We start from the raw sequence: 115,343 nt of genomic DNA on the forward strand, positions 1-115,343 counted from the left end.
GATTGCTGCAGTCAGAGTGGTTTTACCATGGTCAACGTGGCCGATAGTACCGACGTTGACGTGCGGTTTTGTACGTTCAAATTTTTCTTTAGACACGGCTATATTCCTTACTGTTGCGCTCTCCCCTCAAGGAGAGAGCACGGGATCAATGTTTTTTAAAACTCTGGGCTTATTTGCCGCGAGCTTCGATTACGGCCTGAGCAACGTTGTTTGGCGCATCATCATACTTCAGGAATTCCATGGAGTAAGATGCACGACCTTTGGTCAGTGAACGCAGTTGAGTTGCGTAACCGAACATTTCAGACAACGGAACTTCAGCGTGAATCTGAACGCCAGTAGCGTTAGATTCTTGACCTTTCAGCTGACCACGACGACGGCTAAGGTCACCGATAACGTCACCGGTGTTCTCTTCCGGAGTTTCAACTTCAACCTTCATGATAGGCTCAAGCAGAACTGGTTTCGCTTTCTTAAAGCCATCTTTGAAGGCAATAGAAGCGGCCAGTTTAAACGCCAGTTCAGAGGAGTCAACGTCGTGGTAAGAACCGAAGTGCAGACGCACGCCGAGATCTACTACTGGGTAACCCGCCAGAGGACCAGACTTCAGCTGTTCCTGGATGCCTTTATCAACAGCAGGGATGTATTCCGTTGGGATCACACCACCTTTGATGTCGTTGACGAACTCGTAACCTTTCGGATTCGAGCCCGGCTCCAGTGGGTACATGTCGATAACAACATGACCGTACTGACCACGACCACCAGACTGCTTAGCGTGTTTACCTTCAACATCGGTAACTTTCGCGCGAATCGCTTCACGGTAAGCAACCTGAGGTTTACCAACGTTAGCTTCAACGTTGAATTCACGTTTCATACGGTCAACGATGATGTCGAGGTGAAGCTCACCCATACCAGCGATGATAGTCTGGTTAGTTTCTTCATCAGTCCATACGCGGAATGATGGATCTTCTTTAGCCAGACGACCCAAAGCCAGACCCATTTTTTCTTGGTCAGCTTTAGTTTTCGGTTCAACAGCGATAGAAATTACCGGTTCAGGGAATTCCATACGCTCCAGAATGATCACATTGTCCTGATCACACAGGGTATCACCGGTAGTCACTTCTTTCAGACCAATAGCTGCAGCGATATCGCCCGCGCGAACTTCTTTGATCTCTTCACGTTTGTTAGCGTGCATCTGAACGATACGGCCCAGACGCTCACGCGCTGATTTCACCGGGTTGAACACGGTGTCGCCAGAGTTAACAACGCCAGAGTAAACGCGGAAGAAGGTCAGGTTACCAACAAACGGGTCAGTTGCGATTTTGAACGCCAAAGCAGCAAACGGCTCGTTGTCGTCTGAGTGACGAACAGCCGGAGTGTCTTTACCGTCGTCCAGCATACCGTTAATCGCAGTAACGTCAGTTGGAGCTGGCAGATATTCAACAACCGCATCCAGCATCGCCTGAACACCTTTGTTCTTAAATGCAGAACCACAGGTAACCAAGATAATTTCGTTGTTCAGTACGCGCTTACGCAGAGAAGTTTTGATCTCTTCTTCAGTCAGCTCTTCGCCACCAAAGAATTTCTCCATCAGTTCGTCAGAACCTTCAGCAGCGGCTTCAACCAGTTTCTGGCGCCATTCTTCGGCCAGTTCCTGCATATCAGCTGGGATCTCTTCGTATTCGAAGGTCACGCCCTGATCGGCTTCATTCCAGTTGATGGCTTTCATTTTCACCAGGTCAACAACACCGGTGAATTTCTCTTCCGCGCCGATTGCCAGTTGCAGAGGCACCGGAGTTGCGCCCAGACGTTTTTCGATCTGGTCAACGACTTTCAGGAAGTTAGCACCCATACGGTCCATTTTGTTAACGAACGCGATACGTGGAACTTTATATTTGTTTGCCTGACGCCATACGGTCTCAGACTGTGGCTGAACACCACCAACAGCACAGTAAACCATTACCGCACCATCAAGAACACGCATGGAACGTTCAACTTCGATGGTGAAGTCAACGTGCCCTGGGGTGTCGATGATGTTGATGTGGTGTGGTTCGAACTGTTTGGCCATACCAGACCAGAAACAGGTGGTCGCAGCAGACGTGATGGTAATACCACGTTCCTGCTCCTGCTCCATCCAGTCCATAGTGGCTGCGCCATCATGAACTTCACCGATTTTGTGGTTTACACCGGTGTAGAACAGAACACGTTCGGTAGTAGTAGTCTTACCGGCGTCGATGTGAGCACTGATACCAATGTTACGGTAACGCTCAATGGGTGTTTTACGAGCCATTTGATTCCTCTATATCCTAGGACGTTCATTTAAGTAACCCAAAGCGGGCAGCTCACATGAAGCGCCCGCTTGGTGACTAACACTCCGAAGGGATTACCAACGGTAGTGAGCGAACGCCTTGTTGGCTTCAGCCATACGGTGAACGTCTTCACGTTTCTTAACTGCAGTACCTTTGTTCTCTGCAGCATCAGAAAGTTCGTTCGCCAGGCGAAGAGCCATGGATTTATCACCGCGTTTACGAGCAGCTTCTACGATCCAACGCATTGCCAGAGCATTACGACGAACCGGACGTACTTCTACTGGAACCTGATAAGTAGAACCACCAACACGGCGGGACTTAACTTCGACAGTCGGACGAACGTTGTCCAGAGCGACTTCGAAAGCTTCCAGTGCTTGTTTACCAGAACGCTGAGCCAGGGTCTCCAGCGCGGTATACACGATAGATTCAGCAGTAGATTTCTTACCATCTACCATCAGAATGTTTACAAATTTGGCCAGCAACTCTGATCCGAACTTAGGATCTGGAAGAATTTTACGTTGACCAATGACGCGACGACGTGGCATGGGAATACTCCGTTGTTAATTCAGGGTTGTCCAAAACTCTATTGAGTTTGACATTTATTTAAAACGTTTGGCCTTACTTAACGGAAACCATTAAGCCTTAGGACGTTTCACGCCATACTTGGAACGAGATTGCTTACGGTCTTTAACGCCGGAGCAGTCAAGTGCACCACGAACGGTGTGGTAACGAACACCTGGCAAGTCTTTTACACGACCACCACGGATCAGGATCACTGAGTGTTCCTGCAGGTTGTGACCTTCACCACCGATGTAGGAGGTAACTTCAAAACCGTTAGTCAAACGCACACGGCATACTTTACGCAGTGCGGAGTTTGGTTTCTTAGGAGTGGTAGTATATACACGAGTACATACGCCACGTTTCTGCGGGCAGGCTTCCAGCGCAGGCACGTTGCTTTTTGCAACTTTGCGAGCGCGTGGTTTGCGTACCAGCTGGTTAACTGTTGCCATTAAATAGCTCCTGGTTTTAGCTTTTGCTTCGTAAACACGTAATAAAACGGCCTCATATAATATGAGGACGCAGAATTTTAGGGCTGAGCCGAAAAGGTGTCAAGAAATATACAACAATCCTGGATTTTACCAGGAAATATGTTGTTCGTGTTTAACCGTCAATGCAACGAAGTCAGTATAGCTGACCTTGCCTACACCGGTTGAAATTTGAGCAGTTAAGCCGCGAGCCTCGATATCTTCCTGCAGAGCATACACAGTAATGGGGGCTGAGAGCAGTAAATCAAGGGCTTTGGTCCCTGAGAGGGCTGCAATGACCGCATCTTGCCGTAATAAAAGTTCATCACCATGCTTCACACAGCGCAGCAACGATTCAAAATCGGTCTGAAAAGGTGAGTGTTGTAAAATATGCAGCATGTCGCCTCAGAAGGTTAGCACCACATCAAATTGATGCAGCATTTCGCACAATGCATCAGGCTCAAGCGGTTTAGCATCGAGAACCCAGTTTCTTTCTGGCGATAACCCTCGTTCACGGATCGAAGTCGCGCAGAGATAACACTGCTCGATATCGTACAACGGCAGCACGCGGAATGTCGCGATGTAGTCTCTGGAGAGGATAAGGCCTGGTTGCTGATCTGGTATCAGTTGCATAACCCCGTCGCCAATGAAAAACACGCCGATGTCTTCGGTTAGTGCTGATGTGGCAAGTAAGGCATCAAGCCCTTCACGCCCGCTGGCGCTTCCATGAGGTGCTGATTGAAATACGAATGCTACACGCTTCATCAGAATTGTACCGTCCGATCACAGCTCAACGAAGCCTGAGCCAGTGCCCCTAACCCACTAAGGGTGAAGCCAGGCTGCATATTATGACAAGGTAAACCGAGCTGTTTAGCTTGCTCTGCGTCAGTAACACCGCGACGCAGCGCCGCTGCAACACAGATATGCAATTCAACACCATGCTGTTCATTGAGTTGCTGCCACGCGCGAACAATATCAAATTCATCATTTGCAGGGGATGTAAGAAGGTTTGCGTTATAAACACCTTCGCGGTAGAAGAACACGCTTTCTAATGTGTGCCCTTGAGCAATAACGGCCTGAGAAAACTGCAACGCACTACTCGCCTGCTGCGTACCATAAGCTGGGCCTGTCACCAGGATGGCAAAACGCATTACTTATCCTGCCCCTGGAAATCACCGTTTTTGAATTGACGGATATAGAGATAAACCGTGTGCTTAGAAATATTCAAACGATCGGCAACCTGGTTAATCGCATCTTTGATATCAAAGATACCTTTCTCGTAAAGGTTCAGCACAATCTGCCGATTCTTGGCGTTGTTGGACACATTGCGATCGGCATTCACTTCTTCAATCGTGAATTCCAGCGCCTGCATAACCAGATCTTCAACTGAGGATGCAAAGTTCACCGATGAAGCCACTTCAGGCGTTTCTGGCGGAATAAACGTCGACATAATTTGCGAGAATGGAACATCAAGATTGATGTTGATACACAATAAGCCGATAACACGTTCATCACGGTTACGAATGGCAATAGTCTCTGACTTCATCAGGACACCGCTTTTTGCACGGGTGAAATAGCATTTGGAAACGCTACTATCCGCACCAGTCATATCATGCAGCATACGTAAGGCAAGATCGGTAATCGGCGAGCCAATTTTGCGCCCAGTGTGTTCACCATTTGCGATGCGAATAGCGGAACACTTCAGATCTTGCAGCGAGTGCAACACAATTTCACAGTGAGAACCAATCAGCATCGCTAACCCGTCCACCACCGCTTCGTAGGATTTTAATATTTCAAAGTCGGTTTGTTCGAAAGGACGCTGGTCCAGTAAATCAAGCTCACTGGTTTCATTGGTTAAAAGCGAATTGGACATTTAAAGATACCACCCTCTACAGAGAGCCTGTCGCGCTTAAATGGTGTCAGGGCAGACTCATACTCGTTGTTGCGCAGCCTGCTAAGGTAATACAGCGTAAGAGGCGCTTTCCAGCTTTTATTATATCCTGCCTCAAATAAAAAACCGCCGCCCCTGAGGACGGCGGTTAATAATGCCTTATTTGCTCTTAGCTGCATCAGCTTCTGGAGCGGCTTCTGGTTTCGCGTCTGCTTTAGGCGCTGGTTTAATATCCAGCAGCTCAACGTCGAATACCAGTGTGGAGTTAGCCGGAATTCCCGGAACGCCAGTTTTGCCATAAGCCAGTTCTGGTGGAATAACCAGTTTGATTTTCCCGCCTTTCTTCAGGTTTTTCAGGCCTTCAGTCCAGCCTGGGATAACACCGTCAAGACGGAAAGAGAGTGGCTCGCCACGGGTGTAAGAGTTGTCGAACTCTTTACCGTCGATAAGCGTACCTTTGTAGTTCACAACAACAGTGTCGCTGTCGGTTGGTGCTTCACCTGTACCGGCTTTGTCGATTTTATACATCAGGCCAGTAGAAGAAGTTTTAACACCTTTCTCTTTTGCGAAAGTATCACGGAAGGCTTTGCCTTTATCCGCGTTTTCTTTAGCGTCTTTTTCCATTTTCGCTTGAGCGGAAGACTTCACGCGAGCTTCGAAAGCTTGCAGAGTCTGCTCAATTTCCTGATCGGATAATTTGCTCTTGTCAGCAAATGCATCCTGAACGCCGGCGATAAGCTGGTTCTTGTCCAGCGTGATCCCCAGCTTTTCTTGTTCTTTCAGAGAATTTTCCATATAACGGCCCAGCGAAGCACCTAATGCGTACGCAGATTTCTGGTCGTCATTTTTGAATGCTGCGTTGCTTGCAGCTGGTGCCGCAGGGGCAGCAGCATCTTTAGCAGCAGCCGGAGTCGCAGGGGCAGCGAACGCCGGAGCGCTCAGGGCAACGGCCATCGTGGTCGCCAGTAGCGTTACTTTAAACAGTGATTTCATCCATTTCTCCAGGGCCGGGGCCTCTAACCCCAAGGTTATTATCAACTAAGAGACGTACTATAACGTCGTGGAAGAAATCTACACAATCTCTCCGCGCCTTATCGAGACAAATTCAGACTCTTTTTGTATAAAGAAGTTTCGTCCTGAGCAAAACGACGCTGTACCGTGCAGAATTTTTCAGTAGAATCGCCAGAAATTGTCCATCCGCAGGCCAGGAGTATTAGCCATGCAACAGAAATCGACCGAACAACGGCTAGAAGAACTTGAGAGTCGTCTTGCTTTCCAGGAGATTACTATAGAAGAGTTAAATCAGACGGTAACGGCTCATGAATTAGAGATGGTCAAACTGCGCGAGCATTTCCGCTTGCTAGTTGAAAAACTAAAAGCCAGCCAGCCTTCGATGGTGGCATCAGAAGCCGAAGAGACTCCACCTCCGCATTACTAGTTACCAAAAGAAAAGGCGTGTCAGTGACACGCCTTTTTTTATCTTTCGCAGATTAGTGGCAACCGCAACCGCCATTACCGCCACAACCGCCTTTACCATGTTCATGTTCATGGTCGTCGCCGTGACCGTGACCACCACAGCAACCACCTTCATGGTCGTGATCGTGGTGATGATCATGTTCGCCGTGAACGTGGCCATGAGCCAGTTCTTCAGCAGTTGCTTCGCGAATTGCGATAACTTCTACGTTGAAGCTCAGGTTTTGACCTGCCAGCATGTGGTTGCCATCAACAACAACGTGCTCATCTTCAACGCCAGTAATTTCAACTGGTACTGGGCCCTGGTCGGTGTCAGCCATAAAGCGCATACCAACTTCCAGCTCATCAACGCCCATGAACACGTCTTTAGGAACGCGTTGCACCAGGTTTTCGTCATACTGGCCGTAAGCATCATTTGCGCCAACATTCACGTCGAAACGATCACCAACAACGTGACCTTCCAGCGCAGTTTCCAGACCTGAAATCAGGGAGCCGTGACCATGCAGATAGTCCAGCGGCGCACTCACCGGAGACTCATCAACCAACACACCGTCTTCTGTACGTACCTGGTAAGCCAGGCTGACCACCAGGTCTTTTGCTACTTTCATGATATCTCCTGAGCGAGCGTGAGAAAAAAAACTGGCGCCGATTGTAGCGGAATTTAGCGCCGGTGTACCCCTAAGCTTAAAAAAAGCTGGAGCATCTCGCTAGTCCGGATGAAAAATCCCAATGACTTGCTCTTGTTCGCGAACATGCTCACGAACTTGCTTATCCGCCTCACGCATTTGGTGGCCGCACTTAACACACTCAACAATATCGACATTATTCTCACGCCACATCGCGAGGGAATCTCGCTCCTGGCATTCGGGGCAAACAGCCCCGGCAATAAAACGTTTACGCACCGGCATTCGCTTCACCTTATTTATTCAAATTCATCCCAACCATCGAACTGCCGACGCTCTTGCTGCATCTCGCGTTCGAAAATCTCTTCTAACTCACGACGCGCTTCACGCACCCTGGAAATTTGTGCGTTATCAGTATGAATCGGCATTAACTCACGCAGCATGCTCATATCCAGACGGCGGAAATGGAGCTGCGCGCGGTGCGCCTGATGAGGATGCATCCCCAATGTCATCAGCGCCTTGCGACCTAATTCGAGCGCACTGGAGAAAGTTTCACGTGAGAACTGTGTCACTCCAGCTTGCAACAATTCATGCGCTTCTACACGACCACGGGCTCGCGCCAGTATCGCCAGGTGTGGAAAGTGTTGTTGACACAAATGGACGACTTTCATTGTGTCTTCCGGCTCATTACAGGTGATAACGATAGACTTTGCGGTCTCCGCTCCTGCCGAACGCAGCAACTCAAGCTCCGTGGCATCGCCGTAATAGACTTTATAGCCATATTTACGCATCAGACTGACTGAGCTAATGTCTCTCTCAAGAACAGTAATGCGCATTTTGTTCGCCATCAGCAAGCGGCCAATCACCTGCCCAAAACGCCCAAAGCCGACAATAATGACTTGCGGCTGATCGTCTTCAACGTAAGGCTTTTCATCGTTTTCGTCGTCAGCAACATTAAATCGCCGCGCCAGAATGGCATCAACGCCTTTCATCAGCAGTGGCGTGGTCATCATTGAAAGTGTAACCGTCACCAGCAACAGCGGCATTTGGTCACCGCTGAACAGCTTTTGTGATGAAGCCGTAGAGAAAAGTACGAATGCGAACTCCCCGCCCTGGCTTAGCACGCCTGAAAACTGTAGTCGCTCGGAGCTGCGCAAACCGAAAAACCACGACAGGCCATACAGTACGCCGGCTTTAACCGCCACCAACACCACTACGCCTAAAACAACCCAGAAGATATGGGTGTAAAGCACGCCGAGATTTAATGCCATGCCAACGGAGATAAAGAACAAGCCGAGCAATAATCCTTTAAAGGGATCAATCGCGATTTCCAGTTCGTGCCGGTATTCGCTTTCTGCCAATAACACGCCGGCGATAAACGTCCCAAGCGCCATTGAGAAGCCCAGCGCATCCATAAATAATGCTGACCCCAACACCAACAGTAATGCCGCCGCTGTAAAGACTTCGCGCACGCCGGAACCCGCAATAAAGCGAAATACCGGTTTCAGCAGATAACGCCCGCCAACCAACATCCCCGCAAAAGCCAGTACTTTGAAGCCGATCTTTATCCAGTCGGTATGCCCGCCGTCATTACCGGCCAACAACGGCACTAGCGCAATTGCCGGAATGACCGCCAAGTCCTGAAACAGCAACACAGAAAAACCAAGCTGCCCGGACTCGTTGCGATTCATACCTTTATCACGCATCAGCTGTAGCGCCATCGCCGTTGATGACATCGCCAGGCCAATCCCGCCAATTACCGCGGCTTGCCAGGAAAATTGAGTCAACATCAGCAGCCCAGCCAGGATCGTGGCACTGAGTAATACTTGTGCCGCACCGACACCAAATATCGAACGCCGAAGTTGCCAAAGTTTGGAAGGGTTCAGTTCCAGCCCGATGATAAACATCAGGAATACAACGCCCAATTCCGAGAAGTGAAGGATTTCATCTACATCGCTGATAAATCCTAATCCCCACGGCCCAATTGCAATACCTGCCAGCAAATAGCCCAGCACTGCGCCAATCCCTAAACGGGCGGCAATAGGTACGGCAACTACAGCAGCAAACAAAAACAGCACTCCGGCCAGTAATACGTCAGAACCTTCCATCAGCGGCCTCCCGGTAATGTCGGTGAAGCCAACCATTCACCATAAGCTTTCGCATGGCTGGCCAGCTCCTGGGGAGATTGCCGACGTGCCCAGTAAACAATCATCGGGTTCATCCAGTGCATACGGCACATGGCGGCAGTGAGTTCAAAGGGACGTAAAATATCGGTCAGCGGGAAGCGGTTAAAACCATCGTGCCGATAAGCACCTTCTGGCTCTCCGGTGGTAATCACACTACGCCAATACTTTCCCGCCAGAGCGGTACCTCCGACACCACTTGCGAAGCCACGGCTCAACACGCGATCCAGCCACTCTTTTAGCAATGCGGGGCAGCTATAGGTATAAAGCGGATGTTGAAAGACGATGACATCATGCTCTTTCAGTAATGCCTGCTCACGATAGATATCAATAAAAAAGTCAGGATAGTGCGCATAAAGATCATGCACAGTGACATTGGCAAGCTGCTGCGCCGGCTGGAGTAAGACGCGGTTTGCGACCGAGTCTTGTGACTCCGGATGGGCATATAGCAGCAAAACTTTCGGCGGCTGCGACATCATTACCCTCCAGGGCGTCGTCATAGTGATTTTTTTGGGCTACCATGCAGCCCGACGCGGTGCCGATAGCATCACGTTACCTTAATATAATGACAATTTAACATACTCTGAACATACGGCGCTTTATGATTGTTTTCTCCTCGTTACAAATTCGTCGCGGTACCCGCGTTCTGCTGGATAACGCCACCGCTACCATCAATCCGGGCCAGAAAGTGGGTCTGGTGGGTAAAAACGGCTGCGGTAAATCCACACTGCTGGCGCTGCTGAAGAACGAGATCAGCGCCGATGGCGGAAGTATGACCTATCCTGGTAACTGGGCGTTGGCCTGGGTAAACCAGGAAACCCCCGCACTGGCGATGCCAGCCATTGAATATGTTATTGATGGCGACCGTGAATTCCGCCAGCTTGAAGCGGAGCTGGCAAAAGCCAATGAGCGCAACGATGGCCACGCGATTGCACTGGTGCACGGCAAGCTTGATGCGGTTGATGCCTGGACGATTCGCTCACGTGCGTCGAGCCTTCTGCACGGTTTAGGCTTCAGCAATGAACAACTTGAACGCCCGGTCAGTGATTTTTCCGGTGGCTGGCGTATGCGCCTGAACCTGGCACAAGCACTGATCTGCCGCTCAGATTTACTTCTGCTTGATGAACCAACCAACCACCTGGATTTAGACGCCGTTATCTGGCTTGAGCGCTGGCTGAAAAGTTATCAGGGCACATTGATTCTGATTTCTCACGACCGTGACTTCCTTGACCCGGTGGTGGGCAAAATTATTCATATCGAACAAGAGTCGATGTTTGAATACACCGGCAACTACTCTTCGTTTGAAAGCCAGCGCGCGACGCGCCTTGCTCAGCAGCAGTCGATGTATGAAAGCCAGCAGGAGCGTGTTGCTCACTTGCAAAGCTTTATCGATCGTTTCAAAGCCAAAGCCAGCAAAGCAAAACAAGCGCAGAGCCGGGTGAAGATGCTCGAGCGCATGGAATTGATTGCGCCGGCACACGTCGACAACCCGTTCCACTTCAGTTTCCGCGAGCCAGAAAGCTTGCCGAATCCGCTATTGCGAATGGAAAAAGTCAGTGCTGGTTATGGCGAGCGCGTGATCCTTGATTCCATCAAACTAAATCTGGTGCCTGGCTCACGCATTGGTTTGCTCGGTCGCAACGGTGCTGGTAAATCAACGCTTATCAAACTGCTGGCGGAAGAAATCAAACCGTTGCAGGGTGATATCGGCTTGGCAAAAGGCATCAAGCTCGGTTACTTCGCTCAGCATCAGTTGGAATATTTACGCGCTGACGAATCCCCACTTCAACATCTTGCACGTATCGCACCGAAAGAGTCTGAACAGCAGTTGCGTGATTATCTCGGCGGTTTCGGCTTCCGGGGCGATAAAGTCACCGAGCAAACAGCTCGCTTCTCTGGTGGTGAAAAAGCGCGTCTGGTTCTGGCATTGGTTGTGTGGCAGCGCCCCAACCTGCTGCTGCTCGATGAACCGACCAACCACCTTGATCTCGACATGCGTCAGGCGCTGACCGAAGCGTTGATTGATTTCGAAGGCGCGCTGGTTGTGGTATCGCACGACCGTCACCTGTTGCGTTCAACTACCGACGATCTCTACCTGGTTCACGATGGCAAAGTGGAAGCGTTTGATGGCGATCTGGAAGATTATCAACAGTGGCTTGTGGATCTGCAAAAGCAGGAAAACCAGCCCGACGATTCCGCGAAAGATAACGCCAACAGCGCCCAGGCACGTAAAGACCAAAAACGCCGCGAAGCCGAATTACGCACGCTAACTCAACCATTGCGTAAGCAAATCACCACGCTTGAAAAGCAGATGGAAAAGTTAAATGTGCAGCTTGCTCAAGTCGAAGAAAAGCTGGCTGACAGCGCCATTTACGACCAAAGTCGCAAAGCAGAAATGACCGAATGCCTGCAAACTCAGGTGAAAGTGAAGTCAGCTCTGGAAGAATGTGAGATGGAATGGCTTGATGCGCATGATCAGTTAGAACAGATGATGCAGGCCGAATGACTGTTTGGCCTCACTAAAAGTGAGGCCAAACAACTCAATGCCAAATCAGCAGCACGCACGCAGCCGTCAGCAATCCCATAAATACGTTGAAGATTGTCCAGGCGCGGCGGCTACGAAGCAATGTGCCAATCATGCTGCCAAAGGCAATCCAGATGATGCCTGCGACAATGTTAACCAGTGCAATACCAATACTGATTAACACAACCGAGTGCAGATACTGGGAACCTGCAAGGCTGAAACTTGCTACTGCGCCTAGCGCCATCAACCATGCTTTAGGGTTGATAACCTGTAATAAACCGCCCTGCCAGAAAGGAATCGGTTCAGGTGGCGGTGCATCCGTTTCCAGTTTTTCATAGGTTGCGGAGCCGATTTTCCAGGCCAGCCATAATAGGTAAACACTCCCGGCAATCTTCAGGATAAGGTGCAAAGCTGGATATAAAAGGATTAAGCTACCGACGCCAAACGCCACCAGCAATAGAATGCATTGCATTCCCAGCATAATGCCTATCATCAATGGTATGGTGCGCAGGAATCCGTAATTCGCCCCGGATGAAGTGAGTAGCATATTGTTTGGGCCAGGTGTGATAGCAGCAACCCAGAGAAAGCCCAGCATTGAGAAAAAAAGCGTTTCCATGAAATGGGTGTTCCACACCCCGTAAAGTTAATTAGCAAACTAAATGAAACTAACAGTGTGATATGGCTACGACAAGTCCCGCAGTATTGAATTTTAATCACGAAGAAGATGAGCAATTTCGTCCGTTGAAGGGTGTGAGTAATCCACACCTGCAAACCATGCTTCCGCGTTTGATTCGCCGTCGCCTCAATTTCAAACCTCACTGGCAGCGTCTTGACATGCCAGACGGGGATTTTGTCGATCTTGCCTGGAGCGAGGACCCGCGCCAGGCAATGCATAAACCACGGTTAGTCGTTTTTCATGGACTCGAAGGTAGCCTGCACAGCCCATACGCTCACGGTTTAATCGAGGCCGCCAGCAAGCAAGGCTGGTTAGGCGTGGTAATGCATTTCCGTGGTTGCAGTGGTGTACCTAATCGCATGAAGCGTATCTACCACTCCGGTGAAACGGAAGATGGAAGTTACTTCCTTAACTGGCTCAGTACCCGTTATGGCAAAGTGCCAACGGCGGCGGTCGGTTTTTCTCTCGGCGGCAACATGCTCGCCTGCCTGATGGCAAAACAGGGTGCCGATTGTACGCTTCAGGCCGGTGTAGTGGTTTCAGCCCCTCTGATGCTTGAACATTGCAGCGCACATATCGAAAAAGGCTTCTCACGCGTTTATCAGCACTATCTTTTAAATCTGCTGAAGAAGAATGCCGCGCGTAAGTTAAGAAGCTATCCGGGCACACTCCCGGTAGATATGCGTCAGCTTAATGGAATGCGTCGTCTGCGCGAGTTTGACGATTTGATTACCTCAAAAATTCACGGCTTTGCTGACGCTATCGATTATTACCGCCAGTGCAGCGCTATGCCGCTGCTGCCACAAATCAAAACGCCGACGCTCATCATCCACGCAAAAGATGACCCGTTTATGGATCACCATGTGATCCCCGATAAAGCTATCTTACCTGCCAATATCGAGTATCAACTCACGCGATACGGCGGGCATGTTGGGTTTGTGGGTGGCACGTTACGGCGCCCTGAAATGTGGCTTGAGCAACGTATCCCGCAGTGGCTGTCTCAATTTTTGGACCAGTAATATGATGATTCCCTGGCAAGATCTGCCTCCCGAAACGCTTGATAATCTGATTGAATCCTTTGTATTACGCGAAGGCACCGATTATGGTGAACAAGAGCGTTCACTGGAGCAGAAAGTGGCCGATGTTAAGCGCCAGCTGCAAAGTGGTGAGGCTGTGCTGGTATGGTCGGAACTCCATGAAACGGTAAATATTATGGCTCGCGGGCAGTTTCGCGGCTAAGCGTTTAACTTCTATACTGCATAATAAAACCACCCTCACCCAGCTATCTCCCTGAGGGTGAGGACCAGCCCTTACTTACACACACTTGCTATCACCCATGGAGTTGTTGCCTTATGTCAGCCAAACATCCGGTTATTGCCGTAACAGGTTCCAGCGGCGCGGGAACGACAACAACCAGCCTTGCCTTCCGTAAAATCTTCCAGCAACTCAATTTACGTGCAGCGGAAGTCGAAGGTGACAGTTTCCATCGTTTCACTCGTCCTGAAATGGATATGGCTATTCGTAAAGCACGCGACCTGGGGCGCCATATCAGCTATTTCGGCCCGGAAGCCAATGACTTTGGTTTGCTTGAACAGACGTTCATTGAGTACGGCAGAACCGGGCAGGGTAAGTCACGCAAGTATCTACATACTTACGATGAAGCCGTACCCTGGAACCAAATCCCCGGAACCTTCACGCCATGGCAACCATTGCCAGAACCCACTGATGTTTTGTTTTATGAAGGTTTGCACGGCGGTGTAGTTACGCCACAGCACGATGTGGCTAAGGCCGTCGATTTGCTGGTTGGTGTAGTACCGATTGTGAACCTGGAGTGGATACAAAAGTTAGTGCGCGATACCAGCGAGCGCGGGCATTCCCGAGAAGCGGTAATGGATTCTGTGGTTCGTTCTATGGACGACTATATCAATTACATCACACCGCAATTCTCCCGCACCCATATCAACTTCCAGCGCGTCCCAACTGTTGATACGTCTAACCCATTTGCGGCTCGCGGCATCCCTTCTCTGGATGAAAGTTTTGTGGTGATTCATTTTCGCGGGCTGGATGACATCGATTTCCCGTATTTGCTTGCCATGCTGCAAGGGTCGTTTATTTCCCACATCAATACTTTGGTGGTGCCGGGCGGCAAAATGGGTCTGGCAATGGAATTAATTATGACGCCGCTCGTTAAGCGACTGGCGGAAGGGCGAAACATTAATCAGGGCGGCTAATCACCGCCCTGTTTTACACACTAAGCATCAATCACTTCATAGCTATGAGTAACGTTGACCGCTTTTTCAAGCATCAGTGCTACAGAGCAGTATTTCTCAGCAGAGAGGTCTACTGCACGGGAAACTGCAGCATCTTTTAGCTCTTTGCCTGTCACGATGAAATGCAGATTGATGTGCGTAAACAAACGCGGAGCCTCTTCACGGCGCTCAGAGGTCAATTTCACTTCGCAGTCGGTCACGGCGTAGCGGCCTTTTTGCAAAATAGAAACTACGTCAATTGCACTGCAACCGCCAACGGACATCAGCACCATTTCCATTGGGCTTGGTGCTTTATCACCAGAATTGCCATCCATAAGGATCTGGTGCCCTGAAGCGGACTCGCCCAGGAAGGTAAACCCTTCAACCCATTTCACTCGTGCCTGCATGCTGCTTACTCCTGTAGAAAAATTACCTTTCAGAGTACGCAGATTCAGCAAATCTGGCAACGGAAGGCGACATGCGTCAAGCTGAAACGAGACAACAGGAGACACTTGCCAAAAGCTATGCTAAAACAATCCAGATGCTACATCGATACATTGACGTAATGCATGTATGCAGAGGACATCACTAATTACAGGCAGCAAGAATGACTTGCATGCCATCTCCCCAAGGTGGGGAATATTCTAATTACTTGCAACGCCAGACAGGATGTTTAGCGTCCTGTCGTTGGTAGCCAGTTATAAAACAGAGGATAACCGCGCATGGTGCTTGGCAAACCGCAAACAGACCCGACTCTCGAATGGTTCTTGTCCCATTGCCACATTCATAAGTATCCATCGAAGAGCACACTCATTCACCAAGGTGAGAAAGCAGAGACGCTGTATTACATCGTCAAGGGCTCTGTGGCTGTTCTGATTAAAGATGAAGAGGGCAAGGAAATGATCCTCTCCTATCTAAATCAGGGCGATTTCATTGGTGAGTTAGGGCTGTTCGAAGAAGGTCAGGAACGTAGTGCCTGGGTTCGTGCTAAAAGTGCCTGTGAAGTGGCTGAAATTTCTTATAAAAAATTCCGCCAGCTGATCCAGGTCAACCCAGATATTCTGATGCGCCTGTCTTCACAAATGGCTAGCCGTCTGCAAGTTACATCTGAGAAAGTGGGTAATCTGGCATTCCTGGATGTGACTGGTCGTATCGCGCAGACGCTGCTGAACCTGGCTAAACAACCTGATGCAATGACCCACCCAGACGGTATGCAGATTAAAATTACCCGTCAGGAAATCGGTCAGATCGTGGGTTGCTCTCGCGAAACTGTTGGTCGTATCTTGAAAATGCTGGAAGATCAAAATCTGATCTCCGCTCACGGTAAAACGATCGTCGTATACGGCACTCGTTAATCTCCGTCTAAAAAATGGCGTGTTGCTTCATAACACGCCTTTTTTGTCTCTACACTTCCCTCACTTGCTCTAAATAATTCATGTTGCAGGTAGGCGGTAAGCTCAGGAATCCCCAGGAGCTTACTAAAGTAAGTGACTGGTGTGACTGAGTACAACCAACAACCCTGCAACTTGAAGTATGACGAGCAAATGTGGCGACGGCTGATCTACCATCCTGAAGTTAACTACGCACTGCGGCAAACGCTGGTGCTGTGCCTTCCGGTGGCAGTAGGTTTGCTCGTCGGCGATCTCCAGTCTGGCCTGCTTTTCTCGTTAGTTCCTGCCTGCTGCAATATTGCGGGCCTTGATACTCCACATAAGCGCTTCTTCAAACGTCTGATTGTTGGCGGCAGCCTTTTTGCCATCAGCAGTCTGATCATGCAGCTTTTATTACTTTATACCTCCGTACCGTTGCCGGTGATATTGGTCGTGATGGCGCTCTTGCTTGGGGTCACGGCAGAAATCAGTTCCTTGCACGCTCGTCTGCTTCCCGCATCACTCATTGCTGCCATATTTACACTCAGCATGGCCGGAAATATGCCGATCTGGAAACCGATGGTGCTGTATGTCTCCGGTACGATTTGGTACGGCGTATTTAACTGGTTTTGGTTCTGGATGTGGCGCGAGCAGCCACTGCGGGAATCATTGAGCCTGCTCTATCGGCAGTTGGCAGATTACTGTGAAGCAAAATACGGCATGCTGACTCAACATACCGATCCGGAAAAAGCGCTCCCTCCTCTGCTGGCTCGTCAGCAAAAAGCGGTGGATCTCATTACCCAATGCTACCAACAGCTTCATATGCTGGCGGCAAACCAGCAAAACGGCTACAAGCGTTTGCTACGTGCATTCCAGGTAGCACTGGATTTGCAAGAGCACATCTCGGTAAGCCTTCACCAACCAGCTGAAGTTCAGAAGCTCGTCGAGCAAAGCCATGCAGAAGCGGTTATTAGATGGAATGCTCAGACCATCGCGGCGCGCTTACGCGTACTGGCTGACGACATTCTTTACCATCGTTATCCACAGCGTTTTACGATGGAAAAACAGATCGACGCCCTTGAGAAAATCGCCCGTCAGAATCCAGATAACCCGGTTGGGCAATTTTGCCATTACCACTTCAGCCGTATCGCTCGCGTGCTACGCACCCAACGCCCGCTGTATGTCCGTGATTTAATGGAAGACCGGCAACGCCGTTTGCCACTGTGGGCGGCATTGAAAAGTTATTTATCGTTGAAGTCAGCGGCGCTTCGCAACGCAGCAAGATTGGGTGTGATGCTCACGATAGCCAGTCTGTTGGGTGCATTTTTACATCTGCCCAAGCCCTACTGGATTTTAATGACGGTAATGTTCGTGACGCAAAACGGCTACGGTGCCACACGAGTTCGTATTCTCCACCGTTCGGCGGGCACCATTGCAGGCCTTGCCATTGCAGGTATTGCGCTTCACTTCCACTTCCCGCAAAGCATTGCTCTGGGCGCGATGCTGGTCATTACGCTGGTGAGCTATCTGTTTATTCGCAAAAGCTACGGCTGGGCGACGATAGGCTTTACGGTGACCGCCGTTTATACCCTGCAATTGATAACATTAAGTGCCGAGCAGTATATCGTCCCTCGCCTGATAGATACCCTGCTAGGCTGCTTGATAGCCTTTGGCGGCATGGTGTGGCTGTGGCCACAATGGCAGAGTGGCTTGTTACGCCAGAACGCCCACGATGCGTTGGAAAGGGATCAAAATGCAATTCGCCTGATTCTTAGTAATGACCCCGAACCAACGCCGCTCGCTTATGAACGTATGAAGGTCAACCAGGCACATAACGCGCTGTTTAACTCCCTGAACCAGGCGATGCAGGAACCTGGGTTTAATTCGCATTATCTGGCGGATATGAAACTGTGGGTGACGCACAGTCAGTTTATTGTCGAGCATATTAACGCAATGACGACTTTGGCTCGCGAACACAATATGTTGACGCCAGATCTTGCCCAGCGCTATTTGCAGTCATGTGAAATTGCGCTGCAACGATGCCAACAGCGGCTTCAGTATGATGGGCCTGGGGAAACCAATGATGCGAATATTCTGGACCCGCTAGAAGGGCTTCCAAACGGGCCATTAAGTACGATGGAACAGCATTTGCAGAGGATACTGGGCCATCTCAGCACCATGCATACCATATCTTCGGTTGCATGGCGTCAACGGCCACATCACGGAATCTGGCTGAGCCGCCTGCGGCGCTCAGATTGATGATTATCCGTTAACGATCTTCGCAACGGCTTTGGCAAAGCGCGCCATACCGTCAGCGATATCGGCACTTTCCACAATCAACGCCGGGGCAAAACGCATCACATCTGGCCCGGCGTTCAAAACCATCACGCCTTCCTGTGCTGCCGCATACAAAAATTCACGCGCGCGCCCTTTGTATTGTGGCTTTAGCTCGGCACCAATCAATAAACCCATGCCGCGAATATCGCTGAACACGTCGAACTGCTCGTCGATTTGTTGCAAATGCTTGACGAATTGCTGGCGTTTTTCCGTGACGCCATTCAGCACTTCAGGCGTGTTGATGATATCAAACGCCGCGCCCGCGACTGCGCAGGCCAGAGGATTGCCGCCGTAGGTTGAACCGTGTGTACCGACATGAAACGCCGAAGCAATTTCCTGAGTCGTCAGCATCACGCTGACCGGGAAGCCACCGCCAAGAGCCTTCGCGCTGGTCAAAATATCTGGCGTCACATCGTAATGCATATAGGCGAACAACTCGCCGATGCGCCCCATACCACACTGCACTTCATCAAATACCAATAAGGCTTTGTGCTCATCACAAAGGTCACGCAAGCCTTGCAAGAACTCTGGCGTTGCCGCCGTAACGCCACCCTCACCCTGAATCGGTTCGACCACGACCGCGCAGGTATGGTCGTCCATCACGGCTTTTACCGCATGCAAATCATTAAATGGCACATGAATGATGTCAGCTGGTTTCGGGCCAAAACCATCGGAATACTTCGGTTGCCCACCCACTGAAACAGTAAACAGAGAACGACCATGGAAGGCGTTATGGAAAGCGATAATCTTTGTTTTATACGGGCTATGGCGGGTCGAAGCGTAGTAGCGAGCCAATTTAAAGGCTGTTTCATTCGCTTCGGTGCCAGAGTTCATAAACAGCACGCGTTCAGCAAAAGTGGCGTCAATCAGCTTGCGGCCAAGTCGTAGAGCGGGCTCATTGGTGAAAACATTACTGGTATGCCATAGCGTTTCACCCTGGCTTTTTAGCGCTTCAACTAAAGCTGGATGGCAGTGACCTAGCGCAGTAACAGCAATCCCACCTGCGAAATCCACATATTCTTTCCCTTGTTGATCCCATACGCGGCTACCTTTGCCTTTTACTGGGATAAACTCTGCCGGTGCATAAATCGGCAAAATAACTTCATCGAAAGTTGCGCGGGTAATTGCTGATTGTTCAGTTGCCATTTATTGCCCATCCCCTTTTTACGCATAAAAACGCATGAAAGATATTATGAAAATATAATCATGAAATATGCATAAAAAATCATTACCTGGCAATATAAAATCAACGATTAAGGAAATTGGCTAACAGCTGGTGCCCCTGCTCGCTGAGAATGCTTTCCGGGTGAAACTGCACACCTTCCAGGTCAAACTCACGATGGCGAATACCCATAATTTCTTGTTTATCAGTCCATGCTGTGACTTCAAAGCACGCAGGCAACGTGGCAGGAGCGATAACCAAAGAGTGATAACGCGTGACAGTGAGAGGATTGTTCAGACCATTGAAGACGCCAGAATTCTTATGCGTAATGGCTGATGTTTTGCCATGCATCACTTTTTCAGCGCGAACAATCTTCGCACCAAACGCCTGAGCAATCGCCTGGTGACCAAGACAGACACCGAGAATCGGTAACTGCCCGGCAAAATGAGTAATCGCCGCAAGTGAAATCCCGGCTTCGGTGGGGGTGCAAGGGCCAGGAGAGATGACCAGTTTTTCTGGTGCCAGGGCACTGATATCAGAAAGAGTCAGCTCATCGTTACGTTTCACCACCACTTCTGCGCCTAATTCACAAAAGTATTGATAAAGGTTCCAGGTAAATGAGTCGTAATTGTCGATAAGCAGTAGCATCGCGGCTCCAGGGTAAAAAAGAACCGCGCTATTCTATTCGCTTTCGCGCGCTTCACTCACGACTTTAGTGAAAATCTCAGTAAGCGGTGCCAGATCGCCCAACGCTCCCGCCTGATTAGCCGTTGCCCATCCTTCAGGCGACACGTCTTTCCAATCGAGGATGTAACCGGCATGAATCGCTAACTGCTCGAAGAACACGCGCTGCGCCCGACCACTTCCAACAAAAAACGGATGAAGTACGTTAATTTCACAATAGTAATGCGACAGGCGCTGAACGAACTCAGTTCTGGAAAGACCGACCAGATAATGCTCGTCCTCCATTTCTTGCATCAGATCGTTACCTTCATTCTCGATGTACTCGAAATGGCAGAACTGTATCTCCCCTTTGGAAATATCAACGTCTCGTAGCTCACCTGCCCAGTCGAAAATATCCTGAAAAAGCTGCTGATGGATAGCACACAACCAGGGTAATCCGCGATGCAACGGGCCAAGTTCAATCGTTTCTACACGCTGCGCGATAATCTCATCTTGCGCATGAGGCTCAAGAATATCCAGCCGGGAACTAGCCTGAAATGAACGACTACGCAGCTGTTGCCAAAGACGGGACTTTTGTTTGTCGGTCAGTTTCTTTGTCATGGTGCCTCCCTAACATGACCCATAGTTGCCACAAGTATAAGCAGCAATCGGTAGAAGTGCTGGAAGGGAGATTTTGCGCGGGCATGGGGTACCCGCGCAGGAATTTGTTAAGGCAGAACTTTCGCGGAGAGGATAACTACAGGTTTTGACGGCACATTTTGGTATGGGCCAACGTCATGAGTTTGTACCTGAGAGATTTTATCGGCAACGTCCATCCCTTTCACAACTTTACCAAATACTGCATAACCGAAGTCGCGCTGGCCGTGATCGAGGAAGGCGTTATCTGCCACATTGAGGAAGAACTGGCTGGTCGCGCTGTCTTTATCGGCAGTACGCGCCATAGAAATGGTACCACGAGTATTACGCAAGCCGTTATCGGCTTCATTTTTAATCGGTGGGTTAGGCTGCTTCTGATTCATATCTGCAGTGAAGCCGCCGCCCTGAAGCATGAAGCCCGGGATCACGCGATGGAAAATGGTGTTGTTGTAGAAGCCGCTGTTAACGTAATCCACAAAGTTTTTCACAGAAACTGGGGCTTTCTGGCTATTTAACTCAAGCTCAATTTCACCCGCTGATGTGGTCAACAGGACGTGTGGGTCACCTTTAGCAGCAAGTGCCGCAGGAGAAAGAGCGGTTAAAGCAAACACAGTTGCTACAGCCGCCAGAGTCGATTTGAGCATGAATAATTCCTTACGAATGCAGTGAATGAGGCAAGTTGCTAGATTGTAAAGACGCACTCAAGTATGCGCCAGCCATTTACGGTTTTTTACTTTCACACAAATCAATAAGTTAAATGAATCAATAATCATATAACGCGATTAATCGTGACACTGGTCACTTTAAACTGAAGTCGTTGCAGCAAATGAATTATAAATTGTATGAATGAGTCACGTTTTTGACTAAAATCCATTCTTCTCGAGTGCTGTCAAAGCACTTTACATTTCTATTCACAGGCTTGTCATGACTAACAGCAACCGCATTAAGCTCACATGGATCAGCTTCTTCTCCTACGCCCTAACTGGTGCGTTGGTGATCGTCACCGGGATGGTGATGGGCAATATCGCAGAATATTTCCACGTCCCTGTTTCCAGCATGAGTAACACCTTTACTTTCCTGAACGTGGGCATTTTGATTTCTATCTTCCTGAATGCCTGGTTAATGGAAATTGTACCGCTCAAAACTCAGCTGCGTTTTGGTTTCATCCTGATGGTGCTGGCCGTTGCCGGGCTTATCTTTGGCGATAACCTGACTATTTTCTCAGTCGCGATGTTTGTTCTGGGACTGGTCAGTGGTATCACGATGTCCATTGGTACCTTCCTGATTACGCACATGTATGAAGGCCGTGAGCGTGGTTCACGCCTGCTGTTTACCGACTCCTTCTTCAGTATGGCAGGGATGATTTTCCCAATGGTGGCCGCGATTCTGCTGGCTCGTAGCATCAACTGGTATTGGGTTTATGTCTGCATCGGTCTGGTTTATGTCGCTATCTTCATCCTGACCATCGGTTGTGACTTCCCGGCATTGGGTAGACACGCACCGCAACCTGAAAAAGTCGCCGAAAAAGAAAAATGGGGTGTGGGCGTGCTGTTCCTGTCCATCGCGGCTTTGTGCTACATCCTCGGCCAGCTGGGCTTTATCTCCTGGGTTCCGGAATACGCCAAAAGCCTGGGTATGAACCTCAATGATGCGGGCCAGTTGGTCAGCGATTTCTGGATGTCTTATATGTTTGGGATGTGGGCGTTCAGCTTTATTCTGCGTTTCTTCGACCTGCAACGTATTCTGACTGTTCTGGCGGGTGCAGCGACTGTTCTGATGTACCTGTTTAACAAAAGCGAACCGGCACATCTGGCATGGTTTATTTTGGCGCTTGGCTTCTTCTCCAGCGCGATTTACACCTCTGTAATCACCCTGGGTTCATTGCAGACCAAAATCGCTTCGCCAAAGCTGGTTAACTTCGTACTGACCTGCGGCACCATCGGCACCATGCTGACTTTTGTGGTTACCGGCCCGATTGTGGCTCACAGCGGCCCGCACGCGGCGCTGCAAACCTCAAACGCCTTGTACGCAGTGGTATTTATCATGTGCCTGATTCTCAGTCTGGTAACGAAACACCGCCAGCATAACGCGGTGGCAGCGGTAAACTAACCGCAGCCGCAAAGCTAACGGCGGGTCTATTTACCCGCCGAATTTTATCTCTTCTGCTTCATCCAGCATCACCCAGGTTTGTGACAATTGCGTGGTCGCAATCACTTTCCCTTCCCGCACTGACCAACGCACCGGCACCTGCCTGCGTACCGCATCAAAGCCATTCTCGGCCGGAAGAATAATCAGGTTCGCCGCATTCCCCTCAGTAATACCGTACTCTTGCACACCAAACGTACGTGCACTGTTATCGGTAATCAGCTTCAAACCTTCGTCGATTTGCTGGTAACCCATCATCTGGCAGACATGCAGCCCCATATGCAGCACCTGCAACATATTGGCGGTGCCGAGCGGGTACCACGGGTCAAACACATCATCATGCCCAAAGCAGACGTTTATCCCCGCTTCGAGTAACTCTTTCACCCGCGTGATACCACGGCGTTTTGGGTAATCATCAAAGCGCCCTTGCAGATGAATATTTACCAGCGGGTTGGCGACAAAGTTAATCCCGGACATTTTCAACAAGCGGAACAAACGCGAAGTATAAGCACCGTTGTAAGAGTGCATCGCGGTGGTATGGCTGGCGGTCACGCGCTCGCCGATGCCATCGCGCAACGCCAGTGCCGCGACGGTTTCGACAAACCGCGACTGTTCATCGTCAATTTCATCGCAGTGAATATCTAACGGGCGATCGTACTTTTTCGCTAGTGCGAAAGCTTTATGCAGCGATTCAACGCCGTACTCGCGGGTGAATTCAAAGTGCGGGATTGCCCCCACCACATCCGCCCCCAGTCGCAGTGCTTCTTCAAGCAGCGCTTCCCCGTTGGGGTACGACATAATCCCTTCTTGCGGGAAGGCGACTATTTGCACCTCAATCCAGGGAGCCGCTTCTTGCTTCACTTCCAGCATCGCTTTTAACGCGGTCAGTGTAGGGTCTGAGACATCAACGTGGGTGCGGACATACTGAATGCCGTTGGCAATCTGCCACTTCAGCGTCTGCCAGGCGCGTTGTTTGACATCTTCATGCGTCAGAAGCGCTTTTCGTTCAGCCCAACGTTCAATGCCTTCGAATAAGGTGCCAGACTGATTCCAGCTCGGTTGCCCGGCGGTCTGCGTGGTATCAAGGTGAATATGAGGCTCAATAAATGGGGGGATAGCAAGACCGCCTCGCCCATCAAGCACCTGCTGGCTTTCGGTTTGGGTTTCACTCATTGGTTTAATGGTGCTGATGCGCCCATTTCCGATAGCTATTTGCCATAAGCCTTCGCGCCCGACCAGACGCACATTTTGAATCAACTCCAACGCCAGATTGCTCATACCCACTCCTTGTTAATTAGCCGCCCCTATTTCATAGCACACAAGGCAAAATGGGGACATTTATTGTCTTCCCGCGAATAGCTAAACATTTCCGCAACTTAGAAAAACCCACTAAAATCAGCAATATACCCATTAAGAGGTATATAAAGGTGTATTTGATTTGTATCAATAATCGCCATTGCTGAATCGTTAAGGTAGGCAGTAATAGAAAAGAAATTGAGGCAATTATGAGCAAAGTCAAAATCGCAATCATCGGTAATGGCATGGTCGGCCATCGCTTTATCGAGGACTTACTTGATAAAGCCCAGCCAGGCCAATTCGACATTACTGTTTTCTGTGAAGAGCCGCGCAAAGCCTACGATCGCGTGCATTTATCTTCCTATTTTTCCCATCATACTGCTGAAGAATTATCCCTGGTTCGTGACGGCTTCTACGAGAAACACGGTGTAAATGTGCTGGTTGGCGAACGCGCTATCACCATTAACCGCCAGGAAAAAGTGATCCACTCGAATACCGGTCGAACCGTGTATTACGACAAACTGGTGATGGCGACCGGTTCTTACCCGTGGATCCCGCCGATTAAAGGTTCTGAAACACAAGACTGTTTCGTCTACCGCACTATCGAAGATTTGAACGCCATCGAAGCATGTGCCCGCCGCAGCAAGCGCGGTGCCGTAGTCGGTGGTGGCTTGCTGGGTCTTGAAGCCGCAGGCGCACTGAAAAACCTCGGCGTTGAAACGCACGTTATCGAATTCGCACCAATGTTAATGGCCGAGCAGCTCGACCGCATGGGTGGCGAGCAGCTGCGCAATAAAATCGAAAGCATGGGTGTGCGGGTTCATACCAACAAAAACACCCAGGAAATCGTTCAGGTTGGTAATGAAGCGCGTAAAACCATGCGCTTTGCTGACGGTACGGATCTGGAAGTCGACTTTATCGTCTTCTCAACCGGTATCCGCCCTCGCGATAAACTGGCTACCCAGTGCGGCCTGGCAACAGGTCAACGCGGCGGTATTGCGGTCAATGATACCTGCCAGACTTCTGACCCGGACATTTACGCCATCGGCGAATGTGCCAGCTGGAATAACCGCACATTCGGCCTGGTCGCCCCTGGCTACAAAATGGCCCAGGTTACCGCTGACCACCTGCTTGGCACCGAAAACGCCTTTGAAGGCGCAGACATGAGCGCCAAGCTGAAATTACTCGGCGTAGATGTGGGCGGGATTGGTGATGCGCATGGCCGCACCCCAGATTGCCGCAGCTATGTTTATCTCGACGAAAGCAAAGAAGTTTATAAGCGCCTGATTGTCAGTGCCGACAACAAAACCCTGCTCGGCGCGGTTCTGGTGGGCGACACCAGCGATTACGGCAACCTGCTGCAACTGGTGCTCAATAACATCGAGCTGCCAGAAAACCCGGATGCGCTGATTCTGCCAGCCCATGCAAGCTCCGGCAAACCAGCCATTGGTGTTGATAAGCTCCCGGACAGCGCGCAGATCTGTTCCTGCTTCGATGTCACCAAAGGGCATCTGGTTAAAGCCATCAACAACGGCTGCCATACTGTTGCTGCACTGAAGGCGGAAACCAAAGCCGGTACAGGCTGTGGTGGCTGCATCCCATTGATCACTCAGGTATTGAACGCTGAGCTGAGCAAACAAGGTATCGAAGTTAACCATAACCTATGTGAACACTTCGCGTTTTCACGCCAGGAGCTTTATCACCTTATCCGCGTTGAAGGTATTAAATCCTTCGACGAGTTGCTGCAAAAATACGGCAAAGGTTACGGCTGCGAAGTCTGTAAACCGACCGTCGGTTCCCTGCTGGCTTCTTGCTGGAACGACTATGTGCTGGCACCACAGCACACGCCGCTTCAGGACACCAACGACAACTTCTTGGGCAACATCCAGAAAGACGGCACTTACTCCGTTATTCCACGTTCTGCAGGCGGGGAAATTACCCCTGAAGGTTTGATGGAAGTGGGCCGTATCGCTCGCGAATTCAATCTCTACACCAAAATCACCGGTTCCCAACGTATCGGCCTGTTTGGCGCGCAAAAAGATGACTTACCCGAGATCTGGCGTCAGCTGATTGAAGCCGGTTTTGAAACAGGCCACGCGTATGCGAAAGCACTGCGTATGGCTAAAACCTGTGTGGGCAGCACCTGGTGTCGTTATGGCGTTGGCGATAGCGTTGGTTTCGGCGTTGAGCTGGAAAACCGTTATAAAGGCATTCGCACCCCACACAAAATGAAGTTTGGTGTCTCTGGCTGTACTCGCGAATGTGCGGAAGCACAGGGTAAAGACGTCGGGATTATCGCAACCGAAAAAGGCTGGAACCTGTATGTCTGCGGTAACGGCGGGATGAAACCACGCCACGCCGATTTACTGGCTGCTGACTTAGACAGTGAAACGCTACTCAAATATCTCGACCGTTTCATGATGTTCTATATCCGCACCGCAGACAAACTGACTCGTACTGCGCCATGGCTCGACAGCCTGGAAGGCGGCATTGAGTATTTGAAACAAGTCATCATCGAAGACAAGCTGGGCCTGAACGCTCAACTTGAAGCCGAACTGGAACGCCTGCGCGAGAAAGTGATTTGCGAATGGACTGAGACAGTCAACACACCAGAAGCTCAGGTCCGCTTCAAACACTTTATCAACAGCCCGGTGCGCGACCCGAACGTACAAATTGTTCCTGAACGTGAACAGCATCGCCCAGCGACACCATACGAGCGTATCCCGGTCACCCTGGTAGAAGAAGTGGAGGAAAATGTATGAGCCAGTGGACTACTGTTTGCCAGTTAAACGACATCCTGCCAGCTACAGGTGTTTGCGCGTTGGTAGGTAATGAGCAAATTGCAATTTTCCGCCCACGCAATGACGACCAGGTTTTCGCCATCAACAACATTGACCCGTTCTTCGAAGCGAGCGTGTTATCTCGTGGCCTTATCGCCGAACACCAGGGCGAACTTTGGGTCGCCAGTCCGTTGAAAAAGCAGCACTTCAGACTGCGAGACGGACTGTGCATGGAAGACGAGAGCCGCTCAATTGCGCACTACCCAGCGCGCGTTCAGGACGGCCAGGTTCAGATTAAAGCTTAAAACAAGTCCTTGAGGCTTCATCGTAGAGCGGAGGACATAAAACTCTTCCCTCTGCGATTTTTTAGATTCTCTTTTTCTTTCAATTTGTTGGGATAACAAAAATGTTCACCGATACCATTAATAAATGCGCGGCGAATGCCGCCCGTATTACCCGATTGTCGCAAAACAACCCGCTTGGTTTCTGGATCAGCTCCGCAATGGCTGGTGCATACGTGGGCCTTGGGATCATTCTAATATTCACCCTCGGTAACCTGGTCGAGCCATCTTTGCGCCCACTAGTGATGGGAGCGACCTTCGGTATCGCCCTGACACTGGTTATCATCGCTGGCTCTGAATTATTCACCGGCCATACTATGTTCCTGACTTTTGGTGTTAAAGCAGGCACCATTTCCCATGGTCAAATGTGGGGCATTTTGCCGCAAACCTGGCTGGGTAACCTGATTGGCTCCGTGTTTGTTGCCCTGCTGTACAAATGGGGCGGCGGTAGTCTACTGCCGTTAGACACAAGCCTGGTTCACACCGCGGCGCTGGCAAAAACTTCGGCTCCAGCCATGGTGCTGTTCTTTAAAGGTGCGTTGTGTAACTGGCTGGTTTGCCTGGCAATCTGGATGGCAGTCCGTACTGAAGGTGCCGCGAAATTCATTGCTATCTGGTGGTGTCTACTGGCATTTATCGCGTCCGGCTATGAACACTCCATCGCCAACATGACACTGTTTGCTCTGTCCTGGTTTGGTCATCACAGCGATGCATACACTATGGCGGGAATCGGCCACAACCTGCTGTGGGTAACGCTTGGGAATACCCTTTCTGGCGTAGTATTCATGGGTCTGGGTTATTGGTATGCTACTCCAAAAGCCGAGCGTCCCCAGCCTGCGCAAGTCACCGCGCCGGAGACTGCCCGCAACTAATTTCTTTTGAGGATTGAACGTGGATCACCTGCCTATATTTTGTCAATTGCAAGGTCGTGCCTGCCTACTAGTCGGTGGTGGCGATGTTGCAGAACGTAAAGCGCGTTTGTTGATGGAGGCAGGTGCACAAGTCACTGTAAATGCCCTGGAATTTTCCCCGCAATTTCATGTGTGGGCGGAACAGGGCATGATTACCCTGGTTCAGGGTGAGTTTGACGTCGCACTGCTCGATGTTTGCTGGCTGGCCATCGCCGCGACAGACAACGATGTGGTGAATCAGCAAGTCAGCGATTCGTGCGAATCCCGCCGTATTTTCTGTAATGTCGTCGATGCCCCAAAACAAGCCAGTTTTATTATGCCGTCGATTATCGACCGTTCACCGCTGATGGTAGCTGTTTCATCCGGCGGTACCTCCCCAGTTCTTGCCCGCCTGCTGCGTGAAAAACTCGAAGCCATTCTACCGCTACATTTGGGGAGAATTGCCGCTTATGCCGGGACGCTGCGTGGCCGGGTAAAAGCGAATTTCAAAACCATGGGCGAGCGTCGCCGATTCTGGGAAAAATTCTTCACAAACGACCGCCTGGCACAATATCTGGCAAACGAAGACAAGCAGGCTATCGATAAAGAAACTGCGTCGATGTTTGCCACGCCTTTAGATCATCGTGGTGAAGTTGTTTTAGTCGGCGCAGGCCCAGGAGATGCGGGTCTGTTGACACTCAAAGGGCTACAGCAAATCCAGCAGGCCGATGTGGTGGTTTATGACCGCCTGGTTTCCGACGACATCATGAACCTGGTGCGCCGTGATGCTGACCGCATATTCGTTGGTAAACGCGCGGGTTATCACTGTGTCCCACAAGAAGAGATTAACCAGATCCTGTTGCGTGAAGCGCAAAGCGGTAAACGTGTGGTACGCCTGAAAGGTGGCGACCCGTTTATCTTTGGACGCGGTGGCGAAGAGTTAGAAACTCTGTGCGATGGGGGCATTCCGTTCTCCGTCGTACCAGGAATTACTGCAGCATCCGGCTGTTCAGCTTATTCCGGCATTCCGCTAACTCACCGCGATTATGCGCAAAGCGTACGTCTCATTACCGGGCACCTGAAAACTGGTGGTGAGTTGGACTGGGAAAACCTGGCTGCAGAAAAACAGACGCTGGTGTTCTATATGGGCTTAAACCAGGCTCCTGCTATCCAGGAGAAACTGATTCAATACGGTATGTCCGCGGAAATGCCTGTCGCGTTAGTTGAAAATGGCACTGCGGTCAAACAACGCGTGGTCAGCGGAATATTAAGTGAGCTTGGTGAATTATCAACGCAGGTTGAAAGCCCGGCATTAATTATTGTCGGACGAGTTGTTGCATTGCGCGATAAGTTAAACTGGTTTTCAAATCATTAATTCTTATTTAAGATAACAAAAAGGCTTGCCCGAGTATTCTCGGCAAGCCTTTTTTGTTTACAAGCATTTAATTACTTTACCAATCATCATAAGCAATATTTATTTCATACAATAACGTGTCTGATTTCAGACTTAGTAATACCATTAGTAAACCCTATAATTAACCACCTTTTTGAAAGGTCATTACATATACCCCAAATAATTCGAGCTGCACAAAAGCGGCAAGTGCGCGAATTCCGATAAGCTCACTCTGGTAAGTGATTCGGGTGAATAAACGCAGCCAACGCATATGCAGCTTGAAGGATGACGGGTATACAAATAATTAATGATAGGGAATATCAATGAACAAGTTCGTAAAAGCTGCTTCTGCACTGGCTGTCCTGGCTCTGTTGTCTGGTTGTACAGGCCACATTGAGAACAAAGATAAATCTTGTGGTTATGATTATCTGCTGCACCCAGCAATTTCTATTTCTAAAATCATTGGTGGCTGTGGTCCAGCAACTCCACAATAATAGTTCAGAAGTAAAAATTAAAAAAACCGCCCGGATTTAAGAGGGCGGTTTTTTATTATTAGACAGCTACGATATTCTCCCCATTAAGAGAGTATACGAGCCATAAGTCATTAAGGCTGTGCGACAAACCCAATCACTTCATAGACTTTCTTCAGTGTAACGCTGGCGTGTGAACGCGCTTTTTCAGCACCCTCTTTCATCACCTGCTGCAGATAAGCTTCATCGTTACGGAAATTGTGATAACGCTCCTGTAATTCAGTCAACATACCAGATACGGCATCAGCAACTTCACCTTTCAGGTGGCCATACATTTTGCCTTCGAACTGCTGCTCAAGTTCAGGGATAGGCTTACCAGTAACAGCAGAAAGAATATCCAACATATTGGAAACCCCTGCTTTATTCACCGGATCGTAACGCACAACAGGTGGCTCGTCAGAGTCAGTTACCGCGCGTTTGATTTTCTTCACGACCGATTTCGGGTCTTCCAACAGGCCGATAACGTTATTACGGTTATCATCTGATTTAGACATTTTCTTGGTCGGCTCAAGCAGAGACATCACGCGCGCGCCTGATTTCGGGATAAACGGTTCTGGCACTTTAAACACGTCGCCATACAGCGCATTGAAACGTGCTGCGATATCACGACTCAGCTCCAGGTGTTGTTTCTGATCGTCACCAACCGGCACCAGATTGGTCTGGTACAGCAAAATATCTGCTGCCATCAATACCGGGTAGTCAAACAGGCCAGCATTGATGTTCTCAGAATAACGAGAAGACTTATCTTTAAACTGAGTCATACGGCTCAGCTCACCAAAATAGGTGTAGCAGTTTAGTGCCCAGCCCAGCTGTGCATGTTCTGGCACGTGAGACTGTACAAAGATGGTGCTTTTAGCAGGGTCGATACCACAAGCTAGATACAGTGCCAGCGTGTCGAGAGTGCGGCTGCGCAATTGCGTTGCATCCTGACGCGCAGTAATCGCGTGCAGATCAACGATGCAGTAAATGCAGTGGTAATCATCTTGCATGTTGACCCACTGACGCAGCGCACCCATGTAGTTACCAATGGTCAATTCACCTGATGGCTGTGCGCCACTAAAGACGATGGGCTTACTCATGTTCTTATTCCTGATGTTCTTTGTTAGAGAGCCCTAACGCGGGCAGTAAATCGTTGAAATGGTCAAACACGTAATCGGGTTTGCTCAACTCGATGGACTCACCATAGTTATAACCGTAAGTCAGGCCAATGGAATAGCATCCAGCCGCTTGAGCCGCGAGAATATCGTTGCGGGAGTCGCCCACAAAAAGCAGTTCTTCCGCGCTAAGATTCAACTCTGCCATCACTTTATGCAGCGCTTCGGGATGCGGTTTTTTGTTTTCCACATCATCGCCACCAATAATGACTTTGAAATATTGCGCAATGCCCAATCTTTCCAGCATCGGTAACACAAACGGTGTTGGCTTGTTAGTTACCAGCCCCATCGGCAAGCCTTTTTCGGCCAAAACAGCTAACGTATTAGCGACTTCCGGGAACAGGAAGCTGCCCTCTTCTGCTGTTTGCGCATAGTAGGCGTCAAACAATTTACGAGCGATGCTGCATCGGTCGGCTTCAGGCTCTTCACCTTTCAGCGCCCAAGTCAGTGCGCGCTTAACCAGCACATCTGCACCGTTACCGATCCACTTTTCAACATTGTCTTCACCCGCCGTCGGCAACTCCAGTGCATACAGCGCCTGGTCCATTGCCTGCGTCAGACCCAATGCTGTGTCGACCAGAGTACCGTCTAAATCAAAGGCGATACCGCGAATTTTACTTAACTTATCCATGACTTACCTTTGCTAACTCACTACGCATACGTTCAATAACGGCTTTGTAGTCTGGCTGATTGAAAATTGCCGAACCGGCAACAAACATATCAGCACCTGCCGCAGCAATTTCAGCGATATTGTCGACTTTCACGCCACCGTCTACTTCCAGACGAATATCATAGCCAGAAGCGTCAATGCGCTCACGCACCTGACGCAGTTTTTCCAGCGTATGTGGAATAAATGATTGGCCGCCAAAACCTGGGTTAACGGACATCAGCAAAATCACATCGAGTTTATCCATGACGTGATCAAGCCAACTCAACGATGTCGCTGGGTTAAACACCAGGCCTGCTTTGCAACCGTGCTCTTTGATCAGTTGCAGGGAACGGTCAACATGCTCTGACGCTTCCGGGTGGAAGGTAATGATGTTGGCGCCAGCCGCGGCGAAATCCGGAATGATACGGTCAACGGGCTTCACCATCAGATGCACATCAATAGGGGCAGTAATACCGTAGTCACGCAGGGCTTTTAACACCATCGGACCAATAGTGAGGTTAGGAACGTAATGGTTATCCATAACATCGAAATGGACGACATCCGCACCAGCAGCCAGCACTGCAGCCGTGTCTTCACCCAAACGGGCAAAATCGGCTGAGAGGATTGAGGGGGCAATCAAAAACTGTTTCATCCGCTTCTCCAATAGCAAATCAAAAAAGACTGCGGACGAAACGTCTTAGGCACTGACTTTATACAGCGCCAGCAGTTCGTCCACCTTGTTACGTGCTCCACCATTCCGGCTAATGCTGCGACGCACCTGCACGACATGCAGTTTTGCCTGGTGATACCACAACCGGGTGAGTTCCGTATCATGATTAGAAATCAGCACCGGAATGCGATTTCCTTGCAAGTTTTCAGCTAACTGCGCGAGATGTTGCTGCTGCACAGCGTTAAAGCTATCGGTGTGATACGCCGTAAAATTAGCCGTTGCCGACAAAGGCGCGTAGGGAGGATCGCAATAGACAACAGACCCTGCACTGACATCCGCCATGCTGACATCATACGACTGACATAAGAATGTGGCGTTCTGCGCTCGTTCGGCAAAATGATACAACTCTTCTTCAGGGAAGTAGGGTTTGATGTAACGGCCAAACGGGACATTGAATTCACCACGTAGGTTATAACGACACAGGCCGTTGTAACAATGGCGGTTCAGATATAAAAACAGCAATGCACGACGAAACTCATCTTTGCACTGGTTAAATTCGGTACGATTGAGATAGAACGCCTGCTCATCGTTTTGCTCGGCAGTAAAGAGTTTACGGGACTCCTGAACGTACTCATCCGTGCGGGTTTTGACGATGTTATAGAGGTTAATCAGATCGCTGTTAATATCTGCGAGGATATAACGAGAGTAATCAGTATTCAGAAAGACTGAGCCGGCGCCGACGAACGGCTCAATCAGACAATCACCTTTCGGCAGATACTTTTTAATGTCTTCGAGCAGGGGGTATTTCCCCCCCGCCCATTTCAGAAAAGCGCGATTTTTTTTCATGCTGCCTAACTATTTACACCTTTTCCTGCTGTGGAAAGGTTCCAACAGCGGCTGCGCTTGTTCATCACTTCAGATCAGACTGAACCTGATGGATAGGTTTTGCCCATGGGTTCTTGGCTTGCACATCAGCTGGCAATGTCGCAACGGCACGTTTTGCCTCATCTTTGTTGGCATAGATACCGCTAACCAACACATACCACGGCTGACCATTTCGCACAGTCTGGTAAACCATATAGTGCTGCAGATTCTCTTTCTTCGCCCATGCATTCAGGTTTGCTGAGTTTGAAGAAGAGCTAAGCTGCAGGGTGTAATGGCTACCCGGCGCACCTTTGATTGCGCCTGCATCACCCGCGACAGCGCCAGTTGCAGTTGTAACCGGTGCTGCTGTCGCTTTTGGTGCAGATGTTGTTGCTGTTGCTTGCGGTGCAGCTGTAGTTTGCTGCGGAGCTGCGGCAGTGACAGGCGCTTTAGCTGGAGCAGTCTGCGCTGGCGCTGTGACAGGTTCGCTGCGTTTAGCTGTAGCAACAGGTTTTGGCTCTGTTACTGTGCTTTTCACGGCAGGCTGTTGCTTCGCTGGTTGAGCTTTGTGTTGCGGTTCAATGACAGCCGTTTTGCGTTCCTGACGTGGCGCTGCAGGTTTCACTGGCTCTGCTTTCGCGACCGGACGTGGTGCCGTTGTTGCACCATTGCTGCCTGCAACTGCCGCCACGGTGGCTGGTGCTGTTGGCAGCGTTGAGCTGGTAACTGCATTGTCAATCTGGCCGGACTGTTGAGTCAGTGCATTATTCAGATCGCCCGGAACTTCAACACGCTGTTGGCCCTGTGGCGCAGGTTGAGTTTGCGCATCAGACGGCGTTGAAGAAATTGCAGGAAGAGTCACTTCTTGCGGGTTACCTGCGGTTTCGGTCTGATTAGCAGCAGATGTGTCACCTGGCTGCGGTTGCGCGCCATTAGCCTGGTCAGCAGCAGAGCCGGACAAATCGATATTCTTTTCAGCGTTCGGATTCTTATTCGCTGTTTCAGTATCAGTAGAAGGGGCTTTCAGGGCCGAACCAATTCCGATGATTAGCAGCAACAGGACAAGAATACCAATGCCCATCATCAGGTGCTGGCGGGAAACCGGGACTTTCTGTTTAGCGGATTTTTTGCGGGTACGTGCCGGGCGACGTTCTTCTGCGTCAACTTGCAGGGAGTCGTCGTTTTCATACTCTTCTTCATCACGAGCACGATGGGTACGCGCTGGACGAGGCTCATCAGAGTCTAATTCAACATCATCGACATTGATTTGCGGCTCATTTTCGCGCTCATCAGCTTTGCGGCTACGGCCTGAACGACGATCGCTAGGATCGGGTTTCAGTTCGTCTTCCGGTTTAAATTCATCCATTTAACACCCCACTCAAAGGCTTGTGCCAGCAATTCAAACTCAGCACATAACCTGAAGTTAAAAATCGCCTGACTTCAGCGACCGAAATTTCTAATAATTAAGCCTGCTGACAATCAGCAATGGCGGACAAAACGATATCGTGTGGAACTCCGCCACGCATTTCACTCTTCCCGATTGCCAGCGGCAGCACTAAGCGCAGCTCACCAGCCAAAACTTTTTTGTCACGCATCATGTGGGGCATATACGCAGCAGCAGACATTTCGTTCGGCCCAGTAACTGGCAGCCCGGCACGTTGCAGCAATTTAATAATGCGCTGCACATCTGCCTCACTGAAGTTCCCTAAACGCTGAGCTGTTCGTGCCGCCATAACCATACCTGCGGAAACAGCTTCACCGTGTAGCCAATTGCCATAGCCCATTTCTGCTTCTATAGCGTGACCAAAGGTGTGGCCCAAATTCAGTAAAGCACGTAAGCCACTTTCGCGCTCGTCAGCGGCAACAACTTCTGCTTTCAGCTCACAACAACGACGAATACACCAGGCCATTGCTTTACCATCCAGCGCAAGCAATGCATCCAGGTTTTCTTCAAGCCAGTTAAAGAAATCGCCGTCGAGAATAATTCCGTACTTAATGACTTCTGCCAGACCAGATGCCAACTCCCGAGCAGGTAAAGTATTCAGACAGTCGAGATCCACCACTACCGAAGCAGGTTGGTAGAACGCGCCAATCATATTTTTACCTAGGGGGTGGTTAACGGCTGTTTTACCGCCAACAGAAGAGTCCACTTGCGAAAGCAAAGTGGTTGGAACTTGAATAAAGCGCACGCCGCGTTGATAACTCGCCGCGGCAAAGCCAGTCAGGTCACCGACGACACCACCGCCCAAGGCAATGAGTGTCGTGTCACGACCATGTGGCTTTTCAAGTAACGCAGTAAAGACAGTGTCTAATACAGCGAGACTCTTAAATTGTTCGCCATCCGGAAGGATGACGGAATCGACTTTAACGCCCGCTTGCTCCAGCACGCCACGCACCTTATCCAGGTAGAGCGGCGCCAGGGTTTCATTGGTCACCAGCATCGTTTGGTCGCCAGCCTTCAGCGGCCCAAAAGATGCCGAGTCACTAAATAACCCAGCAGCAATGGTGATAGGGTAACTACGTTCCCCGAGAGTGACTGTTAACCTCTCCATAACGCGAAGTCCACCTTGATGTTGCTTAGCCCGCAGGCGTTTTTTTCGATTAAGCCAGAATCAGTTGCTTTCCAACATATTAATAATCTGGTTAGCAACCACTTTGGCACTTTGGTCGTCAGTGCGAATCGTCACATCAGCAATCTCTTCATAAAGAGGATTGCGTTCCTGAGCTAAGGCTTCAAGAACTTCACGCGGCGGAGTCTCAACTTGCAGTAGTGGGCGTTTTTTATCACGCTGCGTACGAGCAAGCTGTTTTTCAATTGTGGTTTCAAGATACACCACAACTCCACGGGCTGAGAGACGGTTACGGGTCTCACGAGATTTTACAGAACCGCCGCCAGTTGCCAGCACAATGCCCTGTTTTTCAGTGAGTTCGTTGATGATTTTTTCTTCGCGATCGCGGAAGCCGTCTTCGCCTTCAACGTCGAATACCCAGCCCACATCAGCTCCGGTACGTTTCTCAATCTCTTGATCAGAATCGAAAAATTCCATATTGAGTTGCTGAGCTAACTGACGCCCAATAGTGCTTTTGCCGGCACCCATAGGCCCAACCAGAAAGATATTGCGTTTCTCTGCCATTTTTTCGGTACTACTAAGACAATTCGTTGATGATAAACCCGCCCTGTTACAACCAGGTGCAGCGGGACATGAACTGAAACCTCATAAGCGATAGTGCGAGAGTCAGACTGAAAATTATCTCAATACTCAAGGTGGTTTGGCAACCGATTATATTCCCCAGCCTTCTTATGAAGAAGAAAATGCATGAATCGGGGTTATCTGTCACAAGACTTGAGCAACCAGCCTCTCGAAACGGTACACCTTGTAAGCTAATTCCTCTCTGCCGTCAAACACCTGGGCAACGTTTCAAAGAAAAACTGCACGATGAGGAAAGAAAACGCTACGAAACAGGGATAAGTCGAGGGGTAATAAATACCACTAATTCACGGCGTTGATGATTTTTTGCATCATGGCGAAACAGGCTGCCCACAATAGGTATTGAGCCAAGCAAAGGGACGCTGTCGCTACTGTCAGTGTTGTGTTGCTGGAAGATCCCGCCAAGGGCAAGGGTTTCGCCATTTTTCACCGCAACAACAGTTTCAATTTCTTGCTTGTCTATGGCCAAAACTTCACCATCAGATTGCTGAATGCTACGGCCAGGCATATTTTGGCTAATGCGCAATTTTAGACGAATATTGCCATCTGACTGAATAGTTGGCGTCACTTCCATCCCCAGAACAGCTTCTTTAAACTCTATTGCAGTTGCCCCGCTCTCACCACTGGATACCTGATAAGGGATCTCCGTACCTTGCTTGATGCTGGCAGGCTGTTGATGTGCCGCCATCAGGCGCGGGCTGGCAATGATTTCAAGCTGTTGCTGTTGTTCCAGAGCAGACAATTCAAGCTCCAGCAGTCGTCCATCTATTCGAGCGATGTTAAAACCAACCTTTGTGGTAGCGTTATTGACAGAAAGATCGGCTGAAAAGCCTGTGGTCTGATGAAGCTTACTTTCCCCTTTTTGTTCGGCTGTTGACCACTTCACGCCAAGCTCACGTAACTTATCCTGGTTGATAGTGACAATATGGGCTGAAATTTCCACTTGCCCAATTGGCAAATCCATTTCTTTCACCCAGTCAGCAATCTGTTTGAGCACTGCCTTGTTATCTCGCACAATCAGCCGGTTAGTGCGTTTGTCAGCCGTCATATTACCCTGAGCACTCAACAACTTATTTCCACCAGATTTTAGTGATGTCGATAAATCTTCAACATCGGCATGATGAGGAGTGAAGACCTGGTAGAACATAGGTTGATCAAGTGCCTGTTGTTTTCGCTGCTCCACCGCTTGCGCTTGTTGCTCACGTAAGCGAGCCTTCGGAAAAATCTGTATTACATTACCTTCCCGCTGCTGGCTAAGCTCCGCACTATTCAATACCAATTCAAATGCTTGTTTCCACGGCACATCAATCAAGTTAAGCGAAAGTACTCCATCCACCCCTGGAGCAACCATAAGGTTAACGTTTTGGTTTTCAGCTAATGCCTGTAAAACCTGGGTTACCGGCGCATTGTCCAAGACCAGAGATATGCCTTTACCTGCCTGGCAGGAGAGAGGCAGAGCCAACACCAGAAGAAATACCCGCATCCATGGCATATGTTTTTCCTTTTATTTCCCAACGATAAGAAGAGGGTTTGCAGGCAGGATTAACCCTCGCCACCACATACCCCACCCCGACATTTTCAATGCGTACATCGGGAAAGAGCTCTTTATCTACTTTGATTCGCTGCCCGATACCTTGTGGACTGAGCATCAACGCAGTACTCGCAGTGGGCGAACTGATTACTCCCTGTAATACCCAGGCCGCCAGCTGCTCGGTCAGTTTTTCACAAGGAGAAATATGCTGCTGAAAGGGGTTTGGAGGCATAGCACTCACAGTTGGAATGACCATAAATCCTACCCAAAAAATGCTACGATTCATCGGAAAACTCCATTTTCATCATAAGCTTGAGCAAGTCACCTTGTGCAGTAATGGTGAAAGAGTGCCCCGATACCACTCGATATTCTGCAAGCCTGATAAATAAACTCGGTAGCTCCTCCCATGGCAAAAGAATTTCCAGTGTTCCCTCCTTATTTTCAGGCTGCCATTTCAGCAACTTGCCCCTTGATTCCCCAACGAACTCCGCTATGGAAAATGCCCGTAAATTAGATAAACGCACGTGCAATTCAGAAGGTGAAACTTGAAGGATTTTGCGTTGCAACTCAGCAATGCGTTGAGTTGTCTGCTTGCTGTCTGCTTCTAACTGAGAAAAATGAGAATGATTTGGCCGTATAAAACTCATCCAGGCAGCAACTGTGACTAAGCCCGTTACGGCAGCAAATATCGCCACACGCCTCCAGCCTGGGCCACTCAGCCAGCGTTCAATTAACCAGGGCATTTGCCACCTCAGATATCGTTAAGGTGAAAACAAAACCAAAGCCGCCCTGGGCTTCGTGCTGGACCGCACCTGTCCGAACTGTAGAAATACCTTCAAGATGAGCAAGCTCCTTTTCCAGCCCCTGTAAATCGTCAAGAAGGTTGGTGCGGCCCTTTACTATCAATTGCCCTTTTTGCATTGTTAAGGAAGACAGCCAGGCCCCATCTGGCATAATGCTAGCGATACGGATCAAACGTTTTTCCCATATCCGGATAGCTTTTTGCTGCGCTTCACGAACGCTCTGCAAGCGCAGTATTTCTTGGTTCTGCTTCTGCAGAACCAGCCGCTGTTGATAGAGATGCTGCAATGCAGATTGCATACTTGTCAGGTAATCTTTTCGTGCCTGCTGTTGGTGAATTTCCCATATGGCAAACTGCCGCCCTCCCATTACAAGCAACGGCACAAGCACCAAAACCAGGCTGAATAACAGGCTCCAGCGGCGTACACGTTGCTGGCGCTGTATCTGGCGCCACGGTAGTAAATTAATCAGGCGCATTAGCTGAATACCCTACCTATCGCCAGCGCTATCGCGACCGTAAATTCAGAGCCATTACGAGGTAATGGAGGCTGCAAACGGTAAAACGCTCTCCAGGCATCCAAAGATAAAATATTCGCCGGAACTGGTGACGATTGCACCTGGCTCAATGCAACCAACTCAGGCTCGGTTTTTAATTGCTGACACAAGTCGAAAATTGTTGGTATTGCATTGGTATCACTCCATCCCCAACGTGGCACAGGCTCATTAGAAGACCATAACCAATGGCCCTGTTCTTGATGAACCAGGTACTGACATTTCTCCAGCCGACACGGAGAAACGAGTGCCGGCAATGCGCTGGCTCCAGGGGTTACTGTCGCCGGATATAGCCTTATCGCGGCCAGACTTTTGAGCAACGCAGCGACATCTGTCTGGCGCGCAGCTACTATCAAATGTGGATCAGCAACATCTTGTGACGGTAAATAATCCCAACACAATTGAGCCGATGTCATCTGCAACTGACGGGCAGTTGCTGAGGCGATATAAGCTTCTCTTGCGGGTTCAGACAAACGTTTATCGGGTGCCGGGACCGGGCGTTGTAATGTCCGTGACCCAGGAAAAGAGATGCGTATCTGGTGACGTAGCGGTAACTCTTTTCGCCACTCCACCAGTGCTTTAGTCAGCGCTTCAGTATTCATTATTAGCCCGTCGCTAAAGGTGCCTTCAGGCAATGGCAATTGCCACCAATGCCGAAGTTGCCACCCTTGCCGTTGGCGCTGAACAGCCACAACCCGAATGCTTTCGTGTTGAATATCCATGCCAATTTGCCAGGTTGTGAATACCATGTTTACGATCTCCTTATCGCCGGTTACGGAAAATGCCATACCAATGCCACTGGCTTGCCTTTATACTACCGCGCGGTTGTTTATAAACTGCCCAATGGAAACGTAATGGGAAATTTAAGGTGAAGTTCGTAAAGTATTTATTAATCCTTGCAGTCTGTTGCATTCTGCTGGGAGCAGGCTCGATCTTCGGGCTCTACAAATTTATTGAGCCGCAGTTGCCTGATGTCGCCACGCTGAAAGACGTGCGACTGCAAATTCCAATGCAGGTTTATACGGCTGATGGCGAGTTAATCGCGCAATATGGTGAGAAGCGCCGTATTCCGGTAACGCTCGATCAAATTCCGCCAGTGATGGTGAAAGCGTTTATTGCGACGGAAGACAGCCGATTTTACGAACACCATGGTGTTGATCCGGTTGGGATATTCCGTGCCGCCAGCGTGGCACTGTTTTCTGGTCATGCATCGCAGGGCGCAAGTACTATCACCCAACAGTTGGCACGTAACTTCTTCTTAAGTCCTGAACGCACGCTGACGCGTAAGATAAAAGAAGTGTTCCTGGCAATTCGTATTGAGCAATTACTGACCAAAGACGAAATCCTCGAACTTTACCTCAACAAGATTTATCTCGGTTACCGCGCTTATGGCGTGGGTGCTGCAGCACAAGTCTATTTTGGGAAGTCAGTTGATGAGTTAAGCCTGAGTGAAATAGCGGTCATTGCCGGTTTGCCAAAGGCACCGTCAACCTTTAACCCGCTGTACTCGCTTGATCGCGCAACTTCCCGCCGTAATGTGGTGTTATCGCGTATGTTGAGTGAGAACTACATCACTCAGGCGCAATACGATGAAGCGCGAAATCAACCAATCGATGCGAATTACCACGCACCGGAAATCGCGTTCTCCTCACCTTACTTGTCTGAATTAGTCCGCCAGGACATGGTTGCTAAGTATGGTGAGAAGGCCTACGAAGATGGTTATAAGGTTTACACCACCATCACTCGCAAAACTCAGCAAGCCGCGCAACAAGCCGTACGTAACAACGTTATGGCCTATGATATGCGCCACGGCTATCGCGGCCCATCAAACGTGCTGTGGAAAGTAGGTGAAACACCGTGGGACAAAACGAAGATTGTCGATTCGTTAAAGAATCTACCGGTCTACGGCCCACTTTTCCCTGCTGTGATTACGCAAGCATCACCGAATGAAGCTACCGCATTGTTGGCGGATAGCAGCGCCGTTTCCATCAACATGGACGGCATGCGCTGGGCGCGTCCTTATCGTTCAGATACTGCTCAGGGCCCAACGCCACGAAAAGTGACCGATGTAGTACAGGCCGGGCAGCAAATCTGGGTGCGAAAAGTCGATGATAATTGGTGGCTTGGACAAATCCCTGATGTGAACTCCGCCCTGGTTTCCATCAACCCACATGATGGTGCTGTAGTCGCCCTGGTCGGTGGCTTTGATTTCAATCAGAGCAAGTTCAACCGCGCAACGCAGGCATTACGTCAGGTTGGCTCCAACATCAAACCATTCCTCTACACAGCGGCAATGGACAAAGGTTTGACGCTGGCAAGCGTGCTCAATGATGTGCCAATTTCGCGCTGGGATGCTGGTGCGGGTTCCGATTGGCGCCCGAAAAACTCTCCACCAGAATATTCCGGACCAATAAGATTGCGTCAGGGTCTTGGTCAGTCGAAAAACGTGGTAATGGTACGTGCAATGCGCGCGATGGGCGTGGATTATGCGGCTGAATATCTGCAACGCTTTGGCTTCCCTGCGCAAAACATCGTGCATACCGAATCGCTGGCGTTAGGCTCGGCATCCTTCACACCAATGCAAGTTGCGCGCGGTTACTCGGTGATGGCTAACGGTGGCTTCCTGGTTGACCCGTATTACATCTCTAAAATTGAGAATGAAATCGGTGGGACAATCTTTGAAGCGAAACCGAAAGTGGCTTGCCCGGATTGTGATATCCCGGTGATTTACGGTGAAACGCAAAAGTCTAACGTGCTGGAAAATCAGAATGTCGAAGACGTCGCACAGTCTGAGGAAAAACAGAACGTTAGCGTTCCAATGCCGAAGCTTGAACAAGCGAATACGGAGTTAGTTGCACAGAGCAGTCCGCCTGAATACGCGCCACATGTTATCAACACCCCACTGGCGTTCCTGATTAAGAGTGCGTTGAACTCAAACATCTTTGGCGAACCAGGCTGGCAAGGTACTGGCTGGCGAGCAGGGCGTGATTTGAAACGCAATGATATCGGCGGCAAAACCGGTACGACAAACAGTTCGAAAGATGCATGGTTCTCAGGCTACGGACCGGGCGTGGTGACATCTGTCTGGATTGGCTTTGATGATCATCGTCGCGACCTTGGACGTACATCAGCATCAGGGGCGATTAAGGACCAAATTTCAGGTTATGAAGGTGGGGCGAAGAGTGCTCAACCAGCCTGGGATGAGTTTATGAAAGCCGCACTGGAAGGTGTTCCGGAAGAGCCGTTAACGCCGCCACCAGGCATTGTTACGGTCAATATCGATCGCAGCACCGGGCAACTTGCTAATGGCGGGAATAGCCGTCCTGAATTCTTTATTGAAGGCACCCAACCGACGCAGCAGGCTGTGCATGAAGTAGGGACTACGATAATTGATAACGGCGAGACCCACGAGCTGTTCTAGGTAGTGTTAAAGCCCGTTTCACCTTGAAACGGGCTTTAAGAGAAAAAGTTACAAACGCCCCTGCTCTTTCAACCATTCACGCACGAGGAAAAGCGCACTCACATTTCGCGCTTCGCTAAAATCTTCCTCATTTAGCAGATCAAGCATTGACTCTATCGGCCAAAGCACTTGCGGTAGTTCTTCTGGCTCATCACCTTCCAGAGATTCTGGATAGAGATTCTCAGCAATCACGATGTTCATTTTGCTGGAGAAATAGGACGGTGCCATTGTCAATTTTTTCAAGAATGTTAGCTGATTAGCTCCGAAGCCAACCTCTTCTTTCAACTCGCGGTTCGCTGCTTCAAAGACAGTCTCGCCCGGGTCAATTAACCCTTTAGAGAAGCCAAGTTCATATGATTCCGTACCAACGGCGTATTCGCGAATCAAAATCAAATGGTTATCAACGATAGGGACTATCATTACAGCTTCGCGGGCGGATGGGCGCATACGCTCATAGACTCGGCGCACACCGTTGCTGAACTCCAGGTCCACCGTTTCGACATTAAACAGCCGTGAACGAGCCACGGTTTCAACATGTAAAATGGTCGGTTTTTGTAATGGTTTGCTCATCGTTGCTGGGCTAACAGTAAATGCAGGTGCTCCATTGTGCGTTATGCCACATATCTCACGCAACGGACATTAGTTATTATTTACATTTTTGCAACTTTAGGTGATTTTTCAAGACCTCTGCCACGTGTCAATAGACGACAAATGAAATAGGAATTTGCTGATATTTCTCGTAAAGTCGCTTTGCTAACATTATGTTACAGCAGGCTATACATACAAAAATGCCTCAAGATTGAGGCCGTACCTGCCGATAACGTTTTTTACACCCAAATGCTGTAAAGGGTGCAACTTGCTGCGTTTTAATAAGAAAACGAGTGTTTGATGGGGAAGGCATGAGCACCTTATTACTTCTTTTAGCTGCTATGCTGGCCTGCATCTTAATTGCGGGATGGCTTATCTGGCGCAGCCTGCGCTTACGCGCTCGTGCTTCACAAGCCCCATCGTTTAGCGGTGCAACTTCACGCAAGTTGACCACAGACGAACGCAATGCCGTTGAAAACTATATTGAATCATTAGACCGCACGCAGGATATCGTGGGGCCTTCAGGTGCCAGTGCTGCACCGACAAAACTAGTATTAAATTCCCTGAGCAACACAGCACTTGCTCTCACACGCTCCATCACCCGCTATGGCTTATCAACTGACGACCCGAATAAGTGGCGCTATTACCTTGATTCAGTAGAGGTGCATCTTCCACCATTCTGGGAACAGTACATTAGTAACGATAACTACGTTGAGTTGATTCGTACTGAAACCATGCCGTTGGTTATCTCCCTTAACGGGCACACGCTTATCGACTACAGCAGCGAAAATCGTGGTTTTGCACTGGAACAAACGCCCCATAGTCAGGCATCTATTCGTGGCGAAGAAAGCGAACAAATTGAGCTGCTCAATATCCGCCAGGAAACACCTGAAGAGTATGCACTGAGCCGTCCCGATGGGTTACGCGAAGCCATTCTTATTTGTGTCGCCTTTGTAATGCTGTTTTTGTGCCTGGTTACACCTGCAGTTGTGTTGCCATGGCTAGTCGGTGGTGCATTTATGCTACTGGCTGCGAGCCTTTGGGGCCTGTTTGCTCCTCCGGCAAAAAATGCTCTACGTGAGGTCCACTGTTTACGCGGTACACCTAAGCGCTGGGGGCTTTTTGGGGAATCGAATCAGGATCAGATTAACAATATCTCTTTGGGGATAATTGACCTGATCTACCCTGCGCACTGGCAACCATATGTTGCTCAGGACCTTGGGCAAAAAACCGATATTGATATTTATCTCGACAGGCATGTGATTCGCCAGGGTCGATTCCTGTCACTGCATGACGAAGTACGCAACTTCCCTATTCAGCATTGGGTTCGCAATCTGGTGATTGCCATTGGAAGCCTGGCCGTTTTGATCATGCTGACAATTTGGGTGCCGCTGGAGATGCCTTTAAAACTGAGTATCTCCAAGCTAAAAGGCGCGCAAACTATCGAAGCAACCACCGTAGCAGACCTCGATAAAACGACACTCCGTGTTGGTGATACGCTGAAAGTAAACGGTACTGGCATGTGCAATATCCACACGCCTAGTAATTATACCAATCGACAATCTTATCCGTTTACCCCCTTCGACTGTTCGCAAATCATCTGGAATAACGCGCAGGCGTTGCCGTTGCCTGAATCCGATATTATGGATAAAGCCACAGCACTGACTCAGGCGGTGAGTGGGCAAATTCATCCGCAAACCAGTGACGATTCGAAAGTAAACCCGCAGCTACGTAGTGCTATTCAAAAATCAGGCATGGTGTTGTTGGATGATTTCGCCGGTATTGTGCTGAAAACGCAGGCGCTATGTACCGCAGAAGATGAATGTGTTCGCCTCAAAAATGCGCTAGTCAATCTGGGTAATACCAAGGATTGGGATACGCTGACCAAAAAGGCAGATTCAGGAAAACTCACAGGCGTAAATGTTCTGCTGCGACCGGTCAGTGCCGAGTCACTAGATAACCTGGTCACCACCTCGACAGCGCCATTCTTTATTCGTGAAACAGCACGTGCCGCACAGTCTCTGAACAGTCCTGCTCCTGCTGGGTATGTGATTATTAGCGATGAAGGAAGTGATCTCGTAGACCAGCCTTTGCCACCGGTTCCGTTGTATGACATTCCGGCCCAGGAGCAGTGGAGTGAATTCCAGCGTCTAGCCGATATGCTGCTTAAAACGCCGTTTAGTGCCGAGGGAATTATTACCGGCATCTATCAGGATGCAAACGGTACGCAGCACATCACCCTGCATAAAATCCCGGATAGCAGCAGCCTGTGGCGCTACATCAGTACTACACTGTTGCTTATCGGCATGATTGCCTGTCTGCTCATTAACGGCGTGCTGGCGATTCGCCGCTACCGCCGCAGCCGCAATCGCCTGGCGCAAATCCAGCAGTACTACGATAACTGTATAAATCCATCTTTAACCACGATCTCCGCTGTACGCCCGCTGTTCTAAACGTCACGCGGCAGGTTGTGCTAACCTGTCGCGCAGTTTCCTCTAATCAGGTCCGAACCTATGCATATTGATATTGCCTGGCAGGATGTCGATACCGTATTGCTCGATATGGACGGCACATTGCTGGATCTCGCGTTCGATAGCCACTTCTGGCAAAAATTGGTGCCAGAAACAGTCAGTGAGCAAAGAAACATTCCACTGGATGAAGCCCATCAGTTGATTGCCCGCGAATATCACGACGTGCAACATACGCTAAACTGGTACTGTCTGGATTACTGGAGCGAGCGTCTGGGGTTGGATATTTGTGCAATGACCACCACGCAAGGGCCAAATGCCGTGCTGCGTGAAGATACCGTCCCGTTCCTTAATGCCCTGAAAGACTGCGGCAAGCGGCGTATCTTACTGACGAATGCCCATCCACATAATCTGGCCGTCAAACTTGAACATACCGGTTTAGGCCAACACCTTGATTTATTGCTTTCCACCCACACATTTGGTTATCCGAAAGAAGATCAGCGGTTGTGGCAAGCCGTTGCCGAGCATACCGGGCTGGAACCCGCCAGAACGCTATTTATTGACGATAGCGAAGCTATTCTGGACTCCGCCGCGAAGTTTGGTATTCGTTATTGCCTGGGCGTGACCAATCCCGATTCTGGCCAGGCTGACAAAACTTACCAGCATCATCCGGCATTGAACGACTATCGCCGACTACTCCCGAAGTTGATATCTAAGGAGTCGTGATGAAAGAAAAATCGTCTGAAGGTGTGCGTCTCGACAAATGGCTGTGGGCTGCACGTTTTTATAAAACGCGAGCTATTGCTCGGGAAATGGTTGAAGGCGGTAAGGTGCATTACAACGGGCAACGCAGCAAACCGAGTAAAATCGTTGAGCTGAATGCCATGTTGACGCTACGCCAGGGCAATGACGAGAAAACCGTTAAAGTGCTGGCGCTAACTGAACAGCGCCGCCCGGCCACCGATGCCTCGCAGCTTTATGAAGAGACAGCGGAAAGTATCACTAAGCGGGAAAAAGTAGCGCTGGCACGCAAAATGAACGCGCTGACCATGCCCCACCCCGACCGACGCCCGGATAAAAAAGAGCGTCGTGATTTGATGAAATTTAAACACGGTGGCAACGAATAAAAGATGTCATCCGAATGAGAGAAAATTATGACCCAACACGACCAACTACATCGTTACCTGTTTGAAAACTTTGCCGTTCGCGGTGAACTGGTAACGGTTTCCGACACCTGGCAGCAAATCATGCAAAACCATGATTACCCAGCCCCGGTAAAAACCATTCTTGGTGAATTGCTGGTCGCAACCAGTCTACTGACTGCAACGCTGAAGTTTGATGGTGATATCACTGTGCAATTGCAGGGTGATGGTCCTATGACCCTCGCAGTGATTAACGGCAACAATAACCAGCAAATGCGTGGTGTTGCGCGTTTTAAAGGTGATATCCCTGCCGATGCGGATCTAAAAACGTTGGTTGGCAATGGCTATCTGGTCATTACTATCACCCCGGCTCAAGGAGAGCGCTACCAGGGTGTTGTTGGGCTTGAAGGTGATACTCTGGCGGCATGTCTGGAAGATTACTTCTTACGTTCCGAGCAGTTGCCAACGCGTCTGTTTATCCGCACTGGTGATGTTGAAGGCAAACCAGCAGCGGGTGGCATGTTGTTGCAAGTTCTGCCAGCGCAAGACGCACAGGCTGACGATTTCAACCACCTGGCGGCACTGACTGAAACCATCAAGGCTGAAGAGTTGTTGACCCTACCAGCTAATGACGTGCTGTGGCGTTTGTACCACGAAGAAGAAGTGACACTTTACGATCCTCAAAACGTTGAATTTAAGTGTACCTGTTCACGCGAACGCTGTGCCGATGCACTAAGAACTCTGCCTGATGAAGAAGTGAATAGCATCATTGCAGAAGAAGGCGAAATCGACATGAACTGTGACTACTGCGGTAATCACTACGTGTTCAACGCCATGGACATTGCAGAGATCCGCAACAACGCATCCCCAGCAGATCCGCAAGTGCATTAATGTCTTTTGCCCTTCCATTTATGGAAGGGCAAATCTTCGTTTCATAGAATTGAGTGCTTAATCACACCTCGTCCGTTAATCGCACTATTTTTTAACATATTCAGAATATTTTCCCTGCCGTACTAGCATTTCCTGCCATACTCTCACCCCGTTGTGACTCGCTTCACAGCGTTTTCCGCTATACCCAAGCTATTCAAAATGCAGGTAGGCGGCAATCGAATGAATCCCGATGAGCTTACTCAAGTAAGTGATTAGGGTAAATGAGAGCAGCCAATACCCCCGCATTTTGAAGGGCGAAGGGTATATATGGATTCGAGTGGATACTCAAATCTATGATAGGTGTCGCGGTTAACAACCAATAAACAACCCTACAATCTCAGGCAGTACAAATTGGCTAAGGAGCAGTGAAATGCGAGTTAAAGGCATAACCCCGCAAGATCTCAAGGCTTATGGAATTCATGACGCAAGTGAAGTGGTTTACAACCCCGATTACGACACTCTGTATCACGAAGAACTCAACCCCAATCTGGAAGGTTTTGAGCGCGGCATTGAAACCAATCTCGGTGCAATAGCCGTAGATACCGGCATATTTACCGGCCGTTCCCCAAAAGATAAATACATCGTCCGTGACGACACCACCCGCGACACGCTGTGGTGGGCAGATAACGGCAAAGGTAAAAACGACAATAAACCGCTTAGTGAAGAAACCTGGCAGCATCTGAAAGGTCTGGTCACTAACCAACTCTCTGGCAAACGCCTCTTTATTATTGATGCTTACTGCGGTGCGAATGCAGACACCCGTCTGTCGGTGCGTTTTATTACCGAAGTGGCCTGGCAGGCTCATTTCGTTAAGAACATGTTCATCCGTCCAACCGAAGAAGAGCTTGAAACTTTCGAAGCAGATTTTGTGGTGATGAATGGCGCCAAGTGCACCAACCCACAATGGAAAGAGCAGGGTTTGAACTCTGAAAACTTCATCGCGTTTAACCTTACCGAGCGCGTGCAACTGATTGGCGGCACCTGGTACGGCGGCGAAATGAAGAAAGGGATGTTCTCAATCATGAACTACCTGCTGCCGCTAAAAGGCATCGCTTCAATGCACTGTTCGGCAAACGTCGGCGAAAAAGGCGATGTTGCTGTGTTCTTTGGCCTGTCTGGCACAGGTAAAACAACGCTTTCTACCGATCCGAAACGCCGCCTGATTGGTGATGACGAACACGGATGGGACGATGACGGCGTGTTCAACTTCGAAGGCGGTTGCTACGCAAAAACGATTCGTTTATCCCAGGAAGCAGAGCCAGAAATTTATAATGCGATTCGTCGTGACGCGCTGCTGGAAAACGTAACGGTACGTGCCGATGGTTCAATTGATTTTGACGACGGTTCGAAAACCGAGAACACTCGAGTTTCTTACCCGATTTACCACATCGAAAACATCGTTCAGCCGGTTTCGAAAGCTGGGCATGCCAAGAAAGTTATCTTCCTGACTGCTGATGCTTTTGGTGTATTGCCACCGGTTTCGCGCCTGACGGCCAACCAAACCCAGTATCACTTCCTGTCAGGCTTCACGGCCAAACTGGCGGGTACTGAACGTGGTGTCACCGAGCCGACGCCAACATTCTCTGCTTGCTTTGGCGCAGCATTCCTTTCTTTGCACCCAACGCAATATGCCGAAGTGCTGGTGAAACGCATGCAGGTGGCAGGTGCACAGGCCTATCTGGTTAACACTGGCTGGAATGGCTCAGGTAAGCGTATCTCCATTAAAGACACGCGCGCAATTATCGACGCTATTCTCAACGGTTCTCTGGACGATACCGAAACGTTCACCTTACCAATCTTTGGTCTTGCTGTTCCAACAGCACTGGCAGGCGTGGAAGGCAATATTCTGGACCCGCGTAAAACGTACGCATCACCAGAACAGTGGCAGGAAAAATCGGAGCAACTGGCTAAGTTGTTTATCGAGAACTTCGAAAAATATACCGACACTCCAGCGGGTGCAGCACTTGTAAGCGCAGGGCCGAAGATTTAATTTTCGAATAGCGAATGAGTTTGTATGGGGGATTAGCACAAGTAACATCCACCATCTATGCTAACCCGAGCTACAAAAAAGCGAACCTTAAAGGTTCGCTTTTTTATTTATCACTCAGCTTTCTTTTAACTGGCTGACCGTTTTGTTCATCGGTAACGGTAAATAAGCCCGTATCCGCAAACCGCCCCGCTCACTAACGCCGATATCCAACAGGCCGTTATGGTTGTCGATAATACGCTGCACAATCGCCAGCCCTAAACCGGTGCCGCTGGTGCTCCGCGCACTATCACCACGCACGAAAGGTTGGAACAGATGCTTGAGCTGGTCAGGTTTAATCCCTGGGCCGTCATCTTCCACCTGGAACCAGGCACGGTTTAACTCGCCGCCACTGCTGACCTTAATCCAACCATTTCCGTAACGCGCTGCGTTCACCACCATATTGGCCGCGGCACGTTTAATGGATAACGGGTGGATGTTGACCAGCAATTCGCCGGCTTGCAGATCGGTGTCGATTTCTCGCTCGTATCCACTTTCCGCTGCCACCACTTCGCCCAATACGGTGTTGAGATCGGCGGTTTCCAGCGGCATCTCTTGCCCGGTACGCAGGTAATCGATGAACTGCTCGATTATCGCATTACACTCTTCGATATCTTTATTAATCGATTCAGACAGATAGCCATCTTCTTCACTCATCATTTCTGTTGCCAGACGAATACGAGTGAGTGGTGTACGCAAATCGTGACTAACACCCGCCATTAGCAGCGTGCGGTCATCGGCGAGTTGCTTCACACCAGCAGCCATATGGTTGAACGCCCGGGTAACAGAGCGCACCTCAGACGCGCCATATTCACGAAGCGGTGGCGGAATGATCCCCTTACCTACTTGCAAAGCAGCATGTTCAAGGTCAACCAAGGGTCGGTTCTGAATACGAATAAACAGCCATGCGCCGCCTATCGCGAGCAGCATTATCGCAAGCGTATAGCGGAACAGTGGTGAGAAGTCGCCCTGATGAATTTCAGTCAGAGGAACGCGAACCCAGATATTCGGTGACAGCCACGTCTTCAGCCAGACAACCGGCGAGCTTTTGTTAACCTCAACCCGAACTTCGGTTGGGCCACCCAACTGCTGCGCCATTTGATGACTGAGGAATTCGTAATGCTGAGCCCAGCGTAAACCCGCGTCTTCCGCCGCTTCATTGGAATAAAGAGAGATACCCAATTCACGGTAGATTTCACGCCGAAATGCAGGCGGAACCACCAGTTGCGTGCCATCTTCCAATTGCAGCTTATCGGTCATCAGCATACGGACTTCGTAAGCCAGTACCTTATTAAACTGCTGCAAACTCGGCAAAATGGCGAAGTTCAGCACCACAAGATAGGTCGTCACCAGGCTGACGAACAGCAAGGTGACGATCAGTAACAGCGTGCGTGCAAACGAGCTTCTGGGGGAGAAGCGGACTCGCCTCATGCCTTGGAACCGTCCGGCACGAATACGTAGCCCAGGCCCCATACGGTCTGGATATAGCGTGGATGCGCAGGGTCTTCTTCAACCATGCGGCGCAGGCGGGAGATCTGCACGTCAATAGAACGTTCCATCGCACTGTATTCACGGCCACGGGCCAGGTTCATCAGCTTATCGCGTGATAATGGCTCACGAGGGTGGCTCACCAGTGCTTTCAGCACTGCGAACTCGCCGCTGGTTAATGGCATAGGCTCATCTTCACGGAACATCTCACGGGTACCGAGGTTCAGTTTAAACTTACCAAAGGCAATCACCGCCTCTTCCTGAGAAGGAGCGCCCGGCAGTTCATTGGCCTGGCGGCGCAGAACAGCACGGATACGCGCAAGCAGTTCGCGCGGGTTGAATGGTTTTGGAATGTAGTCATCGGCACCAATTTCCAGACCAACAATTCGGTCAACTTCTTCGCCTTTCGCGGTGACCATAATGATTGGCATTGGATTACTTTGACTGCGCAGACGGCGACAAATAGACAAGCCATCTTCACCTGGTAGCATCAGATCAAGCACCATCAGGTGGAAGGACTCACGGGTTAGCAGGCGATCCATCTGTTCTGCGTTAGCAACGCTACGGACCTGGAAGCCTTGTTCGGTGAGATAACGTTCTAACAGCGCGCGAAGGCGCATGTCGTCATCCACGACCAGAATCTTATAATTCTCTTGCATTCTTATACTCCCAAAGGCACGAACAGTGAGTGCGTATTCTTAAAAAACTGGAGCGTTACGACCAGTCAATTCTGGTATATATTCTAGTCGAAATTGTTACAAAGCATATTAAACAGATGGTTATGGGCACTTTTTAACACAGAATAATGACTTACTTCGCAAATCTCCGGGATTGCCATCACCCTGATATTTCGGTTTAAATCACCTTTAATTGTTCCACCCATGCAAGGCTTGCTGATGAAAACGCCATTAATTACCCGCGAAGGCTATGAAAAGCTCAAACAAGAAAAGGACTACTTGTGGCGTGAAGAGCGTCCAGAGGTGACAAAAAAGGTCACCTGGGCGGCAAGCCTTGGCGATCGCAGTGAAAATGCCGACTACCAGTACAACAAAAAACGTCTGCGAGAAATAGATCGTAGAGTGCGTTATCTCACGAAATGCCTCGAACAGTTGAAGATTGTCGACTATTCACCGCAACAAGAAGGCAAAGTGTTCTTCGGCGCGTGGGTGGAAATTGAAAATGACGCAGGAAACCAGATGCGTTTTCGCATTGTGGGCTATGACGAAATTTTTGGCCGCAGAGATTACATTTCTATTGATTCTCCAATGGCACGCGCCCTGCTGAAAAAAGAAGTGGGTGACCTCGCTATCGTGCAAACGCCCGCCGGTGAAGCACAGTGGTACGTCAATGAAATCGAGTATGTGAAATAAGCACAAGCCAGCCGCAGAACTGTCCGATTCATCACCACTCAGGCGCTGTGGCTGGCATTTTCACCCTCCAATCCGTATAACTATCCCCAATAATTTCGACTCAAACAGATGAAAAAACCATGATGAATGATTCACTCTGCCGCATTATTGCCAGCGAACTAAAGGCCCGCAACGAACAGGTTGATGCCGCCGTTCGCCTGCTGGACGAAGGGAATACCGTGCCATTTATTGCGCGTTATCGTAAGGAAGTCACCGGCGGTCTGGATGACACGCAACTGCGTCAGTTAGAAACCCGTCTTGGCTATCTGCGCGAGCTGGAAGACCGCCGCCAGACCATCCTGAAATCCATTACCGACCAGGGTAAATTGACCGACGAACTCGCATCAGCCATTAATGGCACGCTGAGCAAAACCGAGCTTGAAGACCTCTATTTGCCGTATAAGCAAAAGCGCCGTACGCGCGGGCAAATTGCTATCGAAGCCGGTCTGGAGCCTCTGGCTGAGTTGCTGTGGAATGACCCGTCCCACACGCCGGAAGAAGCCGCTGCAAGTTACGTTGACGCAGATAAAGGCGTTGCCGACACCAAAGCCGCACTCGATGGCGCACGCTACATTCTGATGGAGCGTTTTGCCGAAGACGCCGCGCTGCTGGCAAAAGTGCGTAACTACTTGTGGAAAAATGCGCATCTGGTTGCCAATGTCGTGGCTGGCAAAGAAGAGGAAGGCGCAAAATTCCGTGACTACTTCGACCATCACGAACCGATTGCTACCGCTCCCTCACACCGTGCGCTCGCAATGTTCCGTGGCCGCAACGAAGGTATTTTACAGCTTGCGCTCAATGCCGATCCGCAGCATGACGAACCACCGCGTGAAAGCTATTGCGAACAAATCATTATCGACCATCTCGGCCTACGCCTGAATAACGCACCAGCAGACGCCTGGCGTCGCGCCGTGGTGAGCTGGACCTGGCGCATCAAGGTGCTGATGCACCTCGAAACCGAGCTGATGGGTACCGTGCGTGAACGCGCCGAAGACGAAGCGATCAACGTTTTCGCCCGCAACCTGCATGATTTATTGATGGCCGCTCCGGCTGGCCTGCGTGCCACCATGGGCCTCGATCCAGGCCTGCGTACTGGCGTGAAAGTCGCGGTTGTTGATTCAACCGGCAAACTGGTCGCCACCGATACCATTTACCCACACACCGGCCAAGCCGCGAAAGCGGCTGTTGGCGTCGCCGCGCTTTGTCAGAAGCACAACGTCGAACTTGTAGCGATCGGCAACGGCACTGCATCACGCGAAACCGAGCGTTTCTTCCTCGACGTTCAAGAGCAATTCCCGAAAGTCACCGCGCAGAAAGTGATTGTCAGCGAAGCAGGCGCATCGGTTTATTCGGCATCTGAACTGGCAGCACTGGAATTCCCGGATCTCGATGTTTCGATTCGCGGTGCGGTTTCTATTGCTCGCCGCCTGCAAGATCCCCTGGCGGAGCTGGTGAAAATCGACCCGAAATCTATCGGTGTCGGCCAGTATCAGCACGATGTGAGCCAGTCACAGCTGGCGAAGAAACTGGATGCGGTCGTCGAAGACTGTGTAAACGCCGTTGGCGTGGACTTGAATACCGCGTCGGTGCCATTACTGACTCGCGTGGCAGGTTTAACGCGCATGATGGCGCAGAACATCGTTAACTGGCGTGATGAAAATGGCCGTTTCCAGAACCGCCAGCAGTTGCTGAAAGTGAGCCGTCTGGGGCCAAAAGCCTTCGAACAGTGCGCAGGTTTCTTGCGTATTAACCACGGTGATAACCCGCTGGATGCCTCCACCGTTCACCCGGAAGCCTACCCAATTGTTCAGCGTATCCTGGCTGCGACCGAACAAGCGCTACAGGATTTGATGGGCAACGGCGAAGCATTGCGCGGCCTGAGCCCACGCGATTTCACCGATGAACGCTTTGGTGTGCCAACAGTGACCGACATCATCAAAGAGCTCGAAAAACCAGGCCGTGACCCGCGCCCTGAGTTCAAAACAGCGAAGTTTGCTGATGGCGTTGAAACCATGAACGACCTTCAGCCTGGCATGGTGCTGGAAGGGGCTGTCACCAATGTGACTAACTTCGGTGCGTTTGTAGATATCGGCGTGCATCAGGATGGTTTAGTCCACATTTCCTCACTTTCCGACAAATTCATCGACGACCCGCATAAAGTGGTGAAAGCTGGTGATATCGTCAAAGTGAAAGTGATGGAAGTGGATCTGGCGCGCAAACGTATTGCGCTCACCATGCGTCTGGATGAGCAGCCAGGTGAGTCCAACCGCCGTGGTTCCGCACCGCGTGAGCAAACCGAACGCCGCCCGGCACAGCCGCAAAAACCTCGCGGGCGTGATAATGCTGGCAGCAGCGCCGGTAACAGTGCGATGAGTGATGCACTGGCAGCGGCATTGGGTAAGAAACGTTAATCCTTAATGCTGATTTCCCCCTCTCCTTTCATCAGGAGGGGGCGGAATAAACCCCCATCTATTTCCCCAGTGTTAAATTCAGCACAATTTGCCTCTTTCATGCCCGGTAGCGAATGAATAACATTTCTTTAGCATCCGCAGTAATTCGTCAGAAAATAGAGTGAGTTTGCTATAGATCAATTTTCGCAAAAATATAAAAACACCACTAATATTTATCAAACATGTAACACCTGAAATATCATGACAACATTAGTAGAGATAAAATAATAAAATTATCATTTTAAAATAAATGCAACTTATTGTTATTAATGGTTTTTATATAAAAATAGCTTGTGCACCCCACATTTATAATTAATAAAACCTCCCTGAAAAAATAAATTCAAACGAGTCATTCACCACAAAAATAATTATTGAAGACAGAAACCATTCTCATTATCATTGATTTGTTCGTTATTTCTCCTCAATGCCCAACGATATTTTTAAATACCCGAGCCCAGCTCTAAGTAGGTCTTATGCGTTTCTTACCAAGTAGTGCGTGGAAGATTACCGGCTTTTCCAGCGAAATTAGTCCGTCATACCGCCAAAAATTATTATCACTCGGTATGTTGCCTGGCTCTTCATTCAACGTTGTACGTGTTGCGCCGTTAGGCGACCCAATTCATATCGAAACACGTCGCGTCAGCCTGGTACTACGTAAAAAAGATCTCGAATTACTGCACGTTGAAGCCATTGCCTGATTGGCGGGGTGAGCGCTCGCGCTCGTTGCTATTTTCTTTAAGTTCACGAAAAAAATGAAAAAATTAACTATCGGCTTAATCGGTAACCCTAACTCCGGGAAAACCACGTTATTCAACCAGCTCACCGGTTCACGCCAGCGAGTGGGTAACTGGGCGGGCGTTACCGTAGAACGTAAAGAAGGTCAGTTTTCAACGCTTGCACATCAGGTCACACTTGTTGATCTGCCGGGTACCTACTCGCTGACCACCATTTCATCGCAAACTTCTCTGGATGAACAAATTGCCTGCCACTACATCTTGAGTGGTGATGCAGACTTACTGATAAATGTCGTCGATGCGTCCAACCTTGAGCGCAATTTGTATCTGACGCTGCAATTGCTCGAACTCGGCATTCCGTGTGTCGTCGCGCTTAACATGCTCGACATCGCCGAGAAGCAAGATATTCGCATTGATATCGACGCGCTGGCTGCACGCCTGGGCTGCCCGGTCGTTCCACTGGTTTCCACTCGTGGCCGTGGCATGGAAGGCCTGAAACTGGCAATCGACCGCCGCCAGCCAAACACGCATAGCGATTTAGTGCTTTATCCGCCACGTCTGCTTGAAGAAGCCGACAAGCTTGCGGCAGAAATGCCTGCGGATATGCCAGAGCAGCAACGCCGTTGGTTAGCGCTGCAAATGCTCGAAGGCGATATCTACAGCCTTGAATATGCCGGTCATGCCGCGGACAAACTGGACGCGGTACGTGCACAACTGGCAGAAGAGAACGAAGACCCCGCACTGCTGATTGCCGATGCGCGTTATCAAACCATCGCCGCCATCTGTGATTCCATCAGTAATAGCCTGACCGCCGAACCGCATCGCTTAACGGCAATGATGGATAAAATCATTCTTAACCGTTTCCTCGGCTTGCCTGTTTTCTTGCTGGTGATGTACCTGATGTTCTTGCTGGCGATTAACATTGGCGGCGCATTACAACCCATTTTTGACGGCGGTTCTGCGGCCATCTTTATCCACGGTATTCAGTGGATTGGCGCCACACTTCACTTCCCAAGCTGGCTGACGATTTTCCTCGCCCAGGGTATCGGCGGTGGTATCAACACCGTGCTGCCACTGGTGCCGCAAATCGGTATGATGTACCTGTTCCTCTCGTTCCTTGAAGACTCCGGCTACATGGCGCGTGCGGCATTTGTGATGGATCGCCTGATGCAATCCCTCGGCCTGCCGGGCAAATCATTCGTACCCTTGATTGTTGGCTTTGGCTGTAACGTGCCGTCGGTGATGGGTGCACGTACGCTCGATGCTCCGCGTGAACGCCTGATGACCATCATGATGGCGCCGTTTATGTCATGTGGCGCACGCCTTGCCATCTTTGCAGTATTTGCCGCCGCGTTCTTCGGGCAGCAAGGTGCGCTGGTTGTCTTCTCACTCTATATTCTTGGCATCGTGATGGCGATTCTGACCGGGCTGATGCTCAAGCACACCATCATGCGTGGTGAAGCAACGCCATTTGTGATGGAACTGCCGGTCTACCACGTTCCGCACCTGAAAAGCCTGCTGCTGCAAACCTGGCAACGCCTGAAAGGTTTTGTGCTGCGTGCCGGTAAAGTTATCGTCATCGTCAGTATTTTCATTGGTGCGCTAAATAGCTTCTCGTTTAGCGGCAAAGAAGTGGACAACATCAACGATTCGGCGCTGGCGTCGGTCAGCCGTGTGCTCACTCCGTTGCTAAAACCGATTGGTGTTCACGAAGATAACTGGCAGGCGACCGTCGGCCTGTTCACTGGCGCCATGGCAAAAGAAGTGGTGGTCGGTACGCTCAACACGCTTTACACCGCTGAAGACATGCACGAAGAACCGTTTGATGCTGCAAGTTTCAATTTGCTTGATGAGTTAGGCGGCGCAGCAGGTGAAACCTGGCAAAGCCTGAAAGACACCTTCAGCCTGAGCGTGCTGCTCAACCCAATCGAAGCCAGCAAAGGCGACGGTGAAATGGCAAGCGGCGCAATGGGTGTGATGAGCAGCAAATTTGGCAGCCCGGCTGCGGCCTATAGCTACCTGATTTTCGTTCTGCTCTATATCCCCTGCATTTCGGTGATGGGTGCGGTCGCCCGCGAGTCCAGCCGTGGCTGGATGATGTTCTCGGTATTGTGGGGGCTAAATATCGCCTACTCGCTGTCCACGCTTTACTACCAGACGGTAACGTTTAGTGCTCATCCGAAGTACAGCCTGGTCTGTATTCTCGCGGTGGTGTTGTTCAACGTGCTGTTAATTGGTGGGTTGCGTAAAGCTCGCAGCCGTGTGGATGTCAGCCTGATGACAACCCGTAAAACAGTCGAAGCGGCCTGCTGTAAAAGCACTGCTGGCGATTGCCACTAAGGAGAAGGTATGGCGAGCTTAATTGAGATTCGTGATGCGCTGGCGCTACAAGGGCGCATGGATGCCACGCAAATTAGCCAACAGCTCGCCACGCCGTTGCCATTGGTGAATGCAATGCTGAGCCGCCTTGAAGCGATGGGTAAAGCAATGCGTATCACCGAAGACCCGAGCGATTGCCTGACGGGGAGCTGCAAGAGCTGCCCTGAAGGGAAGAAATGTGTTCGGGAAGTGTGGGCGTTGCGCGCGTAGGTGGAGGGTGTCGCTTACGCTAATCCCCCTACAAAACCCGCAAATGAACTGAAACGCGTGCGAACCGACATCCGACATTAACCAAGCTGCTTTTGAAACGCCTCAAGCGCCAGGCACACATCCTGTGGATGCGAAATAAACGGCGCATGAGCCGCTTTCGGGAAAATCACTGCTTCGCTTTGCGGCCACTGTTCATCTAACAAACCCGCGATTTTACGCGGCACCAGCCCATCCAGATAACCGTATAAACGCAAGAACGGCACTGTAAGCTGGCGCAAAGGCTCGCGTAAATCTGCGGTCTTGAGAATTTCCAGCCCACCGTTTAACACCTCAACACCCGGCATTGGTTGCTCAAGCACTACCGCTTTCAAACGGCGTGCATCCTGGCGTGCGGTTTCTGTTCCCAGCGTCTGGAGCGCCAAAAAGCGCTCAACGGTACGCTGAAAATCTTCACTCAACTGATGCTGGAAACCCGCAAGAACGTCAGGTTTAATGCCCGGCCACTCATCCTGAGCGGTGAAACAAGGCGAGGACGCGATAGTCACCAGCCCTTTCACACGCTCCGGATGACTTAATGCAACCTGACTTGCCACCAGCCCACCCAGACTCCAGCCAAGCCAAATCGCCTGCTCTGGCGCCTGCGCCAACACGATATCAGCCATTTCCTCTAGTGAGAGCGCCCCGAAGTCCTGGCTGCGGCCATAGCCTGGCAAGTCGACAAGATGAAGACGAAAATGCGAGCTTAATTCCTCACAAATGCAATGCCACACTTCCGCATTCAGCCCCCATCCGTGCAGCAGCACAAGATCATCTTTCCCTTCACCTTTTGTCTGCCACCAAAGCTTGCTCATCAGTTACTGTTCTCATTTTTATCTGCAAGGAAGCGAATATGCTAACAATCCCAGGGCTATGTTGGCTATGCCAGATGCCACTCACCTGCGCACATTGGGGCCTTTGTTCATGCTGCGTTAAAGCATTACCCGCTCCGCCGCCCTGCTGTCCGCGCTGTGGATTACCTGCCACACATACAAAATCGCCCTGCGGCCGTTGCCTGCAAAAACCACCGGAATGGGATGCGTTGTTGTTCGTCACGGATTATGGCCCACCGCTAAGTCAGCTTATTCAGCGGTTTAAATTTAACGCCACTGTCGCGCTGGCTCCGGCATTGGCGCGTTTAATGCTGTTGCGTGTACTGCAAGCAAAACGCTTTAGCCAGTGGCCTAAACCCGATTGTATCGTGAGTGTTCCATTGTATTCGCGTCGTGCCTGGCGGCGTGGTTTTAATCAAAGCGACCTGTTGGCAAGACAGCTTTCACACTGGCTGCAATGTGACTATATGCCGCGAGGGTTGCTGCGGATCCGCGCCGCGCAGGTGCAGCATCAACTGAACGCACGTATGCGTCGCAACAATCTTAAAGGTGCTTTCAGGGTTGATTTTCCAGTGGCTGGGCGCCATATAATTATTGTGGATGATGTCGTCACGACGGGCAGTACGGTGGCGGAAATTGCGCGGATGCTGAAAAAGCAGGGCGCGGCGACTATCCAGGTGTGGTGCCTTTGTCGAACCTTGTAGACCCTCGATGATGGGCGTATTATAACCGACTAAAATAGTCAACTATTGAGCAATCGTTATGATCCGTATTTCCGATACAGCACAATCCCACTTTGCCAAACTGCTGGCAGGTCAGGAAGAAGGGACGCAAATTCGCGTATTCGTCATTAATCCTGGTACTCCAAATGCGGAGTGCGGGGTTTCTTACTGTCCGCCGGATGCGGTAGAAGCGTCAGATACTGCCCTCAAATTCGAGCAGTTGACCGCATATGTCGATGAACTGAGCAAACCTTATCTTGAAGATGCTGAAATTGATTTCGTCACCGACCAGCTTGGCTCACAGCTGACGCTGAAAGCGCCAAACGCCAAAATGCGTAAAGTTTCCGATGATGCGCCTTTGATGGAGCGCGTTGAATACATGCTGCAAGCGACGGTAAACCCACAGCTGGCAGGCCACGGCGGTCGCGTTACGCTGATGGAAATCACTGATGAAGGTTTTGCGATTCTGCAATTTGGCGGTGGTTGTAACGGCTGTTCAATGGTAGACGTAACCCTGAAAGAAGGCATCGAAAAGCAGCTGCTGGCTGAGTTCCCGGAACTGAAAGGCGTTCGCGATTTGACCGAACACCAGCGCGGCGAGCATTCATACTATTGATTTTCACCCTCACCCCGGCCCTCTCCCCCAGGAGAGGGAGCAAAGAAAGAGCCCTCTTCTGGGCTGTCTCTTATACGCAATTTTGAAGGGCTGTTCTTGCCAATTCGGAGAAGGTTCCGTTCACCAGGCAACAGCGTGTTTATGTCGCGACTGAACCGGTGAACGTCTTAGGGTGGCCACCGTCGCCACCCTAAGAACCCGGACTCCCGGCAAATAAATCGCCGCAAGCGGTAAACCTCCATTTTGCCTCCGTGTCAGGGTCGGTTGCGATTCGTTCCAGACGATCGCGCCCTCCAGCCGTTCCCGACGGCTGGACCCTGCCACCTGGAGTCAAAATGGAGGCGATTTAAGCCGGACCCGAAATTCAAAGTCAAAGGCCAGAGCGGTTTTGACCTTGTTCCCGGCTTCAATCGCACCGTTTTTTACCCTTCAGTCGGGGTCACATGGCCGGGAGCCACGTGAGAGAGCGATCGTCGGGAACGAATCGCGAACGACCCCGAATGTTGGGTGAAAAACGGTGTTTACCGCTTTAGCGGCGATTGATTTGCCGGGCGCCTGGATTATCAAGGGGTTGGCGCTAACCCCTTGATACGTTCACCGTTTTCGGGGATTAAAGAAATAACTGAACGCACGGGTGAACGGAAAATCAGCGAGGCTTACAGATCTCGCCCCGACAAGATTGCCAGGGCGAGTTATGTATAAGAGAAAGCTACAGGGGAGAGAGTTAGAGTGAGGGCGTATTACTCCTTCACCTTTTCTTACGTCGCTTATCCAAATCCTTTAGCAACTTATTCACTTCTTCATCGGCGAATATCGCCTCAAGCGAAGTCGATAACTTGCGACGCCAGTTCTTATATTGATAGCTGGTGCCTGGAATATTCACCGGCTCCGCCATACCCAACCAATCCTCCGGCTGCAGGCCCAGTAACGCACTGTTGCTATCGGCGATGTAGCGCTGCATTCCACGATTAAGCGTTGATGTCATCGCCATCATTGAAGCCTTGTGTCCGGCGCGTTTTGGCAGGCAACCATATTTATGCAACCCATCCAGCAAACCTTGTTTCGCCCGTTCACGATCCTTATACAACTCAGTCAACATCTCGTCGTCTGGATAAAGCCCAAGCGTTTTACCCAGCGTCAAATCACCGCTTTCCCAGTAACCACGCAGCGTCGGTAAATCGTGAGTCGTAGCAACCGCCATTGACTGCTTCGGCCAAGCTTTTGGCGAGCGGAACTGCTTTTCGTCGTCATGCTCGAAATAGAGCACTTTATACGAGTAAACCCCGCTGTCGCGCAGCTTACCGACGATCTCAACCGGCACAGTACCCAGATCTTCACCGATCACCATGCAATTATGACGTTTACTTTCCAGCGCGAGGATCGACAGAAGATCGTCGACCGGGTAATGCACATATGCGCCTTTATCTGCGGTTTCACCGTAAGGGATCCACCACAAACGCAGCATCGACATCACGTGGTCAATACGCAATGCACCGCAGCTGGTCATATTGGCGCGCAGCAGCTCGATAAATGGCTGATAGGCACGCGCCGTAATCACATGCGGGTCCATCGGTGGTAAACCCCAGTTCTGGCCGAGCGGACCGAGAATATCCGGCGGGGCACCCACCGAGGCTTTCAGGCAGTAAAGCTCGCGGTCACACCAGGTTTCAGAACCGCCTTCGGCAACACCTACCGCTAAGTCGCGATACAGGCCGATTGGCATTTTAAAGCCCTGGCTGGTTTGCCAGCATGCATCGAACTGAACGTAGGCCAGGTATTGCAGCCACAGATAGAAATTCACTTCGTCACTGTGTTCGGTGCAGAACTCTTTTACTTCAGGATTATGCGCGTCGCGGAAACCTTCCGGCCATACCGGCCAGCCCCAACGCATTTCATCTTCTTTAACCTGGTATGCGTGCAGCGCATCGAAAGCGGCCTGGTAATAGAGGCTATCACCGCCTTCCTGCACAAACTTCTGGAATGCGACTACTTGTTCATCACGCGCACCGCGCCGCGAAAACTGCTTCCACGCCATGCGCAGAGCGGCCATCTTCAGCACGGTCACGGTGGAATAATCCACCCATTGCGCATCACGGGCTTCATTCAGCATTTGCTGCGTGACCGGCATTTTCCACCAGTCTTGCGCTTCATCACTGAGCAAGAAATCATCGACCGCATTCACGTCGATATAAATCACATTCAACCATCGGCGGGAAGACGGGCTATACGGGCTGGCGCTTTCCGGGTTTGCTGGATACAGCGCGTGGATTGGGTTCAGGCCGATAAACGCCCCACCCCGTTTTGCGACATCCACCAGCATGCGCTGTAAATCACCGAAATCGCCAATTCCCCAGTTATGCGCGGAACGTAAGGTGTAGAGCTGCACGCATGCGCCCCACAGTTTTTCATCCTGCATCAGTGCTACAGGTTCATAGCAGCGTTTTGGCGCAACAATCACGCGGCACTGCCAGTGGTGTTCATTCTGGCTGACCGTCAGTTCGTGGTAGCCTTCCGCCAGCGCGGCAGGCAGAGTCAGTTTTTTACCTGCCAGTGCATGGCCTTTGTGCTGCTTACCGTCTTCGGTCGTTAACTGCCAGCTGTAATCACCGTTGCCTTCCAGCACCGTCGCCATGCGAGTGCCAGAGGTAAACACCAGTACATTTGCCACTGGCGTCACCACCACCTTTTTCAAGGTGGTGGTACGGCTCATGGCTTCCAGCAAACGCTGCTTGGTATCCGCAGGAATAGCCTGCGGTTTGCCATGGGCGTTAATGTAGTTTGGGCTAATTCCCGCCTCAAGGGCGGCGTTATCAAGACGTTTGCTGTCCATGCGTTCCCTTAGCGTTTTGCCTGCCAGATGCGTTGCTGATAATCACGGATAGAGCGATCGGAGCTGAACATGCCGCAACGAGCCGTGTTAAGAATGGCGGCGCGCGTCCAGGCTTCCTGGTCGAGATACAGTGCATCCGCCAGTTTTTGCGCTTCTGCGTATGCGGTGAAATCTGCCATCACTAAATACGGGTCGCCGCCTTGTTTACCGATGCTGTGCAGCATCTGGTCGAACGCATGTTTATCGCCATCGGCATAAATGCCCTTCTCCAGCTCTTTGAGCACCGCATCCAGCGTTTTATCTTTCTTACGCCATTTCACCGGGTCGTAGCCTTTGGCTTTGAGCGCTTTCACTTCTTCGACGGTGTGGCCAAAGATAAAGATGTTTTCCTCACCCACTTTCTCGGCGATTTCGACGTTCGCACCATCCAGCGTGCCAACGGTCAGTGCACCGTTGAGTGCCAGTTTCATATTGCCGGTACCGGATGCTTCTTTACCTGCGGTAGATATTTGTTCAGAAATATCCGCCGCCGGGATCATCACTTCCGCCGCAGAAACGCAGTAGTCAGGCAGGAATACCACTTTCAGTTGATCGCCAACGATCGGATCGTTATTGATGGCGTGGGCAACTTTGTTGATCGCGAAGATAATATTTTTGGCGAGGTAGTAACCCGGTGCCGCTTTCGCGCCAAACAGATACACACGCGGCACGCGGGCGGCTGTTGGGTTCTCACGAATTTCTTTGTACTGCGCCAGGATATGCAGCAGGTTCAGGTGCTGGCGTTTGTATTCGTGCAGGCGTTTGATTTGTACGTCGAACAACGCATCCGGGCTTATCACAATGCCAGTACGCGCTTTCACAAATGCCGCCAGCTTCACTTTGTTCTGGTATTTGATGTCGCGGTATTCTTTGCGGAATTTCGCGTCATCGGCGTATTTTTCCAGACCTTCCAGCACATCCAGATCGTTGGCCCACTCTTTCTTGAGTTTCTTATCAAGCAGAGCTGCCAGCGCCGGGTTGCACTGTTTGATCCAGCGGCGCGGTGTAATGCCGTTGGTGACGTTATGGAATTTGTTCGGCCATAGCTGGTGATATTCCGGGAACAGATCTTTGACCACTAAATCTGAGTGTAGCGCCGCAACGCCATTCACGGCGAAGCCACTGACAACACACATGTTCGCCATGCGAACTTGTTTGTCGTGCACAACGGCCAGTTTCGCCCAGACAGCCTCGTCGCCCGGCCAGGTTTTAGTAACCAACTTCTTAAAGCGTGCGTTGATCTCATTGATAATCTGCATATGACGCGGCAACAGCGCTTTCACCAGCTTCTCGTCCCAGCACTCCAGCGCTTCAGGCATCAAAGTGTGGTTGGTGTAAGCGAAGGTTCTGCTGGTGATGGCCCATGCGTCGTCCCAGCTCATCTGGTGCTCGTCGATAAGCACACGCAGCAGCTCTGGAATCGCGATAGTCGGGTGGGTGTCGTTCAGCTGAATCACTTCGTAATCAGCAAGTTCTTTAAGCTTGCGGCCCGCCAGATGGTGACGACGTAAAATATCGCCCACTGAACAAGCGCACTGGAAATACTGCTGCATCAGGCGCAGTTTCTTGCCGTTCAGGTGGTTGTCGTTCGGGTAAAGCACTTTAGTCAGTTTTTCAGCGTCGATGCCCTGCTGTTCTGCTTTCAGGAAATCGCCGTCGTTGAATTTGGTGAGGTCAAACGGATGAGCGTGTTTTGCCTGCCACAAACGCAGCGGTTGCGCCACGCCATTACGGTAGCCGAGAACAGGCAGATCCCAGGCTTCGCCATGGAAGATAAACGCCGGTTCCCAACGCACGGTTTTACCGTCTTTAATCACTTTACCGCCAACGCCCACTTGCACATCGAGCGCTGCGTTATGCTGGAACCATGGGTAGCTGCCGCGCTTCCAGTCGTCAGGCGCTTCCATCTGATGTCCATCCTGGAAGGATTGACGGAACAGGCCGTACTGGTAATTCAGACCGTAACCAATCGCAGACTGACCCACCGTCGCCATGGAATCCAGGAAACATGCCGCGAGGCGTCCCAGACCACCGTTGCCCAATGCCGGATCAATTTCTTCTTCCAGCAAATCAGTCAGGTTGATATCGAACGCTTTCAGCTCATCCGCCACTTCCTGATACCAGCCAAGGTTCAGCAAGTTGTTGCCCGTCAGACGACCAATCAAAAATTCCATCGAGATGTAGTTTACGTGGCGCTGCTGCTTCTCAGGTTTCGCAACAGGCTGCGCTGCCAGCAATTCGGCCAGCGCACCACTCACCGCATGCCACCATTGTTGCTGGGTCATTTCGGAAGCAGAGTGAAGTCCGTAACGCTGCCACTGACGTGTCAGTGCAGCCTGAAATTGTGCTTTATTGAAGGTCGTCTGTGACATAAGGGCTCGGGTCCTGTGATGTTCTAATTTCATTAGCGTTAGTGTGCAGGGTGGCTTGGGCTAATTCCTCATCCCGAGGGGGATTACGGAGGGAGGAGTAGCGGGGAGTAGCTAAAAATGTGATCGCCGCCACTTAACGGTAGGTGCTTGCTGGCAGAATGCCCACCAGCACTGAATTTTTGCTTCGACCAACTCTACGCCTCGAATGGATTCATCTAATCAATAGATTTGTGACAAAGTGCAACTTACAACGTCTGAAACCCTTAACAATCTTGCAATAAGCCTTAATCTGGTCGACCTTGTAGTTAGTATTAATTACGAAGCGTGAAAAAAATCGCATTCGTGCATATCTCATACACAGTGAAGTGATTGACCATGCTGATCCCCTCCAAATTAAGTCGTCCAGTTCGTCTGGAAAATACAGTGGTCCGCGACCGGCTGTTGATGAAATTATCGACCGCTAATAACTATCGGCTGGCGCTAATAACCAGCCCGGCGGGTTATGGGAAAACCACACTGATTTCTCAGTGGGCGGCAGGGAAAAATGAGCTAGGTTGGTACTCTCTGGATGAGGGTGATAACCAACAAGAAAGATTCGCCAGCTATTTGATAGCGGCTATTCAACAAGCAACATCTGGTCATTGTGTGACCAGCGAAGTGATGGTGCAAAAACGCCAATACTCAAGCCTGACAGCATTATTCGCACAGCTCTTTATTGAAATGGTGGAATGGCATCGCCCACTATTTTTAGTGATTGATGATTACCATCTCATTACTAACCCTGTAATTCATGAAGCTATGCGCTTTTTCATTCGCCACCAGCCAGAAAATATGACGCTGGTCGTGTTGTCGCGCAATTTGCCACAGCTGGGTATCGCCAATTTACGCGTGCGCGATCAGCTGCTTGAAATTGGTAGCCAGCAACTCGCGTTTACCCATCCGGAAGCGAAGCAATTCTTTGACCATCGGCTCAATTCTCCACTCGAACATACCGACAGCAACAGCTTGTGTGATGATGTTGCGGGCTGGGCAACCGCGCTGCAATTAATTGCGCTTTCCGCACGCCAAAACAGCAACTCATCGGCGCATCACTCTGCGCGTCGTCTTTCGGGCATTAATGCCAGCCACTTATCCGACTATCTGGCCGATGAAGTGCTGGATAATGTCGATGCGCAAACGCGTAACTTCCTGCTGCGTAGCTCAGTCCTGCGTTCGATGAACGATGCATTGATTGTGCGCGTCACGGGCGAAGAAAACGGCCAGATGCGCCTTGAAGAGACTGAGCGGCAAGGATTGTTTATCCAACGCATGGATGACAGCGGCGAATGGTTCCGTTTCCATCCGCTGTTTGGCAATTTCCTGCGCCAGCGTTGCCAGTGGGAACTGGCGACAGAACTTCCGGATATTCATCGCGCCGCCGCAGAAAGCTGGATGGCGCAGGGTTTCCCAAGCGAAGCTATTCACCATGCCCTTGCCGCAGGCGACGCCACCCTGCTGCGCGACATCTTGCTGCATCATGCCTGGGCACTGTTTAATCACAGCGAACTCACATTGCTGGAAGAGTCGTTAAAAGCACTACCGTGGGAAAGCCTGCTGGAAAACCCAAAACTTGTTTTGCTTCAGGCGTGGCTGATGCAAAGCCAACATCGCTACAGCGAAGTGAACACTCTTCTGGCGCGTGCTGAACAAGAAATGAATGTCGTGATGGATGATGTCATGCACGGCGAATTTAATGCCTTGCGCGCCCAGGTTGCCATTAATGACGGCAACCCTGAAGAAGCAGAACGCCTCGCAATGATTGCTCTCGACATGCTGCCGCTGGCTAGTTTCTACAGCCGCATTGTCGCAACTTCAGTTCACGGCGAAGTGCTGCACTGCAAAGGCGAGCTCACCAAATCGTTATCTGTTATGCAGCAAACTGAGCAGATGGCGCGCCGCCACGATATGTGGCATTACGCGTTATGGGGCTTATGTCAGCAGAGCGAAATCTTACTGGCACAAGGCTTCCTTCAGTCTGCCTGGGAATCGCAAGAGAAAGCCTTTGCGCTTATTGAAGAGCAACATCTTGAGCAGCTCCCGCTGCATGAGTTTTTACTGCGTATTCGCGCGCAATTGCTTTGGGCGTGGTCGCGCCTGGATGAAGCTGAAGCAACCACACGCATGGGTCTGGAAGTGCTTTCAGGCTATCAGCCACAACAGCAATTACAGTGCATGGCGTTGTTAGTGCAATGTTCATTGGCACGAGGCGACCTGGACAATGCGCGTAATCACCTGAACCGACTTGAAAACTTGCTGGGCAATGGTGCATTCCATAGCGACTGGGTTTCCAACGCCGACAAAGTGCGGGTGATTTACTGGCAAATGACGGGCGATAAAAAATCTGCTGCCAATTGGCTACGCCTGACGCCGAAACCAGAATTCGCCAACAACCATTTCCTACAAAGCCAGTGGCGTAACATCGCTCGCGCGCAAATTTTGCTGAGTGAATTCGAACCCGCCGAAATGGTGCTCGAAGAGTTAAACGAAAATGCGCGCAGCCTGCGCCTGATGAGCGACCTTAACCGCAACCTGTTACTGCTAAACCAGCTTTACTGGCAGGCCGGGCGTAAAAGCGATGCACAACGTGTGTTGCTCGAAGCGCTGGCGCTGGCTAACCGCACCGGGTTTATCAGCCATTTTGTGATTGAAGGCGAAGCCATGGCGCAGCAGTTGCGCCAGTTAATTCAACTCAACACACTGCCTGAGCTGGATCAACACCGCGCGCAGCGCATTTTGCGTGAAATTAACCAGCATCACCGCCATAAGTTCGCCCATTTTGATGAGAACTTTGTTAACCGTTTACTGACGCACCCTGAAGTGCCGGAGCTTATTCGTACCAGTCCACTGACTCAGCGCGAATGGCAGGTTTTAGGGTTGATTTATTCAGGCTACAGCAATGAGCAAATCGCCGGCGAGCTGGATGTTGCGGCCACGACGATTAAAACGCACATTCGTAATTTGTATCAGAAACTGGGTGTCGCGCACCGCCAGGATGCGGTGCAGCATGCGCAGAAGTTATTGAAGATGATGGGTTACGGGGTTTAACTTTCTGAAATAAAACTAGCGGATGAAGCTAATGCTTATCCGCACTATTGGAAAGGTGGTTGTAGGGTGGATAAACGCAAGCGTCATCCACCGCTAGTTTTAAGACGCCAGCGATAACTTCGCCTTAGCGCCCCGCTTTCCCAGCCACTGTGCCACTCGCGCCTGTTGTTCTTCGCTTAACCACATACCCAATTTGGTACGACGCCAGATGGCATCATCAACGCCACGCACCCACTCATGCTCAACCAAGTAACGCAATTCGGCCTCATAAAACTCATGCCCGAAATCTTCACCTAAATCACTGATGCTGGTAGCTCTGCCCAGAATCAAATCACTGTTGCTACCGTAAGTACGTGAGTAACGGCGTGCCAGGCTTTCGGTCAGGAACGGGTAACGGCGGCGCAACTGCGCGGCGTAATCATCACGGTCGCCATTGATATCGCCACCCGGCAATGTGCAGCCTTTGGTCCATGCTGGCCCCATTTTCGGGTAATAACCTTTCAGCTTCTCCAGCGCGTGTTCCGCAAGTTTACGATACGTGGTGAGCTTACCGCCAAACACAGACAACAGTGGGGCTTTACCCTGCTCGTCATGGATATCAAGCGTGTAGTCACGCGTAATAGCTTGCGGTGAATCAGACTCATCATCACACAGCGGTCGCACGCCAGAGTATGTCCAAACAATGTCCTCGCGGCTCAGTGTCTTTTTAAAGTGCGCGTTATACGCATTCAGCAGGTAATTAATTTCATTGTCATCGATGTGAACATCTTTCGGGTCGCCCTTATATTCAACATCGGTGGTGCCAATAATCGAAAACTCATCCATCCACGGGATCACAAACACAATGCGCTTATCTTCGTTTTGCAGAATGTAAGCCTGCTTCTGGTTGTGCACGCGTGGTACGACGATATGGCTGCCTTTGATCAGGCGGATGCCATATGGCGAAGGCAACTGGAGGCCATCGTCAAAGAAGTTCTTCACCCAAGGGCCGGTAGCATTGACCAGGCCACGAGCGCGCCAGGTAAAGGTTTCGCCAGTATCAATGTCCTGCGCTTCGACAATCCAGTGGCCGTTTTCACGGCGAGCACTAGTGGCACGGGTGCGGGTTTTCACTTCGCCACCTTCACGCGTCACCATCTGCGCGTTCGCTAACACCAGGCGGGCATCGTCTACCCAACAGTCAGAATATTCGAAACCGCGCACAATATTAGGTTTCAGGACAGAATCTGCGCCAAAACGCAAACTGGTGGACGCAGGTAAACTGGTACGTTTACCTAAATGGTCGTACATAAACAGGCCAATTCGAATCATCCACGCCGGGCGCAGATGCGGGCGATGTGGCAAACGAAAGCGCATCGGAAAGGCAATATGCGGTGCCATATTGAGCAGCACTTCGCGCTCGGCTAATGCTTCACTCACCAGGCGAAACTCATAATGCTCCAGGTAGCGCAGGCCACCATGAATCAATTTCGAGCTATTCGATGATGTGGCACTGGCCAGATCCTGCGCTTCAAGCATCAACACGGATAAACCACGGCCTGCGGCGTCAGCGGCGATACCTGCCCCGTTAATTCCTCCGCCAATCACAATCAGATCTTTAGTTTCCATGTTGCCCTCACACGCTTTCGTTAAAGTTCAAATATGTTCGTTATCGCTCATACTAGCAAGAGTACGCGCGGTTTGTAACGAAAAAAAAACATTACTGCGTGATATGGATAACATAATGACGTTAATATACTCGAGCTACTTCAAGATGCAGGTAGGCGGCAAACGAATGAATCCCGATGAGCTTACTGTAGTAAGTGATTCGGGTGAATGAGGGCAGCCAACAACCCTGCAACTTGAAGGGCGACGGGTATATCAGCGGCCAGAGGGCAGATTCCCTTAATATAGCGCAAGGCAATTCAATAAAATGACGAGCAAAACCATGGAAACTTTTGAGTGTATTGGTGTGGAAGAAGCGCACCAGAAGTTGCAGCAAAAACACGCTGTGTTAGTGGATATCCGCGATCCACAAAGCTTTGCGATGGGCCATACGCCGGGCGCGTTCCATCTGACTAACGACCGCCTTGTCGCTTTTATGCAGCAAACCGATTTTGAAACCCCTGTCATGGTGATGTGCTATCACGGCAACAGCAGTAAAGGTGCGGCGCAGTATTTGCTGCAACAAGGATACGATCAGGTGTACAGCGTCGATGGTGGTTTTGACGCATGGCATCGTCATTTCCCGGCTGAAGTCGAACACGGCGCGTCTTAAATTGTTGTGCGACTGCCTTACCCTAAATAATTCGAACTGCATCAAGGCGGCAAGGGAATGAATCCCGATGAGCTTACTTTAGTAAGTGATTTGGGTGAATGAGTGCAGCCAACAAAGATGCAGTTTGAAGTATGACGGGTATACTCATTTCTTTTGTATGGATTTAACTGAAACCTTATGATCATGATTACCTCGTTTGCCAACCCGCGAGTCGCGCAGGCATTTGTCGACTATATGGCGACGCAGGGGATTATCCTCACGATTCAACGGCATGAACAAAGCGATATCTGGTTGGCGAATGACAGCCAGGAATCGCGCGTTCGTACTGAGCTTGAACAATTCCTCGCCAATCCTGGTGATTCACGTTATCTGGCCGCAAGCTGGAATACCGGCCACACTGGCAGCGGCTTGCAGTATCAACGCTATCCGTTCCTCGCTACGATTACGCAGAAAGCTGGTCCCTTCACAATGGTGATCATGGCCGCCTGTGTGCTGGTCTACCTGATGATGCAAGTGATGGGTGACCGTGCGGTTATGGTCTGGTTAGCGTGGCCGTACAAAGACAGTTTGCACTATGAATTGTGGCGCTATTTCAGCCATGCTTTGATGCACTTTTCTATTATGCATATCGCGTTTAACTTACTGTGGTGGTGGTACCTCGGCGGCCCGGTGGAAAAGCGCCTCGGCAGCGGAAAACTCATCACATTGACGTTGATTTCGGCTTTATTGAGCGGTTTCGTACAGGCTAAATTTGGTGGCCCGTTGTTTGGTGGTTTGTCCGGTGTGGTTTACGCGCTGATGGGTTATGTCTGGCTGCGCGGTGAACGCGACCCGGACAGCGGCATCTATATGCAGCGCGGCCTGTTAGGCTTTGCAGTACTGTGGATTGTGATAGGATTTTTCGATGTTTTAGGAATGTCTATCGCCAACGCTGCACACATCACCGGCCTGGTTGTTGGGCTTGCGATGGCGCTGGTTGATACAATGCATGCGCGAAAACGAACATAGCATTTCAGGAGAATAAAACAGCGTGAAGCAAACACAACGTCATGATGCGATTGTCGAACTGGTTAAAAAACAAGGCTATGTCAGCACAGAAGAGCTGGTTGAACAGTTTGAAGTGAGTCCACAAACCATTCGCCGTGATCTGAACGATCTCGCCGAGCAGAATCTGATCATGCGCCATCACGGTGGCGCAGCACTACCTTCAAGTTCGGTGAATACGCCGTGGCATGACCGTAAAGCGACTCAGACAGCGGAAAAAGAGCGTATCGCCCAGAAAGTCGCCAGTCAGATCCCTAACGGTGCCACGCTATTTATTGATATCGGCACCACGCCGGAAGCCGTCGCGCATGCGTTGTTGAATCACAGCAATTTGCGCATAGTCACCAATAACCTGAACGTGGCGAACACGCTGAAGGTAAAAGAGGACTTCCGCATTATTCTCGCCGGGGGCGAATTACGCAGCCGTGACGGTGGAATTATCGGTGAAGCGACGCTCGATTTTATCTCTCAGTTCAGGCTGGATTTCGGCATTCTGGGGATCAGCGGCATTGACGGTGACGGCTCATTGCTGGAGTTTGATTACCACGAAGTTCGCACCAAACGCGCCATCATTGAAAACTCTCGCTGCGTGATGTTGGTTGTAGACCACTCTAAGTTTGGCCGTAATGCGATGGTGAATCTTGGCAGTATTAGCCTGGTTGATGCGGTTTACACCGATGTGATGCCGCCTGCGGGCGTGATGCAGGTGATTGCTGAGAACAATGTGCAACTGGAGTTGTGCTGAAATTTGCGTGGGAACAACCCTCACCCCGGCCCTCTCCCTGAGGGAGAGGGGGAATACCGGGCTAGTCCCCTCGCCCCTTTGGGGAGAGGGTTAGGGTGAGGGGAATAATTACAATCTCACCGGCTTAATATGCCAAATCTCATCGGCGTATTCCTGAATTGTCCTGTCGGATGAGAAATACCCCATGTTGGCAATATTGTGCATCGTGCGGATCGTCCATTCTTCCGGTTGGCGATACAGCTCATCTACCCTGTCCTGGCAATCCACATAGCTGCGGTAATCTGCCAGCACCTGATAGTGGTCACCAAAGTTAATCAGTGAGTCCAGCAGGTCGCGGTAGCGCGTCGGTTCGCCAGGACTAAACGTACCCGTACCGATTTGCGTCAACACCTGGTGCAGCTCTTCATCTTTTTCATAGTATTCGCGCGGCTGATAGCCTTTACGCCGTAGCGTTTCGACCTCTTCCGCCGTATTACCAAAGATAAAGATATTATCCGCCCCCACATGCTCCAGCATTTCGACGTTTGCCCCATCAAGCGTGCCGATAGTCAGCGCGCCGTTCAGGCCAAACTTCATATTACTGGTGCCGGAAGCCTCAGTTCCCGCCAGAGAGATCTGCTCGGAGAGATCCGCCGCCGGGATAATGATCTGTGCAAGGCTTACGCTGTAGTTCGGGATAAACACCACTTTCAGGCGATCTTTCACCACCGGATCGTTGTTGATCACCGTCGCCACATCATTGATGAGGTGAATGATGTGTTTTGCCATGTAATACGCTGACGCCGCTTTACCTGCGAAGATATTCACGCGCGGCACCCAATCGGCTGTCGGATCTGCCTTAATGCGGTTATAGCGTGTAATCACGTGCAGCACATTCATCAGCTGGCGTTTGTACTCGTGAATACGTTTGATTTGCACATCAAACAGCGCATTCGGATTCACCACCACATTGAGCTGCTGGCCGATGTAACTTGCCAGACGCTTCTTGTTGGCAAGCTTCGCCTTACGCACATCCTGATGCACCGTTGGGTAATCAATATGCTGTTTCAGGTCGTTCAACTGGCTGAGATCGGTACGCCAGGTGCGGCCAATATTTTCATCCAGCACTTCTGAAAGCGGTGGGTTAGCCAAAGCCAGCCAGCGGCGCGGGGTCACGCCATTGGTTTTATTACAAAAACGCATCGGGAAGATGGCAGCAAAATCAGCAAATAACGACTGAACCATCAGGTTGGAGTGCAGTTCAGAAACGCCATTCACTTTGTGACTTACTACCACTGCAAGCCATGCCATACGCACTTTACGGCCATTGGATTCATCAATAATCGAAGTGCGCCCCAGCAGAGCGGTATCGTTTGGATGCTGCTCCTGCAAAGTTTTCAGGAAGTAGTCGTTAATCTCGAAGATTATCTGCAAATGGCGCGGCAGAATTTTGCCCAGCATATCTACCGGCCAGGTTTCCAGCGCCTCGCTCATCAGAGTGTGGTTGGTATAGGAGAATGCCTGGCAGCAAACTTCAAACGCATCTTCCCAGCTGAACTTATGCTCGTCGATTAACAAACGCATCAGCTCAGGAATCGCTAATACCGGATGTGTGTCGTTGAGGTGAATGGCGATTTTATCCGCCAGATTGTCATAGGTTTTATGGAGCTGGAAATGACGGCTGAGAATGTCCTGCACCGTTGACGACACCAGGAAATACTCCTGACGCAGACGCAGTTCGCGGCCTGAATAGGTCGAGTCATCCGGGTAGAGCACGCGCGACACGTTTTCCGAATGGTTTTTATCTTCTACCGCTGCGAAATAATCGCCCTGGTTAAACTTACCCAGATTGATTTCGCTACTGGCTTGCGCATTCCACAAACGCAGCGTGTTTGTTGCATCGGTATCGTAGCCAGGGATTATCTGGTCATACGCGACCGCAAGAATTTCTTCAGTTTCTACCCAACGGAATTTTTTGGCTTCAAGCTGTACGCGCCCACCAAAGCGCACTTTGTAGCGTGTGTTGTGGCGCTTGAACTCCCACGGGTTACCGTACTCGAGCCAGTAATCCGGCGACTCTTTCTGGCGGCCATCAACGATATTTTGTTTAAACATACCGTAATCGTAGCGAATGCCGTAACCACGGCCAGGCAAGCCCAGTGTTGCTAATGAATCGAGGAAACAGGCGGCGAGACGACCGAGCCCGCCATTGCCGAGGCCGGGGTCGTTCTCTTCGTCAATCAACTCTTCAAGATCCAGCCCCATTTCTTCCAGCGCATTTTTGACATCATCATAAATACCCAATGACAGCAGTGCGTTGGAGAGCGTGCGGCCAATCAAAAACTCCATCGACAGATAGTAAACCTGGCGAACTTCCTGGGATAGCTGAGCACGGTTAGAACGCAGCCAGCGCTCTACCAACCTGTCACGAACCGCAAACAACGTGGCGTTTAGCCACTCATGTTTGTTCGCAATGGCAGGGTCTTTGCCCACCGTAAACATCAGTTTATAGGCGATTGAGTGCTTTAGAGCCTCAATACTGAGCGTTGGTGAAGCATAAGAAAAGGGTGCGTTCATATCAGTGATTCCTGGTGGATGGCTACAGCAAACGTTGGTACAGATCGCGGTAGGAATGCGCCGCTACCTGCCAGCTAAAATCCATGCCCATTGCCTGACGTTGAACAAATCGCCACAGCGAAGGGCGAGACCACAACACGAAGGCACGTCTAATCGCTCTTAACAGCGACCAGGCATTACTGTCTTCAAACACGAATCCACTGGCGATACCGTCAGCCAGGTTTTCCAGCGAGCTGTCAGACACGGTATCTGCAAGCCCGCCTGTACGCCGCACCAATGGCAATGTGCCGTACTTCAGGCCATACAATTGCGTTAAACCACAAGGTTCAAAACGACTCGGTACCAGAATGACATCTGCCCCGCCTATAATGCGGTGCGAGAAAGCTTCGTGATAACCAATTTGGACACCCACCTGCCCTGGATGTTCTGCCGCCGCCGCAAGGAATCCTTCCTGCATCACCGAATCACCCGCGCCCAGTAATGCCAGTTGCCCACCTTGCTCGAGTAACCCCGGCAACGCTTCCAGCACCAAATCCAGGCCTTTCTGGCTGGTTAAACGGCTAACGACTGCAAACAGCGGCGCTTTATCGTTAACCTTAAGTCCCATCGCCACCTGCAGTTGGCGTTTGTTCTCAGCCTTTTCCTCAAGCGTGTCGCGGGTATAGCGAGAAGCCAGAAGCAAGTCATGAGCCGGGTCCCAAATTTTCTCATCCACGCCGTTAAGAATGCCGGACAGCCGACCCTCGCGGTGGCGCTGGCGCAACAGCCCTTCCATTCCGTAGGCAAATTGCGGTTCGGTTATCTCGCGGGCATAAGTCGGGCTGACCGCCGTAATATGATCAGCATAGTAAAGGCCAGCTTTCAAGTACGAAATTTGACCATTGAACTCCAGGCCGTTCATGTCATAGAACGACCAGGGCAGATCAATTTCATTCATATGATGGGCATAAAACAGCCCCTGGTACGCCAGGTTGTGGACGGTAAATACCGACTTTGCCGGGCGACCACGCGCTTCCAGGTACGCAGGTACCAGGCCCGCATGCCAGTCATGCGCATGCACGATATCCGGGCGCCAGAAGGGGTCCAGACCACATGCCATCTCAGCACCAACCCAACCTAACAATGCAAAACGCAGCACGTTGTCGGTGTAAGCGAACTGATTGGTATCGTGATATGGGCTGCCGGGGCGTTCGTATAAATGTGGAGCGTCAATGAGGTAAATCCCCACGCCGTTGAAGTGGCCATATAACAAAGTCATATGACCCGCGAAGGTGTCGCGGTGTGCAACAACCTGTGCATCAACAATGCCACGACGAATATCAGGGAAAGCAGGCAGCAGGACTCGCGTCTCCACCCCGCCTGCAATTTGTGCCGCCGGTAACGCGCCAAGCACATCTGCCAGACCACCCGTTTTCAGCAGTGGAAACATTTCAGAACATACATGTAAGACCTGCATTATCGCTCCCGTATGGAAAGTCGCAGCGCTCTCATCAAGTAAAAATCAGGAGCGCCAAACGATAAAACTTCACCGTGCAGCCCTTGCTGCACGGTGATCAATCCTTTAAAACTTAACCAGGCAGCTTGGCCAGCATTTCACGGGTGACAAGCACAATGCCTTCTTCAGAACGATAGAAACGGCGTGCATCTTCTTCGGCGTTTTCCCCGACGACCATCCCTTCAGGAATGACACAGGCGCGGTCGATAATGCAACGGCGCAAACGGCAGGAACGCCCGACGACGACATCCGGCAACAATACTGACGAATCAATATTGCAAAACGAGTTAACGCGCACGCGTGGGAACAGCACCGACTGAACCACCACCGAGCCCGAAATAATGCAGCCACCAGAAACCAGTGAGTTCAGCGTCATGCCGTGGCTGCCGGAGCGGTCTTGCACAAACTTCGCCGGAGGCAACGGTTCCATATGCGTGCGGATTGGCCAATCCCGGTCGTACATATCCAGCTCTGGCGTTACCGAAGCGAGGTCGAGGTTGGCTTTCCAGTAGGCTTCAAGCGTCCCCACATCACGCCAGTAGGGTTCGGCATCCGGGTCTGACTGCACGCAAGAAAGTGGGAATGGGTGGGCGAAGGCCGAGCCGGATTTCATGACGTACGGAATGATATCTTTCCCGAAATCGTGGCTTGAGTTTTCGTCCTTGTCGTCGGCTTCCAGCAGTTCGTAGAGGTAATCTGCATCGAACACGTAGATACCCATACTGGCGAGCGCTTTACTGTCGTCACCAGGCATAGACGGTGGGTTAGCTGGTTTCTCAACGAACTCGATTATTTTCTCTTCGTTATCAACCGCCATCACGCCAAATGCTGAGGCTTCATGGATCGGAACTGGCATACAGGCCACGGTACAACGCGCACCTTTTTCCACATGGTCAATCAACATGCGCGAGTAATCTTGCTTGTAGATATGGTCACCCGCGAGGATAACCACATACTCCGCTTTGTAGCGGCGGATAATATCGAGGTTTTGCGTGACAGCATCGGCGGTGCCGCGATACCAGTTTTCACCATGCACACGTTGCTGCGCCGGGAGCAAATCGACAAACTCGTTCATCTCTTCGCTGAAGAATGACCAGCCGCGCTGAATATGCTGTATCAACGTGTGAGACTGATATTGCGTAATCACGCCAATACGGCGAATACCTGAGTTAATGCAATTCGACAGCGCAAAATCAATAATACGGAACTTGCCACCAAAGTGGACAGCAGGCTTGGCGCGCGTTGAGGTCAAATCTTTCAATCGGGTACCGCGCCCACCAGCCAGAATCAGGGCTACAGATTTATTTGGCAGTTGTCTTGCCAACATCAGAGGATCGTTCTTATCAAGCCTAACCATGACTGACTCCTTTTTTATGATTTCTGGAAAACGCATACTCCGTGCGCGGGACCATGCCATACAGCCATTACCACCGGATTGTCTTCGCCGGCAAACGGAGGAATAGCACGCCATTCCCCTTCGGGTAGAACGATGTCAGCCACTTCTTCGGTAGCGTTAATCGTTATTAGCCAACGGTCTGAGAGTTGGATTTGTAACCGATGAACCCCGTTCTCCCACTCGTCAGCATTCAGAGGTTGAGCCTCTTTATTCCACCAGCACACATTGCCATCACCTTCCTCCCACCAGACATTCCGGGTAAGTGCAGGAATCGTCTTGCGTAGATGAATCAATGCCGCGGTAAAAGTGGTTAAGCCATCGTTGCAGTTTTCCCAGTCAAGCCATGTCAGTTGGTTATCCTGGCAATAAGCATTGTTATTACCATGCTGACTGTGACCGTGTTCATCACCGGCCAAAAGCATCGGCGTACCCTGAGAAAGCAGCAACAACGTCAGCAAAGCGTGAACGCTGTCACGCCGTCTTTCTTTAATATTCAGTGAAGCTTCCAGCCCTTCGAAGCCATAGTTATTGCTGTAGTTATTGTTGGTGCCATCACGGTTGTCTTCACCGTTCGCTTCATTGTGTTTTTGATTGAAGCTGACACAATCGCGCAGCGTAAAACCGTCGTGAGCCGTGATTAAATTGATGCTGGTCGAAGGGAGGCGATCCCCATGTCGATAGACATCGCTTGAACCGGCAAAGCGGCAAGCGAATCCTCCCAACGATAAATCTTGTCGCAGCCAGAAACGGCGCATGCCATCACGAAAATGATCGTTCCACTCCGCAAATAACGGTGGATAGTTGCCGACCTGATAACCCCCCGCGCCAATATCCCATGGCTCAGCAATCAGCTTTATCTGCGACAAAACAGGATCGTTCTTGATCGCCTCAAACAACGGCGCATCCTGACGGAACTCTGGCGTACGCCCCATGATCGAGGCAAGATCGAAGCGGAACCCGTCAATATGGCAGCTGTCGACCCAATAACGCAGGCAATCCACCACCTGCGCCACCACGCCTGGCGTACTCAGATTCAGCGTATTACCGCAACCGGTCCAGTTCTGGTAATCACCGTTATCCATTAACCAATAATAGCTACGGTTGTCGATTCCGCTTAGGGAGAGAGTCGGGCCATCGCGATCCAGCTCCGCACTATGGTTAAGAACGATGTCGAGAATCACCTCAATGCCCGCGTCGTGCAGCGCTTTCACCGCACCACGCAGCTCGTTAGCAGCCGCCAGCGGGTCATGATTCACCGCGTAGTAGCCTTCGACGGCGTAAAACGAACGCGGGTTATAGCCCCAATAGTTGCTTAAACCTAAATGGGCGACGCGCGGCTCTGTGACAAAATGCGCGACCGGCATCAGTTCAAGCGCCGTGATCCCGAGGCGTTTGAAATAGTTAATCATCACCGGATGGCCGAGTGCGGCATAAGTGCCACGCAGCTCTTCGGGTATTTCAGGGTGCAGAAGCGTCAACCCACGAACATGAGCTTCGTAAATAACCGTGTCGCCCCAAGGGGTACGCGGGTGTTCGTCGCCTTCCCAGTCAAACTTATCGCGCACCACCACGCATTTCGCCATGTGTGGGCCGCTGTCTTCCAGGTTCGGCTCGTCATAACCACCGTGAAGATGAGGGTGGTTATCGACACCGCCAACAACTACTCGAGCGCAAGGGTCTAGCAGCAGTTTTGCCGGGTTAAAACGGTGCCCGTTTTGCGGGTCCCACGGGCCATGGACGCGATAGCCGTATTTCAGGCCAGGTTTAGCATCGGGCAAATAACCATGCCAGATGTCGCCTGTGCGCACCGGCAAGTCATAACGACGCTCGTGGCCGTGTTCGTCAAAAACGCAGAGTTCGACTTTTTCTGCATGAGCCGAAAACAGCGTGAAATTGACACCTTTGCCATCAAAAAACGAACCATACGGAGCCGGGTTCCCGGCAGTCAGTTGCGTCATTCAGCCTCCCGTACCAACCAGATAGTCGAAAGCGGCGGCAATGTCAGACTCAGAGAATGGTCACGTCCGTGGCTTGGGATCTCGTCGCTATGTACCGCGCCACTGTTCCCTGCATTACTGCCGTGATAATGCATTGAGTCCGTGTTCAGCTCCTCGCGCCAACGCCCCGGCTGGTTGATACCAAAGCGATAGTTGTAGCGCGGCACCGGAGTGAAGTTACTGGCAACAATGATTTCATTGCCCTTCGAGTCGCGGCGCACAAAGATAAACACCGAATTAACGTTGTCTTCGACCACCAGCCATTCAAAGCCGTAGCTGTCAAAATCCAGCTCGTGCATCGCAGCGTGGTGACGGTAAGTATGGTTCAAATCGCGGACCAGGCGTTTCACACCGTGGTGCCAGTTGTCGCCCCCTTCCAGCAAATGCCAGTCGAGGCTGCTGTCGTGGTTCCATTCGCGACCCTGGGCAAATTCGTTGCCCATAAACAGCAACTTCTTGCCGGGGAAAGCCCACATCCAGCCGTAATAAGCACGCAGGTTGGCAAACTTCTGCCAGGCGTCGCCCGGCATGCGGTCGAGAATGGATTTTTTGCCGTGCACCACTTCGTCGTGCGACAAAGGCAGTACGAAGTTTTCGGTGCTGTTGTACAGCATGCCGAAAGTCATTTTGTCGTGATGGAATTGGCGATGCACCGGGTCGAGTTTCATGTAATCGAGCGTGTCGTGCATCCAGCCGAGGTTCCATTTAAACCAGAAACCTAAGCCGCCCATGGAAGGTGGCCGAGACACACCGGTAAAATCGGTAGACTCTTCAGCCATGGTCACCGCACCCGGCGTTTGCTCACCAATAATACGGTTAGTATTACGCAGGAATTCGATAGCTTCGAGGTTTTCACGCCCGCCTTTATCGTTAGGTATCCACTCGCCTGGCTGGCGGCTGTAATCGCGATAAATCATCGATGCCACCGCATCAACGCGTAAACCGTCGATGCCGAAACGTTCAATCCAGTAGAGTGCGTTGCCCACCAGATAGTTACTGACTTCACGCCGCCCATAGTTGTAAATCAGGGTATTCCAGTCCTGGTGATAACCCTCGCGCGGGTCGCCGTGTTCATACAGCGAGGTGCCATCGAATTTAGCAAGCCCTGCATCGTCAGTCGGGAAATGCCCTGGAACCCAGTCCAGCAGCACGTTTAAGCCCGCAGCATGCGCGGCATTAATAAAGTAGCGGAAGTCATCTCGCGTGCCGAAGCGGCGCGTCGGCGCATACATTCCTTGTGGCTGGTAGCCCCAACTGCCATCGAACGGGTGCTCGTTAATCGGCAACAGTTCGAGGTGAGTAAAGCCCATCTCTTTGACGTACGGTACCAGTTGATCTGCCAGTTCGCGGTAACTGAGCCAGAAATTATTGTCGGCATGGCGACGCCAGGAACCAAGATGCACTTCATAAATTGAAATTGGCTGGTCAAAGCCATTCGCATGCTGGCGCGCGGGGCTAAGGGTGGTTTTATCAGGCAAGCCGCAAATCAGCGACGCGGTTTCCGGGCGCATTTGCGACTCAAACGCATACGGATCGGCCTTCAGGCGCAGATGCCCATCAGTATCAATCAGTTCGAATTTATAGAGCTGCCCTGGATGAGCACCTGGAATAAAGAGTTCCCAGATACCGCTTTCACGGCGCAAACGCATCGGGTGGCGACGGCCATCCCAATAGTTGAACTGACCAACAACTGAGACACGGCGGGCATTAGGTGCCCAAACGGAGAAACGAGTACCGGTAACGCCATCCATTGTGTCGGCGTGCGCGCCGAGCGTTTCATAGGGGCGTAAATGCGTGCCTTCGGACAAAAGCCAGCTATCCATCTCCTGAATTAGCGGGCCAAAGCGATATGGGTCATCAATCAGGTTTTCATGGCCATGCCAGACGACAGCCAATTGGTAACGAAAGATATTTTTACGACGGGGGATTACCCCGCAAAAGAAACCGCGCGAATCAATACATTCTAACTTACCGACTTTCCCACCGGTCTTCGGGTCGATAATCCACACTTCTGTCGCGTTCGGTAACAGGGCGCGAACTTCCAGCCCGGCTTCAGTTTTATGCATTCCCAGCAGCGAAAAAGGATCAGCAAAATGACCCGCAATTAGCGCATTTATCACGTCTTTCTCTGGATGAACAGACATGGAATTCGTCCTGTTTTTTATGTTTCATCCCGGCGCTACGCTTACACGCTCAGGTGAAAGTTATCATTGACCCAACAGGCAGCGTAAATGGAACTCCTGTAAGCTGCTCCGCCCAACAACCCATCAAGACAGTTTTTCACTGCCCTGAATAAAGCATAGCCAACGCTCTGTTTTGCTCCCGAAAATTAATGAACGAAAGTCATACGCTTCATGTATACCCAAATAATTCATGTTATGGGAAGGCGGTAAGCTCAGGAATCCCCAGGAGCTTACTTAAGTAAGTGACTGGGGTGACGGAGTGCAACCAACACATCCATAACGTGAAGTATGAAGGGTATATGACGTGATAAAAAAAGGGGCTGCAATGCCCCTTTGGTCAGTAAGTGTAATTATGCGAGCAAGCGCAACATTCTACGTAACGGTTCGGCAGCGCCCCACAGCAACTGGTCGCCAACAGTGAAGGCAGACAAGTACTCAGGACCCATATTCAGTTTACGCAAGCGCCCGACTGGAGTAGTGAGCGTGCCGGTTACTGCCGCAGGTGTCAGCTCACGCATAGTGATATCACGGTCGTTTGGCACGACTTTGACCCAATCGTTATGCCCGGCCAGCATCGCTTCGATGGTTGGCAGAGAGACATCTTTTTTCAGTTTGAGGGTGAATGCCTGGCTGTGGCAGCGCAGTGCGCCAACGCGGACACACAAGCCATCAACTGGAATGATAGTGCCGGTGTTAAGGATTTTGTTGGTCTCAGCCTGGCCTTTCCACTCTTCGCGGGTCTGGCCATTATCAAGCTGCTTGTCGATCCATGGGATCAGGCTGCCAGCCAATGGCACACCGAAGTTATCGGTTGGCAGGCTGCCGCCACGAGCAAGATCAGTCACTTTACGTTCGATATTCAAAATGGCAGATGCAGGATCAGCAAGCTCGCTGGCAACATGGCTATGCAGTTGGCCCATCTGGGTCAACAGTTCACGCATATGGCGTGCACCGCCGCCGGATGCCGCCTGGTAAGTCGCAACAGAAACCCAGTCAACCAGGTCGTTTGCGAACAGGCCGCCAAGGGACATCAGCATCAAGCTAACTGTGCAGTTACCGCCAACAAAGGTTTTCACGCCGTTGTTCAGACCTTCCTGAATAACGTGCTGGTTTACCGGGTCGAGAATAATAATCGCGTCATCTTTCATACGCAGTGAAGACGCTGCATCAATCCAGTAACCTTGCCAGCCGCTTTCACGGAGCTTTGGATAGATTTCGTTGGTATAATCGCCGCCCTGGCAGGTAATGATAATGTCCAGTGCCTTCAGCGCTTCCAGGTCATATGCGTCTTGCAGCGTACCATTGTTCTGGCCTGCAAAAGACGGGGCCGGGAGGCCTAACTGGGAAGTGGAGAAGAAAACTGGGCGAATGGCGTCAAAATCGCGTTCTTCAACCATGCGTTGCATGAGAACGGAACCGACCATACCGCGCCAACCGATAAAACCAACATTTTTCATAGCGACTAATCCTGCGGATGTGTGTTGTGTACATTAATTGAGATTACTGTTCACCTTACAAAATGCTGCCGAAGTCGCAAGTGAAATTAATCAATGATATGCAAGCTATTAGAAATAGAACTTATCAATGAACACGTTATTTATTAGAGAACACCATTCATGACCGAAATCATTTCTGCGGCAGTACTGTTAATCCTGATTATGGACCCGTTAGGAAACCTGCCGATTTTTATGTCGGTGCTCAAGCATACCGAGCCGAAGCGCCGCCGGGCCATCATGATCCGCGAGCTGCTTATTGCGCTGATAATCATGCTTATTTTCCTTTTTGCCGGGGAAAAAATTCTCGCGTTTCTTAATCTGCGTGCGGAAAGCGTGTCGATTTCCGGCGGGATTATTCTGTTCCTGATCGCCATCAGAATGATTTTCCCAAGCAAGGAAGGAAACGCTTCTGGCCTGCCTGCGGGTGAAGAACCCTTTATCGTGCCACTGGCGATTCCATTGGTTGCCGGACCGACACTTCTGGCAACTTTAATGCTGTTATCGCATCAGTATCCAAACCAGATGGGGCATTTAGTCGCCGCACTTTTACTGGCCTGGGGCGGTACCGTGGCAATTTTGCTGCAATCTTCTCTTTTCTTACGCCTGTTGGGCGAGAAAGGGGTGAATGCGCTGGAGCGTTTAATGGGGCTGATATTGGTCATGCTGGCAACCCAAATGTTCCTCGATGGGTTGCGGGTGTGGATGAAGGGTTAAATAAAAAAACGGTGGATGTCGCTTGCGCTAATCCACCCTACAACTGCTCTTCGTAGGTCGGATTAGCGTTAGCGACATCCGACACATTCACTAAAGCTCGATAACCAAACCTGACTCAGCTGAATCTGGCGTAATCACCACACCCTGCTCGCCCGCAACACTCTTACCTGCCTTCACGCTCTTCACATTACCGATATTACGCAGACACAGTGTCCAGTCTTTCGCCTGGCCTTTACCCTGCACCGTCAGCGTGTTGCCCTCCCGCTTCACTTTCAGCGTGAAGATAACCGAACCGTCTGCCGCCGGGACTTCGCAAATTGCTTCGCGGCCATCGTCGAGATTAAACAGCTGGAAGGCGGTGCCTTCGTGCCATGCGTAATCCGGCTTCTGGTCGTTATTACCGAGCGCCAACAGCGTGTTGTCACGCACATACACTGGCAGGCTCTGGAAACCGTGCTGCTCTTTATGCCAGCGGCTGCCCTGCGCTTCAACGTTGTTGAACAGATGCGTCCAGCGGCCTTCCGGCAGATAGAACTGCACGTCACCCGCTTCACTGAACACCGGCGCAACCATCACTGACTCGCCCAACATGTACTGGCGGTCGAGATAATCGCAACCTGGGTCGTCCGGGAACTCCAGCATCATCGAGCGCATCATCGGCGTACCGAACTCTGCGGCAAATGCGGCCTGGCGGTACAAATACGGCATCATGCGCGATTTCCACTGCGTGAAGTGGCGCACCACATCGCAGGCTTCGTCGTCATACGCCCATGGCACACGGTAGGATTTGCTGCCGTGCAGGCGACTGTGGCTGGAGAGCAGCCCGAACGCGCACCAGCGTTTGTATACATGCGCAGGCGCAGTGTTTTCGAACCCACCAATATCGTGGCTCCAGAAACCGAAACCGGACATGCCGAGGGACAAACCGCCGCGCAGGCTTTCCGCCATAGATTCGTAGTTGGCGTAGCAGTCGCCACCCCAGTGAACCGGGAATTGTTGTGCGCCCACGGAAGCCGAACGCGCAAACAGCACCGCCTCTTCTTCGCCCAGTTCCTGCTTGAGCACGTTCCACACCAGCTCGTTATAGATGAACGCGTAATGGTTGTGCATTTTCTGCGGGTCAGAGCCGTCATGCCATACTACGTCAGTCGGGATACGCTCGCCGAAGTCCGTTTTGAAGCAATCCACACCCATGCGCACCAGGCGTTTCAGGTGCCCTGCATACCATTCGCAAGCTGCCGGGTTGGTGAAATCGACAATCGCCTGGCCGGGCTGCCATTTATCCCACTGCCACACCGCGCCGTTCGGGCGTTTCAGCAGATAGCCTTTTTCCATCCCTTCGCGGAACAGCGGGGATTTCTGGCCGATGTAGGGGTTTATCCACACGCAGATTTTCAGGCCGCGAGCTTTCAGGCGTTTCAGCATCCCTTCCGGGTCCGGGAAGGTCACCGGGTCCCACTCAAAATCACACCACTGGAAGGCTTTCATCCAGAAGCAGTCGAAGTGGAAAACGTGCAGCGGCAAGTTGCGCTCCGCCATACCGTCGATAAAGCTGTTAACCGTCGCTTCGTCGTAGTTGGTGGTAAATGAAGTGGTGAGCCACAGGCCAAACGACCACGCAGGCGGCAGCGCCGGGCGGCCCGTGAAGCGGGTGTAACGGTCAAGCACCGCTTTTGGTGTTGGGCCGTCAATCACGAAGTATTCGAGATATTCGCCTTCGACGCTGAACTGCACTTTGGAAACTTTTTCGGAACCCACTTCAAAAGAGACGCATTCCGGATGGTTCACCAGCACGCCATAACCGCGATTGGTGAGGTAGAACGGAATATTTTTGTAGGATTGCTCGGTGCTGGTGCCGCCATCGCGGTTCCAGGTTTCCACCGTCTGACCATTTTTCACCAGCGCGGTAAAACGCTCGCCCAGTCCATAAACCGTTTCGCCGACGCCCAAATCCAGACGCTCGAACATATGGGTATTTCCGGTATTACCGTCCTGCACGTAGCCGTTGTTTTTCACCGCACTGCCGGTGATACGCACGCCGTCACGCAGGAAATCCAGCGCCCAGTCCAGGCCTTTGGTGACACGCACCGCCAGGTTGCCGCTTTTCAGCTCGGCAAATTCAGCGGTGTTTTGCATGGTGACTTTCACGTCCTGCAACACGTTTAGCGGGTAATGCGGGCCGTTATTCACCGCGCCCTGGAAGTGCTCGATGCGCACACCGACAATCCCTTCCTGCGGGGAGAAAAAGCGCAGCGTAAACAGAGGTGTATCGAGCTGATTGCCACGTTCGCGCACATCTTTCATGCCCGCGTACACCACCATCTCATTACCCTGCTGCTCCACATCGAAAACCTGCACCGGGTGGATAAGCGCTAAACCGGGCTGAATCAGCCAGTTACCGTCACTAATTTTCATTATGCCGTCCTTTTGAATACTGAATTTTTGGAAACGGTGTGCCAGTGGGTCTGGTGATCACCTTTAAAAGCGAGTGTAAAAAATTCGATAGTTCAGGTTTTAAAGCATCGGGAGGCGGGCCGGAATTCCAATTTCTGGTTATCAGATTACGTTTCTTAATAACTGTGAGCAGTGTCGCTCTCTTAGCAGACTAAGAGTTAAGGAATGGCTGTTTTTCGGGCGGTTTGATTGATCTGGCTAATAGTTTCTGAGAAATGATTGGGGAAAGGACAAAGCATTGTTTGGTAAGGGGGGAAAAGTCGGTATACTGCGCACCGCCTCCATGTAGCAATCGAGGCTAGGAAGATCGTCGTCTCCGGTGAGGCGGCTGGACTTCAAATCCAGTTGGTGCCGCCAGCGGTGCCGGGCAGGTTCAACTCCTGTGATCTTCCGCCATTTTTTATTAACTCTGTCAGCTAAATAAACTATATGTCCAATATAGCGCTCACATCAACAACTATATAACCGATTATTTCTAGTATCCACTCCACCCTCGAAGTATTATGATTTTGCTGCATTAAAGGAATTAATATTAAAAGTAGGGTGACTTATGTTAAACAACATTTATAAATACACACATTTAAGATTTGATTTCTTCGATAACTTACTTATCAGGGCCACTCAAAAGTATGCATTGAATGATCCCTTTGAGCTTAGGCCAAGCCACAAAAATGAGGACGATGATTCCGATAGTGAATCCTTCGAAAAGTTAGCCAATTCTTCCTATTTTGATTATGCTGTTGTTTCACTTTCAGAAACCAATAATAATCTCTTAATGTGGTCACATTATGCAGATCAGCATAAAGGTATAGTTATTGAGTTTGATGCAAATAGAGTGTTGTTCGATGATTATAAGGATTTTACAGCTTTAAAGTATGATGAAGATCTTGAAGGAGAAATCATTGATGATGTAGAAAATGAAAGAAGAGAGAATATTAATGCCGGTCATATTCAAAGAGTTCGTTACAACTCAAAAAGACCTAGCATGCAAAAATTTGAAAATATACTTGAACATTTACTAATCAAAAGTGATGAGTGGATCTACGAAAAAGAACACAGAATAATATTACCTCTTCTAACTGCCGATTATATAGTAGTACATGAAAAGCATTTAGACAGTATTGAGTTTACTCTTTATGATAGCAGTTATTTAGATGAGAAATCGTTAGGAAACTCTATGTTCTTAATAAATATTAAAGAGATTTTAAAGCTTGAGGGAGACAGATATATTCGAGAGTTGTATGAACAACCATACGTTTCTGAAGAAGACGCCAAAAATTCATTTATTGAATCTATTTATAGAGAATATTTAAAAGACCTTTCTGAAGACCCTACCACTGTTTTCCTTTACAAAATTCACCCAGAATCAATAAAAGCAATATATATGGGGTGTAAAATTCTGAAAAGAGACAGAGATAGATTGATAAAAAAAATATCTTTAGATAAAAATTTATCTCATATTAAAATCTTCCAATCTGTAACCAGCTCAGAAAGATTTGAACTAGAATTCAAGCAGTTAGATATTCATTCACTTTAACCGACCTTCCAGACGTTCCAACTCTTTCCTGCCAAACGTCTTCAACCAATTCCCCAGGCTCATGCCTGCGTCTTTCGCTGCAACTTCAAATTGAGCTTTCAGTTCTGGTGTGATGCGGATCTGAAATGTCGGAGATTTACCTGCCGTTGACTGTTTTGCATCCCTTTTCACAGTTGACATGTACGTACCCACAAAGTTAGATTTAAGTAGTCAGTTGACACCCTACCATAGGGCTACCTGAAAAAAAACGCCCCCGAAAAGTATTACGAGTACTAGACGGAGGCTCACCACAATCACTCACGCTGAAACCGCATACCCACAACCAGTTATTGAATCCGCAATCACGACGTTACTAAAAACCCCGCTAGGTGCCACACACGATCTCTTCCAGGTGCTCCACGCCTGCCAGCATTATGTTGATGCGCTGATTGAAAACGATGACAACACCGAACGTATGGCATTGTGTGGGCGCTTACTTGCCGCGCTTGAAGTATTGAAAGCTGCGCTAAAAACGCCGTTACCCGCGCATTTAATCGGGCGCCTGACGGTGGATGTGGCAGAGCCCGATAACTATCGCGGCCCATTTTCAACTGATTCCGAAACCCTGCGCGAGTACTGTTCCGCTCTCACCATCTTCCTTCTGCAACGCCAGCAGTCACCTGAGCAGGAAGAACAGATCACCGGTTTATTGTCCGAGTTGATTAACCTTCTGGTCGAGGATTTAAAAACCCCGCGTTTTGTTCACACCGATGGTGGCTGGCAATGATCAGTGGCGAGGTAGTGCCGGGAATTCACTGACCTTTATTGTACGAGTGAAGGATGGCTGTAACCGCGCAGCGATTCGTGCCTCCTTCACTTCCTTAATACCCACTTCTCGATGGTATTATTTTTTGATACCATCGAATAACAAGGAAGTCATACTACACTTGTATGAAACGACAACATCAAAGGACGTTGGAGGCGATCTATCGTCGTCCCGTGGCAGGTTCTCTGGAATGGCGGGACTTTAAAGCGTTAATGATTTCTCTGGGGGCAGAGGTAGATGTAAGTGCCGCTGGATCGCGAGAAGCGTTCACATTACGGGAAGAGGTTCGTGTGTATCACCGACCACACCCGCAATCGACGATGGATAAAGGTGCCGTAAATGCGACCCGCATCTGGTTAGAAAGTATGGGAATCAAACCATGAATAACATGCTTAAAATTGACGGCCACACAGCCATTGTTAGCTTCGACCCAGACATTGAAATGTTTCGCGGCGAGTTCGTTGGCTTAAACGGCGGTGCAGATTTTTACGCCTACAGTGTGCAGGAATTGAAAACAGAGGGAGCCGAATCTCTGAAATTCTTTCTTGATACATGCCGTGCAAAAAACATTGAGCCTTATAAATCATACAGCGGGAAGATTTCTGCTCGTCTAACGCCTGAAGACCATGCAGCTCTTGAACGTATCGCGCTGGCATGCGGCGAGAGTATTAATCAGTTACTCAATCAGGGCGCAAAATTAATCATTAAGCAACATGATGCGTGATTAGCGTTGCCAGCAATTAATCAGGTTTTGTAGGGCGGATTCGCTTGCGACATCCGCCATTTTTTTAAAGCAACGCCTACATCCACACGCCCCCTGCACGCTCTTCTTTGTCACCCCAGCATGTGAGATACTGCGCCGATATTATTTCCGCCACATAAGCAAAAGAATCAGTCCGTTAGACTTACCTGGCGTAAACGAAATAAAACAAGGGGTTACGTGAAGCGTAGCCCTTTTTTAATGCCTGACGAAACAGGTAGCAGCAATTTAAGAGGTTTGTATGAACTGGGATGTGTTGAAGTGGTTGATTGGCATCTACTTTGGCTGTTTTTTTGGGCTTCTCAAAGTGGCCTACTCCGACCCCAAATTTTATCTTGAGTACATAGATAAAAAACTCACCTGGTTCTGTTACACGTGTCTGGTCGGCTTCAGTGCCTTTTGGTACGGGCTTTATGCTTGCAGAAGCTACACGGTAGATAACATCGACCTGATTTCTGAACAGCTGACTCATTTAGACAAAGAATATAACTACGTCACTTCTTACCTTCTGGTGCTGATTATTACGTCCTGTTTATCCTTTGCTGCCAGCATTTTGTTTATTGACGTCGCACGCAGGAAACAAGCGCATTTGAGTTCTTAAACAGCGTTAATACCTTGAAAAAGTTAAAAAACCGTATGGTAAAGCCATGCGGTTTTTTTATTTTGTAGCAAAGCAGCACCATAGCTCCAAAAACCCTTCGTCATACACCTTAACAATCTGTCTTGAGCACAACAGGTAGAATCCCCTTCTTATTTAAAAGGGATATTTCAGCATGAAAAAATTGATGGCAGTTCTGCTGTTAAGCGGTGTAGCGCTTTCGGTCACGGCGTGTTCGAGCGATTACGTTATGTCGACCAAAGCAGGCGATATGATTGTGACGCAGGGGAAACCACAAGTGGATTCAGATACTGGCCTGATTAGTTACACCGATCAGCAAGGCAACGAGCGCCAGATTAATGACGACCAAATCGTGCAGATGATTAAGAAGGACTGATTTGTTATGCAAATACCAGCCAATTTAGATTGGCTGGTATTACATCCCCCACTTATTCACCGCAAAAAACACGTGCCGGAGAGGATGCGCCTTCACTCCGAACAGAAAAATTTTTCATTTTCCTGGCAATATTTCTGCTTCTCATTCGTCTACCTCATCAGAAGCAATAATTAACTAATCTGATGAGGAGTAAAAATGATGAGAGATTTTGATATGCGTGGACATGGCCGGGAGCACGGTCGCGGATTCGGTGGTCACCCGATGGCTAAACCACTGCTGATGGGCATTGTGTTTATTGTCGCGTTGAGCCTGCTGGTGATGTCGCTGTGGAATGCACTGCTGCCTGCGATTATCGGCGTGAAAAGCATTGGCTTCTGGCAGGCGCTTGGGTTGCTGGTGCTGTGCCGTATTCTGTTCGGCGGCCTTGGGCTGCGTCCTGGGATGTTCGGTATGGGCCGGGAGCGCCGCCGTATGCATGAACGCTGGATGCAAATGACACCAGAGCAGCGTGAACAGTTTGTTCAGCAGCGCCGCGGCGGATTCTGGCGTCATGGTCGCGGCCATTGCCATCATCGCGATGAGCATCATGCCGATCGCCACGAGCGGCAGGGTGAGAATGAGCATTGCCGTCAGAAGCCGGAAGATAACGCCCAGAAACCGACGCAGGCTGAGTGACGGTAATGAAAGCCGGGACGGCAGGACACTCTCGAGTCATGTTGGCACTGACTGCATGTCGCTCGAAGCTGAAAGCTTTTATCGTTGGCCGCACGCCGGTTCGTGATGACGCAGACGATATCCTGCAAGAAGTGACATGGCAGTTGATGAAAGTGGAGCAACCGGTGGAGAACGTCGCCGCCTGGTTGTTTCGCGCCGCTCGTAATGAAATGACCGACAGGGCACGCAAAAAGCGCGAGCTTCCGCTTTCTGATTATTATTCTGACGGCGAAGAGGGTTTTCTTCCGGAAGACGAACTGGCGGAAACGTTGTTTGGCGTGCCGCAGTCACCGGAAGACGAATATTTGAGTCAATTGCTCTGGGATGAGCTGGAAGATGCGATGTCGGAGCTTCCTGTGGCGCAGCGTGAGGCGTTCGAAAAAACCGAACTCCACGGCTACAGCTTTAAGGGGTTAGCGGAAGAAACAGGCATTAGCGTTCAGGCACTGTTATCCCGCAAGCACAAGGCCGTGCTTTATCTACGAACCCGTCTTCGCAATCTTTATGATGAGCTAACGGAAGGCTGAGTGCGCAGAGTCGGGTTTCTCTGAACGAAAAGCCCCGGCCAGCATAGCCTGGCCGGAGTGGTGCAAGGGATTGATTGAGCTTATTGACCGACCCGCCACGCAACATCACGCATGGCGTCGCGCGCTGCCTGGCTGATACCACCAAGCTGGAAAAAGCCGTGGATCACACCGAGATAGCGTTGGCAGGTGGACTCAACGCCCTGGTCCATCAGGCACTCATGCAGCACCTCGCCTTCATTGCGAAGGGGGTCGTATTCAGCGGTGATGATATGCACCGGTGGCAAGCCTGCAAAATCTTCACGAAATAACGGGCTGGCTTCATCATCCATTGCGTCCAGATCGGGCATATAGGCTTCGTAACCGGAAAGCAGCGTATCGCGGGTAATGATGTAGTCGTAGCCATTTTCCTGATAGCTGACAGATTCCGCCGTCGCGTCCAGCATCGGGTAAATCAGCATGAGGCGCGCAGGCAACCAGTTTCCCGCACTTTTCAGGCGCAGGGCGGTGACCAGGGCAATGTGTCCACCGGCGCTGTCGCCCGCGAGCGTTATTCGTTCACAATCCACTTCCAGCTGATCAGCCGCTTGCCAGATAGCGTCCGCTGCACGCTCAGCATCATCATGCGCTGCCGGATAAGTGTGCTCCGGTGCCACGCGATACTGAACAGCAATCACCCGGCAACCACTGTGATAGCAAAGCTGGCGTAACTGATTGTCATGGGTTTCAAACCCACCGCTAACAAAGCAACCGCCGTGGTAGTAGATCACGGCAGGAAGCGATCCGGTGGCATTGAGCGGGGAAAACATACGTAACGTGCAGCCATCAAGACAGATGTCTTTCACGTCGACCCGGGTTTCCGTTTCGCCCGCTAAAACCGTGCTGGCGATATACCCGGCCCGGCGTTCGGCAAAAGTTTGTTGGCGTGAAGAAGGACGGCCAGAATCGATGAACTCATCAACCAGCCCGGAAATTGCGGGTTCAAGGGACATAGCGGAATTCCTTTTATGCTGTATAGATGAACAGTTATATCGCATTTATGGGATCGCGTGAACCAAGTTTTTTCACTATTTCAGCATTCTGGAAAGCGCCTCGAACAAATGAAAACTACCAGGAAAAAGCAGATAACCGTACGCTTTTTGAGGTTTATAGTACCTAGCAAGCTCATTCACAAAACAACATTAGATACCGTAAATAATGTAGATGGTTAAACATTGTGCGATTTACCCATCGTGTTAAAATGAGTTTAAACATTGTTTAATTTGGTAATCATGGTGAAAACGCTGATTCGTAAATGGGGTAATTCCGCAGGGGCCATTATTCCTGCTGCTGTTCTGGAGAAAGCTGGGATGAGAATAGGTGACAAAGTGGATATTGAAGCCGTTGAGGGAGGGATTATGTTGCGAATCGCAAAGCCGATATACACGCTAAGTGAGTTACTGGCCCAATCACCAGAAGGAAGTTTCGAGCTTGATGATGAAGACCGTGAGTGGCTGAATTCTCCTCCTGTTGGCAAGGAGTTAGATTAGTGAGTCTTTATTTGCCTGATAGAGGCGATGTAGTGTGGCTCGATTTTGATCCTGCCGCAGGTCACGAACAAGCCAAAACTCGGCCTGCGCTAGTATTGTCACCAGTCGAATTTAGCCGCAAGGCTGGGATGGCGATTGTGGCACCAATAACATCTCGTGTTCGTGGCAATGCGTTTGAAGTACATCTGACAGAAACTCACACCCGGGGAGTTGTCATTTGCCATCATGTTAAATCAATCGATTTCCGGGCCAGACAGATGCGTTTCATTGAAAAAGCACCTGAAGAAGTCACAGAAGAGGCGCTGTCCAGAGTGAAGGTCTTTTTCGAATAACACAGTGGGATGCAAAGCATCCCACTGCATCACCTACTCGCCTTCCCCTGGGAACAGGAAAGGATTGATGCTGCTGCGGGCAAAGCCTTCTTGCTCCATGCGCGCATCCAGCACCAGCGAGGCTAAATCGTCGGCCACGGCTTCCACTTTGGCATCTTTTTCCTGATAGAGGATCTTCAGGTAAGTGCCGCAGTCGCCACAGCTTTCCGCTTTAATCGCTGATTGTTCGCTTTCCAGCGACCAGTAGTTCAGGTCGCGGGTTTGCTCGCAGTTGCTGCATTTAATGCGCACCACATGCCATTCGGTTTCGCACAGGTTGCAGTGCAAATAACGCAGGCCGCTGGTGCCACCGATTTGCACGACGCTGGATACCGGAATCGAACCGCACACTGGGCAGAACTGGCGTTGCTCGCCGTATTCCGCTTTCGCACGGCCCGGGATCAGGCTTGCCATTTGCGCCCAGTAGAGTGACAACGCCGCCCAAATGAACGGGGCTTTGTCGCTCGAAACCAGCGCAAAGTCTGCATTAAACAACGCAGTGGCCATCTCTTCCAGCTCTTGCGAAGAGGCTTTTTCCAGGTTTTCGATAACCGCTAATGCCTGGCCGTCCATTTCTGGTTTCAGCTCGGCAATCAGTGAATTCAGCAGGCGCTGCCAGTGCGGGTCACGCGGCAGCACGTGAATATCCAATGGCGGCTTGCCCGTTTCAGACGCTTTCTGAATCAGATCGGTTAAATCCATTTGCAGCGGGTGGTCGTACAGCACCACTTCCTGCGCATGGGCGATAAGTGCCGCAAAGCGCAAGAAATCGCCCAGCGGATTATCGGTCGCCAACTCGCGCAGACGTTCTGCGCGGCGGTTGTAGAGGTTTTTCAGCCTTGGGAACAATAACGGCGGGATCATTTCCGCCGTGCGTTTATCGCTCTTCTCCAGCTGATCTTGCGGGATTATGCGAATACTCATTCCTGTCGTTTTTCCTGTTTTTGGCGAACTTCACGATACCATTTCGGATGGTGTTTCTTCGCCCAGGTCGTGGTGACCCAGCCTTCCACCATCGCGGTAATCGTGCCTTTCACCCAAAGGGCGGCGTAGATGTGGACCATAATAACCACAATCAGTGCCACTGCGGCAAATGAATGCACCATCAGGGCTACGCGAATCACCGGGATTGAGAAAGCAGGAGCGAAGTAAGGACGCCAGATAATCACGCCACTCACCAGCAGTAACACCAGGAAAATAATCGCCGCCCAGAACACGCATTTCTGGCCGAAGTTATAACGCCCGGTATCACCCACTTCCTCGTTGACGATGATCTTACGAATATTCTTCGCCCAAAAGATATCATCCCGATTGATTAGGTTGTGGTGCCAGTAACGGAAAAACATGATGATAAACGAGGCAAACATCACCACACCGACAAACGGGTGGAGGATGCGCGCCAGCTGCGGCGTGCCGAGAACATGCATCAACCAGTTGAAGGAGGGGAAGAAAAAGCCCAGTCCGCTGATGGCCGCCAGCATAAAGCAGAAGGCGGTTACCCAATGGTTGATACGCTCAGGCGCGCTATAACGCTGAATAGTCACTTGTTTTTTCATGGTTTGCGCACCTCGTCATCCTCATGGTGCAAGTTATCGTCCTCTTCTTCGGCACGGTTCGGGCCGACCCCCACATAGTGGAACACGCTGGCGGCGAAGGTTGCAGCAAAGCCAATGGCGGCCAGCGGCTTCCAGACACCTTTCCAGAATTTCACGGTTGGGCTGATGGACGGATTTTCCGGCAGGCCGTGATACAGCGTCGGCTTGTCCGCATGATGCAGCACGTACATGACGTGAGTGCCGCCAACGCCTTCAGGGTCGTACAATCCGGCGTTGTCGAAACCACGGGTTTTCAACTCAGCCACACGATCCCCCGCCAGCGTTTTCATATCCTCTTTCGAGCCAAAATGAATCGCACCGGTTGGGCACGTTTTCACGCAAGCAGGCTCCTGGCCGACGGTCACACGGTCTACACACAGGGTGCATTTGTAGACACGGTTGTCCTCCGGGTTCAGGCGCGGCACATCGAACGGGCAACCGGCGATGCAGTAACCGCAGCCGATGCACTGTTCAGACTGGAAATCGACAATGCCATTGGCGTACTGAATGATCGCGCCTTCAGCCGGGCAGGCTTTCAGGCAGCCCGGATCCGCACAGTGCATACAGCCATCTTTGCGGATCAGCCATTCCAGCTTGTCGTTTTGCTCCACTTCCGAGAAACGCATCACCGTCCACGATTTAGCAGTCAGATCCGCCGGGTTGTCATACACCCCGACGTTGCTGCCGATCTCATCGCGCAGATCGTTCCACTCCGAACAGGCCACCTGGCAGGCTTTGCAGCCAATGCAGGTGGTCACGTCGATAAGTTTTGCGACCTCTTGCTGGTGATCCCGCGCCTGAGGCGCGGGCGTGAGGCCGTTGGTGGCGGAACGGCGGATAATATCTTGAGATTGATAAGCCATAATTCCTCTCCGCTACACCTTTTCCACATTGACCAGGAACGCCTTAAATTCAGGCGTTTGCGTGTTGGCATCACCGACAAATGGCGTCAGGGTGTTAGCGATAAAGCCTTTCTTCGCCACGCCTTCATAACCCCAGTGAATCGGAATACCGATGGTGTCCACTTTTTGGCCATTCACATCCAACTGACGAATACGCTTGGTCACCACCGCTTTGGCTTTGATAAAGCCACGGTTGGAGGAGACTTTCACCGTGTCACCGTGAGCAATACCGAGTGAATTTGCGAGCTTTTCGCCAATCTCGATAAACTGCTCTGGCTGCGCGATGGCGTTCAGTACTGCGTGTTTGGTCCAGTAGTGGAAGTGCTCGGTCAGACGATACGTGGTGCCGACATATGGGAATTTGTCGTGTTTGCCCATCGCTTCCAGGTCACCTTTAAACACGCGCGCCGCCGGGTTAGAAACCACGTTCGGGTGCAGCGGGTTGGTGCCAAGCGGCGTTTCAAACGGCTCGTAGTGTTCCGGGAACGGCCCTTCTGCCATCTTGTCGATAGCAAACAGACGCCCTAAACCTTCCGGCTGCATGATGAATGGCCCAACGTCGGTACCCGGTGCGGCGGTGCTGTAGTCGGCGATATCTGCGCCGCTCCACTTCGCGCCATCCCAGGAAATCAGTCGGCGTTTTTCATCCCACGGTTTACCTGCGGGATCAGCAGAAGCACGGTTATACAGAATGCGACGGTTAAGCGGCCACGCCCAGGCCCAGCCTAACGTATTACCCAAACCAGACGGGTCAGCGTTATCACGGCGTGCCATCTGGTTGCCGTCTGGCGTCCAGGAACCGGCGAAGATCCAGCAGCCACTTGAAGTGGTGCCGTCATCGCGCAGTTGAGCAAATGAACTGATTTGTTGGCCTTTTTTCACCAGAACCGTACCGGTTGCCGGGTCGACAACGTCCTGCAACGCTTTACCGTTGCTTTCCATCGCCACTTCTTCCGGCGCCGGGTTATCAGGCGTCTGGTAATTCCAGGTCATGTTCAGCACTTGCTCAGGCAGCGCACCGCCTTCGGCCTGGTACATGTGGCGCATGCGGCTAAAGATGCCCGCGAGGATTTCGCCATCGTTCAGCGCTTCCCCTGGGGCGTCCGCACCTTTCCAGTGCCACTGCAACCAGCGGCCGGAGTTAACGATAGAACCGTTTTCTTCGGCAAAGCAGGTGGATGGCAAGCGGAACACTTCAGTCTGGATTTTCGACGGGTCAACATCATTAAATTCGCCGTGGTTTTGCCAGAAGTTCGCGGTTTCAGTGTTCAGCGGGTCGATGGTCACGAGGAATTTCAGCTTCGACAGTGACGCAATAACTTTGTTTTTGTTCGGGAACGAGGCAACAGGGTTGAAGCCCTGACACAGATAACCGTTCACCTTGCCCTGGTTCATCATCTCGAAATATTGCAGGACGTCGTAGCCCTTGTCCCACTTCGGCAACCAGTCATAACCCCAGCTATTTTCCGCTGTGGCTTTGTCGCCAAAGAAAGCTTTCATCATCGAAACGAAGAATTTCGGATAGTTACCCCAGTAGTTGACTTGGCCTTCCAGCAGCGGTTTCGGCGTGTTGGCGGCAAGATAAGTCTGGAGATCGGCTTGTTTCTCGTTCGGCAGCGTCATGTAGCCCGGCAAGCTTTGTGACAGCAGGCCGAGGTCCGTCAGACCCTGAATGTTGGAGTGACCGCGCAGGGCGTTCACGCCACCGCCTGCCATTCCCATGTTGCCGAGCAGCAACTGAATCATCGCCATGGTGCGAATGTTCTGCGCGCCCACGGAGTGTTGCGTCCAGCCCAGCGCATACAAGAACGATGCGGTTTTATTTTTTGCGCTGGTTTCTGCGATGTATTCACAAACTTTCAGGAAATCATCTTTCGGGGTGCCGCAAATATTGGAAACCACATCTGGCGTGTAACGAGAAACGTGCTCTTTGAGCAGGTTCCATACGCAACGCGGGTGAGTCAGCGTCAGGTCGCGTTTGGCGAAACCTTTTTCATCCAGCTCATAGTTCCAGGTGGTTTTGTCGTATTTACGGTTTGCCGCGTCGTAGCCTGAGAACAGGCCGTCATCGAAGCTGTAATCCTCACGCACAATCAGGTTGGCGTTGGTGTAAGCCTCAACGTATTCGCGGTTGAATTTATTGTTGTTTATCAGATACAGCAGTACGCCTGACAGGAAAGCAATGTCAGAGCCGGAACGAATCGGGGTGTAGAAATCTGCCACCGATGCGGTTCGCGTAAAGCGCGGATCGATAACAATCAGCTTCGCGCCGTTATGGATTTTGGCTTCCATCGCCCAGCGGAACCCGACGGGATGCGCTTCTGCCGCGTTTCCACCCATCACAATCACGAGATCGGCGTTCTTGATATCAACCCAGTGGTTGGTCATCGCACCGCGACCAAATGTTGGAGCAAGACTTGCTACCGTTGGTCCGTGTCAGACACGCGCCTGGTTATCCACGGCAAGCATGCCGAGGGCGCGGGAAAATTTCTGGGTTAAATAGCCGGTTTCATTACTGGAAGCGGATGCGCACAACATGCCGGTGGAGAGCCAACGGTTAACCGTGGTTCCCTGGTCGTTCTGGGCAATAAAGTTGGCATCGCGGTCAGCTTTCATTAGTTTGGCAATACGGTCAAATGCCGTTTCCCAACTGATCTGCTCCCACTTATCCGAGCCTGGTGCGCGGTAAGACGGGAATTTCAGACGGCTTTCGCTGTGGATGAAATCCACAAGTCCTGCACCTTTAGGGCAAAGTGCACCACGGTTAACCGGGTGATCCGGGTCGCCTTCGATATGGAAGATAGATGCTTTGGCATTTTTCGCGCCGTCGCCGAGGCTATACATCAATAGCCCACAACCAACGGAACAGTATGTGCAGGTATTACGCGTTTCACGGGTGCGCAGCAATTTATATTGCCGTGTTTCCGCAAGTGCCACGCCTGGGGCAAAGCCCAATGCGGCTGCCGTAGTCCCTGCCATACCGCCAGCACAGATCTTAAAGAACTGTCTTCTGCTGACCTGCATGGGTGCTCCTTGTTTCGACATTTTTCACAAGACTTTATAGGTGTAATTTTTGCGGTTTGACCGATGAAGGTTCACAATCAAACCCAAACTGGAAATACCCCCTAATCCAATAGGGGTAGTGTTTCCAGAATACCACATTAGGATTAAGGCCGTTCCAATCAGGTTAAGACAAAGTGAACAATTCCGAACCAAATCAGAACGAAAATGTGAACACCATCACTGGTGCCCGGACGATTGAGTTATGGCAACGCCACGATTTACTCGAGGCTAAAGGCGACTGGCTGGCTGAAGAAGTCCCGGTGGCTCTGGTCTACAATGGTATTTCGCATGTGGTAATGATGGCATCTCCCAAAGATCTGGAGCTTTTTGCATTAGGTTTTTCCTTATCAGAAGGGATAATTGAATCCCCATCAGACATTTACGGAATTGATGTTTCGCCAGTGTGTAACGGCCTGGAAGTGCAAATTGAGCTCTCAAGCCGCCGCTTTATGGGGCTGAAAGAACGCCGCCGTTCTCTTGCCGGGCGCACTGGCTGTGGCGTTTGTGGCGTTGAGCAACTCAACGATATTGGCCGCCCAATCTCTCCCCTGCCGTTTACGCAAACATTCGACCTGAACAACCTTGATGCAGCCTTAAACCAGATGCGCGACTACCAGCCAGTCGGGCAACTCACCGGCTGCACGCATGCCGCACTCTGGCTTAATGAAAACGGCACTATTCTGGATGGCAAAGAAGATATCGGCCGCCACGTAGCGCTGGATAAATTGCTTGGCGCACGTGGGCGTGAGGCCTGGCAAAACGGTGCAGTTTTAGTCTCAAGCCGCGCCAGCTATGAGATGGTGCAAAAGTCGGCCCAGTGCGGGGTGGAGATTCTGTTTGCCGTCTCAGCCGCAACCACGCTTGCCGTTGAAGTGGCAAGCCGCTGCAACCTGACGCTCGTTGGATTTAGCAAACCAGGTCGAGCCACGGTTTATACCCATCCGCAGCGGTTGTGTTAACAGGCTGTACATTCCGTTACGTACCGACACCAATCACTCACTGAACGTATTTGTTTGTTGGCATAAAGTTATTTCAACGGGCCAACAACCCACACATAAACAAATACGAGACTATCAAAATGAAAAAAGTATTAACTCTGATTGCTGTTGCTGTAATGGGTATGTCCTCTGTTGCTTTCGCTGCTGAAACTACTGCAGCACCTGCTCCAGCAAAACACACCACTACTGTGCACCACAAGAAACACCATAAAGCAGCACCGGTAGCTCAGAAAGCGCAAGCAGCTAAAAAGCACCACAAAAAAGCCACTACAACTGCAACTCCAGCAGCACCACAGAAAGCCCAGGCGGCTAAAAAGCACCACAAAAAAGCCGCTACCACTGCAACTCCAGTAGCGCCACAGAAAGCTCAGGCTGCTAAAAAGCACCACAAAAAAGCAGCTGCACCAGTAGCGCCAGCAGCAAAACCAGCGGTTAAACCAGCTGCATAAGTTGCAATGAAACCCCTCATTATTAAAAACACCCGGCTTGCCGGGTGTTTTGTTATCAAACCTGAGCAACTGCTAAAACGCTTTCGGTTTGAAATCATCTTGATGCTGGTCATTCTTTACGGAATGGCTGCGGTCTGCTGCTACTTTTTGTTTTTCACGCCGTCCACAACTTAAAATCCGCCTGGGTTCTTAACCCACCAATCTTTCGTGCATCACACTTCTGAAAAACTAAATTCCGCCTGACTGTCTTGTAAACAGTTTTTCCTCTTTCTTTCACGCCTCTTAATTAATTCCACTCCCTTTCATCCGCAGAAAAATGCGTGAGTAGTCACATTTTTGAAAGCTGATATTCTTCATTTACAACTCAAATAACATCGGTGAATTCCATTTCCCAATCGATAATATTAATCCATTGAAATATAGAGATTTTCTTTACCCTTAGTTCATAGAGCTTATATCAAAAGTTCGTGACTTAAATCACAAATATTGCCCCTAAGAAACACCTGTCAACCGCTCATCCGAATAAATGAATCCCAATTTTGTGATATAGCTTGCAAATTCAAGGCTTGTTTAAAGGGAAAAATGTCTGCAAGGAAAACAAACGAGATAAGTGTCATGAGAATCAGCATGGTAATTAGCGGCGGTGATGTCACGGGGATAAATAACTTTGTTTTTCAGGTTTCCCGACTGGCTCAAGCAGAAATCGTTTTGTTTAACGGTGGTATTCCAGGTCTATTGCAGAATAGCCACCAGGATATTTCCATCCGTGATTTAGTGGATTTTTCCGTAGCATCCATTCCTATTATGTCTTCGGGTCGCACCAACCGTAAATTAAAGGGTAGCGAATATGAAACTATCGCAAAACAGTTAAAAACCCTGCATATCGATGTGCTTATTATGGCCGGTGGTGATGGCTCATTACAATTTTTGAATAACCTCAGTGAATATGGTGTGAATTGTTTCGGTGTCGGTATGACCATCGACAATGATGTTTACGGTAGTGATTACACCATCGGTTTTTCAACTGCATGTGAACAAGTGATTAAAGAAGTCGCCAAGCTGCGTAATACAGGCCGTGCTTTGCCAGGGCGTGTTTTTATGGTTGAACTGTTGGGCGGCTACTGCGGTGAATTAACGCTGCAATCGGCGATTAAAAGCAATGCTGATTTTGCGCTCATCCCCGAGTGCCAGCAGTCGTTAAGCGAACTGGCACATAAGATTAGCGCACGACTTGAGACACAAAATAGCGTCGTGATCCTGTGCTCTGAAGGTTATACCAAAGAGTATTCCCCCGGTTTCCAAGGGGCAATTGACACCATGATTAAACAGCTTGAACCAAAAATTGGCGTACGTATTCGTAAGTCAATTATTGGTTATAGCCTGCGTAACGGTGACCCTACCTGCGAGGAAATCTATCAGGGCACTATTATGGCAGGTGAAGTCGTTCGTTGTATCCAGTCCGGTATGAGAAATAAAGCCATTATTATTAATTCGAGTAACAAACCGATCCCTATAGATTTAATCAGTATGCAAAAACGCCTCGTCGACACCGAAGGGCATCATTATAAATTAGCGAAGCAGCTCAATATTATTTGAGGAGACTTTCAATGCTTAAAATTCTTTGTGTATGTGGCTGCGGTTTAGGTTCCAGTTTCGCCATTGAAATGGCTGCAACTGCCGTACTTAAAAAACTTCAGATTCCGGCAGAAATTGATCACACCACCGTATCAGAAGCGGGGGCCTTTAAATCTGACATTATTTTAACGCAAAAAACGTTCGCCGATATTTTAACTGCCGATGCCAGTGAAGAGGAAATTAAACGCGTCATTGTGCTGCACCGCCTCACGGATAAAGACGAAATCGAACAAAAGATTGTCGCCTTTTTAAAAGATCGCAATGTGAAGGTATACGACCATGAATAGCATCATTAACTTTATTGTTAAAGACCTGCTAGGACAGGCATCAATATTGATTGCCTTTATTGCCATGCTCGGTCTTTTGCTGCAAAAAAAATCAAAGGGTAAAGTCGCGGAAGGGACGTTTAAAACGCTGCTTGGTTTTCTAATCATGATGGCGGGTATCAACATTATTGTAGATACCCTGACTTTCTTGAACGATATCTTCACCCACGGCTTTGGCATGAAAGGCTACATCACCGATGTGGCAGCTATTGCCGGCCTTGCAAACCGCGAACTGGGTTCCGAAGTGGCACTCACGCTAATGGTGATATTTATCGTCAACATCATCATTGCCCGTATCACGCCGTTTAAATACATCTTTCTCACTGGGCAAGCACTGCTTTGGATGGCAACGATTGGTGCAGTGATCGGCTATAAAGCCGGGCTGACTGGGCTGCCGTTGATTCTTACTGGTGGGATCTTCGGTGGAATTATGGCTGTGTTGATGCCTGCTCTCGCTCAACCCGTAGTGCGCCGTATTACCGGTTCTGACGATGTAGCTCTGGGTCACTTCTGCACTATTGGTTATCTGGTGCAGGCTGCGGTGGCGAAGGTTGTCGGCAAAGGTTCTAAATCTACCGAAGATCTGGTGCTGCCGGATAACTTCAAATTCTTGCAAGATACTTACCTTTCGATGGCCGTGGTGATGATCCCTATGTACCTCATCCCGGCGCTGGCGGCTGGCCCGGAATATATCGGCCAATACTCTCACGGCGTGAATTACCTGATGTTTGCCTTTATGCAGGCGATTCAGTTTGTTGCCGGGGTATTCGTACTCTATAGCGGTGTGCGGCTACTGCTTAACGAGTTGGTACCTGCGTTCCGTGGTATTGCGATGCGTATCGTGCCTGATGCCAAACCTGCGCTGGACTGCCCGGTTCTGTTCCCTTACGCCCCCAATGCCGTGATTGTTGGTTTCCTTGCCACAACTGTCGGCTCCATCATCGGCATGATTGTCTTCCCAATGTTTGGCCTGGCGATGATTCTGCCCGGCTTGTTGACCAACTTCTTTGCTGGCGGCACCGCAGGGATTTTCGGTAACGCAATGGGCGGCAGACGCGGCGCAATCATCGGCGGTGTGGTGCACGGCCTGTTTATTACCTTCCTTCCTGCCATCCTGGTGCCAATGCTTGAAAGCTACGGCTTTACCGGTGTGACTTTCAGTGATTCTGATGTGATCAGTAGCGGCCTAATTTTGGGACATGTATTCCAGAATAACTGGACGTTTGTCGGCTTATTCATCCTGTTCGTAGCGCTTATCGCCTGGTTCGTGAATGGCAAATCAACCAAACCTCAAGAGGAAAAAGCACATGAGTCTGTATAACTTCCCAGATTTATTACAGATAGCCAAAGAGCGTAAATTTAAAGCGGTAGGCTCATTTAATTTGCATTGCCTTGAAATGCTGCCCGCTTATTTTAAAGCTGCCAAAGCAACCAATAGTCCGTTAATGATTCAAATTTCTACCGGGACTGCGGAATATTTAGGTTATCGTTTATTAGTCGATTCAATTCGTTCTTTATCCGAAAGCCAGCAAATACCAACCTGCTTGCATTTGGATCACTGCTCAGATATTGAGTCCATTAAAACAGCCATCGATGCAGGGTTTAGTTCAGTAATGTATGACGGTTCCCATCTGGACATGGCGGATAATATTGCGAATACACGTAAGGTTATTGATATTGCCCGCCCGCGTAATATCTCAGTAGAAGCAGAACTGGGAGCGATTGGCGGCTCAGAAGATGGCAAAGCGGTCGCCATGGAAGATATCTGCTTTACCACCACCGAAGACGCTAAACGTTTCGTTGATGAAACCGGGGTGGATATGCTGGCGGTGTCCGTCGGTACAGTACACGGCCTATATACCGGCAAAGCGAAAATTCAGCATCAACGCCTGGCGGATATCAGCGAAGTGACCAAAACCCCGCTGGTTCTGCACGGTGGCACAGGTGTCAGCGATGAAGATATGCGCCGCGCCGTCTCCGGGGGCATTGATAAGGTCAACGTCGGTACTGAAATGAACGTGCAATGGGTTGGGCACTGCAAAGAAACCTTTGAGAAAGGAAAAGTGAATGACAGCGTGCGCAAATTTTTAATACCAGCAAATGATGCAGTCGCTGCTGTATTAATCGAAAAGATCGCATTATTTAAATAAAGCAGGCGTTATCCTCTACTCTTCATTGTAACCCTGGTTGCGTGGCAACCGTCGGGCGGGAGCTAGCTATGTTTGGATCTTTGAAAAAAATTTTTCACGGTAATAATTCGGATACGGTGCAATATGACATTCAAGCCGTGCAACTTGAAACTGAATTAACTGCTCTGGAAAATACGTTGACGGAAAACCCAAATAATGGCGAAACACAAAAAGCATTAATGTTGCGCTATAACCAGGCGTTACAAGTTTTTGCGAAGAGTAAAACACACCGTCAGCATATCGATGCTTTATTTGTCAAAATTGATGAGCTGAGAAATATTATTCGTAAGAATATTTAGGGAGAACTCATGGCCATTAAAGAGTTATTAATTGAAGCGCAGGCAATACAAGTTGGCGTGCGCGAAACGGACTGGAAAAAGGTGATTAGACTTGCGGCTCAGCCGCTGGTTGATAATGGCTATATCCTGCCCTCCTACTACCAGGCAGTAATTAATAACACCCTTGAGCATGGTGCGTATTACGTTTTTGAAGAGGGCGTCGCCATGCCCCACGCTCGCCCTGAATGTGGGGTGATAAAAAATGGCTTCAGTCTGGTTTTGCTTGAGGAACCCATCGCCTTTGCCGACAGCGAAAAGGCCGATATCGTGATTATGTTTGCCGCCTGCGACAGCAATGGGCATATCGAAGAAGGTATCCGCGCGATAGTGAATTTGTTGGGCGATGACGATGTCATGGCAAAACTGCGTCGGGCAAAAGGCAAGGAAGAGGTGATCGCAATATTATGAGCCAGACCACGCGAACACAGGGCAAAACGGTGGTACTTGTGAACGGCGTACCCGCGTCAGGCAAAAGCACGATCTCCCGCTTATTGTCCGAACATTTTGCACTACCGCTACTGACAATCGACGGCATCAAAGAACCCTTTATGGCGCAGTTCGATGAGATAGACAGGCCGTTTAATCGCCGCCTGGGAAATGCCGCCTATGAAGTGATCTGGTCGATTGTCGCCGACAGCCCGGAGCAATGCGTCTTTATTATTGATGCATGGTTCGGCTTCCAGCCGAAAGAGGCGCTTGAACGCTATCTTGAGCAGGCGGGTGTCACCCGGGTTCTGGAGGTGTGGAATCATATCCCAGGTAACCTTGCCGCCGAACGCTATGCGCAGCGGCTTGGCGTAAGACGCCACGGGCACCCAGGGGAAGAATATCTGCCAGAGCTGGTAAAACTTGCGGATAACGCAGAGCCGATGTCACTTGGACCAGTTTTCACTGTGGACCACCGAGAGCCGATAGACACCGCTGGTCTCCTTGCATGGCTGAGTGAAGAATTTGGAGACTAACCCGAATGTTGCTTTCATTAGCCGATTAAGCCCTCTGCGTTCCAGAGGGCTTAGGGAGCAATCAAGAAGCAGGTGAAGCCACGAGTTTGCGCGTCTTACCATAAATAATTGTCAGAACCGCAGGGACAGTAAATGCGACGATTATCGCAAACACTTCATAAATCATTTTTGAGTCTGGGCCGCTGAAGAGACCTAACTCGAACACATTAAGCACTGGCAGGAAGCTGTAAGTTTTAACGCCCAGCAAACCGGTAATGCCACCGCCCAACGCGGCACCAATACAACCGAACACAAATAACATTCTGTATTTCAGATTCACGCCATACAGCGCCGGTTCAGTAATACCGAAGAAGGCAGAAATTGAGGCAGAAATCGCGATCTGTTTGTCCTTGAGGTTGCGGGCAATAAAGATTGCGCCGAATGCCGCGCCAAACTGCCCCATTACCGCCGACATGAACATCGCCATAATGGTGTCATAACCGTTAACCTGAATATTGATTAGCGCCAGCGGGATGATGCCCCAGTGCACACCGAACACCACAAACAGCTGGCCGATACCTGCCAGCAGTGCGCCAGAAATGACCGGGCTGAGGTCATAAAGCCATGCATATCCGTTAGCAATACCGACCCCAACGTAATCCGCAATCGGGCCAATTAAGGTGAACACCACAAATCCGCAGATGATGAGCGATAAACAAGGCACAAATACAAATGCAGCCAGCTCCGGGATTATCTTCTTCAGCCAGCGTTCCACATAGCTCAGGAACAACACGGCAAATACAGCAGGGATAACCGCGCCACCATAAATCTTAACGTTCAGCGCAAGTCCCATAATATGGAATGCACCGGGAACACTTGGGTCGGTTAAAGGGAAAATCATCGCCGCAGTCAGTGCCAGCGCGGTAAATTTATTCGTTTTAAAACGTTCAGATGCCGTAACTGCAATAAACAACGGCAACATCACAAACACACCGCTCGACAGCGCGTTAAACACGGTGAACACGTAAGAATGCGTATCCACCAGGTTCATTGTCTGCAGCAATACCACAATCCCTTTTACGACACCGACCCCCGCCAGCACACCGATGTAAGGCGTGAAAATAGCGGAAAGTGTAGCCAGCAAGCGGCTTGCCCATGAGCCTTGCGCAGTTGTTTCTTCAGCTACAGGCGTTTGTTCACCGAGCTGCTCTTTAATCGCTGAACATACCTGATCGACTTTCGGGCCAATGACTATCTGGAATTGACTCGGGCTATCCACTAATTTCACGACTTCAGGAAGACCATATAACGCTTCCGGATTCACTTTATTTTTATCTTTTAATGTAAAACGTAAGCGTGTTGCGCAATGAGTAATATGTTCAATATTCCCAGGCTCACCAACATGCTTAATTATTTGTTGGGCAAGCTGACTATATGTCGTCATGGTATTTCCTTAGTTTCAAGGTTTGCGCTGTATTTATTACCCGATAAAAGTATCGGGCAACGTTGTAGGGTAAATTAGTAATCAAAGAATAATTAGGCGTAATCGCCAGGTTTTGTTTTACTCTTAACAGAAATACCAAAATCGGTAAAAATACGCTGTGGCAAGTTATTACCTTTCGCTTCAGCGATATGGTGCGCCAGAATCTGGAAAGGAATAACCATCAGTAACGGGGCGATAAATATATCTACCGCAGCATTAATGGCGAGCGTTCTTTCATCGCTACTTTCGCCTAATTTAACGGTGTAAATATAATCGGTATATTTTTGCTCATAAGCTTTCAGAAGTAATAAACGCTCACGCGCTTCTCCAGGCGTGTCGAGGAAAAACATCCTATGATTGCCGTTCACTTCAAAATAAGGGCCATGCATAAAGGCTTCCAGTTCTACCCCTTGCGATGGAACGCGAATAGTTTCTGCAAACTTGGTTTCCATTTCTTTAATCACACCCACACTCGGGCCATAGCCAATTGCCGTAAATCTTGGGGAGGCAGTTAGCTCATCTTTCCATTTTTCGAAAAAGACTTCAGTTGTATCAATAATCTGTGGGATAGATTTTACTGCTATGGCTAATTTCACTAACTCTTCGGCTTCCTGCGTTTCAGTGATTAAACCATTGCAACGCGCGGTATAAAGACCCAGCAACATGAATTTAAAAATAGTCGCCACATAACCTTTAGTGACGTAACCCACGCGCTCTTCACCAATTTCAATATCGATGGCGTGATCGACAGTTTTCGCCAGTTCGCTTAACAGTTTGCTGGTTAAACCGTACGTCACCACCGGGAAACTTTTACGAATGTGTTTTATCGCATTGATGGTGGATGTGCTTTCGCCACTTTGCGATACGCCAAGCACCAGATCGGTCGCGGTATCCATTTTTTCGTAGTGCTGGAAGTGGAACGGCTCCTCCACGGTAACGCGCACGTTCGCCAGGTTTTCAACATAGTATTTCGCGCTTTTGATGGCGTTTATACTTGAACCAGTAGCTAAAACCAACCACGTGCTCTTTCCTTTAATCGCTGGTAGATCATGCGGATAACGATCAAGCATTGCTGAAAGTGTAGCTTGCTCTTCGTGAATGTAAGTCATCATTGTCGGCTTCATTGGCCCTCCTGAAATCAAAACCTGAAAACGTTTTCAGGTTTTAGGCTAGAGGAGCACGCGTGGGGTTGTCAATCCACTTTTCAGCAATTGTGGTGGGGATCAAAAAATATCGTGTACGGGGGTTTTGGAGCCGTCAGAAATACTGAAATGCTAAGAGAGAGCTAGCAGGACTCGCCTGGTATCAGGCTCAGCTGGATTTTTTCAGGCACTACAGATTCACTCGTATCTTTCAGTAATGTCATTAAAACTTGCATCACTGTTTTACCAATGAGTTCATTGTGATGGTTCACCGTGGTAATTCGTGGAATGAAATATTCACTACCGGGGAAATACTCACAGCTGACAATAGCAATATCTTCAGGAACAGAAATATTTTTATCTTTTAATGCCCGAATTGCACCTTTTGCCACATGGTCATTAATCGCCACAATAGCTTCGGGCAATTTTTCACTTTGCGAGAGCAACTTATCTACCGCTTCATAGCCATGTTGTAAGTAGAAGTTATTTAATACAATGTGACTATCGTCAACCATTATATTAGCTTGCTGAAGCGTGTTTTTAAATGAATCTATACGTTGCTGGGTGATATAAACACTTTTCGAGCCACCAATGAACCCGATGCTTTTATAGCCCTTACTTATCAGATGATTAGTTGCAAGTGCAACACACCCAGACTGATCGCGCTCTACACAAGAATAATCTACACCGCCTAATTGCCGCCCAACAACAATAACCGGAATGGCCGCACAAAGTTTCTTCAACTCATGGGAATAAGAGTCTGGCACATTATTATAATCAATATTCCCACCAAGAATAATAACTCCATCAATTTGGCTATCAGTAATCGAGTTAAAAATATTTTCTTCAGGAATAATTTCACTCTGTGATGAGGATTTATTAGCTGATTGAGTATCGTAGAGTGTGACTTTATATCCCGCCCGTAAACTCTCATTTTCGATTTGAGCAACCAGCATCACAAAATATGGGTTACTGATATCGGAAACGACAATCGCCAGCGTCTGTGTCTTTTTGGAAATCATACCGCGCGCCAACAAATTGGGGCTGAATTGCTGCTCCTGAATAACCTTTTCAACCCTGGCGCGAGTTTTATCCGCCACCCAGCTGTTGTTATTCAGAACACGGGAAACTGTCGCAATAGATACATTGGCCAGTTCTGCAATATCCTTGATTGTTAGTGGCTTTTTCATTTTTTTGTCTCGTCCCTACAAGGCGTTAATAGTAGGGCAACGCGCCGAGTGAAGCAAAGGGGGATTTTCTTCATCCAAACAGACTGCACTTTTTATTCCATCTGCCGATAACTTAAACAGGGAACGGGGCAACGATGACCCGCCGGGTTACAACCAGAGGTTTAAATGGATAGTTTTCAAAAAGATATTGATGAAAGGGCTAACCTGGCGTTATCCAACAAGTTTGAGCTGTTGTTGTTCCGCTTAGGGGAAGGCCAGCACGGTGGAAAATCAGAGCTGTATGGCATCAACGTGTTTAAACTGCGCGAAATTGTGCCAATGCCGAAAATTAACCGCGCGGCAGGGATGATGTCACCGCTGTTGGGCATGGCAAATATTCGTGACCAATTTATCCCGGTTATCGACCTGCCCGCCGTTACCGGCTGCACGCCAAAAACTGGCCTCAATCTTCTTTTAATTACCGAATACGCCCGTAGCACGCAGGCATTTGCGGTGGAGTCGGTAGAAAATATTATCCGCCTCGACTGGAGCCAGGTTCACGCTGCCGAATCTGGTGTGAGTAGCCGCAATATCACCAGTATCGCTTCACTCAATAGCGACGAATACAAAGGCGAGCTGGCGCTGGTACTCGATGTTGAACAGATTCTTTACGACATTATTCCTTCCGGGCGCAAAGTCGATATGGCGGCCATCGAAGGGAACACAAACCCTCTGAAACCGGGTGCTGTCGCGATTGTTGCCGAAGATTCAAAAGTCGCCCGCCAGATGCTTGAGCAAGGCCTGAAAGGCATGGGTATTCCGGTGGTGATGCATTCCACGGGGCTTGAAGCGTGGGAGAAAATCAAAGTGATTGCCGCAGAAGCTAAAGCCGCTGGCCAGCCGATCACCGATCGTATTGGTATGGTGCTAACAGATATTGAAATGCCGGAAATGGATGGCTTCACCCTGACCCGTAATATCAAATCGGATATCGTGTTAAAGCAGATTCCTGTGGTGATTCACTCGTCTCTATCAGGTAGCGCCAACGAAGATCACGTGCGCAAAGTGGGCGCGAATGGTTATGTCGCCAAATTCGATGTGAAGGAGCTTTCCGAGGTGATTCATAAGGCGCTGGATGGCGCGGTGCTTTGAATAGAAAGGTGGGAAGGTCGAGGGAAAACCTTACTTCCCCACCCAGCTATTTTTAATTTTGAATTTGTCGGCGCGGTTGTAGCTACATGAAAAGTTGAACGCTTTGCCGTCTTCAAGTTTCGTCACGCCGGAGACTTTCAGCATCGGCAGGCCGGGTGAAATAGAAAGCAAAGCCGCCAACTCGTCATTAAATAAATCACCTTCAATCACCGAGTTATAAAACTTAATCTTTTTGCCCGTGACTTCTTCGATGTACTGATACAGTGATTTCTGCTCAAGTACTGCTTGCGGGATGGTGGCGATAATTTCGCTGTTTATCCACGAGTCTTCAACCAACACTGGCACGTCGTCAATGAAACGGATGCGGCGGATAAAATGGACATCCTGTTGTGCATCCAATTCCAGTTGCGACGCCACCGTTTGTGGTACGGGAATGATTTTATGCGTCACCAACCGACTTGAGATTTTCGCCTGCTGACCAAACTCGCGGGAAAAACCTAAAATAGAATCGCCAGTGCCGTTGTTGAGCATATAGACGTTATCTTCAATCACTTTCGTGACGAACATCCCTTTGCCATGGATTCGCTCGATAAATCCCTCTTGTTCAAGCACATGCATTGCTTTTTGCAGCGTCACGCGCGTGACACCATACTGCGCGGCCAGCTCTCTTTCCGAGGGGATTTTCTCACCAACCTGATAGCGATGGCTGAGGATATCTTTTTGAATACTGTTTTTAATTTCTATATATCGCGCAGCCATAGGGATTCAAATCTTTGCGTCATCATCGGGCCGTTAGTGTACCACCTCAGCCAATAACTGCGCTTCCCGAGCTTCAATCGCCAACTGTTTGACTTCCATTATTCGGAAGAACGGATAGTAGATAATTGTTGAAATAATAACCATACAGCCAGACCAAATTGCCGCTGGAATGTTCCCGCCCGTGGCGAAATAAGCGTTAAGAATCGGCGGCATCGTCCAGGGAATTTGGAATACCGGCCTGCCGATAATGCCAAAATCCATCAACAGATAAGAGCAGGTACAAATGACTAATGGCGCGACAATTAGCGGGAACATCATGATCGGGTTGAGTACCATCGGCACACCAAATATCACCGGCTCGTTGATGCAGAAAATAGACGGGCCAAAAGAGACGCGACCAATAGATTTGTAATAACGACTTTTCGACAACAACATTGCTAACACCAGGCCCATAGTGGCACCCGATCCCCCCGCGCAAATAAAGAAGTTATAAAACCCTTCGGCGGTAATATGTGGAACCGGCTGGCCGCTGAGATACGCCTGGGTATTTTCTGCAATGAATTTTAAAAAGATGGGGCTGGTGATCCCCGAAAGCACGTTAGTACCGTGAATACCGCAACTCCATAATAATGAAATCAGCGCGACCAACACTAACATTCCCGGCAGCGTGTCCAGGCCATAGACCAGCGGGCTGAGTAATAGCGAAAAGAATGCATTAATATCGAAATTCAGAATCACGCGCACAAACCACACAATCGTCAGGCAAACTACCGCCGGAACCAGGCTGATAAAAGATTGCAGCACGGCGGGCGGGACACCTTCTGGCATACGAATATAGATTTTGTGAGTGATAAAAAACCGCACCGTATAAACCGTGAATATCGACAGGATAATGGCTGAAAACAGCCCGGCTGCACCAAAGTTATCGACGTTAATTTTATAATCGCCATCCAACTGCGCGAGAACAAATACCGCGACGGTAATACAGCAACAGCTCAGGCCATCAAGTTGATACTGCTTCGCCAGGTTATAGCTGATACCAATGGCAGCAATTAACCCGATGATGCCAAAGGTTGCCTGCACCGGCACGCTGAGTTTGTTCGCATACGGGCCAAGAAATTCACTCCAGCCGGGAATAGGTAAATTAGCGACAATTAAGAACAGGCTGCCGGCAATAATAAACGGTAGTGTGAAAGCGATACCGTTGCGTATCGCCACCAAAATGACGTTATTGCCTATCTTCATTAAAACGGGAATAAATTTGTTTTCCAGGAAGCTTTGCATGGAATATCCCTTTTGCGTTATTCATCCGTGTATTGTGGTAAAAAATCGCGGTTCGCTGCCAAATAGTCTTTGAGAATGTTCCCGGCGATTTCGACAGATGGCACCAGAGGATGCGCCGCCAACGCCAATAATGCGGTGTGACGATCTCCGGTCATTGCCGCTTCGATGGTTAATTCTTCAAAAGCTTTTACACTCTGAATTAGCCCGCGAATGCGCGACGGCAAACGCCCGTAAGCCAGAGGGCGAGCACCCTGTTTATCGATCACCGCATTGGTTTCAATGACCGCGTCATCAGGCAAATCTGGCGTGGTGCCGCGATTAACCGTGTTAACGACATGCACTTCTTTTTTATTGTTATACAACGCGCTAATAATCGAGCAGGCGGTATCGGAATAATACGCGCCACCACGGCTGGAGAGTTCCGGCGGCTTTTCACAAAGATGCGGGTTGCGATAGATATCAAACAGTGTTTTTTCGATTTGTAGTGAACGCTCGCCACGCGTGCCGCCGTTTCGCAACGCTTCGAGTTCGTGTTCGACCATCTCTTTATTGAGGTAGAAATACTTTAAATATGAGAGCGGATAGAACT

The 115,343-nt window shown here is 50.2% G+C and carries 108 protein-coding genes and 1 tRNA gene (1 of these 109 running past the window's edge); 51 read left to right on the forward strand and 58 right to left on the reverse strand.

What is annotated here, in order from left to right:
- The 9 genes from EDF88_RS15170 to fkpA all read right to left on the reverse strand — a co-directional run.
- On the reverse strand, window positions 1–96 hold a 96-nt coding region (locus tag EDF88_RS15170; protein WP_001967706.1), incomplete at its 3' end, for a GTP-binding protein.
- Between the two features lie 73 nt (window positions 97–169).
- Window positions 170–2,284 (reverse strand): elongation factor G, encoded by a 2,115-nt coding sequence (gene fusA, locus EDF88_RS15175; RefSeq protein WP_034499038.1) that lies wholly within the window; start codon window positions 2,282–2,284, stop codon window positions 170–172.
- 93 nt (window positions 2,285–2,377) lie between these two features.
- Window positions 2,378–2,848, reverse strand: coding sequence for a 30S ribosomal protein S7 (rpsG, locus tag EDF88_RS15180; protein ID WP_034499040.1), 471 nt, complete (start codon window positions 2,846–2,848; stop codon window positions 2,378–2,380).
- Between the two features lie 90 nt (window positions 2,849–2,938).
- On the reverse strand, window positions 2,939–3,313 hold the full coding sequence (rpsL, locus tag EDF88_RS15185) for a 30S ribosomal protein S12 (protein ID WP_003023654.1): 375 nt from the start codon (window positions 3,311–3,313) through the stop codon (window positions 2,939–2,941).
- 126 nt (window positions 3,314–3,439) lie between these two features.
- On the reverse strand, window positions 3,440–3,727 hold the full coding sequence (tusB, locus tag EDF88_RS15190; RefSeq protein WP_134185625.1) for a sulfurtransferase complex subunit TusB: 288 nt from the start codon (window positions 3,725–3,727) through the stop codon (window positions 3,440–3,442).
- A 6-nt stretch (window positions 3,728–3,733) separates the two neighbouring features.
- A complete protein-coding gene (gene tusC / locus EDF88_RS15195) occupies window positions 3,734–4,093 on the reverse strand; it encodes a sulfurtransferase complex subunit TusC (protein WP_064514261.1) in 360 nt (119 codons plus the stop codon).
- On the reverse strand, window positions 4,093–4,479 hold the full coding sequence (gene tusD / locus EDF88_RS15200) for a sulfurtransferase complex subunit TusD (RefSeq protein WP_064514263.1): 387 nt from the start codon (window positions 4,477–4,479) through the stop codon (window positions 4,093–4,095). Before tusD ends, tusC begins: the two co-directional genes overlap by 1 nt.
- Window positions 4,479–5,201, reverse strand: coding sequence for a transcriptional regulator (locus EDF88_RS15205; protein WP_034460202.1), 723 nt, complete (start codon window positions 5,199–5,201; stop codon window positions 4,479–4,481). Before EDF88_RS15205 ends, tusD begins: the two co-directional genes overlap by 1 nt.
- A gap of 177 nt (window positions 5,202–5,378) precedes the next feature.
- The gene (gene fkpA / locus EDF88_RS15210) at window positions 5,379–6,212 is read right to left on the reverse strand and encodes an FKBP-type peptidyl-prolyl cis-trans isomerase (RefSeq protein ID WP_064514265.1); all 834 of its coding nucleotides are present in this window, start codon (window positions 6,210–6,212) and stop codon (window positions 5,379–5,381) included.
- 226 nt (window positions 6,213–6,438) lie between these two features.
- On the opposite strand from fkpA, the gene EDF88_RS15215 reads away from it, so the two are divergent.
- On the forward strand, window positions 6,439–6,657 hold the full coding sequence (locus EDF88_RS15215) for a protein SlyX (RefSeq protein ID WP_034460204.1): 219 nt from the start codon (window positions 6,439–6,441) through the stop codon (window positions 6,655–6,657).
- Between the two features lie 52 nt (window positions 6,658–6,709).
- Here EDF88_RS15215 and slyD read toward each other — a convergent pair whose 3' ends face one another.
- From slyD to kefG, 4 genes are all read right to left on the reverse strand, one after another.
- Window positions 6,710–7,300 carry a peptidylprolyl isomerase gene (slyD, locus tag EDF88_RS15220; protein ID WP_064514268.1) on the reverse strand — a complete coding sequence of 197 codons (591 nt, stop codon included), beginning with the start codon at window positions 7,298–7,300 and terminating at the stop codon, window positions 6,710–6,712.
- A gap of 99 nt (window positions 7,301–7,399) precedes the next feature.
- On the reverse strand, window positions 7,400–7,600 hold the full coding sequence (locus tag EDF88_RS15225; protein ID WP_064514270.1) for a YheV family putative zinc ribbon protein: 201 nt from the start codon (window positions 7,598–7,600) through the stop codon (window positions 7,400–7,402).
- Window positions 7,601–7,614: 14 nt separating this feature from the next.
- Entirely contained in the window at window positions 7,615–9,423 is a 1,809-nt protein-coding gene (gene kefB, locus EDF88_RS15230; protein WP_064514272.1) for a glutathione-regulated potassium-efflux system protein KefB, read from the reverse strand.
- A complete protein-coding gene (kefG, locus tag EDF88_RS15235) occupies window positions 9,423–9,974 on the reverse strand; it encodes a glutathione-regulated potassium-efflux system ancillary protein KefG (protein ID WP_166671987.1) in 552 nt (183 codons plus the stop codon). The genes kefB and kefG overlap by 1 nt, the downstream gene beginning before the upstream one ends.
- Before the next feature lie 125 nt (window positions 9,975–10,099).
- Here kefG and EDF88_RS15240 point away from each other — a divergent pair, with 125 nt between their 5' ends.
- On the forward strand, window positions 10,100–12,004 hold the full coding sequence (locus tag EDF88_RS15240; RefSeq protein ID WP_134185629.1) for an ABC transporter ATP-binding protein: 1,905 nt from the start codon (window positions 10,100–10,102) through the stop codon (window positions 12,002–12,004).
- 34 nt (window positions 12,005–12,038) lie between these two features.
- Here EDF88_RS15240 and EDF88_RS15245 read toward each other — a convergent pair whose 3' ends face one another.
- Entirely contained in the window at window positions 12,039–12,638 is a 600-nt protein-coding gene (locus EDF88_RS15245; protein ID WP_134185631.1) for a LysE family translocator, read from the reverse strand.
- Between the two features lie 62 nt (window positions 12,639–12,700).
- Between EDF88_RS15245 and EDF88_RS15250 the strand changes: the two genes are divergently transcribed.
- The 3 genes from EDF88_RS15250 to EDF88_RS15260 all read left to right on the forward strand — a co-directional run bounded on the left by EDF88_RS15250 (window position 12,701) and on the right by EDF88_RS15260 (window position 14,929).
- Entirely contained in the window at window positions 12,701–13,717 is a 1,017-nt protein-coding gene (locus EDF88_RS15250; RefSeq protein ID WP_134185633.1) for a hydrolase, read from the forward strand.
- Between the two features lies 1 nt (window position 13,718).
- Entirely contained in the window at window positions 13,719–13,937 is a 219-nt protein-coding gene (locus EDF88_RS15255; RefSeq protein ID WP_034460225.1) for a YheU family protein, read from the forward strand.
- Window positions 13,938–14,050: 113 nt separating this feature from the next.
- Entirely contained in the window at window positions 14,051–14,929 is an 879-nt protein-coding gene (locus tag EDF88_RS15260; RefSeq protein ID WP_064514282.1) for a phosphoribulokinase, read from the forward strand.
- Window positions 14,930–14,949: 20 nt separating this feature from the next.
- Here the strand turns inward: EDF88_RS15260 and EDF88_RS15265 are convergent, their stop codons facing one another.
- On the reverse strand, window positions 14,950–15,354 hold the full coding sequence (locus EDF88_RS15265; protein WP_064514284.1) for an OsmC family protein: 405 nt from the start codon (window positions 15,352–15,354) through the stop codon (window positions 14,950–14,952).
- Between the two features lie 315 nt (window positions 15,355–15,669).
- Here EDF88_RS15265 and crp point away from each other — a divergent pair, with 315 nt between their 5' ends.
- Both crp and EDF88_RS15275 read left to right on the forward strand, forming a co-directional pair.
- Entirely contained in the window at window positions 15,670–16,302 is a 633-nt protein-coding gene (gene crp, locus EDF88_RS15270; RefSeq protein WP_034499073.1) for a cAMP-activated global transcriptional regulator CRP, read from the forward strand.
- A 189-nt stretch (window positions 16,303–16,491) separates the two neighbouring features.
- On the forward strand, window positions 16,492–18,576 hold the full coding sequence (locus tag EDF88_RS15275; RefSeq protein WP_064514520.1) for a YccS/YhfK family putative transporter: 2,085 nt from the start codon (window positions 16,492–16,494) through the stop codon (window positions 18,574–18,576).
- A gap of 3 nt (window positions 18,577–18,579) precedes the next feature.
- On the opposite strand, the gene EDF88_RS15280 is transcribed toward EDF88_RS15275, so the two are convergent.
- From EDF88_RS15280 to ppiA, 4 genes are all read right to left on the reverse strand, one after another.
- Entirely contained in the window at window positions 18,580–19,800 is a 1,221-nt protein-coding gene (locus tag EDF88_RS15280; protein WP_134185635.1) for an aspartate aminotransferase family protein, read from the reverse strand.
- Window positions 19,801–19,900: 100 nt separating this feature from the next.
- On the reverse strand, window positions 19,901–20,464 hold the full coding sequence (pabA, locus tag EDF88_RS15285; protein WP_134185637.1) for an aminodeoxychorismate synthase component 2: 564 nt from the start codon (window positions 20,462–20,464) through the stop codon (window positions 19,901–19,903).
- A gap of 33 nt (window positions 20,465–20,497) precedes the next feature.
- Window positions 20,498–21,100 carry a putative adenosine monophosphate-protein transferase Fic gene (locus tag EDF88_RS15290; protein ID WP_064514290.1) on the reverse strand — a complete coding sequence of 201 codons (603 nt, stop codon included), beginning with the start codon at window positions 21,098–21,100 and terminating at the stop codon, window positions 20,498–20,500.
- A gap of 107 nt (window positions 21,101–21,207) precedes the next feature.
- The gene (ppiA, locus tag EDF88_RS15295) at window positions 21,208–21,780 is read right to left on the reverse strand and encodes a peptidylprolyl isomerase A (protein ID WP_064514292.1); all 573 of its coding nucleotides are present in this window, start codon (window positions 21,778–21,780) and stop codon (window positions 21,208–21,210) included.
- 280 nt (window positions 21,781–22,060) lie between these two features.
- Here ppiA and tsgA point away from each other — a divergent pair, with 280 nt between their 5' ends.
- The gene (gene tsgA / locus EDF88_RS15300) at window positions 22,061–23,245 is read left to right on the forward strand and encodes an MFS transporter TsgA (RefSeq protein ID WP_134185639.1); all 1,185 of its coding nucleotides are present in this window, start codon (window positions 22,061–22,063) and stop codon (window positions 23,243–23,245) included.
- 30 nt (window positions 23,246–23,275) lie between these two features.
- Here tsgA and EDF88_RS15305 read toward each other — a convergent pair whose 3' ends face one another.
- Entirely contained in the window at window positions 23,276–24,559 is a 1,284-nt protein-coding gene (locus EDF88_RS15305; protein WP_134185641.1) for a cytosine deaminase, read from the reverse strand.
- 227 nt (window positions 24,560–24,786) lie between these two features.
- Between EDF88_RS15305 and nirB the strand changes: the two genes are divergently transcribed.
- The 5 genes from nirB (at window position 24,787) to EDF88_RS15335 (ending at window position 30,475) form a co-directional block, all read left to right on the forward strand.
- Window positions 24,787–27,339, forward strand: a complete 2,553-nt coding sequence (nirB, locus tag EDF88_RS15315; protein ID WP_134185645.1) for a nitrite reductase large subunit NirB — start codon at window positions 24,787–24,789, stop codon at window positions 27,337–27,339.
- Window positions 27,336–27,662, forward strand: a complete 327-nt coding sequence (gene nirD, locus EDF88_RS15320) for a nitrite reductase small subunit NirD (protein ID WP_064514301.1) — start codon at window positions 27,336–27,338, stop codon at window positions 27,660–27,662. Before nirB ends, nirD begins: the two co-directional genes overlap by 4 nt.
- Window positions 27,663–27,763: 101 nt before the next feature.
- Window positions 27,764–28,570: a nitrite transporter NirC gene (nirC, locus tag EDF88_RS15325; protein ID WP_134185647.1), complete on the forward strand. Its 807-nt coding sequence runs from the start codon at window positions 27,764–27,766 to the stop codon at window positions 28,568–28,570.
- A gap of 19 nt (window positions 28,571–28,589) precedes the next feature.
- A complete protein-coding gene (gene cysG / locus EDF88_RS15330; protein WP_134185649.1) occupies window positions 28,590–29,963 on the forward strand; it encodes a siroheme synthase CysG in 1,374 nt (457 codons plus the stop codon).
- A gap of 341 nt (window positions 29,964–30,304) precedes the next feature.
- A complete protein-coding gene (locus EDF88_RS15335) occupies window positions 30,305–30,475 on the forward strand; it encodes a DUF4223 family protein (protein ID WP_064514307.1) in 171 nt (56 codons plus the stop codon).
- Between the two features lie 110 nt (window positions 30,476–30,585).
- Here EDF88_RS15335 and trpS read toward each other — a convergent pair whose 3' ends face one another.
- The 12 genes from trpS to pilM form a co-directional block, all read right to left on the reverse strand.
- Window positions 30,586–31,590: a tryptophan--tRNA ligase gene (gene trpS / locus EDF88_RS15340; protein ID WP_064514309.1), complete on the reverse strand. Its 1,005-nt coding sequence runs from the start codon at window positions 31,588–31,590 to the stop codon at window positions 30,586–30,588.
- A gap of 4 nt (window positions 31,591–31,594) precedes the next feature.
- Window positions 31,595–32,296, reverse strand: a complete 702-nt coding sequence (locus EDF88_RS15345) for a phosphoglycolate phosphatase (protein ID WP_134185650.1) — start codon at window positions 32,294–32,296, stop codon at window positions 31,595–31,597.
- Window positions 32,289–32,966, reverse strand: a complete 678-nt coding sequence (gene rpe, locus EDF88_RS15350) for a ribulose-phosphate 3-epimerase (protein WP_064514313.1) — start codon at window positions 32,964–32,966, stop codon at window positions 32,289–32,291. Before rpe ends, EDF88_RS15345 begins: the two co-directional genes overlap by 8 nt.
- 45 nt (window positions 32,967–33,011) lie before the next feature.
- On the reverse strand, window positions 33,012–33,830 hold the full coding sequence (gene dam, locus EDF88_RS15355) for an adenine-specific DNA-methyltransferase (RefSeq protein ID WP_064514315.1): 819 nt from the start codon (window positions 33,828–33,830) through the stop codon (window positions 33,012–33,014).
- A 64-nt stretch (window positions 33,831–33,894) separates the two neighbouring features.
- A complete protein-coding gene (gene damX / locus EDF88_RS15360; protein WP_134185652.1) occupies window positions 33,895–35,214 on the reverse strand; it encodes a cell division protein DamX in 1,320 nt (439 codons plus the stop codon).
- A gap of 97 nt (window positions 35,215–35,311) precedes the next feature.
- Complete coding sequence (gene aroB / locus EDF88_RS15365) at window positions 35,312–36,400, reverse strand: 3-dehydroquinate synthase (protein ID WP_134185654.1); 1,089 nt, start codon at window positions 36,398–36,400, stop codon at window positions 35,312–35,314.
- A gap of 60 nt (window positions 36,401–36,460) precedes the next feature.
- Window positions 36,461–36,982: a shikimate kinase AroK gene (gene aroK / locus EDF88_RS15370; RefSeq protein ID WP_034460280.1), complete on the reverse strand. Its 522-nt coding sequence runs from the start codon at window positions 36,980–36,982 to the stop codon at window positions 36,461–36,463.
- 319 nt (window positions 36,983–37,301) lie between these two features.
- Window positions 37,302–38,540 (reverse strand): DNA uptake porin HofQ, encoded by a 1,239-nt coding sequence (hofQ, locus tag EDF88_RS15375; RefSeq protein ID WP_134186017.1) that lies wholly within the window; start codon window positions 38,538–38,540, stop codon window positions 37,302–37,304.
- Window positions 38,488–38,874, reverse strand: coding sequence for a hypothetical protein (locus EDF88_RS15380; RefSeq protein ID WP_134185656.1), 387 nt, complete (start codon window positions 38,872–38,874; stop codon window positions 38,488–38,490). Before EDF88_RS15380 ends, hofQ begins: the two co-directional genes overlap by 53 nt.
- Window positions 38,864–39,331, reverse strand: a complete 468-nt coding sequence (locus EDF88_RS15385) for a hypothetical protein (RefSeq protein ID WP_134185658.1) — start codon at window positions 39,329–39,331, stop codon at window positions 38,864–38,866. The genes EDF88_RS15380 and EDF88_RS15385 overlap by 11 nt, the downstream gene beginning before the upstream one ends.
- Window positions 39,315–39,866: a PilN domain-containing protein gene (locus EDF88_RS15390; RefSeq protein ID WP_134185660.1), complete on the reverse strand. Its 552-nt coding sequence runs from the start codon at window positions 39,864–39,866 to the stop codon at window positions 39,315–39,317. Before EDF88_RS15390 ends, EDF88_RS15385 begins: the two co-directional genes overlap by 17 nt.
- Complete coding sequence (gene pilM, locus EDF88_RS15395) at window positions 39,866–40,690, reverse strand: pilus assembly protein PilM (RefSeq protein ID WP_064514328.1); 825 nt, start codon at window positions 40,688–40,690, stop codon at window positions 39,866–39,868. Before pilM ends, EDF88_RS15390 begins: the two co-directional genes overlap by 1 nt.
- A 119-nt stretch (window positions 40,691–40,809) precedes the next feature.
- Here pilM and mrcA point away from each other — a divergent pair, with 119 nt between their 5' ends.
- The gene (gene mrcA, locus EDF88_RS15400; RefSeq protein WP_064514330.1) at window positions 40,810–43,362 is read left to right on the forward strand and encodes a peptidoglycan glycosyltransferase/peptidoglycan DD-transpeptidase MrcA; all 2,553 of its coding nucleotides are present in this window, start codon (window positions 40,810–40,812) and stop codon (window positions 43,360–43,362) included.
- A gap of 48 nt (window positions 43,363–43,410) precedes the next feature.
- Here mrcA and nudE read toward each other — a convergent pair whose 3' ends face one another.
- Window positions 43,411–43,971 carry an ADP compounds hydrolase NudE gene (gene nudE / locus EDF88_RS15405; protein WP_134185664.1) on the reverse strand — a complete coding sequence of 187 codons (561 nt, stop codon included), beginning with the start codon at window positions 43,969–43,971 and terminating at the stop codon, window positions 43,411–43,413.
- Between the two features lie 329 nt (window positions 43,972–44,300).
- Here nudE and EDF88_RS15410 point away from each other — a divergent pair, with 329 nt between their 5' ends.
- The 5 genes from EDF88_RS15410 to pckA all read left to right on the forward strand — a co-directional run bounded on the left by EDF88_RS15410 (window position 44,301) and on the right by pckA (window position 50,519).
- Entirely contained in the window at window positions 44,301–46,442 is a 2,142-nt protein-coding gene (locus tag EDF88_RS15410; protein WP_134185666.1) for an intracellular growth attenuator family protein, read from the forward strand.
- Window positions 46,443–46,502: 60 nt separating this feature from the next.
- On the forward strand, window positions 46,503–47,183 hold the full coding sequence (yrfG, locus tag EDF88_RS15415) for a GMP/IMP nucleotidase (protein ID WP_064514335.1): 681 nt from the start codon (window positions 46,503–46,505) through the stop codon (window positions 47,181–47,183).
- Window positions 47,183–47,584 (forward strand): ribosome-associated heat shock protein Hsp15, encoded by a 402-nt coding sequence (hslR, locus tag EDF88_RS15420; RefSeq protein ID WP_064514338.1) that lies wholly within the window; start codon window positions 47,183–47,185, stop codon window positions 47,582–47,584. The genes yrfG and hslR overlap by 1 nt, the downstream gene beginning before the upstream one ends.
- 27 nt (window positions 47,585–47,611) lie before the next feature.
- Window positions 47,612–48,490, forward strand: coding sequence for an Hsp33 family molecular chaperone HslO (hslO, locus tag EDF88_RS15425; RefSeq protein ID WP_064514340.1), 879 nt, complete (start codon window positions 47,612–47,614; stop codon window positions 48,488–48,490).
- 409 nt (window positions 48,491–48,899) lie between these two features.
- Window positions 48,900–50,519 carry a phosphoenolpyruvate carboxykinase (ATP) gene (pckA, locus tag EDF88_RS15430; protein ID WP_134185668.1) on the forward strand — a complete coding sequence of 540 codons (1,620 nt, stop codon included), beginning with the start codon at window positions 48,900–48,902 and terminating at the stop codon, window positions 50,517–50,519.
- A gap of 114 nt (window positions 50,520–50,633) precedes the next feature.
- On the opposite strand, the gene envZ is transcribed toward pckA, so the two are convergent.
- Together envZ and ompR are read right to left on the reverse strand one after the other, a co-directional pair.
- Complete coding sequence (envZ, locus tag EDF88_RS15435; RefSeq protein WP_034460303.1) at window positions 50,634–51,986, reverse strand: two-component system sensor histidine kinase EnvZ; 1,353 nt, start codon at window positions 51,984–51,986, stop codon at window positions 50,634–50,636.
- Window positions 51,983–52,702, reverse strand: a complete 720-nt coding sequence (gene ompR / locus EDF88_RS15440) for a two-component system response regulator OmpR (protein WP_001157751.1) — start codon at window positions 52,700–52,702, stop codon at window positions 51,983–51,985. The genes envZ and ompR overlap by 4 nt, the downstream gene beginning before the upstream one ends.
- Window positions 52,703–52,939: 237 nt before the next feature.
- On the opposite strand from ompR, the gene greB reads away from it, so the two are divergent.
- The 5 genes from greB to feoC all read left to right on the forward strand — a co-directional run bounded on the left by greB (window position 52,940) and on the right by feoC (window position 59,225).
- Window positions 52,940–53,413, forward strand: a complete 474-nt coding sequence (greB, locus tag EDF88_RS15445; protein ID WP_064514344.1) for a transcription elongation factor GreB — start codon at window positions 52,940–52,942, stop codon at window positions 53,411–53,413.
- Between the two features lie 119 nt (window positions 53,414–53,532).
- Window positions 53,533–55,863 carry a Tex family protein gene (locus EDF88_RS15450; protein WP_134185670.1) on the forward strand — a complete coding sequence of 777 codons (2,331 nt, stop codon included), beginning with the start codon at window positions 53,533–53,535 and terminating at the stop codon, window positions 55,861–55,863.
- Between the two features lie 512 nt (window positions 55,864–56,375).
- Window positions 56,376–56,600 (forward strand): ferrous iron transporter A, encoded by a 225-nt coding sequence (gene feoA, locus EDF88_RS15455; protein ID WP_064514348.1) that lies wholly within the window; start codon window positions 56,376–56,378, stop codon window positions 56,598–56,600.
- A 54-nt stretch (window positions 56,601–56,654) separates the two neighbouring features.
- Complete coding sequence (feoB, locus tag EDF88_RS15460; protein WP_134185672.1) at window positions 56,655–58,976, forward strand: Fe(2+) transporter permease subunit FeoB; 2,322 nt, start codon at window positions 56,655–56,657, stop codon at window positions 58,974–58,976.
- A gap of 9 nt (window positions 58,977–58,985) precedes the next feature.
- On the forward strand, window positions 58,986–59,225 hold the full coding sequence (gene feoC / locus EDF88_RS15465) for a [Fe-S]-dependent transcriptional repressor FeoC (RefSeq protein ID WP_064561159.1): 240 nt from the start codon (window positions 58,986–58,988) through the stop codon (window positions 59,223–59,225).
- Window positions 59,226–59,302: 77 nt separating this feature from the next.
- On the opposite strand, the gene bioH is transcribed toward feoC, so the two are convergent.
- The gene (gene bioH / locus EDF88_RS15470) at window positions 59,303–60,076 is read right to left on the reverse strand and encodes a pimeloyl-ACP methyl ester esterase BioH (protein ID WP_134185674.1); all 774 of its coding nucleotides are present in this window, start codon (window positions 60,074–60,076) and stop codon (window positions 59,303–59,305) included.
- Between the two features lie 38 nt (window positions 60,077–60,114).
- Here bioH and gntX point away from each other — a divergent pair, with 38 nt between their 5' ends.
- Together gntX and nfuA are read left to right on the forward strand one after the other, a co-directional pair.
- Window positions 60,115–60,798: a DNA utilization protein GntX gene (gntX, locus tag EDF88_RS15475; RefSeq protein ID WP_064514357.1), complete on the forward strand. Its 684-nt coding sequence runs from the start codon at window positions 60,115–60,117 to the stop codon at window positions 60,796–60,798.
- Window positions 60,799–60,856: 58 nt separating this feature from the next.
- On the forward strand, window positions 60,857–61,432 hold the full coding sequence (nfuA, locus tag EDF88_RS15480; RefSeq protein WP_064542768.1) for a Fe-S biogenesis protein NfuA: 576 nt from the start codon (window positions 60,857–60,859) through the stop codon (window positions 61,430–61,432).
- 748 nt (window positions 61,433–62,180) lie between these two features.
- Here the strand turns inward: nfuA and malQ are convergent.
- On the reverse strand, window positions 62,181–64,262 hold the full coding sequence (gene malQ / locus EDF88_RS15485) for a 4-alpha-glucanotransferase (RefSeq protein ID WP_134185676.1): 2,082 nt from the start codon (window positions 64,260–64,262) through the stop codon (window positions 62,181–62,183).
- An 8-nt stretch (window positions 64,263–64,270) separates the two neighbouring features.
- Window positions 64,271–66,673 (reverse strand): maltodextrin phosphorylase, encoded by a 2,403-nt coding sequence (gene malP / locus EDF88_RS15490; protein ID WP_134185678.1) that lies wholly within the window; start codon window positions 66,671–66,673, stop codon window positions 64,271–64,273.
- A 375-nt stretch (window positions 66,674–67,048) separates the two neighbouring features.
- Here malP and malT point away from each other — a divergent pair, with 375 nt between their 5' ends.
- Window positions 67,049–69,757, forward strand: coding sequence for an HTH-type transcriptional regulator MalT (gene malT, locus EDF88_RS15495; RefSeq protein ID WP_064514365.1), 2,709 nt, complete (start codon window positions 67,049–67,051; stop codon window positions 69,755–69,757).
- A gap of 99 nt (window positions 69,758–69,856) precedes the next feature.
- On the opposite strand, the gene glpD is transcribed toward malT, so the two are convergent.
- The gene (gene glpD, locus EDF88_RS15500; protein WP_064514367.1) at window positions 69,857–71,365 is read right to left on the reverse strand and encodes a glycerol-3-phosphate dehydrogenase; all 1,509 of its coding nucleotides are present in this window, start codon (window positions 71,363–71,365) and stop codon (window positions 69,857–69,859) included.
- A 319-nt stretch (window positions 71,366–71,684) separates the two neighbouring features.
- On the opposite strand from glpD, the gene glpE reads away from it, so the two are divergent.
- From glpE to EDF88_RS15515, 3 genes are all read left to right on the forward strand, one after another.
- Window positions 71,685–72,014, forward strand: coding sequence for a thiosulfate sulfurtransferase GlpE (gene glpE, locus EDF88_RS15505; protein ID WP_134186019.1), 330 nt, complete (start codon window positions 71,685–71,687; stop codon window positions 72,012–72,014).
- A 177-nt stretch (window positions 72,015–72,191) separates the two neighbouring features.
- A complete protein-coding gene (gene glpG, locus EDF88_RS15510; RefSeq protein WP_064561166.1) occupies window positions 72,192–73,022 on the forward strand; it encodes a rhomboid family intramembrane serine protease GlpG in 831 nt (276 codons plus the stop codon).
- A gap of 22 nt (window positions 73,023–73,044) precedes the next feature.
- Window positions 73,045–73,803, forward strand: a complete 759-nt coding sequence (locus tag EDF88_RS15515; RefSeq protein ID WP_134185680.1) for a DeoR/GlpR family transcriptional regulator — start codon at window positions 73,045–73,047, stop codon at window positions 73,801–73,803.
- Between the two features lie 108 nt (window positions 73,804–73,911).
- On the opposite strand, the gene glgP is transcribed toward EDF88_RS15515, so the two are convergent.
- The 6 genes from glgP to asd form a co-directional block, all read right to left on the reverse strand.
- Complete coding sequence (gene glgP, locus EDF88_RS15520; RefSeq protein WP_064514373.1) at window positions 73,912–76,359, reverse strand: glycogen phosphorylase; 2,448 nt, start codon at window positions 76,357–76,359, stop codon at window positions 73,912–73,914.
- 22 nt (window positions 76,360–76,381) lie between these two features.
- Window positions 76,382–77,815 (reverse strand): glycogen synthase GlgA, encoded by a 1,434-nt coding sequence (glgA, locus tag EDF88_RS15525; RefSeq protein WP_134185682.1) that lies wholly within the window; start codon window positions 77,813–77,815, stop codon window positions 76,382–76,384.
- Window positions 77,816–77,927: 112 nt separating this feature from the next.
- Window positions 77,928–79,211, reverse strand: a complete 1,284-nt coding sequence (glgC, locus tag EDF88_RS15530; protein WP_134185684.1) for a glucose-1-phosphate adenylyltransferase — start codon at window positions 79,209–79,211, stop codon at window positions 77,928–77,930.
- Between the two features lie 14 nt (window positions 79,212–79,225).
- Window positions 79,226–81,208, reverse strand: a complete 1,983-nt coding sequence (glgX, locus tag EDF88_RS15535) for a glycogen debranching protein GlgX (RefSeq protein ID WP_134185686.1) — start codon at window positions 81,206–81,208, stop codon at window positions 79,226–79,228.
- Window positions 81,205–83,391 (reverse strand): 1,4-alpha-glucan branching enzyme, encoded by a 2,187-nt coding sequence (gene glgB, locus EDF88_RS15540; RefSeq protein ID WP_134185688.1) that lies wholly within the window; start codon window positions 83,389–83,391, stop codon window positions 81,205–81,207. Before glgB ends, glgX begins: the two co-directional genes overlap by 4 nt.
- Before the next feature lie 389 nt (window positions 83,392–83,780).
- Window positions 83,781–84,887, reverse strand: coding sequence for an aspartate-semialdehyde dehydrogenase (asd, locus tag EDF88_RS15545; RefSeq protein ID WP_064514384.1), 1,107 nt, complete (start codon window positions 84,885–84,887; stop codon window positions 83,781–83,783).
- A 159-nt stretch (window positions 84,888–85,046) separates the two neighbouring features.
- Here asd and EDF88_RS15550 point away from each other — a divergent pair, with 159 nt between their 5' ends.
- Complete coding sequence (locus EDF88_RS15550; RefSeq protein ID WP_064514385.1) at window positions 85,047–85,640, forward strand: YhgN family NAAT transporter; 594 nt, start codon at window positions 85,047–85,049, stop codon at window positions 85,638–85,640.
- Between the two features lie 90 nt (window positions 85,641–85,730).
- Here EDF88_RS15550 and yicI read toward each other — a convergent pair whose 3' ends face one another.
- Window positions 85,731–88,055: an alpha-xylosidase gene (yicI, locus tag EDF88_RS15555; protein ID WP_134185690.1), complete on the reverse strand. Its 2,325-nt coding sequence runs from the start codon at window positions 88,053–88,055 to the stop codon at window positions 85,731–85,733.
- A gap of 340 nt (window positions 88,056–88,395) precedes the next feature.
- Between yicI and EDF88_RS15560 the strand changes: the two genes are divergently transcribed.
- Together EDF88_RS15560 and EDF88_RS15565 are read left to right on the forward strand one after the other, a co-directional pair.
- Window positions 88,396–88,490, forward strand: a tRNA-Sec gene (locus tag EDF88_RS15560).
- 154 nt (window positions 88,491–88,644) lie between these two features.
- Entirely contained in the window at window positions 88,645–89,631 is a 987-nt protein-coding gene (locus EDF88_RS15565) for a DUF2971 domain-containing protein (protein ID WP_134185691.1), read from the forward strand.
- Here the strand turns inward: EDF88_RS15565 and EDF88_RS15570 are convergent.
- Complete coding sequence (locus EDF88_RS15570) at window positions 89,623–89,811, reverse strand: toxin-antitoxin system HicB family antitoxin (protein WP_134185693.1); 189 nt, start codon at window positions 89,809–89,811, stop codon at window positions 89,623–89,625. The two genes, EDF88_RS15565 and EDF88_RS15570, sit on opposite strands and share 9 nt — an antisense overlap.
- Window positions 89,812–90,022: 211 nt before the next feature.
- On the opposite strand from EDF88_RS15570, the gene EDF88_RS15575 reads away from it, so the two are divergent.
- The 6 genes from EDF88_RS15575 (at window position 90,023) to EDF88_RS15605 (ending at window position 93,432) form a co-directional block, all read left to right on the forward strand.
- Window positions 90,023–90,397: a hypothetical protein gene (locus EDF88_RS15575; protein ID WP_243839625.1), complete on the forward strand. Its 375-nt coding sequence runs from the start codon at window positions 90,023–90,025 to the stop codon at window positions 90,395–90,397.
- A 418-nt stretch (window positions 90,398–90,815) separates the two neighbouring features.
- Window positions 90,816–91,160: a type II toxin-antitoxin system HicB family antitoxin gene (locus tag EDF88_RS15585; protein ID WP_134185697.1), complete on the forward strand. Its 345-nt coding sequence runs from the start codon at window positions 90,816–90,818 to the stop codon at window positions 91,158–91,160.
- A gap of 277 nt (window positions 91,161–91,437) precedes the next feature.
- A complete protein-coding gene (locus tag EDF88_RS15590; RefSeq protein WP_134185699.1) occupies window positions 91,438–91,797 on the forward strand; it encodes a hypothetical protein in 360 nt (119 codons plus the stop codon).
- A gap of 172 nt (window positions 91,798–91,969) precedes the next feature.
- Entirely contained in the window at window positions 91,970–92,191 is a 222-nt protein-coding gene (locus EDF88_RS15595) for a YgdI/YgdR family lipoprotein (protein WP_134185701.1), read from the forward strand.
- A gap of 198 nt (window positions 92,192–92,389) precedes the next feature.
- Complete coding sequence (locus EDF88_RS15600; protein WP_134186021.1) at window positions 92,390–92,866, forward strand: hypothetical protein; 477 nt, start codon at window positions 92,390–92,392, stop codon at window positions 92,864–92,866.
- Window positions 92,867–92,871: 5 nt separating this feature from the next.
- Window positions 92,872–93,432 carry a sigma-70 family RNA polymerase sigma factor gene (locus tag EDF88_RS15605; RefSeq protein WP_134186023.1) on the forward strand — a complete coding sequence of 187 codons (561 nt, stop codon included), beginning with the start codon at window positions 92,872–92,874 and terminating at the stop codon, window positions 93,430–93,432.
- An 80-nt stretch (window positions 93,433–93,512) separates the two neighbouring features.
- On the opposite strand, the gene EDF88_RS15610 is transcribed toward EDF88_RS15605, so the two are convergent.
- On the reverse strand, window positions 93,513–94,421 hold the full coding sequence (locus EDF88_RS15610; protein WP_134185703.1) for an alpha/beta hydrolase: 909 nt from the start codon (window positions 94,419–94,421) through the stop codon (window positions 93,513–93,515).
- A 261-nt stretch (window positions 94,422–94,682) separates the two neighbouring features.
- On the opposite strand from EDF88_RS15610, the gene EDF88_RS15615 reads away from it, so the two are divergent.
- Entirely contained in the window at window positions 94,683–94,958 is a 276-nt protein-coding gene (locus tag EDF88_RS15615; protein ID WP_208326151.1) for an AbrB/MazE/SpoVT family DNA-binding domain-containing protein, read from the forward strand.
- The gene (locus tag EDF88_RS15620) at window positions 94,958–95,290 is read left to right on the forward strand and encodes a type II toxin-antitoxin system PemK/MazF family toxin (RefSeq protein ID WP_134185705.1); all 333 of its coding nucleotides are present in this window, start codon (window positions 94,958–94,960) and stop codon (window positions 95,288–95,290) included. The genes EDF88_RS15615 and EDF88_RS15620 overlap by 1 nt, the downstream gene beginning before the upstream one ends.
- Before the next feature lie 33 nt (window positions 95,291–95,323).
- Here EDF88_RS15620 and fdhE read toward each other — a convergent pair whose 3' ends face one another.
- From fdhE to fdnG, 4 genes are read right to left on the reverse strand one after another with little or no spacing between them, the layout of a single operon-like run.
- Window positions 95,324–96,253 carry a formate dehydrogenase accessory protein FdhE gene (gene fdhE / locus EDF88_RS15625; protein ID WP_064561182.1) on the reverse strand — a complete coding sequence of 310 codons (930 nt, stop codon included), beginning with the start codon at window positions 96,251–96,253 and terminating at the stop codon, window positions 95,324–95,326.
- Entirely contained in the window at window positions 96,250–96,885 is a 636-nt protein-coding gene (gene fdoI / locus EDF88_RS15630) for a formate dehydrogenase cytochrome b556 subunit (protein ID WP_064561183.1), read from the reverse strand. Before fdoI ends, fdhE begins: the two co-directional genes overlap by 4 nt.
- Window positions 96,882–97,787, reverse strand: a complete 906-nt coding sequence (gene fdxH / locus EDF88_RS15635) for a formate dehydrogenase subunit beta (protein ID WP_064561184.1) — start codon at window positions 97,785–97,787, stop codon at window positions 96,882–96,884. Before fdxH ends, fdoI begins: the two co-directional genes overlap by 4 nt.
- Window positions 97,788–97,799: 12 nt before the next feature.
- Window positions 97,800–100,850, reverse strand: a complete 3,051-nt coding sequence (fdnG, locus tag EDF88_RS15640; RefSeq protein ID WP_134185707.1) for a formate dehydrogenase-N subunit alpha — start codon at window positions 100,848–100,850, stop codon at window positions 97,800–97,802.
- 173 nt (window positions 100,851–101,023) lie between these two features.
- Between fdnG and fdhD the strand changes: the two genes are divergently transcribed.
- From fdhD to EDF88_RS15685, 9 genes are all read left to right on the forward strand, one after another.
- On the forward strand, window positions 101,024–101,848 hold the full coding sequence (gene fdhD, locus EDF88_RS15645) for a formate dehydrogenase accessory sulfurtransferase FdhD (protein ID WP_134185710.1): 825 nt from the start codon (window positions 101,024–101,026) through the stop codon (window positions 101,846–101,848).
- Window positions 101,849–101,967: 119 nt separating this feature from the next.
- Entirely contained in the window at window positions 101,968–102,336 is a 369-nt protein-coding gene (asr, locus tag EDF88_RS15650; RefSeq protein ID WP_064514407.1) for an acid resistance repetitive basic protein Asr, read from the forward strand.
- Between the two features lie 615 nt (window positions 102,337–102,951).
- Window positions 102,952–103,932, forward strand: a complete 981-nt coding sequence (locus EDF88_RS15655; protein WP_134185712.1) for a 6-phosphofructokinase — start codon at window positions 102,952–102,954, stop codon at window positions 103,930–103,932.
- A gap of 11 nt (window positions 103,933–103,943) precedes the next feature.
- On the forward strand, window positions 103,944–104,258 hold the full coding sequence (locus tag EDF88_RS15660; RefSeq protein WP_134185714.1) for a PTS sugar transporter subunit IIB: 315 nt from the start codon (window positions 103,944–103,946) through the stop codon (window positions 104,256–104,258).
- Window positions 104,251–105,618: a PTS sugar transporter subunit IIC gene (locus EDF88_RS15665; protein ID WP_064561195.1), complete on the forward strand. Its 1,368-nt coding sequence runs from the start codon at window positions 104,251–104,253 to the stop codon at window positions 105,616–105,618. The genes EDF88_RS15660 and EDF88_RS15665 overlap by 8 nt, the downstream gene beginning before the upstream one ends.
- Entirely contained in the window at window positions 105,605–106,447 is an 843-nt protein-coding gene (locus EDF88_RS15670) for a class II fructose-bisphosphate aldolase (protein ID WP_134185716.1), read from the forward strand. Before EDF88_RS15665 ends, EDF88_RS15670 begins: the two co-directional genes overlap by 14 nt.
- A 68-nt stretch (window positions 106,448–106,515) precedes the next feature.
- Complete coding sequence (locus EDF88_RS15675; RefSeq protein WP_134185718.1) at window positions 106,516–106,785, forward strand: hypothetical protein; 270 nt, start codon at window positions 106,516–106,518, stop codon at window positions 106,783–106,785.
- A 9-nt stretch (window positions 106,786–106,794) separates the two neighbouring features.
- On the forward strand, window positions 106,795–107,232 hold the full coding sequence (locus EDF88_RS15680; protein WP_134185720.1) for a PTS sugar transporter subunit IIA: 438 nt from the start codon (window positions 106,795–106,797) through the stop codon (window positions 107,230–107,232).
- Window positions 107,229–107,786: an AAA family ATPase gene (locus tag EDF88_RS15685; RefSeq protein ID WP_134185722.1), complete on the forward strand. Its 558-nt coding sequence runs from the start codon at window positions 107,229–107,231 to the stop codon at window positions 107,784–107,786. Before EDF88_RS15680 ends, EDF88_RS15685 begins: the two co-directional genes overlap by 4 nt.
- A 61-nt stretch (window positions 107,787–107,847) precedes the next feature.
- On the opposite strand, the gene EDF88_RS15690 is transcribed toward EDF88_RS15685, so the two are convergent.
- The 3 genes from EDF88_RS15690 to EDF88_RS15700 all read right to left on the reverse strand — a co-directional run bounded on the left by EDF88_RS15690 (window position 107,848) and on the right by EDF88_RS15700 (window position 111,580).
- Window positions 107,848–109,209, reverse strand: a complete 1,362-nt coding sequence (locus EDF88_RS15690; RefSeq protein WP_134185724.1) for a PTS transporter subunit EIIC — start codon at window positions 109,207–109,209, stop codon at window positions 107,848–107,850.
- A 92-nt stretch (window positions 109,210–109,301) separates the two neighbouring features.
- Window positions 109,302–110,372: an SIS domain-containing protein gene (locus EDF88_RS15695; protein WP_134185726.1), complete on the reverse strand. Its 1,071-nt coding sequence runs from the start codon at window positions 110,370–110,372 to the stop codon at window positions 109,302–109,304.
- Window positions 110,373–110,533: 161 nt separating this feature from the next.
- Complete coding sequence (locus EDF88_RS15700; RefSeq protein WP_134185728.1) at window positions 110,534–111,580, reverse strand: LacI family DNA-binding transcriptional regulator; 1,047 nt, start codon at window positions 111,578–111,580, stop codon at window positions 110,534–110,536.
- 165 nt (window positions 111,581–111,745) lie between these two features.
- On the opposite strand from EDF88_RS15700, the gene EDF88_RS15705 reads away from it, so the two are divergent.
- A complete protein-coding gene (locus EDF88_RS15705) occupies window positions 111,746–112,711 on the forward strand; it encodes a chemotaxis protein (protein ID WP_134185730.1) in 966 nt (321 codons plus the stop codon).
- A gap of 30 nt (window positions 112,712–112,741) precedes the next feature.
- Here the strand turns inward: EDF88_RS15705 and EDF88_RS15710 are convergent, their stop codons facing one another.
- The 3 genes in view from EDF88_RS15710 to EDF88_RS15720 are tightly spaced (at most 33 nt apart) and all read right to left on the reverse strand, a layout consistent with a single transcriptional unit that may run on beyond the window.
- The gene (locus tag EDF88_RS15710; protein ID WP_134185732.1) at window positions 112,742–113,470 is read right to left on the reverse strand and encodes a GntR family transcriptional regulator; all 729 of its coding nucleotides are present in this window, start codon (window positions 113,468–113,470) and stop codon (window positions 112,742–112,744) included.
- 33 nt (window positions 113,471–113,503) lie between these two features.
- Window positions 113,504–114,754: a PTS transporter subunit EIIC gene (locus EDF88_RS15715; protein ID WP_134185734.1), complete on the reverse strand. Its 1,251-nt coding sequence runs from the start codon at window positions 114,752–114,754 to the stop codon at window positions 113,504–113,506.
- A 17-nt stretch (window positions 114,755–114,771) separates the two neighbouring features.
- Window positions 114,772–115,343, reverse strand: partial view of a 6-phospho-beta-glucosidase gene (locus EDF88_RS15720; RefSeq protein WP_134185736.1) — the final stretch only. Its footprint extends 742 nt past the window's final position; the window shows 572 of its 1,314 coding nt (coding positions 743–1,314); its start codon lies beyond the right edge, outside the window; it ends in the stop codon at window positions 114,772–114,774.

Source organism: Buttiauxella sp. BIGb0552 (assembly GCF_004366275.1).
In the GTDB taxonomy this organism is placed as follows: Bacteria; Pseudomonadota; Gammaproteobacteria; order Enterobacterales; family Enterobacteriaceae; genus Buttiauxella; species Buttiauxella gaviniae.

Excerpts from the sequence above, each read along its gene's own strand:
- EDF88_RS15390 (WP_134185660.1), bottom strand. The coding sequence starts at position 39,866 with ATGCGCCTGATTAATTTACTACCGTGGCGCCAGATACAGCGCCAGCAA.
- ompR (WP_001157751.1), bottom strand. The coding sequence starts at position 52,702 with ATGCAAGAGAATTATAAGATTCTGGTCGTGGATGACGACATGCGCCTT.
- EDF88_RS15600 (WP_134186021.1), top strand. The coding sequence starts at position 92,390 with ATGAGAGATTTTGATATGCGTGGACATGGCCGGGAGCACGGTCGCGGA.
- gntX (WP_064514357.1), top strand. The coding sequence starts at position 60,115 with ATGCTAACAATCCCAGGGCTATGTTGGCTATGCCAGATGCCACTCACC.
- EDF88_RS15265 (WP_064514284.1), bottom strand. The coding sequence starts at position 15,354 with ATGCAGGCACGAGTGAAATGGGTTGAAGGGTTTACCTTCCTGGGCGAG.
- EDF88_RS15250 (WP_134185633.1), top strand. The coding sequence starts at position 12,701 with ATGGCTACGACAAGTCCCGCAGTATTGAATTTTAATCACGAAGAAGAT.
- EDF88_RS15595 (WP_134185701.1), top strand. The coding sequence starts at position 91,970 with ATGAAAAAATTGATGGCAGTTCTGCTGTTAAGCGGTGTAGCGCTTTCG.
- ppiA (WP_064514292.1), bottom strand. The coding sequence starts at position 21,780 with ATGCTCAAATCGACTCTGGCGGCTGTAGCAACTGTGTTTGCTTTAACC.
- EDF88_RS15705 (WP_134185730.1), top strand. The coding sequence starts at position 111,746 with ATGGATAGTTTTCAAAAAGATATTGATGAAAGGGCTAACCTGGCGTTA.
- EDF88_RS15710 (WP_134185732.1), bottom strand. The coding sequence starts at position 113,470 with ATGGCTGCGCGATATATAGAAATTAAAAACAGTATTCAAAAAGATATC.
- EDF88_RS15565 (WP_134185691.1), top strand. The coding sequence starts at position 88,645 with ATGTTAAACAACATTTATAAATACACACATTTAAGATTTGATTTCTTC.
- tusC (WP_064514261.1), bottom strand. The coding sequence starts at position 4,093 with ATGAAGCGTGTAGCATTCGTATTTCAATCAGCACCTCATGGAAGCGCC.
- EDF88_RS15450 (WP_134185670.1), top strand. The coding sequence starts at position 53,533 with ATGATGAATGATTCACTCTGCCGCATTATTGCCAGCGAACTAAAGGCC.
- feoB (WP_134185672.1), top strand. The coding sequence starts at position 56,655 with ATGAAAAAATTAACTATCGGCTTAATCGGTAACCCTAACTCCGGGAAA.
- asd (WP_064514384.1), bottom strand. The coding sequence starts at position 84,887 with ATGAAAAATGTTGGTTTTATCGGTTGGCGCGGTATGGTCGGTTCCGTT.
- EDF88_RS15305 (WP_134185641.1), bottom strand. The coding sequence starts at position 24,559 with ATGAGCAATCTGGCGTTGGAGTTGATTCAAAATGTGCGTCTGGTCGGG.
- EDF88_RS15585 (WP_134185697.1), top strand. The coding sequence starts at position 90,816 with ATGAATAACATGCTTAAAATTGACGGCCACACAGCCATTGTTAGCTTC.
- EDF88_RS15280 (WP_134185635.1), bottom strand. The coding sequence starts at position 19,800 with ATGGCAACTGAACAATCAGCAATTACCCGCGCAACTTTCGATGAAGTT.
- EDF88_RS15700 (WP_134185728.1), bottom strand. The coding sequence starts at position 111,580 with ATGAAAAAGCCACTAACAATCAAGGATATTGCAGAACTGGCCAATGTA.
- hslR (WP_064514338.1), top strand. The coding sequence starts at position 47,183 with ATGAAAGAAAAATCGTCTGAAGGTGTGCGTCTCGACAAATGGCTGTGG.
- EDF88_RS15550 (WP_064514385.1), top strand. The coding sequence starts at position 85,047 with ATGACCGAAATCATTTCTGCGGCAGTACTGTTAATCCTGATTATGGAC.
- EDF88_RS15380 (WP_134185656.1), bottom strand. The coding sequence starts at position 38,874 with ATGAATCGTAGCATTTTTTGGGTAGGATTTATGGTCATTCCAACTGTG.
- EDF88_RS15225 (WP_064514270.1), bottom strand. The coding sequence starts at position 7,600 with ATGCCGGTGCGTAAACGTTTTATTGCCGGGGCTGTTTGCCCCGAATGC.
- fdhE (WP_064561182.1), bottom strand. The coding sequence starts at position 96,253 with ATGAGTATTCGCATAATCCCGCAAGATCAGCTGGAGAAGAGCGATAAA.
- feoA (WP_064514348.1), top strand. The coding sequence starts at position 56,376 with ATGCGTTTCTTACCAAGTAGTGCGTGGAAGATTACCGGCTTTTCCAGC.
- EDF88_RS15605 (WP_134186023.1), top strand. The coding sequence starts at position 92,872 with ATGAAAGCCGGGACGGCAGGACACTCTCGAGTCATGTTGGCACTGACT.
- nirC (WP_134185647.1), top strand. The coding sequence starts at position 27,764 with ATGTTCACCGATACCATTAATAAATGCGCGGCGAATGCCGCCCGTATT.
- hslO (WP_064514340.1), top strand. The coding sequence starts at position 47,612 with ATGACCCAACACGACCAACTACATCGTTACCTGTTTGAAAACTTTGCC.
- nirD (WP_064514301.1), top strand. The coding sequence starts at position 27,336 with ATGAGCCAGTGGACTACTGTTTGCCAGTTAAACGACATCCTGCCAGCT.
- rpe (WP_064514313.1), bottom strand. The coding sequence starts at position 32,966 with ATGAAACAGTTTTTGATTGCCCCCTCAATCCTCTCAGCCGATTTTGCC.
- nudE (WP_134185664.1), bottom strand. The coding sequence starts at position 43,971 with ATGAGCAAACCATTACAAAAACCGACCATTTTACATGTTGAAACCGTG.
- glpG (WP_064561166.1), top strand. The coding sequence starts at position 72,192 with ATGATCATGATTACCTCGTTTGCCAACCCGCGAGTCGCGCAGGCATTT.
- glpD (WP_064514367.1), bottom strand. The coding sequence starts at position 71,365 with ATGGAAACTAAAGATCTGATTGTGATTGGCGGAGGAATTAACGGGGCA.
- pabA (WP_134185637.1), bottom strand. The coding sequence starts at position 20,464 with ATGCTACTGCTTATCGACAATTACGACTCATTTACCTGGAACCTTTAT.
- glpE (WP_134186019.1), top strand. The coding sequence starts at position 71,685 with ATGGAAACTTTTGAGTGTATTGGTGTGGAAGAAGCGCACCAGAAGTTG.
- kefG (WP_166671987.1), bottom strand. The coding sequence starts at position 9,974 with ATGTCGCAGCCGCCGAAAGTTTTGCTGCTATATGCCCATCCGGAGTCA.
- EDF88_RS15675 (WP_134185718.1), top strand. The coding sequence starts at position 106,516 with ATGTTTGGATCTTTGAAAAAAATTTTTCACGGTAATAATTCGGATACG.
- EDF88_RS15240 (WP_134185629.1), top strand. The coding sequence starts at position 10,100 with ATGATTGTTTTCTCCTCGTTACAAATTCGTCGCGGTACCCGCGTTCTG.
- EDF88_RS15215 (WP_034460204.1), top strand. The coding sequence starts at position 6,439 with ATGCAACAGAAATCGACCGAACAACGGCTAGAAGAACTTGAGAGTCGT.
- rpsL (WP_003023654.1), bottom strand. The coding sequence starts at position 3,313 with ATGGCAACAGTTAACCAGCTGGTACGCAAACCACGCGCTCGCAAAGTT.
- malT (WP_064514365.1), top strand. The coding sequence starts at position 67,049 with ATGCTGATCCCCTCCAAATTAAGTCGTCCAGTTCGTCTGGAAAATACA.
- rpsG (WP_034499040.1), bottom strand. The coding sequence starts at position 2,848 with ATGCCACGTCGTCGCGTCATTGGTCAACGTAAAATTCTTCCAGATCCT.
- fusA (WP_034499038.1), bottom strand. The coding sequence starts at position 2,284 with ATGGCTCGTAAAACACCCATTGAGCGTTACCGTAACATTGGTATCAGT.
- envZ (WP_034460303.1), bottom strand. The coding sequence starts at position 51,986 with ATGAGGCGAGTCCGCTTCTCCCCCAGAAGCTCGTTTGCACGCACGCTG.
- trpS (WP_064514309.1), bottom strand. The coding sequence starts at position 31,590 with ATGAGTAAGCCCATCGTCTTTAGTGGCGCACAGCCATCAGGTGAATTG.
- EDF88_RS15670 (WP_134185716.1), top strand. The coding sequence starts at position 105,605 with ATGAGTCTGTATAACTTCCCAGATTTATTACAGATAGCCAAAGAGCGT.
- tusB (WP_134185625.1), bottom strand. The coding sequence starts at position 3,727 with ATGCTGCATATTTTACAACACTCACCTTTTCAGACCGATTTTGAATCG.
- EDF88_RS15275 (WP_064514520.1), top strand. The coding sequence starts at position 16,492 with ATGTGGCGACGGCTGATCTACCATCCTGAAGTTAACTACGCACTGCGG.
- glgB (WP_134185688.1), bottom strand. The coding sequence starts at position 83,391 with ATGTCTGTTCATCCAGAGAAAGACGTGATAAATGCGCTAATTGCGGGT.
- glgX (WP_134185686.1), bottom strand. The coding sequence starts at position 81,208 with ATGACGCAACTGACTGCCGGGAACCCGGCTCCGTATGGTTCGTTTTTT.
- greB (WP_064514344.1), top strand. The coding sequence starts at position 52,940 with ATGAAAACGCCATTAATTACCCGCGAAGGCTATGAAAAGCTCAAACAA.
- fdoI (WP_064561183.1), bottom strand. The coding sequence starts at position 96,885 with ATGAAAAAACAAGTGACTATTCAGCGTTATAGCGCGCCTGAGCGTATC.
- tsgA (WP_134185639.1), top strand. The coding sequence starts at position 22,061 with ATGACTAACAGCAACCGCATTAAGCTCACATGGATCAGCTTCTTCTCC.
- fkpA (WP_064514265.1), bottom strand. The coding sequence starts at position 6,212 with ATGAAATCACTGTTTAAAGTAACGCTACTGGCGACCACGATGGCCGTT.
- pckA (WP_134185668.1), top strand. The coding sequence starts at position 48,900 with ATGCGAGTTAAAGGCATAACCCCGCAAGATCTCAAGGCTTATGGAATT.
- slyD (WP_064514268.1), bottom strand. The coding sequence starts at position 7,300 with ATGAAAGTAGCAAAAGACCTGGTGGTCAGCCTGGCTTACCAGGTACGT.
- malQ (WP_134185676.1), bottom strand. The coding sequence starts at position 64,262 with ATGGACAGCAAACGTCTTGATAACGCCGCCCTTGAGGCGGGAATTAGC.
- glgA (WP_134185682.1), bottom strand. The coding sequence starts at position 77,815 with ATGCAGGTCTTACATGTATGTTCTGAAATGTTTCCACTGCTGAAAACG.
- fdxH (WP_064561184.1), bottom strand. The coding sequence starts at position 97,787 with ATGGCTTATCAATCTCAAGATATTATCCGCCGTTCCGCCACCAACGGC.
- EDF88_RS15665 (WP_064561195.1), top strand. The coding sequence starts at position 104,251 with ATGAATAGCATCATTAACTTTATTGTTAAAGACCTGCTAGGACAGGCA.
- EDF88_RS15255 (WP_034460225.1), top strand. The coding sequence starts at position 13,719 with ATGATGATTCCCTGGCAAGATCTGCCTCCCGAAACGCTTGATAATCTG.
- EDF88_RS15570 (WP_134185693.1), bottom strand. The coding sequence starts at position 89,811 with ATGTCAACTGTGAAAAGGGATGCAAAACAGTCAACGGCAGGTAAATCT.
- EDF88_RS15715 (WP_134185734.1), bottom strand. The coding sequence starts at position 114,754 with ATGCAAAGCTTCCTGGAAAACAAATTTATTCCCGTTTTAATGAAGATA.
- nfuA (WP_064542768.1), top strand. The coding sequence starts at position 60,857 with ATGATCCGTATTTCCGATACAGCACAATCCCACTTTGCCAAACTGCTG.
- nirB (WP_134185645.1), top strand. The coding sequence starts at position 24,787 with ATGAGCAAAGTCAAAATCGCAATCATCGGTAATGGCATGGTCGGCCAT.
- bioH (WP_134185674.1), bottom strand. The coding sequence starts at position 60,076 with ATGAGCAAGCTTTGGTGGCAGACAAAAGGTGAAGGGAAAGATGATCTT.
- pilM (WP_064514328.1), bottom strand. The coding sequence starts at position 40,690 with ATGGTATTCACAACCTGGCAAATTGGCATGGATATTCAACACGAAAGC.
- EDF88_RS15410 (WP_134185666.1), top strand. The coding sequence starts at position 44,301 with ATGAGCACCTTATTACTTCTTTTAGCTGCTATGCTGGCCTGCATCTTA.
- EDF88_RS15335 (WP_064514307.1), top strand. The coding sequence starts at position 30,305 with ATGAACAAGTTCGTAAAAGCTGCTTCTGCACTGGCTGTCCTGGCTCTG.
- aroB (WP_134185654.1), bottom strand. The coding sequence starts at position 36,400 with ATGGAGAGGTTAACAGTCACTCTCGGGGAACGTAGTTACCCTATCACC.
- glgC (WP_134185684.1), bottom strand. The coding sequence starts at position 79,211 with ATGGTTAGGCTTGATAAGAACGATCCTCTGATGTTGGCAAGACAACTG.
- EDF88_RS15385 (WP_134185658.1), bottom strand. The coding sequence starts at position 39,331 with ATGCCCTGGTTAATTGAACGCTGGCTGAGTGGCCCAGGCTGGAGGCGT.
- yrfG (WP_064514335.1), top strand. The coding sequence starts at position 46,503 with ATGCATATTGATATTGCCTGGCAGGATGTCGATACCGTATTGCTCGAT.
- EDF88_RS15590 (WP_134185699.1), top strand. The coding sequence starts at position 91,438 with ATGAACTGGGATGTGTTGAAGTGGTTGATTGGCATCTACTTTGGCTGT.
- malP (WP_134185678.1), bottom strand. The coding sequence starts at position 66,673 with ATGTCACAGACGACCTTCAATAAAGCACAATTTCAGGCTGCACTGACA.
- yicI (WP_134185690.1), bottom strand. The coding sequence starts at position 88,055 with ATGAAAATTAGTGACGGTAACTGGCTGATTCAGCCCGGTTTAGCGCTT.
- EDF88_RS15690 (WP_134185724.1), bottom strand. The coding sequence starts at position 109,209 with ATGACGACATATAGTCAGCTTGCCCAACAAATAATTAAGCATGTTGGT.
- EDF88_RS15290 (WP_064514290.1), bottom strand. The coding sequence starts at position 21,100 with ATGACAAAGAAACTGACCGACAAACAAAAGTCCCGTCTTTGGCAACAG.
- aroK (WP_034460280.1), bottom strand. The coding sequence starts at position 36,982 with ATGGCAGAGAAACGCAATATCTTTCTGGTTGGGCCTATGGGTGCCGGC.
- dam (WP_064514315.1), bottom strand. The coding sequence starts at position 33,830 with ATGAAAAAAAATCGCGCTTTTCTGAAATGGGCGGGGGGGAAATACCCC.
- asr (WP_064514407.1), top strand. The coding sequence starts at position 101,968 with ATGAAAAAAGTATTAACTCTGATTGCTGTTGCTGTAATGGGTATGTCC.
- damX (WP_134185652.1), bottom strand. The coding sequence starts at position 35,214 with ATGGATGAATTTAAACCGGAAGACGAACTGAAACCCGATCCTAGCGAT.
- feoC (WP_064561159.1), top strand. The coding sequence starts at position 58,986 with ATGGCGAGCTTAATTGAGATTCGTGATGCGCTGGCGCTACAAGGGCGC.
- EDF88_RS15260 (WP_064514282.1), top strand. The coding sequence starts at position 14,051 with ATGTCAGCCAAACATCCGGTTATTGCCGTAACAGGTTCCAGCGGCGCG.
- EDF88_RS15660 (WP_134185714.1), top strand. The coding sequence starts at position 103,944 with ATGCTTAAAATTCTTTGTGTATGTGGCTGCGGTTTAGGTTCCAGTTTC.
- EDF88_RS15245 (WP_134185631.1), bottom strand. The coding sequence starts at position 12,638 with ATGGAAACGCTTTTTTTCTCAATGCTGGGCTTTCTCTGGGTTGCTGCT.
- crp (WP_034499073.1), top strand. The coding sequence starts at position 15,670 with ATGGTGCTTGGCAAACCGCAAACAGACCCGACTCTCGAATGGTTCTTG.
- EDF88_RS15345 (WP_134185650.1), bottom strand. The coding sequence starts at position 32,296 with ATGGATAAGTTAAGTAAAATTCGCGGTATCGCCTTTGATTTAGACGGT.
- EDF88_RS15610 (WP_134185703.1), bottom strand. The coding sequence starts at position 94,421 with ATGTCCCTTGAACCCGCAATTTCCGGGCTGGTTGATGAGTTCATCGAT.
- kefB (WP_064514272.1), bottom strand. The coding sequence starts at position 9,423 with ATGGAAGGTTCTGACGTATTACTGGCCGGAGTGCTGTTTTTGTTTGCT.
- tusD (WP_064514263.1), bottom strand. The coding sequence starts at position 4,479 with ATGCGTTTTGCCATCCTGGTGACAGGCCCAGCTTATGGTACGCAGCAG.
- EDF88_RS15685 (WP_134185722.1), top strand. The coding sequence starts at position 107,229 with ATGAGCCAGACCACGCGAACACAGGGCAAAACGGTGGTACTTGTGAAC.
- hofQ (WP_134186017.1), bottom strand. The coding sequence starts at position 38,540 with ATGCGGGTATTTCTTCTGGTGTTGGCTCTGCCTCTCTCCTGCCAGGCA.
- EDF88_RS15680 (WP_134185720.1), top strand. The coding sequence starts at position 106,795 with ATGGCCATTAAAGAGTTATTAATTGAAGCGCAGGCAATACAAGTTGGC.
- EDF88_RS15655 (WP_134185712.1), top strand. The coding sequence starts at position 102,952 with ATGAGAATCAGCATGGTAATTAGCGGCGGTGATGTCACGGGGATAAAT.
- glgP (WP_064514373.1), bottom strand. The coding sequence starts at position 76,359 with ATGAACGCACCCTTTTCTTATGCTTCACCAACGCTCAGTATTGAGGCT.
- EDF88_RS15695 (WP_134185726.1), bottom strand. The coding sequence starts at position 110,372 with ATGAAGCCGACAATGATGACTTACATTCACGAAGAGCAAGCTACACTT.
- EDF88_RS15205 (WP_034460202.1), bottom strand. The coding sequence starts at position 5,201 with ATGTCCAATTCGCTTTTAACCAATGAAACCAGTGAGCTTGATTTACTG.